At 71.1% G+C, this 112,646-nt stretch carries 102 protein-coding genes, 8 pseudogenes and 1 riboswitch (2 of these 111 running past the window's edge); of the genes and pseudogenes, 60 read left to right on the top strand and 50 right to left on the bottom strand.

Going from position 1 to position 112,646, the window contains the following annotated elements:
• The 7 genes from SSPS47_RS31650 to SSPS47_RS31680 all read left to right on the top strand — a co-directional run.
• A protein-coding gene (locus SSPS47_RS31650; protein ID WP_164253896.1) for an iron ABC transporter permease crosses the window boundary here: on the top strand, positions 1-763 show its 3' portion. Its footprint begins 296 nt before the window's first position; 763 of the gene's 1,059 nt are visible here — the last part of the coding sequence; its start codon lies beyond the left edge, outside the window; its stop codon occupies positions 761-763.
• Positions 760-1,941 carry an iron chelate uptake ABC transporter family permease subunit gene (locus SSPS47_RS31655; protein ID WP_164253897.1) on the top strand — a complete coding sequence of 394 codons (1,182 nt, stop codon included), beginning with the start codon at positions 760-762 and terminating at the stop codon, positions 1,939-1,941. The genes SSPS47_RS31650 and SSPS47_RS31655 overlap by 4 nt, the downstream gene beginning before the upstream one ends.
• 97 nt (positions 1,942-2,038) lie before the next feature.
• Entirely contained in the window at positions 2,039-2,845 is an 807-nt protein-coding gene (locus SSPS47_RS31660) for an ABC transporter ATP-binding protein (protein WP_164255237.1), read from the top strand.
• A gap of 157 nt (positions 2,846-3,002) precedes the next feature.
• Positions 3,003-4,055 (top strand): iron-siderophore ABC transporter substrate-binding protein, encoded by a 1,053-nt coding sequence (locus SSPS47_RS31665; protein WP_164253898.1) that lies wholly within the window; start codon positions 3,003-3,005, stop codon positions 4,053-4,055.
• Positions 4,056-4,099: 44 nt separating this feature from the next.
• Positions 4,100-5,887: an ABC transporter ATP-binding protein gene (locus SSPS47_RS31670; protein ID WP_164253899.1), complete on the top strand. Its 1,788-nt coding sequence runs from the start codon at positions 4,100-4,102 to the stop codon at positions 5,885-5,887.
• A 73-nt stretch (positions 5,888-5,960) separates the two neighbouring features.
• Positions 5,961-16,976 (top strand): non-ribosomal peptide synthetase, encoded by an 11,016-nt coding sequence (locus SSPS47_RS31675; protein WP_164253900.1) that lies wholly within the window; start codon positions 5,961-5,963, stop codon positions 16,974-16,976.
• Positions 16,960-18,663, top strand: a complete 1,704-nt coding sequence (locus SSPS47_RS31680) for an ABC transporter ATP-binding protein (RefSeq protein WP_164253901.1) — start codon at positions 16,960-16,962, stop codon at positions 18,661-18,663. Before SSPS47_RS31675 ends, SSPS47_RS31680 begins: the two co-directional genes overlap by 17 nt.
• Before the next feature lie 76 nt (positions 18,664-18,739).
• Here the strand turns inward: SSPS47_RS31680 and SSPS47_RS31685 are convergent, their stop codons facing one another.
• The gene (locus tag SSPS47_RS31685; RefSeq protein ID WP_164253902.1) at positions 18,740-19,837 is read right to left on the bottom strand and encodes an alpha/beta hydrolase-fold protein; all 1,098 of its coding nucleotides are present in this window, start codon (positions 19,835-19,837) and stop codon (positions 18,740-18,742) included.
• A 110-nt stretch (positions 19,838-19,947) separates the two neighbouring features.
• Between SSPS47_RS31685 and SSPS47_RS31690 the strand changes: the two genes are divergently transcribed.
• From SSPS47_RS31690 to SSPS47_RS31700, 3 genes are all read left to right on the top strand, one after another.
• Positions 19,948-20,160 (top strand): MbtH family protein, encoded by a 213-nt coding sequence (locus tag SSPS47_RS31690; RefSeq protein WP_147874811.1) that lies wholly within the window; start codon positions 19,948-19,950, stop codon positions 20,158-20,160.
• A gap of 25 nt (positions 20,161-20,185) precedes the next feature.
• Entirely contained in the window at positions 20,186-21,781 is a 1,596-nt protein-coding gene (locus tag SSPS47_RS31695; RefSeq protein ID WP_164253903.1) for an amidohydrolase, read from the top strand.
• A gap of 110 nt (positions 21,782-21,891) precedes the next feature.
• Positions 21,892-22,425: a GNAT family N-acetyltransferase gene (locus tag SSPS47_RS31700; RefSeq protein WP_164253904.1), complete on the top strand. Its 534-nt coding sequence runs from the start codon at positions 21,892-21,894 to the stop codon at positions 22,423-22,425.
• 127 nt (positions 22,426-22,552) lie between these two features.
• On the opposite strand, the gene argB is transcribed toward SSPS47_RS31700, so the two are convergent.
• Both argB and SSPS47_RS31710 read right to left on the bottom strand, forming a co-directional pair.
• A complete protein-coding gene (gene argB / locus SSPS47_RS31705) occupies positions 22,553-23,425 on the bottom strand; it encodes an acetylglutamate kinase (RefSeq protein WP_164253905.1) in 873 nt (290 codons plus the stop codon).
• A gap of 163 nt (positions 23,426-23,588) precedes the next feature.
• Complete coding sequence (locus SSPS47_RS31710; protein ID WP_164253906.1) at positions 23,589-24,407, bottom strand: SAM-dependent methyltransferase; 819 nt, start codon at positions 24,405-24,407, stop codon at positions 23,589-23,591.
• Positions 24,408-24,961: 554 nt separating this feature from the next.
• Between SSPS47_RS31710 and SSPS47_RS31715 the strand changes: the two genes are divergently transcribed.
• The 4 genes from SSPS47_RS31715 (at position 24,962) to metE (ending at position 29,692) form a co-directional block, all read left to right on the top strand.
• Positions 24,962-25,576, top strand: coding sequence for a sigma-70 family RNA polymerase sigma factor (locus SSPS47_RS31715; protein ID WP_164253907.1), 615 nt, complete (start codon positions 24,962-24,964; stop codon positions 25,574-25,576).
• Positions 25,577-25,578: 2 nt separating this feature from the next.
• The gene (locus SSPS47_RS31720; protein WP_164253908.1) at positions 25,579-26,274 is read left to right on the top strand and encodes a hypothetical protein; all 696 of its coding nucleotides are present in this window, start codon (positions 25,579-25,581) and stop codon (positions 26,272-26,274) included.
• A 33-nt stretch (positions 26,275-26,307) separates the two neighbouring features.
• Positions 26,308-26,874 (top strand): 3'-5' exonuclease, encoded by a 567-nt coding sequence (locus SSPS47_RS31725; RefSeq protein ID WP_164253909.1) that lies wholly within the window; start codon positions 26,308-26,310, stop codon positions 26,872-26,874.
• 129 nt (positions 26,875-27,003) lie between these two features.
• Positions 27,004-27,207, top strand: a riboswitch (cobalamin riboswitch).
• 160 nt (positions 27,208-27,367) lie between these two features.
• Positions 27,368-29,692 carry a 5-methyltetrahydropteroyltriglutamate--homocysteine S-methyltransferase gene (metE, locus tag SSPS47_RS31730; RefSeq protein ID WP_164253910.1) on the top strand — a complete coding sequence of 775 codons (2,325 nt, stop codon included), beginning with the start codon at positions 27,368-27,370 and terminating at the stop codon, positions 29,690-29,692.
• A 117-nt stretch (positions 29,693-29,809) separates the two neighbouring features.
• Here the strand turns inward: metE and SSPS47_RS31735 are convergent, their stop codons facing one another.
• A complete protein-coding gene (locus SSPS47_RS31735) occupies positions 29,810-30,814 on the bottom strand; it encodes an iron-containing redox enzyme family protein (protein ID WP_164253911.1) in 1,005 nt (334 codons plus the stop codon).
• A 5-nt stretch (positions 30,815-30,819) separates the two neighbouring features.
• Entirely contained in the window at positions 30,820-31,023 is a 204-nt protein-coding gene (locus SSPS47_RS31740; RefSeq protein ID WP_164253912.1) for a CDGSH iron-sulfur domain-containing protein, read from the bottom strand.
• A 159-nt stretch (positions 31,024-31,182) separates the two neighbouring features.
• On the opposite strand from SSPS47_RS31740, the gene SSPS47_RS31745 reads away from it, so the two are divergent.
• A complete protein-coding gene (locus tag SSPS47_RS31745) occupies positions 31,183-32,019 on the top strand; it encodes a hypothetical protein (RefSeq protein ID WP_203557978.1) in 837 nt (278 codons plus the stop codon).
• Positions 32,020-32,209: 190 nt separating this feature from the next.
• Positions 32,210-32,602 carry an Asp23/Gls24 family envelope stress response protein gene (locus SSPS47_RS31750; protein ID WP_164255239.1) on the top strand — a complete coding sequence of 131 codons (393 nt, stop codon included), beginning with the start codon at positions 32,210-32,212 and terminating at the stop codon, positions 32,600-32,602.
• Between the two features lie 21 nt (positions 32,603-32,623).
• Here SSPS47_RS31750 and SSPS47_RS31755 read toward each other — a convergent pair whose 3' ends face one another.
• From SSPS47_RS31755 to SSPS47_RS31805, 11 genes are all read right to left on the bottom strand, one after another.
• Positions 32,624-33,118, bottom strand: coding sequence for a hypothetical protein (locus tag SSPS47_RS31755; protein WP_239065142.1), 495 nt, complete (start codon positions 33,116-33,118; stop codon positions 32,624-32,626).
• Between the two features lie 47 nt (positions 33,119-33,165).
• On the bottom strand, positions 33,166-33,555 hold the full coding sequence (locus SSPS47_RS31760) for a gas vesicle protein K (protein ID WP_164253913.1): 390 nt from the start codon (positions 33,553-33,555) through the stop codon (positions 33,166-33,168).
• 42 nt (positions 33,556-33,597) lie between these two features.
• The gene (locus tag SSPS47_RS31765; RefSeq protein ID WP_147874875.1) at positions 33,598-33,774 is read right to left on the bottom strand and encodes a gas vesicle protein; all 177 of its coding nucleotides are present in this window, start codon (positions 33,772-33,774) and stop codon (positions 33,598-33,600) included.
• Positions 33,775-33,893: 119 nt separating this feature from the next.
• Entirely contained in the window at positions 33,894-34,757 is an 864-nt protein-coding gene (locus SSPS47_RS31770; RefSeq protein ID WP_239065143.1) for a GvpL/GvpF family gas vesicle protein, read from the bottom strand.
• The gene (locus SSPS47_RS31775) at positions 34,754-35,158 is read right to left on the bottom strand and encodes a gas vesicle protein (protein WP_164255245.1); all 405 of its coding nucleotides are present in this window, start codon (positions 35,156-35,158) and stop codon (positions 34,754-34,756) included. The genes SSPS47_RS31770 and SSPS47_RS31775 overlap by 4 nt, the downstream gene beginning before the upstream one ends.
• A gap of 60 nt (positions 35,159-35,218) precedes the next feature.
• Positions 35,219-36,364: an SRPBCC family protein gene (locus SSPS47_RS31780; RefSeq protein ID WP_164253914.1), complete on the bottom strand. Its 1,146-nt coding sequence runs from the start codon at positions 36,362-36,364 to the stop codon at positions 35,219-35,221.
• Positions 36,357-36,929, bottom strand: coding sequence for a hypothetical protein (locus tag SSPS47_RS31785; RefSeq protein ID WP_164253915.1), 573 nt, complete (start codon positions 36,927-36,929; stop codon positions 36,357-36,359). Before SSPS47_RS31785 ends, SSPS47_RS31780 begins: the two co-directional genes overlap by 8 nt.
• A 26-nt stretch (positions 36,930-36,955) precedes the next feature.
• On the bottom strand, positions 36,956-37,213 hold the full coding sequence (locus SSPS47_RS31790) for a gas vesicle protein GvpG (RefSeq protein ID WP_164253916.1): 258 nt from the start codon (positions 37,211-37,213) through the stop codon (positions 36,956-36,958).
• A 46-nt stretch (positions 37,214-37,259) separates the two neighbouring features.
• Positions 37,260-37,973, bottom strand: coding sequence for a GvpL/GvpF family gas vesicle protein (locus tag SSPS47_RS31795; protein WP_164253917.1), 714 nt, complete (start codon positions 37,971-37,973; stop codon positions 37,260-37,262).
• Positions 37,974-37,976: 3 nt separating this feature from the next.
• The gene (locus SSPS47_RS31800) at positions 37,977-38,462 is read right to left on the bottom strand and encodes a gas vesicle structural protein GvpA (RefSeq protein ID WP_164253918.1); all 486 of its coding nucleotides are present in this window, start codon (positions 38,460-38,462) and stop codon (positions 37,977-37,979) included.
• A 61-nt stretch (positions 38,463-38,523) separates the two neighbouring features.
• Positions 38,524-38,820, bottom strand: coding sequence for a gas vesicle protein (locus tag SSPS47_RS31805; protein ID WP_164253919.1), 297 nt, complete (start codon positions 38,818-38,820; stop codon positions 38,524-38,526).
• Positions 38,821-39,004: 184 nt separating this feature from the next.
• On the opposite strand from SSPS47_RS31805, the gene SSPS47_RS31810 reads away from it, so the two are divergent.
• The 3 genes from SSPS47_RS31810 (at position 39,005) to SSPS47_RS31820 (ending at position 40,348) form a co-directional block, all read left to right on the top strand.
• On the top strand, positions 39,005-39,373 hold the full coding sequence (locus SSPS47_RS31810) for a low affinity iron permease family protein (protein WP_147874793.1): 369 nt from the start codon (positions 39,005-39,007) through the stop codon (positions 39,371-39,373).
• 127 nt (positions 39,374-39,500) lie between these two features.
• Positions 39,501-39,827: a plasmid stabilization protein gene (locus SSPS47_RS31815; RefSeq protein WP_164253920.1), complete on the top strand. Its 327-nt coding sequence runs from the start codon at positions 39,501-39,503 to the stop codon at positions 39,825-39,827.
• Between the two features lie 116 nt (positions 39,828-39,943).
• A complete protein-coding gene (locus SSPS47_RS31820; RefSeq protein ID WP_164253921.1) occupies positions 39,944-40,348 on the top strand; it encodes an aldo/keto reductase in 405 nt (134 codons plus the stop codon).
• A gap of 45 nt (positions 40,349-40,393) precedes the next feature.
• Here the strand turns inward: SSPS47_RS31820 and SSPS47_RS31825 are convergent, their stop codons facing one another.
• Complete coding sequence (locus tag SSPS47_RS31825) at positions 40,394-41,137, bottom strand: SDR family oxidoreductase (RefSeq protein WP_164253922.1); 744 nt, start codon at positions 41,135-41,137, stop codon at positions 40,394-40,396.
• A gap of 143 nt (positions 41,138-41,280) precedes the next feature.
• On the opposite strand from SSPS47_RS31825, the gene SSPS47_RS31830 reads away from it, so the two are divergent.
• Together SSPS47_RS31830 and SSPS47_RS31835 are read left to right on the top strand one after the other, a co-directional pair.
• Positions 41,281-41,757, top strand: coding sequence for an Rrf2 family transcriptional regulator (locus SSPS47_RS31830; RefSeq protein ID WP_164253923.1), 477 nt, complete (start codon positions 41,281-41,283; stop codon positions 41,755-41,757).
• Between the two features lie 560 nt (positions 41,758-42,317).
• Positions 42,318-42,863, top strand: a complete 546-nt coding sequence (locus SSPS47_RS31835; RefSeq protein ID WP_164253924.1) for an EF-hand domain-containing protein — start codon at positions 42,318-42,320, stop codon at positions 42,861-42,863.
• 40 nt (positions 42,864-42,903) lie between these two features.
• Here the strand turns inward: SSPS47_RS31835 and SSPS47_RS31840 are convergent, their stop codons facing one another.
• Complete coding sequence (locus tag SSPS47_RS31840) at positions 42,904-43,284, bottom strand: hypothetical protein (RefSeq protein WP_239065144.1); 381 nt, start codon at positions 43,282-43,284, stop codon at positions 42,904-42,906.
• 147 nt (positions 43,285-43,431) lie between these two features.
• Between SSPS47_RS31840 and SSPS47_RS31845 the strand changes: the two genes are divergently transcribed.
• The 5 genes and pseudogenes from SSPS47_RS31845 to SSPS47_RS31865 all read left to right on the top strand — a co-directional run.
• On the top strand, positions 43,432-44,340 hold the full coding sequence (locus tag SSPS47_RS31845) for an aminoglycoside phosphotransferase family protein (protein ID WP_164253925.1): 909 nt from the start codon (positions 43,432-43,434) through the stop codon (positions 44,338-44,340).
• 136 nt (positions 44,341-44,476) lie between these two features.
• Positions 44,477-44,872, top strand: a complete 396-nt coding sequence (locus SSPS47_RS36095; protein WP_164255248.1) for a potassium channel family protein — start codon at positions 44,477-44,479, stop codon at positions 44,870-44,872.
• Between the two features lie 27 nt (positions 44,873-44,899).
• Positions 44,900-46,600, top strand: a complete 1,701-nt coding sequence (locus tag SSPS47_RS36330) for a dipeptide/oligopeptide/nickel ABC transporter permease/ATP-binding protein (protein ID WP_164253926.1) — start codon at positions 44,900-44,902, stop codon at positions 46,598-46,600.
• Positions 46,593-47,636 (top strand): oligopeptide/dipeptide ABC transporter ATP-binding protein, encoded by a 1,044-nt coding sequence (locus SSPS47_RS31860; RefSeq protein WP_164253927.1) that lies wholly within the window; start codon positions 46,593-46,595, stop codon positions 47,634-47,636. The genes SSPS47_RS36330 and SSPS47_RS31860 overlap by 8 nt, the downstream gene beginning before the upstream one ends.
• Positions 47,633-48,307, top strand: a pseudogene (locus SSPS47_RS31865) (sulfite exporter TauE/SafE family protein); the annotation flags it as partial. The gene SSPS47_RS31860 and the pseudogene SSPS47_RS31865, both read left to right, overlap by 4 nt.
• Positions 48,308-48,370: 63 nt before the next feature.
• Here SSPS47_RS31865 and SSPS47_RS31870 read toward each other — a convergent pair.
• Entirely contained in the window at positions 48,371-48,862 is a 492-nt protein-coding gene (locus SSPS47_RS31870) for an NAD(P)-dependent oxidoreductase (protein WP_164255249.1), read from the bottom strand.
• A gap of 219 nt (positions 48,863-49,081) precedes the next feature.
• Here SSPS47_RS31870 and SSPS47_RS31875 point away from each other — a divergent pair.
• From SSPS47_RS31875 to SSPS47_RS31890, 4 genes and pseudogenes are all read left to right on the top strand, one after another.
• A pseudogene (locus SSPS47_RS31875) lies at positions 49,082-49,947 on the top strand (GNAT family N-acetyltransferase); the annotation flags it as partial.
• A gap of 133 nt (positions 49,948-50,080) precedes the next feature.
• Positions 50,081-50,647 (top strand): snapalysin family zinc-dependent metalloprotease, encoded by a 567-nt coding sequence (locus tag SSPS47_RS31880; protein ID WP_164253928.1) that lies wholly within the window; start codon positions 50,081-50,083, stop codon positions 50,645-50,647.
• 215 nt (positions 50,648-50,862) lie between these two features.
• The gene (locus SSPS47_RS31885; RefSeq protein ID WP_164253929.1) at positions 50,863-51,309 is read left to right on the top strand and encodes an SRPBCC domain-containing protein; all 447 of its coding nucleotides are present in this window, start codon (positions 50,863-50,865) and stop codon (positions 51,307-51,309) included.
• A 5-nt stretch (positions 51,310-51,314) separates the two neighbouring features.
• Positions 51,315-51,683 carry a metalloregulator ArsR/SmtB family transcription factor gene (locus tag SSPS47_RS31890; RefSeq protein ID WP_164255250.1) on the top strand — a complete coding sequence of 123 codons (369 nt, stop codon included), beginning with the start codon at positions 51,315-51,317 and terminating at the stop codon, positions 51,681-51,683.
• Between the two features lie 63 nt (positions 51,684-51,746).
• Here SSPS47_RS31890 and SSPS47_RS31895 read toward each other — a convergent pair whose 3' ends face one another.
• The gene (locus SSPS47_RS31895; RefSeq protein WP_164253930.1) at positions 51,747-52,475 is read right to left on the bottom strand and encodes a TioE family transcriptional regulator; all 729 of its coding nucleotides are present in this window, start codon (positions 52,473-52,475) and stop codon (positions 51,747-51,749) included.
• A 58-nt stretch (positions 52,476-52,533) separates the two neighbouring features.
• Here SSPS47_RS31895 and SSPS47_RS31900 point away from each other — a divergent pair, with 58 nt between their 5' ends.
• Positions 52,534-53,742 (top strand): erythromycin esterase family protein, encoded by a 1,209-nt coding sequence (locus tag SSPS47_RS31900; RefSeq protein ID WP_164253931.1) that lies wholly within the window; start codon positions 52,534-52,536, stop codon positions 53,740-53,742.
• A 12-nt stretch (positions 53,743-53,754) separates the two neighbouring features.
• On the opposite strand, the gene SSPS47_RS31905 is transcribed toward SSPS47_RS31900, so the two are convergent.
• Positions 53,755-54,333: a helix-turn-helix domain-containing protein gene (locus tag SSPS47_RS31905; protein WP_239065146.1), complete on the bottom strand. Its 579-nt coding sequence runs from the start codon at positions 54,331-54,333 to the stop codon at positions 53,755-53,757.
• A 122-nt stretch (positions 54,334-54,455) separates the two neighbouring features.
• On the opposite strand from SSPS47_RS31905, the gene SSPS47_RS31910 reads away from it, so the two are divergent.
• Positions 54,456-55,223 carry an SDR family oxidoreductase gene (locus SSPS47_RS31910; protein ID WP_164253933.1) on the top strand — a complete coding sequence of 256 codons (768 nt, stop codon included), beginning with the start codon at positions 54,456-54,458 and terminating at the stop codon, positions 55,221-55,223.
• 30 nt (positions 55,224-55,253) lie between these two features.
• Here SSPS47_RS31910 and SSPS47_RS31915 read toward each other — a convergent pair whose 3' ends face one another.
• Complete coding sequence (locus SSPS47_RS31915; RefSeq protein WP_164253934.1) at positions 55,254-56,108, bottom strand: NAD(P)H-binding protein; 855 nt, start codon at positions 56,106-56,108, stop codon at positions 55,254-55,256.
• Positions 56,109-56,115: 7 nt separating this feature from the next.
• Positions 56,116-56,550, bottom strand: a complete 435-nt coding sequence (locus SSPS47_RS31920) for a nuclear transport factor 2 family protein (RefSeq protein ID WP_164253935.1) — start codon at positions 56,548-56,550, stop codon at positions 56,116-56,118.
• A 90-nt stretch (positions 56,551-56,640) separates the two neighbouring features.
• Here SSPS47_RS31920 and SSPS47_RS31925 point away from each other — a divergent pair, with 90 nt between their 5' ends.
• Complete coding sequence (locus SSPS47_RS31925) at positions 56,641-57,231, top strand: TetR/AcrR family transcriptional regulator (RefSeq protein ID WP_164253936.1); 591 nt, start codon at positions 56,641-56,643, stop codon at positions 57,229-57,231.
• A 35-nt stretch (positions 57,232-57,266) separates the two neighbouring features.
• Here SSPS47_RS31925 and SSPS47_RS31930 read toward each other — a convergent pair whose 3' ends face one another.
• The 3 genes from SSPS47_RS31930 to SSPS47_RS31940 form a co-directional block, all read right to left on the bottom strand.
• Positions 57,267-57,887, bottom strand: coding sequence for a CE1759 family FMN reductase (locus tag SSPS47_RS31930; protein ID WP_164253937.1), 621 nt, complete (start codon positions 57,885-57,887; stop codon positions 57,267-57,269).
• A 65-nt stretch (positions 57,888-57,952) separates the two neighbouring features.
• A complete protein-coding gene (locus SSPS47_RS31935) occupies positions 57,953-59,050 on the bottom strand; it encodes an LLM class flavin-dependent oxidoreductase (RefSeq protein WP_164255251.1) in 1,098 nt (365 codons plus the stop codon).
• Positions 59,051-59,243: 193 nt separating this feature from the next.
• Positions 59,244-59,780, bottom strand: a complete 537-nt coding sequence (locus SSPS47_RS31940) for an EF-hand domain-containing protein (protein ID WP_164253938.1) — start codon at positions 59,778-59,780, stop codon at positions 59,244-59,246.
• A 287-nt stretch (positions 59,781-60,067) separates the two neighbouring features.
• On the opposite strand from SSPS47_RS31940, the gene htpX reads away from it, so the two are divergent.
• The 4 genes and pseudogenes from htpX to SSPS47_RS31960 all read left to right on the top strand — a co-directional run.
• Complete coding sequence (htpX, locus tag SSPS47_RS31945) at positions 60,068-60,973, top strand: zinc metalloprotease HtpX (protein ID WP_147874754.1); 906 nt, start codon at positions 60,068-60,070, stop codon at positions 60,971-60,973.
• A gap of 50 nt (positions 60,974-61,023) precedes the next feature.
• Positions 61,024-61,608, top strand: a complete 585-nt coding sequence (locus tag SSPS47_RS31950; RefSeq protein ID WP_147874753.1) for a hypothetical protein — start codon at positions 61,024-61,026, stop codon at positions 61,606-61,608.
• A 148-nt stretch (positions 61,609-61,756) separates the two neighbouring features.
• Entirely contained in the window at positions 61,757-63,799 is a 2,043-nt protein-coding gene (locus SSPS47_RS31955; protein ID WP_164253939.1) for an NAD-binding lipoprotein, read from the top strand.
• A gap of 47 nt (positions 63,800-63,846) precedes the next feature.
• Positions 63,847-64,389 (top strand): annotated as a pseudogene (locus SSPS47_RS31960) (alkene reductase); the annotation flags it as partial.
• 46 nt (positions 64,390-64,435) lie between these two features.
• Here the strand turns inward: SSPS47_RS31960 and SSPS47_RS31965 are convergent.
• The 3 genes from SSPS47_RS31965 to SSPS47_RS31970 are packed head-to-tail and all read right to left on the bottom strand — an operon-like array spanning position 64,436 to position 68,626.
• Entirely contained in the window at positions 64,436-66,646 is a 2,211-nt protein-coding gene (locus SSPS47_RS31965) for an FAD-linked oxidase C-terminal domain-containing protein (RefSeq protein WP_239065147.1), read from the bottom strand.
• Complete coding sequence (locus tag SSPS47_RS35800; protein ID WP_239065148.1) at positions 66,571-67,431, bottom strand: FAD-binding oxidoreductase; 861 nt, start codon at positions 67,429-67,431, stop codon at positions 66,571-66,573. Before SSPS47_RS35800 ends, SSPS47_RS31965 begins: the two co-directional genes overlap by 76 nt.
• Positions 67,432-67,459: 28 nt before the next feature.
• Complete coding sequence (locus tag SSPS47_RS31970) at positions 67,460-68,626, bottom strand: aminotransferase class V-fold PLP-dependent enzyme (protein ID WP_164253940.1); 1,167 nt, start codon at positions 68,624-68,626, stop codon at positions 67,460-67,462.
• Positions 68,627-68,722: 96 nt separating this feature from the next.
• On the opposite strand from SSPS47_RS31970, the gene SSPS47_RS31975 reads away from it, so the two are divergent.
• The 3 genes from SSPS47_RS31975 to SSPS47_RS36335 all read left to right on the top strand — a co-directional run bounded on the left by SSPS47_RS31975 (position 68,723) and on the right by SSPS47_RS36335 (position 71,148).
• Complete coding sequence (locus SSPS47_RS31975) at positions 68,723-69,475, top strand: IclR family transcriptional regulator (protein ID WP_164253941.1); 753 nt, start codon at positions 68,723-68,725, stop codon at positions 69,473-69,475.
• Positions 69,476-69,850: 375 nt separating this feature from the next.
• Positions 69,851-70,837, top strand: coding sequence for an SLC13 family permease (locus tag SSPS47_RS31980; protein WP_343234913.1), 987 nt, complete (start codon positions 69,851-69,853; stop codon positions 70,835-70,837).
• A gap of 17 nt (positions 70,838-70,854) precedes the next feature.
• Positions 70,855-71,148: a hypothetical protein gene (locus SSPS47_RS36335; protein ID WP_343234914.1), complete on the top strand. Its 294-nt coding sequence runs from the start codon at positions 70,855-70,857 to the stop codon at positions 71,146-71,148.
• Positions 71,149-71,241: 93 nt separating this feature from the next.
• On the opposite strand, the gene SSPS47_RS31985 is transcribed toward SSPS47_RS36335, so the two are convergent.
• Positions 71,242-71,430, bottom strand: a complete 189-nt coding sequence (locus tag SSPS47_RS31985; protein WP_164253942.1) for a hypothetical protein — start codon at positions 71,428-71,430, stop codon at positions 71,242-71,244.
• 219 nt (positions 71,431-71,649) lie between these two features.
• Between SSPS47_RS31985 and SSPS47_RS31990 the strand changes: the two genes are divergently transcribed.
• On the top strand, positions 71,650-72,249 hold the full coding sequence (locus SSPS47_RS31990) for a helix-turn-helix domain-containing protein (RefSeq protein WP_164253943.1): 600 nt from the start codon (positions 71,650-71,652) through the stop codon (positions 72,247-72,249).
• 264 nt (positions 72,250-72,513) lie between these two features.
• Positions 72,514-72,957 carry a hypothetical protein gene (locus tag SSPS47_RS31995; protein ID WP_164253944.1) on the top strand — a complete coding sequence of 148 codons (444 nt, stop codon included), beginning with the start codon at positions 72,514-72,516 and terminating at the stop codon, positions 72,955-72,957.
• A gap of 55 nt (positions 72,958-73,012) precedes the next feature.
• Here the strand turns inward: SSPS47_RS31995 and SSPS47_RS32000 are convergent, their stop codons facing one another.
• Positions 73,013-73,417 carry a DUF5997 family protein gene (locus SSPS47_RS32000; protein ID WP_147874735.1) on the bottom strand — a complete coding sequence of 135 codons (405 nt, stop codon included), beginning with the start codon at positions 73,415-73,417 and terminating at the stop codon, positions 73,013-73,015.
• 58 nt (positions 73,418-73,475) lie between these two features.
• On the opposite strand from SSPS47_RS32000, the gene SSPS47_RS32005 reads away from it, so the two are divergent.
• Positions 73,476-74,279: a LysR family substrate-binding domain-containing protein gene (locus tag SSPS47_RS32005; protein ID WP_164253945.1), complete on the top strand. Its 804-nt coding sequence runs from the start codon at positions 73,476-73,478 to the stop codon at positions 74,277-74,279.
• Between the two features lie 41 nt (positions 74,280-74,320).
• Here SSPS47_RS32005 and SSPS47_RS32010 read toward each other — a convergent pair whose 3' ends face one another.
• The 6 genes from SSPS47_RS32010 to SSPS47_RS32030 all read right to left on the bottom strand — a co-directional run bounded on the left by SSPS47_RS32010 (position 74,321) and on the right by SSPS47_RS32030 (position 78,781).
• Positions 74,321-74,794 carry an SRPBCC family protein gene (locus SSPS47_RS32010; protein WP_164253946.1) on the bottom strand — a complete coding sequence of 158 codons (474 nt, stop codon included), beginning with the start codon at positions 74,792-74,794 and terminating at the stop codon, positions 74,321-74,323.
• Positions 74,795-74,825: 31 nt separating this feature from the next.
• A complete protein-coding gene (locus SSPS47_RS32015) occupies positions 74,826-75,470 on the bottom strand; it encodes a PrsW family intramembrane metalloprotease (protein ID WP_343234931.1) in 645 nt (214 codons plus the stop codon).
• Complete coding sequence (locus tag SSPS47_RS35005; protein ID WP_203557981.1) at positions 75,442-75,627, bottom strand: hypothetical protein; 186 nt, start codon at positions 75,625-75,627, stop codon at positions 75,442-75,444. Before SSPS47_RS35005 ends, SSPS47_RS32015 begins: the two co-directional genes overlap by 29 nt.
• Positions 75,628-75,807: 180 nt before the next feature.
• Positions 75,808-76,593: an SAM-dependent methyltransferase gene (locus tag SSPS47_RS32020; protein WP_164253947.1), complete on the bottom strand. Its 786-nt coding sequence runs from the start codon at positions 76,591-76,593 to the stop codon at positions 75,808-75,810.
• Between the two features lie 201 nt (positions 76,594-76,794).
• Entirely contained in the window at positions 76,795-77,865 is a 1,071-nt protein-coding gene (locus SSPS47_RS32025; RefSeq protein ID WP_147874730.1) for a hypothetical protein, read from the bottom strand.
• Between the two features lie 88 nt (positions 77,866-77,953).
• Positions 77,954-78,781, bottom strand: a complete 828-nt coding sequence (locus SSPS47_RS32030) for an aldo/keto reductase (protein ID WP_164253948.1) — start codon at positions 78,779-78,781, stop codon at positions 77,954-77,956.
• A 241-nt stretch (positions 78,782-79,022) separates the two neighbouring features.
• Here SSPS47_RS32030 and SSPS47_RS32035 point away from each other — a divergent pair, with 241 nt between their 5' ends.
• On the top strand, positions 79,023-80,279 hold the full coding sequence (locus tag SSPS47_RS32035; protein WP_164253949.1) for a glycosyltransferase family 4 protein: 1,257 nt from the start codon (positions 79,023-79,025) through the stop codon (positions 80,277-80,279).
• Between the two features lie 136 nt (positions 80,280-80,415).
• Positions 80,416-81,096 (top strand): hypothetical protein, encoded by a 681-nt coding sequence (locus SSPS47_RS32040; RefSeq protein WP_239065149.1) that lies wholly within the window; start codon positions 80,416-80,418, stop codon positions 81,094-81,096.
• A 150-nt stretch (positions 81,097-81,246) separates the two neighbouring features.
• Here the strand turns inward: SSPS47_RS32040 and pgm are convergent, their stop codons facing one another.
• Complete coding sequence (gene pgm, locus SSPS47_RS32045; RefSeq protein WP_164253950.1) at positions 81,247-82,893, bottom strand: phosphoglucomutase (alpha-D-glucose-1,6-bisphosphate-dependent); 1,647 nt, start codon at positions 82,891-82,893, stop codon at positions 81,247-81,249.
• A 34-nt stretch (positions 82,894-82,927) separates the two neighbouring features.
• Positions 82,928-83,542 (bottom strand): TetR-like C-terminal domain-containing protein, encoded by a 615-nt coding sequence (locus tag SSPS47_RS32050; RefSeq protein ID WP_164253951.1) that lies wholly within the window; start codon positions 83,540-83,542, stop codon positions 82,928-82,930.
• Between the two features lie 103 nt (positions 83,543-83,645).
• On the opposite strand from SSPS47_RS32050, the gene SSPS47_RS32055 reads away from it, so the two are divergent.
• The 6 genes and pseudogenes from SSPS47_RS32055 to SSPS47_RS35810 form a co-directional block, all read left to right on the top strand.
• Positions 83,646-84,140 (top strand): FBP domain-containing protein, encoded by a 495-nt coding sequence (locus SSPS47_RS32055; protein ID WP_164253952.1) that lies wholly within the window; start codon positions 83,646-83,648, stop codon positions 84,138-84,140.
• A 104-nt stretch (positions 84,141-84,244) separates the two neighbouring features.
• Positions 84,245-85,585 (top strand): GAF domain-containing SpoIIE family protein phosphatase, encoded by a 1,341-nt coding sequence (locus SSPS47_RS32060; RefSeq protein WP_239065150.1) that lies wholly within the window; start codon positions 84,245-84,247, stop codon positions 85,583-85,585.
• Positions 85,586-85,804: 219 nt separating this feature from the next.
• The gene (locus SSPS47_RS32065) at positions 85,805-86,554 is read left to right on the top strand and encodes a beta-phosphoglucomutase family hydrolase (RefSeq protein ID WP_164253953.1); all 750 of its coding nucleotides are present in this window, start codon (positions 85,805-85,807) and stop codon (positions 86,552-86,554) included.
• A complete protein-coding gene (locus SSPS47_RS32070; protein WP_164253954.1) occupies positions 86,551-88,905 on the top strand; it encodes a glycoside hydrolase family 65 protein in 2,355 nt (784 codons plus the stop codon). Before SSPS47_RS32065 ends, SSPS47_RS32070 begins: the two co-directional genes overlap by 4 nt.
• A 118-nt stretch (positions 88,906-89,023) precedes the next feature.
• Positions 89,024-89,413, top strand: a pseudogene (locus tag SSPS47_RS35805) (DnaJ C-terminal domain-containing protein); the annotation flags it as partial.
• Positions 89,398-89,675, top strand: a pseudogene (locus tag SSPS47_RS35810) (type VI secretion system ATPase TssH); the annotation flags it as partial. The pseudogenes SSPS47_RS35805 and SSPS47_RS35810, both read left to right, overlap by 16 nt.
• Positions 89,676-89,726: 51 nt before the next feature.
• On the opposite strand, the pseudogene SSPS47_RS32080 reads toward SSPS47_RS35810, so the two are convergent.
• Positions 89,727-90,665: pseudogene (locus SSPS47_RS32080) on the bottom strand (SGNH/GDSL hydrolase family protein); the annotation flags it as partial.
• On the opposite strand from SSPS47_RS32080, the gene SSPS47_RS32085 reads away from it, so the two are divergent.
• A complete protein-coding gene (locus tag SSPS47_RS32085; protein WP_164253956.1) occupies positions 90,582-91,538 on the top strand; it encodes a right-handed parallel beta-helix repeat-containing protein in 957 nt (318 codons plus the stop codon). The pseudogene SSPS47_RS32080 and the gene SSPS47_RS32085 overlap by 84 nt on opposite strands.
• A 76-nt stretch (positions 91,539-91,614) precedes the next feature.
• On the opposite strand, the gene SSPS47_RS32090 is transcribed toward SSPS47_RS32085, so the two are convergent.
• From SSPS47_RS32090 to SSPS47_RS32100, 3 genes are read right to left on the bottom strand one after another with little or no spacing between them, the layout of a single operon-like run.
• Entirely contained in the window at positions 91,615-92,922 is a 1,308-nt protein-coding gene (locus tag SSPS47_RS32090) for a hypothetical protein (RefSeq protein WP_164253957.1), read from the bottom strand.
• Positions 92,919-94,052, bottom strand: a complete 1,134-nt coding sequence (locus tag SSPS47_RS32095; protein ID WP_164253958.1) for a hypothetical protein — start codon at positions 94,050-94,052, stop codon at positions 92,919-92,921. Before SSPS47_RS32095 ends, SSPS47_RS32090 begins: the two co-directional genes overlap by 4 nt.
• Positions 94,052-97,975: a tetratricopeptide repeat protein gene (locus SSPS47_RS32100; RefSeq protein ID WP_164253959.1), complete on the bottom strand. Its 3,924-nt coding sequence runs from the start codon at positions 97,973-97,975 to the stop codon at positions 94,052-94,054. The genes SSPS47_RS32095 and SSPS47_RS32100 overlap by 1 nt, the downstream gene beginning before the upstream one ends.
• 62 nt (positions 97,976-98,037) lie before the next feature.
• On the opposite strand from SSPS47_RS32100, the gene SSPS47_RS32105 reads away from it, so the two are divergent.
• Positions 98,038-98,382 (top strand): trypco2 family protein, encoded by a 345-nt coding sequence (locus SSPS47_RS32105; RefSeq protein ID WP_164253960.1) that lies wholly within the window; start codon positions 98,038-98,040, stop codon positions 98,380-98,382.
• A 75-nt stretch (positions 98,383-98,457) separates the two neighbouring features.
• On the opposite strand, the gene SSPS47_RS32110 is transcribed toward SSPS47_RS32105, so the two are convergent.
• Positions 98,458-99,585 (bottom strand): type III polyketide synthase, encoded by a 1,128-nt coding sequence (locus SSPS47_RS32110; protein ID WP_164253961.1) that lies wholly within the window; start codon positions 99,583-99,585, stop codon positions 98,458-98,460.
• Positions 99,586-99,595: 10 nt separating this feature from the next.
• Positions 99,596-100,804, bottom strand: a complete 1,209-nt coding sequence (locus SSPS47_RS32115; RefSeq protein WP_164253962.1) for a cytochrome P450 — start codon at positions 100,802-100,804, stop codon at positions 99,596-99,598.
• A gap of 397 nt (positions 100,805-101,201) precedes the next feature.
• On the opposite strand from SSPS47_RS32115, the gene SSPS47_RS32120 reads away from it, so the two are divergent.
• The 4 genes and pseudogenes from SSPS47_RS32120 (at position 101,202) to ligA (ending at position 106,273) form a co-directional block, all read left to right on the top strand.
• Positions 101,202-101,810: a hypothetical protein gene (locus tag SSPS47_RS32120; RefSeq protein ID WP_203557982.1), complete on the top strand. Its 609-nt coding sequence runs from the start codon at positions 101,202-101,204 to the stop codon at positions 101,808-101,810.
• Between the two features lie 206 nt (positions 101,811-102,016).
• Positions 102,017-102,952, top strand: coding sequence for a hydroxymethylbilane synthase (gene hemC / locus SSPS47_RS32125; protein WP_164253963.1), 936 nt, complete (start codon positions 102,017-102,019; stop codon positions 102,950-102,952).
• A gap of 158 nt (positions 102,953-103,110) precedes the next feature.
• Positions 103,111-104,033, top strand: a pseudogene (locus SSPS47_RS32130) (TIGR03564 family F420-dependent LLM class oxidoreductase).
• 89 nt (positions 104,034-104,122) lie between these two features.
• On the top strand, positions 104,123-106,273 hold the full coding sequence (gene ligA / locus SSPS47_RS32135) for an NAD-dependent DNA ligase LigA (RefSeq protein ID WP_164253964.1): 2,151 nt from the start codon (positions 104,123-104,125) through the stop codon (positions 106,271-106,273).
• Between the two features lie 27 nt (positions 106,274-106,300).
• Here the strand turns inward: ligA and SSPS47_RS32140 are convergent, their stop codons facing one another.
• Entirely contained in the window at positions 106,301-107,296 is a 996-nt protein-coding gene (locus SSPS47_RS32140) for a helix-turn-helix domain-containing protein (RefSeq protein WP_164253965.1), read from the bottom strand.
• A gap of 52 nt (positions 107,297-107,348) precedes the next feature.
• Here SSPS47_RS32140 and SSPS47_RS32145 point away from each other — a divergent pair, with 52 nt between their 5' ends.
• On the top strand, positions 107,349-107,756 hold the full coding sequence (locus SSPS47_RS32145) for a cupin domain-containing protein (protein ID WP_164253966.1): 408 nt from the start codon (positions 107,349-107,351) through the stop codon (positions 107,754-107,756).
• A gap of 142 nt (positions 107,757-107,898) precedes the next feature.
• Here SSPS47_RS32145 and SSPS47_RS32150 read toward each other — a convergent pair whose 3' ends face one another.
• From SSPS47_RS32150 to SSPS47_RS32160, 3 genes are all read right to left on the bottom strand, one after another.
• The gene (locus SSPS47_RS32150) at positions 107,899-108,756 is read right to left on the bottom strand and encodes a glycoside hydrolase family protein (RefSeq protein WP_239065151.1); all 858 of its coding nucleotides are present in this window, start codon (positions 108,754-108,756) and stop codon (positions 107,899-107,901) included.
• 52 nt (positions 108,757-108,808) lie between these two features.
• A complete protein-coding gene (locus tag SSPS47_RS32155; protein ID WP_239065152.1) occupies positions 108,809-109,543 on the bottom strand; it encodes a thaumatin family protein in 735 nt (244 codons plus the stop codon).
• Positions 109,544-109,837: 294 nt separating this feature from the next.
• Positions 109,838-110,239 (bottom strand): PGPGW domain-containing protein, encoded by a 402-nt coding sequence (locus SSPS47_RS32160; protein ID WP_147874704.1) that lies wholly within the window; start codon positions 110,237-110,239, stop codon positions 109,838-109,840.
• A gap of 411 nt (positions 110,240-110,650) precedes the next feature.
• Here SSPS47_RS32160 and SSPS47_RS32165 point away from each other — a divergent pair.
• Positions 110,651-111,547, top strand: a pseudogene (locus SSPS47_RS32165) (MerR family transcriptional regulator); the annotation flags it as partial.
• A 37-nt stretch (positions 111,548-111,584) separates the two neighbouring features.
• Here the strand turns inward: SSPS47_RS32165 and SSPS47_RS32170 are convergent.
• Positions 111,585-111,899 carry a nuclear transport factor 2 family protein gene (locus SSPS47_RS32170; protein WP_147874702.1) on the bottom strand — a complete coding sequence of 105 codons (315 nt, stop codon included), beginning with the start codon at positions 111,897-111,899 and terminating at the stop codon, positions 111,585-111,587.
• 249 nt (positions 111,900-112,148) lie between these two features.
• Between SSPS47_RS32170 and SSPS47_RS32175 the strand changes: the two genes are divergently transcribed.
• Positions 112,149-112,646: the 5' portion of an AbfB domain-containing protein gene (locus SSPS47_RS32175; RefSeq protein ID WP_164253969.1), read on the top strand. The gene runs 1,908 nt beyond the window's last position; only the first 498 of its 2,406 coding nucleotides appear in the window; its start codon is at positions 112,149-112,151; its stop codon lies beyond the right edge, outside the window.

Consider the following 112,646-nt stretch of genomic DNA (forward strand, 5'->3'; position numbering starts at 1 on the left):
GGGGTACACGCGCAACCCGATCGCGGACACGGGCCTGCTCGGGGTGAACGCCGGTGCCTCGTTCGCCGTGGTGACGTCGATCGCGGTGTTCGGGTTCACCAACCCGTTCCAGTACGTCTGGTTCGCCTTCCTGGGGGCGGCGGTCGCCGGTGTCGTCGTCTTCGGCCTTTCGAGCATCGGCAGAGGGGCCGGCAACCCGCTGACGCTCGCACTGGCGGGGCAGGGGGTGGCGGTGTTCCTCGCGGCGATGACCACGGCGATCTCGCTGTCGGACCAGAAGTCGCTGAACGCGCTGCGGTTCTGGAACTCGGGCTCCGTGGCAGGTGTCGGATTCGACGTCATCTGGCCGGTGGCCGCGTTCGTCGCCGCGGGACTGGTGCCGGCGCTGACCGCGCTGCCCTCCCTCAATCTGCTCAACCTGGGCGACGACGTGGCACGCGGGCTGGGCGTGAACATCGCGCTGAGCCGGACCGTCGGCATCCTCGCCATCACCCTGCTGGCGGGCGCCGCGACCGCGGCGTGCGGCCCCATCGCCTTTCTCGGTCTGATGGTGGCCCATGTGGCCCGCTATCTCACGGGGCCCGACTACCGCTGGCTGGTGCCGTACGCGGGTGTGCTCGGAGCCCTGGTCCTGTTGGTCTCCGACATCGTGGGGCGACTGGTGGTGCGGCCGGGCGAGCTGGACTCGGGCGTCGTCGTCGCCCTCCTCGGCGCCCCGTTCTTCGCGGGTCTCGTGTGGCGAGGAAAGTTCAAGAGCGCATGAACGAGAGGGGTGTTGGCACAGACGTGGGAGCGGACGGCGGAGCAGAGGCCGGGAGAGGCGTCGCGCCGGACATCAGGACGGACGCGGTGACGGACGCGGTGACGGACGCCGCGCCGGACGCGAAGCGGTCGCTCGCGCCGGGCGTGCGGCTCGGCCGGCTCTCCTTCGTCTGGCGCCCCTGGATGGTGCTGGTCACCCTGCTGCTCACGGCGGCGACCTTCCTGGTGTTCTGCGTGTCCATCGGTGTCGGCGACTTCCCCATCGGTCTGTCCCGCGTGATCGCCACGATCCTCGGCCGGGGCGAGCAGGTCGACGAGTTCGTGATCATGGATCTGCGGCTGCCCCGCGCCCTCGCCGGTCTTGTCGTGGGCATCGCGCTGGGCGTCTCCGGGGCGATCACACAGTCCGTGGCGCGCAACCCGCTGGCCAGCCCGGACATCCTGGGGATCACCTGGGGCGCCGGCGCGGTCGCCGTGTTCCTGGTGACGGTGTCGGGCGGCACCGCCACCGCCGTGGTCAGCTCCGTGGGCCTCTCCGCCGCGGCGCTCGCGGGCGGCCTCGGTACGGGGCTGCTGGTCTACTTCCTCGCCTGGCGGCGCGGGATCGACGGTTTCCGGCTCATCCTCATCGGTATCTCGGTGAGCGCGGTGATGCAGGCGATCACCACCTGGCTGCTCGTCAAGGCCGACATCAGGGACGTGGCACGGGCACAGGTGTGGCTGGTCGGCTCACTGGACAACCGGTCCTGGGACGAGGTCCGGGTGGCGCTGTGGTGCACGCTCGTCCTCCTGGTCGTCGTCGCGGCCACCGCCTTCCAGTTCAAGCCGATGCACCTCGGCGACGAGGTCGCCGCGGGCCTGGGGGTCCGCCATTCGCGGGTGCGGGCGCTGCTGCTGCTGTGCGCCGTACTGCTGGCCGCGGTCGCGGTGAGCGTGGCGGGCCCGGTCGCTTTCGTCGCGTTGGTGGCGCCTCAGGTGGCGATGCGTCTGGTGCGCTACCCGACACCGCCGATGGTGGCCTCCGGCCTGGTCGGCGCGCTGCTGCTGATCGGTTCGGACCTGGTCGCGCGTGCGGGGCTGCCGATCGGTCTTCCCGTCGGTGTGGTCACCGCCGCGATCGGCGGCCCCTTCCTCGTCTATCTGCTGGTGAGGGCGAACCTCAGACAGACGGATAGATGATAAAAAGGTTAGGCAATCCTAATAAGGGGGGCTTGTGGCCGCTCAGTCCATCACGCTGAAGTCGAAGACCGAGACCGAGACCGGGACCCGGTCCGCGATCGCCCCCGTCGCCGGGGGTGAGGCACGACTGGCCGCCAGGGGCGTCACGGTCGGATACGGCGGCCGGACCGTCATAGACGATCTCGACGTGGCGATCCCGCCAGGGGTGATCACCACGATCATCGGCCCCAACGGCTGTGGGAAGTCGACCCTGTTGCGCACCCTGACCCGGCTGCTCAAGCCGGCCAGGGGGACGGTCGTGCTGGACGGCGACGACATCGCCCGGCTCAGGACCAGGGACGTGGCGAAGAAGCTCGGCCTGCTGCCGCAGGCGCCGGTCGCCCCGGAGGGGCTGACGGTGGCCGATCTGGTCGCCAGGGGGCGTCATCCGCACCAGAGTTGGCTGCGGCAGTGGTCGTCGGACGACGCCGATGTCGTGGAGCGCGCACTGGCCATGACCGGGGTGGCCGATCTGGCCGACCGTCCGGTCGACTCGCTGTCGGGCGGCCAGCGTCAGCGCGTCTGGATATCGATGACGCTGGCTCAGGGCACCGATCTGCTGCTGCTGGACGAGCCGACGACGTATCTGGATCTTGCGCACGCGATCGACGTGCTCGATCTGGTGGACGACCTGCACGAGGGCGGGTGCACCGTCGTCATGGTGCTGCACGATCTCAATCTGGCGACGCGCTACAGCGACAACCTCATCGTGATGCGGGAGGGGGCGATCCTGGCGCAGGGGCATCCGCGTGACGTGATCACCGCCGAGTTGCTGCACGAGGCGTTCGGGCTCCGCGCCCAGGTGATCGACGCCCCGGTGGGCGACAGCCCGATCATCGTGCCGCTCGGCCGTACGCACGTTTAGCCGTTGCCCTCGCGCTCGCCCGAATCGGCCGGTTCAACCCAAGTGCCGGTAAAGGGATTTCATAGGTTAGGCTAGGCTAACCTCACCTGCTCAGGATAAGGTTTGGCTGCCCTAAGACAAGGGCGCAGCGGACAGTGCGATCACAAGGGACTCTCGGATGCTCTTCCACAGAACGACGCTCGCGAAGCCACGGCGGCGACTGGCGGCGACACTGTCCGCCGCCGCCCTCGGCATCGGCCTCCTCACGGCTTGTGGTTCCGACTCGGCGGACGAGCCGAAGGACGACGCCCCGGCCGCGGCCGCCGGCGGCGCGTTCCCGGTCACCGTGGAGCACGCGTTCGGGTCCACCGAGGTCACCAAGGCTCCGAAGCGCGTCGTCACGGTCGGCTACACGGACGACCAGGCCGTCCTGGCGTTCGGCATCAAGCCGGTCGGCATGGTCGACCAGTATCCGAACCCGGCGGGCAAGTCGCCCGACATCAACACCCAGTGGCCGTGGGTGAAGGACAAGTGGGGCGACGCGCGCCCCGAAGTCATCATGAAGAACGGTGACTCGGGCCCCAACTACGAGAAGATCGCCGCCCTTCGCCCGGACCTGATCATCGCGGTCTACTCCGAGATCGACCAGGCCGGCTACGACAAGCTCTCCAAGATCGCCCCGACCGTGGGCCGTACCAAGGCCGAGAAGGAGCCCTTCAGCGCTCCCTGGCAGGACAACGCGGCCCACATCGCCAAGGCGCTCGGCAAGGAGGACGAGGGCACCGAAATGGTGCAGGGCATCCAGGAGAAGCTCGACACGGCGAAGAAGGCCAACCCCGGGTTCGCCGACCAGACCGCCGTCGTCATCTCCTGGTACAAGGACTCGATCTCCCCGTTCACCTCCACCGACGTACGTGGACAGCTGGTGACCGGCGCCGGGTTCAAGTACCAGACGAAGATCGACGACATCGCGGACGGCGGTTTCTCCACCGAGCTCTCCCCCGAGCGCATCGATCTGATCGACGTGGACCGCATCTTCGTCGTCAACGACAAGGCGGACACCGAGGCGTTGAAGAAGTTCGAGCTGTTCGCCAATCTGCCCGCGGTCAAGAACGGCAACGTGTCCTACCTGCTGGACAGTGAGGGCCCGGCGGTCGGTGCGGCCATGTCCCAGGGCACCCTGCCGTCCCTGCCGTACGCGATCGACGAACTCGTCAAGTCGGCCAAGTAAAGGATGACGACGGTGATCAGTCAGCGACGAGACCCGATGTCCGGGTGAGCGCCACCGACACCCGCGCGGCCCCGGCCACCCTGCGCACGGCCACCGGGGGCGAAGCCTCCCGGTGGGTCGTGGCGCACTGCCGCGAGACTCCGTGGCTGACGTTCGTCACCGTGCTCAGCACCGTGGCCGGGGCGGCGCTCCAGGTGCTCCCGGTGCTCCTGCTGGGCAGGGTGGTCGACGGGGTGGTCGAGGGCCAGTCGCGCTCGGTCCTGGTCACGGTCGGAGTCTTGATGGGGGCCGCCGCGCTGTTCGGCGCGGCGGCCACCGCCGCGTCGACGTATCTGATCGGGCGCCTGGGCGCGGATCTGCTCGCGCGGCTGCGCGAGCACGCCGTCCGGGCGGTGCTGGGGATGCCGAGCGAGCGGATCGAACGGGTCGGCCGGGGCGATGTGCTGTCCCGCGTCGGCGACGACGTGGCCGTGCTGTCCAAGGGCATCCGGACGGCCATCCCCACCGTGTTCTCGGCCGGCGTACTGGTCTTCATCGCCACGGCGGGCATGTTCGGACTGGACTGGCGGCTCGGTCTGGCGGGCGCCGGTGCGCTGCCCGCGTACGTGCTCGCGCTGCGCTGGTACCTCCCGCGCTCCGCCCCCCTCTACCGTAAACAGCGGGTGGCCCAGGCCGATCGCGCGCAGGCGCTGATCAGTGGCCTGAACGGCATCGACACCGTACGTGCGTACCGACTTGAGGAGTCCGTCCGCGAGACGGTCACCCGGGAGTCGTGGCGCGTGCGGAATCTCGGTGTCGAGGTGTTCCGGTTCTTCGGCAGATTCGTCGGCCGGGAGAACCGCGCCGAGTTCATCGGGCTCGTCCTGATCCTCTTGGTGGGGTACGCCCTGCTGGAGGCCGATGCCGCCACCCTCGGTGAGGTGTCGGCGGCCCCCCTGATGTTCCACCGGCTGTTCACCCCGCTGGGCGCCATCATGTTCACCTTCGACGAGGCGCAGAAGTCGGGCGCGAGCCTGACCCGCCTGGTCGGGGTGCTGGCGGAGGACACCGAGGAACGGCTGGTGGGCGACCGCTCGGTCGCCCCGGCGGACGCCGCGCCGTACGCCGTGACGGTGGAGGGGCTGACGTTCAGTTATCCCGACAGCGGCGAACCGGTCCTGAGGGACGTCGATCTGACGATTCCCGCAGGCGGTTCGCTCGCCCTGGTGGGTGCGACCGGTGCGGGCAAGTCCACCCTGGCCGCGCTGATCGCCGGTATCGGGACACCGCAGTCCGGGGCGGTGCGCATCGGGTCGCACGACCTCGCCGGCATGGACGAGGCCGGTTCCCGGGCCCTGGTGAGCATCCTGACGCAGGAGACACATGTGTTCTCCGGTCCGCTCGCCGACGACCTGCGGCTCGCCGCGCCGGACGCCACCGACGCCGAGTTGACGGACGCGCTGCGCACGGTCGGTGCGGGCGGGTGGGTCGACGCGCTGCCCGACGGGCTCAACACCCCGGTCGGTGAGGGCGGCGAGCGGCTGGACGTCGCCAAGGTCGCCCAGATCGCCCTGGCCCGGCTGGTGTTGGGCCGCTCACCGGTGGTGGTGCTCGACGAGTCGACCGCGGAGGCGGGCAGCGAGGGCGCGGCAGAGCTGGAGCGGGCCGTGCTGGCCGCGTGTGCGGGCCGGACCACGTTGTTCGTGGCGCACCGGCTGACCCAGGCGATGGCGGCGGACCGGATCGCCGTACTGGACGCGGGACGTGTGGTGGAGCGTGGCACCCACGAGGAGTTGGTGGCTCTGGGCGGCCGGTACGCACGACTGTGGCAGGCCTGGCGAGAAGGCAGTTAGGGCCACCTTAATTAGGCGAGCCTAAGTTAGGTTAGGCTAACTTTTCATGCCTGGAAGGGATGCTGAGTCTTCGATGTTGGAACCGAGCGCTCGTCTCGTACTGCTTTCTCCCGCGCGTCTGGCCGACGTACGCCGCCGGACCGGCGACTACTGCGACCGGACCATCGCCGGAGCGTGCGCCGTGGGGCTGTCGTACTGGGCGACGGGCCGCGGTCCCGAGGGCATAGGACTCGCCCCCGGCACACTGTTCGCCGACGTCCTCGGCTGGGTCGACAACGGCGGCGCCGGGCCCGGTGGCTGGGAGACCCACGCGATCGGGACGGACGGCTCGGCCGGCGGATCGGACAGCGGCTCACAGGGCTGGAGCATCGCCGTCCCCGAAGGCGTGGCAGCGGCCGACGCGCAGCTCGCGCTGGACGACCTGGCCGACTTCCCCGACCGGCCGCTCGGCACCATCGCCCCGACCAGCGCGTCGGCGAGGCTCAGGACCCTCACCGAGTGGAACGACAACACGGCCGACCGGGACCGACCGACCATCGTGGAGATGTTCCTCGAACAGGCGCGGACGAGGCCGGAGGCCGTCGCCGTCGTGGACGACCACCGGTCGCTGACGTACCGTCAGGTGGCCGAGCTGTCGAGCCAGTTGGCGCACCGTCTGATCGAACGCGGCCTCACCGCCGAACAGGTCGTCGGCATCTCGCTGGGCCGCTCCGCGGAGATGGTCGTCGGGCTGCTCGCCGTACTGCGGGCCGGCTGCGCGTTCGTGCCGCTCGACCCGCAGTGGCCCGCCGCGCGCCGCGCGGTCGTCGTCCAGGACGCCCGGGTGGCCCTGCAACTCAATGCCACGGGCGAGCCCGGTCCGGGTGAACCGGACGCCGAGCAGGTCGACATCGACGACTGGAAGTTCGGCTCCCACCCCGCCGGGGAGACCGGGATATCCGTCCCCGGCGCGGCCCTCGCGTACGTGATCTTCACGTCCGGTTCGACCGGCCGGCCCAAGGGCGCGATGATCCGGCACGAGGCGATCAGCGAGCGTCTGCTCTGGCAGGTCGAGGAGATCCTGGGCTTCGGCCACGACGACGCGTCGCTGTTCAAGGCGCCCCTGTCCTTCGACATCTCCATCAACGAGATCTTCCTGCCCCTGGTCTCCGGCGGCCGACTGGTCGTCCTGCGGCCCGGCGGCGAACGCGACCCGCACCATCTGCTGAGCGTCATCGCCGAACAGCGCGTCACCTTCACCTACTTGGTGTCGTCCATGCTGGACGTCCTGCTGGAGATGGCGGGCGACACCGGACGTCTCGACAGCCTGCGGCACGTGTGGTGCGGCGGTGAGGTGCTGACCCCGGAGCTGTACGAACGGTTCCGCACTCGCCTCGACATCCCCCTCTACCACGGCTACGGCCCCGCCGAGACGACGATCGGTGTCTCGCACGTCATCTACCGGGGCGCGGCGGAACGCCTGTCGACATCGATCGGCAGGGCCAACCCCAACACCCAGCTGTACGTGCTGGACGACGAACTGCGCCCGGTCCCGGTCGGGGTCGGCGGCGAACTGTACGCGGGCGGGTTCCTCCTGGGCCGCGGGTACGTGAACGCGCCCGGCCTGACGGCGTCCCGGTTCGTGGCGAATTTGTTCGCCGACGACGGGTCGCGGCTCTACCGCACCGGCGACCTCGCCCGGTTCGCCCCGGACGGCTCACTGGACTTTCTCGGCCGCGCCGACAACCAGATCAAGATCCGCGGCATGCGGCTGGAGATCGAGGACGTCGAGGCCGGTCTCGCGGAACACCCCTCGGTACGGCACACGTGTGTCGTCGCGAAGAAGAACGCGGCGGGCGGCACCTATCTGGTGGGCTATGTGATCCCGGCCGCCGGGAGCGAGGGTCTGCTTGCCGACGAGGTCAGGACATGGGCCGCCGAGCACATGGTCGAGTACATGGTGCCCGCCCACACCGTCGTACTGACGGAGTTCCCGCTCACCGCGAACGGCAAGGTCGACCGGAACGCGCTGCCGGAACCCGTGATCGGGACGGGGACGGTCCTGCCGCCCGCCACCGAGGACGAGCGAGTGGTCTGCGCGGCCGTCGCGGCGCTGCTGCGGCTCGACGAGGTCGGTGTCAACCAGGACTTCTTCCAGCTCGGCGGGGACAGCATCCTGGCGATCTCGCTCCTCGGCGCGCTGCGCGAGGCGGGCCTCTACGTCACGGCGCGCCAGATCTTCACCCACAGCAACGTACGGGCGCTGGCGGCGGTGGCGAGCCGTGAGGACGTCACCACCGTGGACCACCGCGACGTGCCGACCGGTTCCGTCGCGGGTTCGCCCGTCGTGCGGTGGCTGGGCGAGACCACGGACGCGATCGACGGCTTCGTACAGTCGGTGGTGCTGAACACCCCTGCGGAGCTGACCGCCGGCGCCCTCGACGCGATCCTCGGCGCCGTGGTCGGGCGGCACGACATGCTGCGCGCCAAACTGGTACGCGGGGACCGCTGGAGCTTCGACATCCCGGAGGCGCCCGCACGGTCGGCTCCGGGGACGGACCGGTCCGGTCCGGTATGGCGGGAGAGCGACCGGCCGCTCGACGAGTGCGTCGCGCTCGCCACCGACGCGCTCGACCCGGACGACGGCGCGATGCTGCGCGCGGTCTGGCGCCCCGGAGCACGTCAACTGGTCCTGGCCGCCCACCACGTGGTGGTCGACGGTGTGTCCTGGCGGATCCTGATGGAGGACCTGGCCACCGCCTGGCGGCAGTTCACCGCGGGCGCCCCCGTGGAACTGCCCCCGGTGGGGACCTCGTTCCGACGCTGGACGCAGTTGCTGGAGCGCGCGGCGTTCGACGCGGACAGCGCCTACTTCCGGCGTCCCCTGCCGGGAGCCGACGGACCGATCGGCAGGCGGGCTCTGACCGGGACGGACACCGTCGCACGGGAACGGACCCGGACCGTCGCCGCCGGACCCGAGGTCACGGCCGCGCTGCTGGGAGAGATTCCCGCGAAGTTCCACGCGGGCGTCAACGACGTCCTGCTGACCGCGCTCGCCGTCTCCCTCGCCCGGTGGCGCCGCGATCTCGGGCAGGACCAGACGTACGCGCACATCGAACTCGAAGGGCACGGCCGCGAGGGGCGGTTCGTCGCGGGCACGGCGGGCTTCGAACCGGAACTGTCGCGCACCGTCGGCTGGTTCACCACCCTGTTCCCGGTGACCGTCGACCCCGGCGCCGCGCCCGACCTCACCGCGCCCGAGTATCTGGCCGCAGCGCTCAAGGCGGTGAAGGAAGACCTCGCGCGCGTACCGGACAACGGTGTCTCCTACGGAGCCCTGCGGTATCTGGCCGACTCCGAGTTCGACGCGCCGGCACCGCAGGTGCTGTTCAACTACCTCGGGCGTTTCGACGCCGGAGGGTCGGGGGACTGGCAACTGAGCGGAACCACGGGACAGTTGGGCGAGAAGCGCGATCCGAGGATGCGTCTGCCGCGCGCCCTGGAGTTCAACGCCATCGCCGAACCCGCTTCGACCGGCGCGTACGAACTGGTCACCACCGTCTCCTGGCCCGACGGGATGTTCACCGACGACGACATCGCGACTCTCTGCGAGTACTTCCGAAGTGCCCTGGCCGGGCTCGCCGCGCTCGACCACGGCGGCCACTCGCCCAGTGACTTCCCCCTGGTGCCGCTCACCCAGGCCGATGTCGACGCACTGGACGGTCCGGCACTGCGCGACATCCTGCCGCTGACACCCCTCCAGGAGGGCCTGTACTTCCACTCCGTCTTCGACGACGACTCGGCGGGCAGCTATGTCGAGCAGCAACTGATCACGCTGGACGGCGAAGTGGACGCCGGCCGGCTCGCGGCGGCGGCCACCCGTCTGCTCACGCTGTTCCCGAACCTGGCCGCGCGGTTCATCGCGCTCGCCGACGGCCGCGTGGTCTGCGTCCAGGAACACGGTGCGCAGGCGCCGTTCACCACCCTGGACCGCCCCGGCATCACCGACGACGAGATCCGTGACCACGCGGAGCGGGACCGCCGCGCCGGATTCGACCTGGCCACCGGCCCGTTGATGCGGTACACGCTCATCCGCGCCGGCGCCGGCCGCGACGTCCTGGTGCAGACCGTGCACCACATCATCGCCGACGGCTGGTCGGTGCCGCCGATGCTCCGCGCGCTGCTGGCCGAGTACCACGTACCGGGCACCGTGTACCCGCTGGGCGGCTTCGCCGACTATCTGGGCTGGCTCGCCGACCGCGACGAGGACGAGAGCGACCGGGTGTGGCGCGGTGAACTCGCCGATGTGCCCGGACCGTCCCTGGTCGCCGAGGAGCACACCCCGTCCGACCGGTTCGCCGACACGGCGGTGGATCCAGGTCGGGACGGCGAGGACATCGACGCCGCCGCCCGGTCGGCCGGCGTACCGCTGAGCGTCGCGGTGCACAGCGCGTGGGCGGTGACGCTCGGCGGCATCCTGCGCGGCCGGGACGTCGTGTTCGGCTCGACGGTCTCCGGACGCGACGCCGAAGTGCCCGGCATCGGGGACATGGTGGGACTGTTCATCAACACGATCCCGCTCCGCGCCCGCTGGACGGACACCACCACGGCGCGCGACCTGCTCGCCGCCGTCCGGGAACACCAGAGCGCCGTACTGCCCCACCAGCACGTCTCACTGGCGAGGATCGGCCGGCTGGCGGGCGTCGGCGCCCTGTTCGACACCCTGGTGGTGTTCGACGTCGCGACCGACGTGGACGCGCTGCGCGGGCCCGACGACGAGCTGCGCATCGCCGACATCGTCAACGAGGGCGCCCCGCACTACCCGTTGACGCTGGTGGTGGAGCGCGCGGGCGACGGGCGTCCGCGCTTCAACCTGATCTACGACGGCGAACTGCTGCGGGAGGAGGGCGCCGAGGCGATCCTGCGTACGTTCACCCGGACCCTCACCGGCCTGCTCACCCGGCCGGACGCCCCGGTCGCCGATCTGACACCCGAGGCGGGCCCGGCTCCCGCGCGGATCACGCCGACGACCCTCGGCGCGCTGTTCGACGCCGCGGCGGGCCGCGACCCGGCCGCCACCGCCGTCACCCAGTGCGCGCTCGACGGCGGTACCCGGTCCCTGACCTACGGCGAACTGGCCGACGCCAAGGACGAGTTGGCCACCGTACTGCGGGCGGCCGGGGTCCGGCCGGGCACCCGGGTGGCAGTCGCCGTCCCGCGCTCCGTCGAGCAGGTCGTCGCCCTGGTCGCGGTCGTCACCGCGGGCGGCGCTTACGTGCCGCTCGACATGGCCTACCCGGACGAACGCCTGGAGTACATCCTGGCCGACGCCGCCCCGCAGGTCGTCCTCGTGGAGCGTGAACAGCGCGAGCGCTTCACCGGGCTGCTGTCCCGGGCGGGCGTGCCGGCCCGGGTACTCGTACAGGGCGACGAGCCGCCGCCCGCCACCCCCGGCCCCGACGCGTCCGCGCCCGAGGTCGACTGGCGCGAGCCCGCGTACGTGATCTACACGTCCGGATCGACCGGGAGGCCAAAGGGCGTGGTCGTCCCGCACTCCAGCGTGGTGTCACTGCTCGCGAACACCCGCCCCGACATGGACTTCGGCCCGCGGGACGTGTGGGTGCAGTTCCACTCGTTCTCCTTCGACTTCGCGGTCTGGGAGCTGTGGGGCGCCCTGGCGCACGGCGGTGAGCTGCTGGTGCCGGAGTACGGGCTGACGCGCTCCCCGGTCGACTTCCACCGGCTGGTACGCGAGCGCGGAGTGACCGTCCTCAACCAGACCCCGTCGGCGTTCCACCAGTTCATCGAGGCCGACCGGCACGCCGAGGGGCCCGTCACGGCGCTGCGCCGGATCATCTTCGGCGGTGAGGCACTGGATCCCGCGCGGCTGCGCGGCTGGGTCGAGCGCCACGGCACCGGTTCGCCCGAACTGGTCAACATGTACGGCATCACCGAGACCACGGTCCATGTCACCCACCGGGTGCTGACCGACGACGACTTCGGCCCCGGCGACGACGTCAGCCCCATCGGCGGCCCGATCCCCGGTCTGGCCACCTATCTGCTGGACGACCGGCTCCGGCCGGTGCCGCCGGGCCGGGTGGGCGCCATCTACGTCGCCGGCGACCAGGTGTCGCTCGGCTATCTGGGCAGGCCGGGGCTGACCGCCGGCCGGTTCGTGGCGAACCCGTTCACCGGCGACGGCTCCCGGATGTACCACACGGGCGACCTCGCCCGCCGTACGCTCGACGGCGAGCTGGAGTTCACCGGCCGCGCCGACGACCAGGTGCAGCTCAAGGGCTTCCGTATCGAACTCGGTGAAGTGGAGTCCGCGCTCAGGGAACTCGACGGTGTGGTCGACGTGGCCGTCACCGTGGCGGACAGCGGCGACCACCTGGTCGCGCACGTCGTGGGCCGGGTGCCCGACGACGCCACCGGTCTGCTGGCGGCGAAGCTGCCCGTGCACATGGTGCCGGGCCGGCTGCTGCCGGTCGACGCCCTGCCGCTGACGGTCAACGGCAAGCTGGACCGCAAGGCCCTCACCGAACGCGCCGCACAGGCACGGGCGCAGCCGGGGGAGTTCACCGATCGCGCCGCACCGGACGACACATCCGGGGCCGGATACCAGTCCGCGCTCGCCGCACTGACCGGCATCTTCGCCGACACACTGCCCGGCGCCGCCACCGTGGACGGTGACACCGACTTCTTCATGGCCGGGGGCGACAGCATCGTCGCCATCACCGTGATCAACCGCGCCAGGGCGCTGGGCCTGCCGATCGCGCCCCGCGACGTATTCCTGTTCAGGACACCGCACGCGCTCGCCGCCGACCTGGCCTCGCGCACACCGCGGGCCCAGGCCCCCGCGCCCTCCCGCCGCGAGGACGGCCCGCTCCCACCGACCCCGATCATCCTGCGCCAGCGCGAACTCGGCGGATCGCTCGCCCGCTTCGCCCAGGCCAGGACCCTCGTGGTCGCCGAGGGCACCGGCTTCGCCGATGTCCAGGAGGCGGCGAACGCCGTCGTGGCCGCGCACCCGGTACTCCGTCTGCGGCTGCGCGTCGAGCACGGCGTCTGGTCACCGCGCACCGGACCCGCCCGCGAGATCACCGTCGTCCGGCCGGACACCACCGACGCGACGGCGGCGGCCGACGAAGCCGCCGGCCGGCTCGACCCCGAGTCCGGCGACGTCATCGCCTTCTCCTGGCTGGAGTCCAGCCGCACCCTGGTCGTCACCGTCCACCACCTCGCCGTCGACTCGGTGTCCTGGCTGATCCTCCTCGACGACCTGGCCACCGCCATGAGCGGAACGGCCCTGGCACCACCGACCACCTCCTACGCCGAGTACGCCGAAGCACTCGCCTCGGGATCGACCCGGGCGACCGACGGACTCGGCCACTGGATCACCACGCTCCAGGCACCCGCTCTGCTGACCGCGGTCGAGAGGCCGCGCGAGACCACCGTCGTACTGGCGCCCGGTACCAGCGACCTCGTGACGCGCACCGCGCCCGCCGCGCTCGGCGTGGGTCTCACCGAGCTGCTGTGCGGCGCCCTGCGCACCGCGCTGACGCGCGTGCAGCCCGCGCCCACCGATCTCGCGATCGAACTGGAGCGGCACGGCCGGGTCCCCGCCCTCGACCACCACGACTACAGCCGTACGGTCGGCTGGTTCACCTCCATCGCGCCCGTACGGCTCACCGCGCACACCGACCCGGTCGCCGCCGCCCGCGAGGTCGCCGAGCGCCAGCCGGACGAGTGCGGACACGTCGCCTACGGCCAACTCCGGTACCTCGACCCGCAGACGGCCCCGCTCCTGAACGCCCGCCCGCAGGTGCTGTTCAACTACCTCGGCAGGGGCGGCGAATCGCAGGCGCTCCACCTCACCGGCGGCGATCAGGGCACCCCGTACGCCGTCGAGGTCAACGCGTGGACCGACGACGCCACCGGGAGCCTGCACGCCGCCTTCACCCTCGCCGAAGGCATCCCCGACGAGATCACCGAGCACTGGCTGCGCGCGCTGGAACACATCGCGGACACCTCCGCGACCGCCGAGCGCACGGCGCCCGTCACTCCGCTCCAGCGCGGACTGTTCTTCCAGGCCCAGATGGCGGGCCGGGCCGGACACTACGTCGCACAGAGCTACTTCACCTTCGGACGGCGACTGGACACCGACGCGCTGGCGGAGGCGATGGCCTACGTGATCGCCCGGCACCCGGTCGTGGGCGCCGGCTTCACCACCGACGACGACGGGAACCCGGTCCAGAGCCTCAAGGCGGGCCGGCGGGTCGACGTACTCACCGTCCAGCTGTCCACCGACGCGGAGATCGACGCCCTGCGCGAGGCGGACCGTGACACCGGATTCGACCCGGCCGAGCCACCGCTGATCCGGCTGACCGTGGTACGGCTGCCGGACGACCGGGACGGCCTGCTGCTCAGCTACCACCTGCTGCTGTGGGACGGCTGGTCCCGCGAGATCCTGCTGCGGGACCTGTTCGAGGCCTACCGGGCCGTCGTCGCCGGCGAGCCACTGGACGCGTCCCCGGCCACCCCCGGCTTCGAGGAGTACGCCCGCACGCTCGCCGCCAAGGACCCCGCCGTATCGGAACGGTTCTGGGCCGAGCACCTGGCCGGTCTCCCCGGTCCGACGCTGCTCGCCGGTCCGGAGCCGTCCTTCTCCGACGACCTGCCGCGCGCGCTCACGCACACCGTCTCCGCCGAACTGTCCGAGCGGCTGCGGGAATCGGCCAAGGGACACGGTGTCACGCTCAACTCGGTGCTGACCGGCGCGTTCGGTCTGCTCCTCGGCGCGCACACGGGACGGAGCGACGCCGCGTTCGGCGTGACCGTCTCGGGCCGGGAGGGCGAAGGGCTGTCCGACATCGTCGGCGTACTGCTCAACACCGTGCCCATGTGGACACGGGCACGCCCGGACGACACGGTCGGCGCGTACCTCTCGGCCGTACAGAGGGCCAGGGTCGAGGCGATGGAGCACGAGCACCTGGGGCTGGGCGAGATCCAGCGGGCAAGCGGGCACGACACCCTGTTCGACAACCTTTTCGTGCTTCAGAACTTCCTGGACATGGACGCGTTCGCCGCCATGAACTCCCGGCACGGCATCGAATCGGTACGGGCCGACGACTCCACGCACTACCCCTTCACCTGGGTCGTCACGCCCGGGGACCGGCTCACCGTCAAGCTGGAGCACCGCGACGGCGACACCGAGAACGCCCGCCGGCTCCTGGACGACTACCTGCGCGTGCTCGACGACCTGACCCGGGCCACGGGTCCGGTGGGCGCCCTGCGGGGGCTGGGGCCGAAGCCCGGACCCGCCGAGCGCAGGCACGTCGGCACGGACACCGTGGTCGACCGGTTCGACCGGGCGGCGGACAGTGATCCCGAGCGGATCGCGCTCGTCGCCGACGGCGCCACCATGACCTTCGCAGGGCTCCGCGACCGCAGCCGGGCGGTGGCGGGAGTGCTCGCCGGGCGGGGCATCGGCCCCGAGACGAACGTGGCTCTCGCGATCCCGCGCTCGCTCGACTCGATCGTGGCGCTGTTCGCCGTGCTGCGCGTCGGCGCCGCCTATGTGCCACTGGAGTTGGACCACCCGGACGAGCGGATCGCCGCGATCGTCGCGGACGCCCGCCCGGTCGTGACCCTCACCTTGAGCGCCGTGTCCCCTCGGCTGACCGGCGACCTGATCGAACTGGACCGGCCGCTGCCCGACGCGGCGCCGTACCGGACGTTCGCACCGGAGGACCCGGACCGGCTGCGGCACCCCGCGTACACGATCTACACCTCCGGTTCGACCGGCAGGCCCAAGGGCGTGGTGACCGAATACGCGGGCCTCACCAACATGCTGATCAACCATCAGCGCAGGATCTTCGAGCCGGTCCTCGCCGAGCACGGCCACCGGACCTTCCGCATCGCGCACACCGTGTCGTTCGCGTTCGACATGTCGTGGGAGGAACTGCTGTGGCTCGCCGACGGGCACGAAGTGCACATCTGCGACGAGGAACTGCGCCGTGACGCGCCCCGACTGGTCGAGTACTGCCTGGAGCACGGGATCGACGTCATCAACGTGACCCCCACCTACGCACAGCAGTTGGTGGCCGAGGGGCTGCTCGACAACCCCGGACGGCGCCCGGCGCTCGTACTGCTGGGCGGCGAGGCCGTCACGCCGTCACTGTGGCAGCGGCTCGCCGAGACGGACGGGACGGTCGGCTACAACCTCTACGGACCCACCGAATACACCATCAACACCCTCGGCGTCGGCACCTTCGAATGCCAGGACCCGGTGGTCGGCGTGGCGATCGACAACACCGAGGTGTACGTGCTGGATCCGTGGCTGCGGCCCCTGCCGGACGGAGTCCCCGGAGAGCTGTACGTGTCGGGCATCGGTATCGCGCGCGGCTACCTGGGGCAGCCGGCCCAGACCGCGCACCGCTTCGTGGCCTGCCCGTTCGGCGAACCCGGCGAGCGCATGTACCGCACCGGGGACCTGGTCTTCCGGCGGCCCGACGGGAACCTGGCGTATCTCGGCCGCACCGACCAGCAGGTCAAGATCCGGGGCCACCGGGTCGAACTCGGCGAGGTCGAGGCCGCGTTCGCGGCGCACCCGGCGGTCCGCTTCGCCGCCGCCGTGGCCCAGCCCGACCCCCAGGTCGACGGCGCGTACCGGCTGGCCGCCTATCTCGTACTGGACGGCTCCGAGTTGGCGGTGGTCGCCGCCGAAGTGGGCGCCGCACTGCCGGACTTCCTGCGCCCGACGCACTACGCACAGGTCGACGGCGTCCCGCTGACGGTGAACGGGAAGGCTGACACCAAGGCGCTGCCCGAGGCCAAGCCGCTCGGCGCGCTGACCACGGCGGGGGAGCGCGGCCCGGAGACCGAGACCGAGACCGTGGTGTGCGAGTTCTTCGCCGAGGCCCTGGACCTGGACGACGACGAGGTGAGCGCGGTGAGCGACTTCGTGTCCCTCGGAGGACACTCCATGCTGGCGGTGCGGCTGATCGGGCTGCTCCGCCGCGAGTACGGACCCGTCGTCACGATCCGTGATCTGCTGACCCTGCGAACCCCGGAAGCGATTGCCCGCCACCTTGAAGACAACTCCTGACACCCAGCGGCCCCGCCCCGGGGCCGACATCCTGCGCACCGCGCTGCGCCGCAACGTCGGTGCCATGACCACCGGCACCCTGCTGATGGGGCTGTACCAGGCGGGGGAGACCGCCTTTCCCATCGCGCTCGGCCTGATCGTCGAGCACACCATGCAGGACAGGAGCCTCGGCGCGCTCGGCCTGTCGATCGGCGCGCTGGCCGTGATCATCACGACCGTGTCGCTGTCGTGGCGGTTCGGCATGCGCACCCTTCAGAAGGCCAACACGACCGAGGCGCACCGCTGGCGGGTGCGCGTGGCGGCCTGTGGACTCCAGCCGGTGGCCAGGGACGTCGACCTGAAGTCCGGCGAGGTGCTGACCATCGCCACCGAGGACGCCGACCAGACCGCCGACATCATCGAGGTGGTGCCGCTGCTCATCAGTTCGCTGGTCGCGGTGCTGGTCGCGGCGGTCGCACTGGGTCTGGCCGACATCCGGCTCGGCCTGCTGGTGATCGCGGGAACCGTCGCGATCCTGTCGATCCTGGCCGTGATGTCCAAGCGGATCGGCGAGAGCACCCGTGAGCAGCAGGCCCGGGTGGCGCGGGCGGGTGCGAAGGTCGCCGACCTGATCACCGGTCTGCGCCCGCTGCACGGCTTCGGCGGCAACCAGGCCGCGTTCCTGTCCTACCGGAAGGTCAGCTCGGACGCGAAGCGTCAGTCGATCACCGTCGCCAAGGTGAACGGTGTGTACGCGGGCACCGCGCTGGCCCTCAACGCCGTCCTCGCCGCCGCGGTGACCCTGACGGCCGGCTGGCTGGCGTTCGGCGGCCGGATCTCCATCGGCGAACTCGTCATGGCCGTGGGCCTCGCGCAGTTCATCATGGAACCGCTGAAGCTGTTCTCGGAGATGCCGAAGTACGTGATGATCGCGCGCGCGTCGGCCGAGCGGATGGCGCTCGTGCTGTCCGCCCCGCCGGTGACGACCCCGGGCTCGCAGAGCCCGGCACCGAGCGGCGACCTCGAAGTGGACTGCGTACGGTACGGGACCCTGAACCGGCTGAAGTTCCAGGTGCCGGCGGGTGAGTTCGTGGCGGTCGCCGTCTACCGGGCGCGCGCGGCGGCCGACCTGGCGTCGGTCCTGGCCCTCAACGTCCCGCCGGACGCGTACGAGGGAACGGTGCGGGTCGGCGGGCAGGCGGTCACCGATCTGTCGATCGAGGCGGTCCGCGAGCACCTGCTGGTGAACCCCTACGACGCGGAGATCTTCGCGGGCACCCTGCGCACGAACATCGACCCGTCGGGCACCAGCCGGATGATTCCCGAGGCCGTCGAGGCGTCCATGCTGACCGACGTCGTCGCACTCCACCGCGACGGACTGGACTACGGAGTCCGCGACCGCGGCGCGAACCTCTCCGGGGGCCAGCGCCAACGGCTGTCCCTGGCACGCGCGTTGGCGACCGACAGCGACGTCCTGGTCCTGCACGACCCGACGACGGCCGTCGACGCGGTCACCGAACAGCTCATCGCGCGCAACGTCGCGAAGCTGCGCCGGGGGCGTACCACCGTAGTGATCACCAGCAGCCCGGCGCTCCTGGACGCCGCCGACCGGGTCCTCGTCCTGGACGACGGAGTCATCACCGCCGAGGACACCCACCGCAACCTCCTCGCCACGGACGAGGAGTACTGCCTGGCGGTGACGCGGTGATCCGGTGACGGGGTGAGGCGGTGACGCGGTGATCCGGTGACGTTCGCGCGCGTACGTCACCGGATCGGACAGCGGCTCAGCCGAGTGCCCAGGCGACATCCCTGAGCAGGGCGTGCCGCCATCCCACCCGGTCGTGGCCCGACGGCGACCGGGAGACCCGCACCGTCGCACCGGCCGCTTCGGTGAGCGCCTCGACCGGCTCGCAGTGGGGCAGCATCCGCGTCTCGTGTTCCCCCACGTCGAACGCGACCCGCAGCCCGGACAGGTCGGGGCGCTCCCGCAGGCGTACGGCGAGGGTGCCGCCGGCCGGGCCGCCCAGGGGATCCGCCAGGGCCGCGGCATCGGGCGTCCACCAGAACGACGCCGACTGGCAGGCGACACGGAACACCAGGTCCGGGAACTCCAGCGCCGCGTACAGCGCGCTCAAGCCGCCCAGGCTCTGCCCGGCGACCACCAGCCGGTCCGGCTCGGCCGGCACCCCGGACTCCGCCACCAGCGGCAGCAGTTCGTCCCGGACGGCCTCCCACAACTCGGGCCGGCACCCGAACTCGGCCTCCCTGTCCCTGGCCGGGAGGAAGACGAGCGTGACGGGTGGCATCTGCCCACCGGCGACGGCCGAGTCGAACGCGGTCATCGCCGGGTGCAGATACAGCCAGTCGTCCCCGTCGAGCAGCAGGACCACCGGTCCGCCACCGCCCGCCGGGTGGACGCGCACGGTCCGCCGTCCGCCGAGCCGTTCGCTGTTCCAGCGCAGCCGGGTGCCGGGGAGGGGGAGTACGGCATCGGCGCCGAACGCCGGCCAGTGCGGCTGCGCCGGGAGGTCCGGGGTCGCGGCGACGGACCGGTCGGCGCCGGTGCCCACCGGGTTGCAGGGGTCGGCGAACGCCGCGTCCCCCGTGCGGAGTTGGTAGGTCACCCGCAGCCGCGCGGGCACGGGAACCTCCGCGTACCAGCAGTCCGTGTCGCGCCACCGGCGCAGGGGGACCGGCTCGGACCAGCTCTCGAAGACGACGCTCGCGGGAGATCCGCGCCACAGGAACAAGGCTGTCCGGCCTCCGTCGTCGGCCGGTGCCCACGCGGGCGTCCGCGCCGCCGCCCAGAACTCGTCGCTGCCGGGCTTGCCGGGCAGCCCGAAAGCCCCGAAGGGGCTCTCCTCGTCGGCCGCGAGGCGCATGCACGTCTCCTTGTGAGAGGGAAGGGGAAACGTTAGGCTCCCCTGTGATTAGGCGAGCCTAACCTAACGTTAGGTCTCTCCTTCTGGTGGACCTTAGGAGGAACTGACACATGAGCACCAATCCCTTCGACGACCCCGAAGGCCGTTTCCTGGTCCTGGAGAACGGAGAGGGACAGCACTCGCTCTGGCCGTCTTTCGCCGAGGTGCCCGGAGGGTGGACGATCGTCCTCGAAGAGGACACGCGTGACAGGTGCCTCGACTTCATCGAGGCCCGCTGGACCGATCTGCGCCCCCGGTCCCTCGCGGCGTCCACGGACGGCTGACCTCCCCCGAGACCGGCAGGCCCCGATGCTCCGCACCAGACTGACGAACGCCCGCTTCCTCACCATGGATCCGGACCACCCCGTCGCCCATGACCTGGGCATCTGGCGGGGCCGGATCGTGGGCCTGGACGAGGCTGTGACCTCCCTGCCCGCACATGAGGTGATCGATCTCCGGGGCGCCACCGTGCTGCCCGGATTCATCGACTCCCATGTGCACCTGGCCTGGGCCGGGCTCAAGGCGAACACCTTCAGCATCGCCGGCCTCACCCGGATCGAGGACGTACTCGCCGCCGTGTCCGAGGCCGTCGTAAGGAGAGGCTCACCCGGCGACTGGGTGAGCGTCGCCGGCTACGACCAGCGGGCCCTCGGCCGCCATCTGACCGCCGCCGAACTGGACTTGGTCAGCCACGGGCGCAAGGTGTCCCTGCTGCACGACTCCGGGCACGGCTGCGTAGTCAACTCCGCGGTTCTCGATCTGCTCCCCGCCGGTCTCCCGCACGAGAACGGCTTTCTCGCCGAGGGCGCCATGGGCGTCGCCCGCGCGCTGCGGCTGCCCCACTCCCAGCGGGAGCTGGCCGACGCGATCGGGCGCGCCGCCCGGACCTGTCTGGCCGAGGGGATCACCGCCTGCGCCGAGGCGGGCATCGGCGGCACTCTCTTCGGGCACAGCCCCGTCGAGTTGGGCGCCTATCAACTCGCCCGGGAAGAGGGCTTGTTGCCGATACGCGTCCAGCTCATGGTGGCCGCGGACCGGCTGCGCCCGGCCGCCGCGCACGAGAGCGACGGCATTCCCCGAGCGCTCGACCTCGGCCTGCGCACCGGGTTCGGCGACGACCGTCTCTCCGTGGGCGCGCTGAAGATCTACACGGACGGCGGGATGATGGCCCGGACCGCCGCGCTCAGCGGTCCGTACGAAGGGCTCGACCACACCGGCCAGTTGCAGGACGACCCGGACGCTCTCGCCGACACGATCGTGGACGGCCATCTCGCCGGATGGCAGCTCGCCGTCCATGCCATCGGCGACCGCGCGGCCGATCTCGCCCTGGACGCCCTGGAACGGGCCCAGCGCCTGCGTCCGCGCCCCGGAGCCCGGCACCGTATCGAACACGCCGGACTGATCCGTCCCGACCAGCTCCCGCGCCTCGCGCGGCTCGGCGTCAGCGCCGTCGTCCAGCCGAATTTCCTGCGTTACTTCGGCGACGACTACGCGGCGATCATGGGCGAGGCGCGGGCCCCCTGGCTCTACCGGGGCAGAGCGTTCCTGGACCACGGCATCCCCCTCGTCGGCAGCTCCGACCGGCCCGTCACGGACGGATCCCCGCTGCGGGCGGTCCAGTTCATGGTCGAGCGCGCCTGCGGGGCCGGGCAGGTGATCGGCCCGGACGAGGGCATCACCGTCGACGAGGCCCTGCGCGCCTACACGGTCGCGGGCGCCCACGCCTGCCACTGGGAGGACGACCTGGGAAGTCTCGTCCCGGGAAAGCTCGCCGATCTGGTCGTGCTCGGGGACGACCCCCGGCGGGTCGACACCTCGCGTATCGGGGACATCGAAGTGGTGGCGACATTCGTCGACGGCGACGAGACGGAGAAGACGGCGGCGGACTCGCCCTTTCAGCGCTGACCCCCAGCACTGGACTCGTCACTTAGGTAAGGCTAACCTTATTTTGTTTGTCCGTCGAAGTGATACGGCGACCGGCCGTTCTCCGAACGTGGAACCGAGGAAGGAAAGCCTTGATCACGGCTACGCCGCCCCCCGCCCCGCTGTCGCACACGCCGCACGCGCTCCTCGCGCCGAAGCCGCCCTCCGTACGCGCCGCATGCCGGGAGGACGCCACCGCGCTCGCCGAACTCTCCCAACCCTTCGTGCGCTCGGGGGCGTTGCGCGAGCGGCCCCTCTCGCTGTACGCCAACCGGGCCGCCGACTTCCTTGTGGCGCAGGGTCCCGGAGGCCGCCTCGAAGGCTGTGTGGGCCTGCGCGTGCACGCGGCAGGGCCGGGGGAGGGGCGCGGCCCGGTCGGCGTTCTGTACAACTTCTGTGTGGCCGGGCGGAAGCAGGGGCACGGCGTGGGGGCCGGGCTCCTGCGCGCCGTACTGGCGGCGGCCCGCGCGCAGTCGCTCGGCGCTCTGTTCACGGCGACGACCGGCGGTGGCGGCCTGTTCCTGCGGTACGGGTTCGTGCCCACGACCGCGCGTCCGGCGCCCCCGTCATGGGCGGCGTCGCTGGACCCCCGGCGCGGGGCGCGGATCCTCGCGCGGGTTCTGTGACCGCCGGCCCGCGCGTGCGGCCGGGTGCGTTCGTCCTCGCCGCGGGACGGATCTGAGGTTCGCACCGACGGCCGGGCTCCCCGGCCCGCCCGGCCCGATCGGCCGGGCGGGCAAGGGAGTTCGGTGGTCAGACGGTCCTTCCGCGGTGGTCCGGGCTGTTGTCGGGAACCACGGTGGTGCCGGGGCTGGTCTCGTCGAGGACGCCCCGCAGCACCGCGTGCGGTACCCGGCCGTCGAGCACGTGTGCGCGGCGGACGCCGCCGCGCACGGCCCGCAGGCAGCCCTCCATCTTCGGCAGCATCCCGCTCGCCAGCCCCGGCAGCAGCCCGTCCAGGGCGTCGGCCGTCAGACGCCCGATCACCTCGGTGCTGTGCGGCCAGTTCGCGTACAGCCCCTCGACATCGGTGAGTACCACCAGCCGTTCGGCGCCGAGAGCCACGGCGAGGGCCGACGCCGCGAGATCGGCGTTGACGTTGTAGACCTGGCCGTCCGTGCCGCGCGCCACGGGGGAGACCACCGGGATGTGGCCCTGGTCCAGGAGCGTGCGGACCATGTCCGGGTTCACCTCCACGATGTCCCCGACGAGGCCGATGTCGACCTGCCGGCTGTCCACCCAGGCGGAGCGGCGTACGGCCGTCATCGTGTGTGCGTCCTCGCCCGTCATGCCCACGGCGAAGGGCCCGTGGGCGTTGATGTGGCCGACCAACTCCCGCTGGACGCGGCCGCTCAGCACCATCCGCACGACTTCCATGGTCTCGGGTGTGGTCACCCGCAGGCCTGCCTCGAACCGGGTCTCCAGGCCGAGGCGGTCGAGCATCGCGCTGATCTGCGGCCCGCCCCCGTGCACGACGACGGGACGCAGGCCCGCGTGCCACAACTCCACGATGTCCCGGGCGAATGTCCGCCGCAGATCGGCGTCCACCATGGCGTTGCCGCCGAACTTGACGACGACGGTGGTTGTTCGCGCGGTCCCCGCGGGCGTCGCTGTCCGTGCGGTCATGGTCTCCGTCTCCCGTGGCGTCGATGTGTCCGGAGACCGGCCACCGCGTCGGCGACGAGTCCGCGACGCGGTGTTAGCTTAGCCTAACCTAAGCGGAGGGAGGTGCAGGCTGAAACGGTCACGGAGAAGGTCATGGGCGGGCCGCGTGCGGGAGTTGGCCGGATCAGGGTTTGCGGGCGATTCCCGCGTAGCAGGCGGCCTCCGCGTCGGTGACGTTCTCGGCCTGGTCCTCCTCGGTCGGGCGCCAGCGCTGGGTGGGTACGACGCCGGGGTCGAGGAGCTCCCAGCCGTCGAAGAGGCGGACTATCTCGGCGTGGGGGCGCGCCTGACCGGGGGTGCCTGCCGCGCGGTAGGCACCGGTGAGCCGGGCGATTCCCTCGGGGTCGAAGTCGGGGGTGACATGGGTGATGGTGAGGGTGCTGCCCGGGGGGAGCGCCGCCTTGAGGTGTTCGACGATGCCGTGCGCGCCGCCGTCGACACGGTCGTCGGTGACGAAGTGGAGCAGCGCGTTGAGGCTCAGCGCGATGGGACGGGTGAAGTCGAGCGTGTCCGCTATCTCCGGTGTCGCCAGGAGCGCGGCCGGATCCGTGACGTCGGCGTGCGCGTACGACGTGTGGCCCTCGGAGTGGCTGTGGAGCAGCGCCCGCGCATGGGCCAGGACGATCGGGTCGTTGTCCGTGTAGACCACGCGCGCCGCCGGGGTGACCTCCTGGGCGACCTCGTGGAGGTTGGGGGAGGTGGGGATGCCCGTGCCGATGTCGAAGAACTGGGTCATGCCCTCCTGGGCGAGGAACCGCGTCGCGCGGCGCATGAAGCGCCGGTTGATGCGCGCGGTGGCCAGGATGGAGGGGAAGGCGGCAAGGGCCTTGCCGGCCGCCTCCCGGTCGGCGGGGAAGTTCGTGGTGCCACCGAGGTAGTAGTCGTACATACGGGCCGAATGCGCCTGATCCAGCTTCAGGTCCACCGTGCTGTTCTCCGCCATGCCACGCCCCCAGGAGTGGTTCGCTGTCCGGTCGGCCCGGGTTCGCGCGCGCCGGCGCCCCCTCCGCCACCGGGGTTCACTTCCCGCCGTCCGCACGGGACAACCGTGGGAGCGAGGGCCGTTCCGCCGGGCCATGGCGGCCTGTTCGGACGAACGGGGAACGCGTTTCCGAAACCGCCCCCCGAACGTCTAAGTAGTCATACTATTACCGTCGGCGAAGACAACTGACCGAAGGTTTGCACAAGACGCCCGTTCATCCGGTTGGCTGTCGAGTGGGACATCCCGTCCCCACCGACATCCCCTCCGCCGTGGAGCGGTGCGGTGCCCCAGCCCCCAAGGACATGCGTGGAACTCGATCGGGAAGCCCGGGCGGTCCGCGGAACCTCCGCCCTGGTCTTCACCGGCCACCCGAGGACCGTCACGAGACGCCTACCGGCGACCGAAGTGCGCGCCGGAGCACGCCACCTCCGCGGTCCCCAGTACGCCCCCCACACACCGTCGGGCGCCGCCCCGGCGCCGTACGCGCCGCCCCGCGCGCCCGAGAGCGGAACGTGATGGCCGCACCAACCCACAAGACGCGGGCTGCCAACGCCCCCGGTCCCAGAGACGACACCGACGAGGACGCCCGACAAGGACGGCTGGGTCTGACCTTCGACGCCTTCCACGACTACCACCGCGAGTTATGGATGCGCTACGCCCACTCGCAGGTCGGCGGGCGGCCCGCGGCCGAGACCGTGGTGGACAACGCCTGCGCGCACCTGAAGCGGGACTGGAAACACGCCCTGGCCCAGGAGTCGGTCTCCCGGTACGCCTGGTCGCTGCTGAAGGAAGAGACCCACCGATGGCTCGACGAACGCGGACTCCAGCCGCTCCTGGTCGATACCGCCGCCTTCCACGCGGCCGTCGCGAAACTTCTCCGGCACGACACCCGGGACCGGTTCACCGTCCTGGAAGGTGAACTCGGCCTGTACGGGGCCATCGCGGACCTGCTGCCGGAGCGTCAGTACGACATCATCGTCCTGAGGTTCGTCCTCGGCGAGGACGAGGAGAACGTCGCGGAGTACCTCGGCATCGAACTCGCCACCGTGCGCTCCCAGGCACAGCACGCCCGCCGTCGCCTGGCACGCGAGCTCGACATGGCCATCGAACCGACCGAGACGGAAGGGTAGACGTGCGCACCAACGACCACGCCTCCATCAGCGCTCTGCTGGCCCAGGCAGAGGTCCTCGTCGACACCTACACCGACTACGACACCGAGGCGGCCCGGCGGCGAGTCGAGGCCAAGGCCGCCCGCGTACAGTCCGACTCCGCTCCCGCCGCGCCGCGCACCCCTGCCGCGCACGAGCAGGCGGCCCGCGATCTCGACCTCGCGGTCGCCCTCATCGTCGACACGCCACAGGCGGCAACGGCCCTGGCACGGCTGGCCGATGACGACCGGCCCGACCCCGAGGGCGCGGTCGTCTTCGGCGCGCTGCTCCATCTGGCGCGTGACCACGACGCCGCCCAGTTCTGGTGGCAGTTCGCCGCGGGTGGCGGCAACCGCACCGCCGCCTTCTGTCTCTACCTCGCCCACGGGCGGCGTGCCGAGTTCAGCGACGCCCGGCACTGGCGTGCGGAGGCCCGTCGGCTGACCGCCCCGGACAGCCCGCCACCGGCCCCGGCCGCGCGCCCGCTGCTGCCGGAGAGCATCCGCCACCAACTGCTCACCCAGTGCCGCTCCGGCAGCCGCCCCACGCTCCCGGCCCGGCTGGAAGCGGTCATCAACCGACTTCCCGTCGACCCGGACCAGGACTTCGGTACGATCCCGCGCCCCGTCCCCACCCTGACGCGCGACCTTCCCCACAGCCCCTCGCCGAAAATCGGGTGACCCGCGGCCGGGGTCGTTCCTACCCTGACTCCCATGGACGTCGAGGGGCAGCTGCTCAACGTGGTCGATGTCGAGGCGACCTGCTGGGAGGGCCCGCCACCACCCGGGCAGGTGAGCGAGATCATCGAGATCGGGCTGACCGTCGTCGACCTGCGCGCGGGCGAGCGCCTCGCCAAGCACCGGCTGCTCGTGCGCCCGGCCCGGTCGGAGGTGAGCCCGTTCTGTACGGAGCTGACGGGGCTGACAGCGGCCGAGGTGGCCGGGGGCCCGCCCTTCGCCGAAGCCTGCCGGGTACTGGCGCGCGACCACCGCGCCGGTCTGCTGCCCTGGGCCAGCTGGGGCGACTACGACCGTAACCAGTTCACCCGCCAGTGCCGGCACACGGGTACGGAGTACCCCTTCGGCCACCGGCACACCAACGCGAAGATCGCCTTCACCGCCTCCTACGGTCTGCGGCGCCGCCCCGGAATGGCCCAGGCGCTGAGGGTGGCCGGCCTCCCGCTGGAGGGACGCCACCACCGGGGCGACGACGACGCGTGGAACATCGCCGCCCTCGTCGTGCGGCTGGCGGGCCGCGGAGACTGGCCCGCCGCGTCCTGAGCGCACCCGGACGCGCGGCGCCGGGGGTCCGTCGCGCGCCCGGACCGGGGCCCGTCCATTTCACCGTCCGCGATGTGGTCAACACGTGTGCGCCCGCCACCCGGCCCTCTAGGCTGGTCGGTGCAGCTGGTTCGTTCCTGTCCGCCAGGCAGGTGCGTCGTAAGAGGGAACCCGGTGGGAATCCGGGACTGCCCCGCAGCGGTGAGTGGGAACGACCGCCGTCATACGCACTGGGCCCGGACGGGTCTGGGAAGCGACGGCCAGTAGGTGTCTCGTGACCGATACGAGACGGGCCCACGAGTCCGAAGACCTGCCCGTTGCCCGTGCGTGAACGATCGCGCGCGGACGTTCCGGTGACCTCGTGGGCGGGTCGGCGTACATATCGAGCGGCACGCGCGTCCGACGACGCGACGTGGTCCGTACGGTCGGTCGTCCCTTCGCGCCCGCGTCCCGTCCCCGGGACCCAAGGACACATCTCGCGAAGGAGAGTTCCGTGACAGCGCAGTCCGCAGCCGCGGCAGCACGGGCGACCGTGTACGGCTACCCCCGCCAGGGACAGAACCGGGAACTGAAGAAGGCCGTAGAGGGCTACTGGAAGGGCCGCGTCGACGCCGACGCCCTCCGCGGGACCGCTCAGGACCTCCGCCGTTCGAACTGGCGGCAGCTGGCCGACGCCGGCATCCACGAAGTGCCCTCCGGCGACTTCTCCTACTACGACCACGTCCTGGACACCAGCGTCATGGTCGGCGCCGTCCCCGAGCGGCACCGCGCGGCGGTCGACGCCGACGCACTGGACGGCTACTTCGCCATGGCGCGTGGCACCCAGGACGTAGCGCCGCTGGAGATGACGAAGTGGTTCGACACCAACTACCACTACCTGGTGCCGGAGTTGGGCCCGGACACCGTCTTCACCGCCGACCCGGCCAAGCAGGTCGCCGAGTTCGGGGAAGCCCTCGCGCTCGGCCTCACCGCCCGTCCGGTCCTGGTCGGGCCCGTCACCTATCTCCTGCTGGCCAAGCCCGCCCCGGGCGTGGCCGCCGACTTCGAGCCGCTGACGCTCCTCGACCGGCTCCTGCCCGTGTACGCCGAGATCCTCGCCGACCTGCGCGCGGCGGGTGCCGAGTGGGTGCAACTGGACGAGCCCTCGCTGGTCCAGGACCGTACGCCGGCCGAACTGAACGCCGCCGCCCGCGCCTACCGTGACCTGGGCGCGGCGGCCGACCGGCCCAAGCTGCTCGTCGCCTCCTACTTCGGGCGGCTCGGGGACGCGCTGCCCGTGCTGGCGAAGGCCCCGATCGACGGGCTCGCGCTCGACCTCACCGAATCGGCCGCCACCAACCTCGACGCCCTCGCGGCCGTCGGCGGGCTGCCCGGCAAGCGACTGGTCGCGGGCGTCGTCGACGGACGCAACATCTGGATCAACGACTACGAGAAGTCCCTCGCCACCCTGGGCACGCTCCTCGGCCTCGCCGACCGCGTCGACGTCGCCGCATCCTGCTCCCTGCTGCACGTCCCGCTCGACGCCACCGCCGAACGCGACATCGACCCCGAGATCACCCGCTGGCTCGCCTTCGCCCGGCAGAAGACGGAGGAGATCGCGGTACTGGCACGCGGACTCGGGCAGGGCACCTACGCCATCACGGCCGAACTCATCACCAACCGCGCGGCCCTCGCCTCCCGGGCCGGCTCCGCACTCACCCGCGACCCCGCCGTGCGCGCCCGCACCGCCGCCGTCACCGACGCCGACGGACGGCGCTCCCAGCCGTACACCGAGCGCGCCACGGCGCAGCGGGCGCGCCTCGGACTCCCGCCACTGCCGACGACCACCATCGGCTCCTTCCCACAGACCGCCGAACTGCGCACCGCGCGCGCCGACTTGCGCACCGCGCGGATCGACGCCGCCGGATACGAGGAGCGGATCAGGGAAGAGATCCAGGAGGTCCTGTCCTTCCAGGAGAAGGCCGGGCTCGATGTCCTGGTGCACGGTGAGCCCGAACGAAACGACATGGTGCAGTACTTCGCCGAGCAGCTGACCGGCTATGTCGCCACGAGTCATGGCTGGGTGCAGTCCTACGGCACCCGCTATGTCCGCCCGCCGGTCCTCGCCGGGGACATCTCCCGGCCCGAGCCGATGACGGTGCGCTGGACGTCGTACGCGCAGTCGCTCACCGACCGACCGGTCAAGGGCATGCTCACCGGGCCCGTCACCATGCTTGCCTGGTCCTTCGTCCGCGACGACCAGCCGCTCGCCGACACCGCACGCCAGGTCGCACTCGCACTGCGCGACGAGGTCAACGACCTCGAAGCGGCGGGCACTTCGGTCATCCAGGTCGACGAACCCGCCCTGCGCGAGACGCTGCCCCCGCGCTCCGCCGATCACGCCGGCTATCTGGCGTGGGCGACGGAGTCCTTCCGCCTCACCACCGGCGGGGTACGGCCGGACACCCAGATCCACACCCACATGTGCTACGCCGAGTTCGGCGACATCGTCCAGGCCATCGACGACCTCGACGCCGACGTCATCAGCCTGGAGGCCGCCCGCTCCCACATGCAGGTCGCCCGCGAACTCGCGGCGCACGGCTACCCGCGCGAGGCGGGGCCCGGTGTCTACGACATCCACTCCCCGCGCGTTCCGAGCACCGAGGAGGCGACAGCCCTTCTCCGCAAGGGACTTGAGGCCATCCCGGCCGACCGTCTCTGGGTGAACCCGGACTGCGGACTGAAGACCCGCGGCTGGCCCGAGACCCGGGCCTCGCTGGAGAACATGGTCGCCGCCGCCCGCGAGATCCGCTCGCGACTGGCCACCGACGGCGTCTGACCCACCGGCGTCGCACCCTGGGGACGGGGCGGGCCGGGGCGGACATCGACGGGTCCGCCCCGGCCCGCCCGCGGTGCCGGGTCCGCCACGGGACCGGCCGGAGCGGTGTGATGTACGTCAGAGCGGTGTACGGAGACTGGAGACGCCGTCGCGCCAGGAGGCCAGGGTCTCGGTGGCCAGGCGGGTGTCCAGCAGGTCGGTGGCGTCGACGCCGAAGGCCACGTCCGTCTCCAGCCAGGGCTCCTCCTCCAGCAGACCGCCCACCACCTCCCGGCGGACCACCTGTTCATGGACGGCGTCGGCCTCCACGTGCTCGGCGTAGAAGTGCACTGCCGCCTCGCCGGCGTCCGCCCGCCGCATGGCCTCGGCCAGTCTGCGGGAGGCGGGGGAGGAGGTCACCTCGACGGCGGCGAAGTGCCCCACCAGGGCGCCGCGCAGCGACCGGCGCAGCCCGAACATCGACATGAGATTGACGCTCGCCAGCATCTGTGCCGTCGCCGCGTCGACGTACCGGCCGTACGCCGTGTCCAGCCCGAGGTCCGACATGAGCTCCGCGAAGAGCCGAGAGTGCATCCGGTCGGCCCGGCCGCCGCCGAACTCGTCGAACTCGACCGCGACCATCGCCGCCTTGGCCCTGCCGCGCAGCCGTGGGATCACCCAGGCGTGCGGATCGGCCTCCTTGAGGTGGTAGAGCGAACGCTGGGCCGCGTACTCACGCAGCTGCCACAACTCGCCCTCGTCCCTGAGGAAATGAGTCGGCCCGTCCGCGTCCAGGCGCTCCACCAGAATCCCGGCGAACGCCTCGCCGGCGTCCGTCCTGCGCCCGGTGTCCGCGCGCAGGGCTGCCAGAAAGCGGCGCTCCAGTCCGCCGCGCAGCCGGAGCAGTTCAGGATCCCACTCCCAGTCGGGGTCGACACCGCGAAACCCCCGGTAGTGCAACTCGTAGCAGATGTAGAGCGCGAGGTGCAGATCCTCCCCGTACGGAAGGGCCTCACCGGCCACCGAGCCCGACGGCAGCCGAGCACCGGGGCGGCCGAGCAGCACCCGTACGAGGCCGTCACTCAGCTCGCCACGCCCCGTCGGCAGGGCCGGCCCGTCCTGCTGGGCCCGCGCGCTCTCCACCGGCTTCACTCCCTGGACTTCCGGCGGTGGCTGGTGTCGCACCAGGGGTACGTCCGGCTGCGCCTGCACGCGCACAGGGCGACCATGAACCGGTCCGACGTCACCGTGCTCCCGTCGCTGAGGACGACCTCGACGGGTCCCTCGACGAGTATCGGTCCGTCCCTGGTCGGGTTGGTACGGCGCGGCCTCTCACCGGATGGGGTGGGCACGGACGATCACCAGCTCTTCCTTTTCCTCGCCGGACCGAGTTCGCACTTACCTCTCCTTTCACGATGGCCCAGTGCCCCGGGGGGCGCACCTCATTGCGGCGGCGGAGCAGGCGCATGACACTTGAGGAGCGGGGGCCACGCTCAGTGAGGGAGTGCCGTATGTCCCAGAGCGACAAGGGCCGGGACGAATACGACCAGGAAGAATTCGACGGGGAGGACACGGAACACACCGAGGACGCGGAAGACGCGGAAGTCGTCGACGCGGAAGAGGAACCGGACGATTACGCCGAGGGCGAGGTGGTCGACCAGGGGCCGCCGGATGTGTATCTCGACGTTCCGGTGCTGAATATCGAAGAGATTCAGCTCGATGTGCAGGACCTGCGGGCCCATGTGTCTCTGCAGGCCGAAGTTCTCGATCTGGTCAAGCTGAATGTCGGCGCGGACGTCACGCTGGGTTCGGTGGACCTCGACATCAAGGGTGTCGAGGCACAGGCGCAACTGAAGGTCCGACTTCACAACGTCGCGACCATCGTCAACCGTGTATTGACGACGATCGACCGGAACCCTGAGATTCTGGAGCAGCTGAGCAGAGGTCTGGGGGAGGCCGTCGAGGAGGTCGGCGCGGGCGCCGGGGGAGCGGCCAAGGAGATCGGCAAGGGCACCGGGGACGCCGCGCAGAGCGTGGGCCGGGGCACCGGAGAGGCCGTCGAGGGCGTCGGCAAGGGTGCGGGCAAAGCGGTGGAGGACGTCGGCGAGGGCGCCGACGAGGCCGTCAAGGACGTCGGCGGGAGCGCCGGGGACAGCATCGAGGCCGTGGGGAAGAGCACCGGCGAAGCTGTCCCGTCGGAACCGGCAGGGAAGGCCCACAAAGCGCGCAAGCACACCCGCAGGCCCGTGAAGGACAGCGGCTCACGCGGACGCGGCGACGGATCCGGCGAACAGCGCGACGCGCGGAACGCCAGGACGGCCCGCCGCCGCGACGCGTACAAACGCTGAATTCCCCCGGGTCTCCGTCGGTGAGAACTTTTCTCACCCGAATGGCGCTGTCCGGATGCGCGGAGCACAGTGGGGAGGGGGACAGCCGCCCGAGAAGAATCTCTCCCGACTGTGACAACTCAGCCCCACTGTGACGATTCAGGAAGACGGGTCGGTCATGACGACAGCGAACGAAGCCACACCGAAAGCAATGTCCAACGGCCACCACCACCGCCACGAAGTCAGAGGAAAGACGACGATCGCGGACTCGGTAGTGGCCTCGATAGCCGGTATCGCCACCCGTGACGCGTCGGGGGTGTATGCGATGGGCGGCGGTATTTCCCGGACCCTGGGAGCCGCCAGGGACAAGATGTCCCTCTCCGACGACGTCACCCGTGGTGTACGGGTGGAAGTCGGCGAGAAGCAGGCCGCCGTCGATGTGAACGTGGTCATGGAGTACGGCTATCCGATTCCCCGGACCACCGACGACATCCGCTCGGGCATCTCCGACGCGGTCGGCAGCATGACCGGGCTCGAAGTCGTCGAGGTCAACATCGACGTCCTCGACGTACACGTACCGGGGTCGGACGACGACAGGACCTAGCCGCCTCCCGGCCGCCGGCCTTCAGAGCCGGCCGCCCGTCATGCGGGTCAGAGGTCCCGCGTGCGGCTTGGCCGTCTGGCGGCCCAGGGCGAAGGCGCCGCCCGCCAGACTGACCACACCCGCCGCCGCACCGGCGGCTATGGCCTTGCGGTGCTTGACGACGGTCCACGCGGTCGAGGCCGTGGCGGCGGCTTTGCCCGCGGTGGAGAGGAGAGCCTGCTGTCCGCTCTCCCAGCCGCTGGCGGCCGCCTGGCCGGCGCGCTTGGTGGCGTCGCCCGCCGAACGCACACCGCTCTCCACGGACTCCTCGGCGGCGCGTCCCGATTCCTTGGCCTTCGAGGCAGCGACCGCCGAGCCCGTCTCCGCGCGGCTCCCGGCGGCCTTGGCCGTCTTACGGGCGGGGGCGCTGGTGCGCTTCGCCGTCTGCCGCCCCTTGCCGGCGGCCGACTTGGCGGTCGCGTTCACCTTTCCCGCCGTGCCGTTCGCGTCCTTGTTTGCTTCGCTCTCTGCAGTCATGACGTTCGTGTTGCCGCTCGGTGCGGCCTAAAACGCCGACGTCCGGCTCAGCCGGAATCGCGGGGCAGCAGGGAACCGAGCGGGCCGAGGTCGAGATTGAGGTCGTCCATGGTCAGGTCGTAGCGCTCACAGAGTTCGGTCATCCGGTCCTGGAGGATCATCAGCGTCATACCGATCCGCTCCTCCTGGTCCTCCCGGAGATCGCCCTGGTCGACCCGGTGCAGGGCGGTGCGCTCCATGAGCTGGCGCAGCAGTTCGACGATGGTGAGGACCAGCTTGATCAGGTCCCGCTCCACCGTGTCCGGGTCGGTTTCGAGGCGCTGGGCGATGCCGTCGCGCGGTCGGGGCTCGTCCGGCCCGGTCGGTACGAGATCGAACGCGCGCGCCGCGGCCCGTGCGACTTCCTGCAGATCGTCGCCGCGGGGTGTGTCAGCCATCGTGAGTCTCCTTGCGCGCCCGCGACGCCCGGCCCGTGCGGTTCACCACGGGGCCGGTCCGTCGGGTGTGATCGAGCGGATGACCGCCCGCAGGTTGATGTGCACGAGGTCCACGTCGGCGACGGAGAGCACGAGATCCCCGGTCAGGACCGCTCCGCCGGTCAGCAGCCGGTCGAGCAGGTCGATGAGCGCGACCTGCCGTCCGGCGAGGGACTCGATGGAGTCGTCGGAGCCGCCGGAGCCGCCGGAGCCGCCCTCGGGGTCCGAGCCGCCCGGTGGCCTTCGGCCCCGCGTCTCGGCGAATCCGACCGTCGGCAGGGCCTCGTTCAGTTCGCCGTTCACCGTCGCCCGCCGTCCTCGCCGCCGCTGCGGGCCCCGGTGCCCTCGGCCGGCGGTGTCGCGAAGGAGTACGGCGCCCACGGACCGGTGATCTCGACGCGTACGCCGGGAACGCCGTCGGCGAGCCCCGCGAGCGCCGCGTGGAACTCGGCCACGCGGGACGCCTCCACCAGATACGCCTCGTTGGCGATGTTCTCGCCCGCTCCCGGCGCGAGGTCCCCCTGCTGGGGCCGGTGTGCCAGCCGGGCGCGGACGGTCGCACCCACCCGGACGGGCACCTCGGCGGCGACCGCCCCGGCCGCCTGGTAGGCGTCGCGGTGGTTACGGCGCTGTTCGCGGCGCTGCCGCAAATACGCGCGCCCGGGGCTGGTCACCGCGGCGTCGCCCGGCCCCGTGGCCGTCCGGGCCGCCTCGCTCACCGCGGCGGCCTCTCGCGGGTCGGCGTAGACCTTGACGCCCAGTTCGACATGGCCTTCGAGCCGGGAGAGCAAGTCACCGAATTCCACGGCCCGTTCGACCAGCATCTCGGTCACCCGGGCATCGTCCAGATACACCGTGGCCAGCCTCATGGGCAGCACGGTCGCGCTCTCGTAGGCGGCCTCGACCACACAATGGTGCGCACGGGCCAGCACTTCGAGCTGCTTGATGTCCTCCATCTGCGCCCGGAGACCTTCCGTACCGAACGCGTCATGAGGCACCGACGACACCAGGGCCACGAGGTCTCCGGCGCGCACGGTCCGCAGCGCGCCGCCGTGCGCCCCGGTGCGGCCGGACAGAGCGGAGTCCAGCGACTCACCGGCGCGGCCGACCGCGTAGACGTAACTCATCGGCGGGGCCACGGCGCGTACGTCGGTGCTGTTCACCGCTTCCCCCTCTCTTCCACCGCGGCGCGCAACTCGGCCAGCTCGGCGCGCAGTTGCGCGTTCTCCAGTGCCAGCGGACCGGCCTCGCCGTCATCGGAGGACGAGCCGTGAACGCCGCGCGAGCCGTGGTCGCCCTGGGATCCGTTCACCAACCCCGCCGGCCGGGCGCGGGAGGAGAGCGAGGGATCGTGCTCCCACCAGTCGATGCCCATCTCCTTGGCCTTGTCCACGGACGCGACCAGCAGCCTCAGCTTGATGGTGAGCAGTTCGATGTCGAGCAGATTGATCTGGATGTCGCCCGCGATGACGATGCCCTTGTCCAGGACACGCTCAAGGATGTCGGCGAGATTTGCGGATGACCCTTGCTGGCCGTATGGGGACATCCCGGAGGAGGTCCCCATACGGCCGGCCAGTGAATCGGACACTGGAATCAGCCCTGTCTGTGCTGTCGGCGGAGTATGTCAGCGACTCGCCGAGGCGGTACGGCGCCGGGAACGCGGGGCCGGCTCCTCTTCCTCTTCGTCGTCCACGAGTTCGTCCTCGTCGAGGTCCTCGTACTCGGCCTCGGCGGGAGCCTCCTCCTCGGGAGCGTTTCCTTCGGCGCGAGCCTCGTCGGCGGGAGCGTCCTCCTCGTCGGCGACCTCGTCCTCGTCGTCGTACTCGGCCCGCTCCTCCTGCTCCTCCTCGGGGAGCTCCTCCTCGTCCGTGTACTCCTCGTCGGCCTCGGCCTCCGGAGCGTCCTCGCTCTCCTCCTGCTCGCGGGCCTCCTCCTCCGCGACGGCGTCGTCGTGCTCCAGCACGACCTCCCCGTCGCGGATCTCACCGCGCCAGCCGTCGGTGGCCTCGCCGCGCATCATGATGAACTTGCGGTAGAGCTTGAGGTCGAGACGGGCCCTGCGGCCCTGGGCACGCCAGATGTTGCCGGTCTTCTCGAACAGCCCCTTGGGGAAGTACTCGAGAACCAGCAGCACCCGCGTCAGGTTGTCGGTGATGGCGTGGAAGGTCACCACGCCCTTGACCGTGCCCTTGGCGCCCTCGGTGGTCCAGGTGATGCGCTCGTCCGGCACCTGCTCGGTGACGTTCGCCTTCCAGCTGCGGGTGGACTTGGCGACCTTCACCTTCCAGTTGCTGCTGGTGTCGTCGGCCTTCTCGACGCTCACGACACCCTTGGCGAAGGTGCTGAACTCCTGGAACTGCGTCCACTGGTCGTACGCCTCACGCACCGGCACACCGACGTCGATGTCCTCGGTGATGGTGACGCTCTTCGACTTGCCGCCGCCGCCCTTGCGCCCCTTGCCGAACAAACCCTTGGCCTTGTCCTTGATGGTGTCCTTCAGGTGGGAGGTACCGGCGGCCATGGCCGCCTGCGCGGGGGACTTGCCCTCGCCGAGCGCCTGGCCGCCCTTGGCCAGGGACTTCACCGCCCCGCCGGGACCGTTCTTGGGGTCGGCCAGCTTGCCGACACCTTCGCCGAGCCGCTGCCCGAGGTTGGTGACGGCGTGCGTGGCGCGCGCCTTGAGGTAGTTCTGGAGTTCTTCCTTCAGCCGGTCGGTGGCCGGATTCTTCGCCACGTCGTCCTTGAACCTGGTGAGGGTCGAGTCAGCCATTGCCGCCACCCCTCTCCTTGCGCCCGGCCGGCGAAGCGGTCTTCTTCCGTGCCTCGCCGGTACGGCCCGAGGCGGTCCTGCGGGGGCCGGACGCGGTCTTGCCGGCGGTCTTGGCCGCGGGCTTGGCGGACCGCTTGGCGGCCGTCTTACGGCGCGGCGCCGGCTTCTCGTCCACCTCGTCCGACCCGGAGTCATCGCGGACGTCCCGATCGTCGGCGTCGCGCTCGTCGTCCTCGCCGTCCTCGGCACGTGCGTCCTTGCCGTCGTCCTTGCCCTCAAGGCCGAGGGTCCGCTGGTGGAGGGAGTCGGCCAGACCGGTGGCCCGCTGTGTCAGGGCATTGGTCGCGGCGGACTTCGTGGCATCCACCAGTTCCTTGCGGACCTGGTCGTTGAGAGTGCCCAGAACGGGCGAGTTCGCCACGAGTTTGCCGAGCTGCTTCGGATCGAAGCTCAGTTTCTTGCCGGCCAGGAACATCCCGAAGCCGATGGCCATTTTGGCTTTCTTCGTGCGTCCCAGCAGGTAACCGCCCACCAGGGCGACACCTATCTTGACGTTGCCTGTCATCTTTCGTGCACCTCAATCTCCCCGTGTCAGGGATTGGCCCTCAGACGGCGCCGGTGTGCCTCGATCTCATCGAGCCTGTCCAGCAGTTCGTCCTCGCGCCGGTCGAATTCCTCTTCGCTGACAGCGCCGCTCAGCAGCTCCTTCTCCAGATCGGCCAATTCCTTGCGCACGGGATCGGGGTCGTAGTACTCGCGTTCCGCCGCGAGCACCACCTGATCGAGAACCCAGACGGAACCTCGCACGGGTGCGAGCGGCAGAGTGAGAATCTGCGTGATGAGGCCCATGGCGGATCCTCCGATCAGTGGGAGCCTGTCGAAAAACGGGCGGAAGTCAGACGAAGCTGTAAGGGGGCAGCGGTCCGTTCAGGGTGAACTCGTAGTCGTCACCCCGGCGTTCCGCCTCCTCGTGAACGGCCTGCGAGAAAGCGGCGGCCTCGTCACGCTTCACCAGGAAGGACACATTCAGGAAATGCGCCTTGGTGGGATCGGCCCGGGAGTCACGTTCCGCCGACGGAGCCAGTGCGCTGAGCAGTTCGCCCGCCAGCGCCTCATGACGGACCTGGATCTCGCGGGAAACGAGTTCGCCGAGTGCCACCTTCTCGTCCTGCGCGGCGGGATTCTGCCGCGTGTACTCACTCAGCCGGCGTACCTCGGCGGATTCGGCGAGAATCTCACGCAGCACGCTCTGCTCCTCCCGCGACACCTTCAGGTTGTACTCCAGGCGCCCGTCGAGTTCGGTGAGGCGGGTGGTGTAGCTGTCCCGTTCCTCCTCCAGCGCGGTGCGCACCTGGTCGTCGTCGGGGCCGACGAGGCCGAACCGCATCGGCAGCGCGGCGCCGTCGGTCATCAGCCGTTCCAGCACGCTCTGGTGCGCGACGAGATCACGGCGCTTGGCACGCAGGTCCGGCGGTGTGTCACTGACGACGGCGCCGAGGGCCTTGGTTTTCACGGTCCGCAGGGCGGACGGCGGGTCGCCGACACCGTTGAGGCCGTCGAGCCGCAGCGGATGGTCGGCCGCGGTGATGGCGTAGATGTACGTGGGCATCGGTCACTCCTCCCGGCGCTGGGTGGTGCGGCGGCTGCCGCTGGACGAAGCGGTCTTGCGCGCCGGCCGCTTCTCCTTCTCCTTGTCTTCGTCGTCGTCGGAGCCGGAGCCGGAGCGCGAGTCGGAGTCGGAACGGCCGCTCTGGAACGAGTCGGTGAAGGCTTCCACCGCTCCCGTCAGCGCTCCTTTCGACTTGCCCTTGGCTCCGCTCTCGACCGAGTCACCGACGATGTCGGTGAGCTGTGTCGGTGCCTTGCGGCCCGATTCGAGGTCCAGTCGGTTGCACGCCTCCGCGAATCGCAGATACGTGTCGACACTGGCGACGACGACGCGAACGTCGATCTTGAGGATCTCGATGCCGACGATCGAGACACGAACGAAGGCGTCGATGACGAGCCCCCTGTCGAGAATCAGCTCAAGAACGTCGTAGAGGTTTCCGGATCCGCTGCCACCGGAGTTGGTGGCGTTGCTCTGCTGCACGAGACTCATCGTCGGCCTTCCTTCCAATGAGTTGTGTTACTGGTCGGCCCGATCACGGAGCAGGTACGACTCAACGGTCGACCTGGCCCCGTGAATACCGGCGAATTCGTTCGTAGCCCACGAGTTGGCCCTGACCGTCGAGTGAGACGCGATAGGAGGCCATGACGCTGGTGGTGTCGGGGATCTTCTCGATCTCGACGACTTCCACGTCAGCTGTCCACCCCTCGTCCGTGGCCTTGAGAGCGGACACGGAACTGGGCTCGCAGCGGAGCAGTTCGGCGAGTTGTCCGGCGGCCTTTCGCATCGCCGTCGAGATGTCGATACGCTCCTGCTTCTCTTCGCCGTCCTTGCTTTCCGTCGTAGCCATTTCCCCGCCTGTCGTACGTCGTCCGGAGAGGCTTGCCGTCCGCCCTGTCCGGTTCATTTCGGTTGGCCATCGTTCGTGGTGTCAGTGCGGGTGCCCCTCGGATCCGAACGTATGCGTGAGAGGAAACACAGTGCGCCCGACGCCTCCGTCCGAGGACGGAAAGAACGTGGGTACGGTCTGGTGCATGACGCTTCAACATCCCGCGAACCGTGGTGGCGACAGGCCCGGACGGTTCGCCCGCCTTGCCGAGTACGCCTCCAACTTCTCGAGTTCACCGGCCTTTTTCGGGATCTGCATGGTCCTCGTCGGCATCGTCATCGGCGCGCACTTCGCCAAGCTGGAGGTGACCTGGCTGCTGCTCGCCGGCGAATCGATGACCGCGGTGACGCTGCTGCTGCTGGCCCTGCTGAAGAACTCCGAGCGCCGTGCGGAGCACGCCATCCAGCTGAAGCTGGACGCCATCGCGGCGGCGCTCCTGGAGACGCAGGAAGGCAAGCCGGGCACGGCCGTCAAGAGCCTCCGGGAGGCCATCAAGATCGAGGACGACACCTGATCCCGGGGACGCGGAGTTCGCGTCCGCGTGCACGTCCGTGACGCGCGGTGTCAGATCCGTGTGAGAACCGGTGAGCGAGGGGGTACCCATAGCGGTTCACCGGACAGTACGACCAAGGAGGCCCACCGTGCCGGCAGGATCCAGCCGCAAGCGCGAGCGACAGTACGAGCACATCAAGGAAGGCGCCGAGAAGCGCGGTACGCCGGAAGGGCGCGCCAAGGAGATCGCCTCGCGCACGGTCAACAAGGAACGCGCCCGTTCGGGTGAGGCCAGGTCCGCGAGCAGGACGTCCACGCGAGACCCCAAGTCCGCCTCGCAGCGCGGGGGCGAGCGCTCCCACCGAGGCCCTCAGGGACCGACGAGGGACCAGCTCTACGCCGAGGCGAAGAAGAAGAACGTCGAAGGCCGCTCGTCCATGAACAAGGAACAACTGCGCAAGGCCGTCGGCCGCTGATCCGGCGCTGTCCGGCCCGGCCCACGACCCGCGCGCCCGCCACGCGCCCGGCCGGACCCCGGTCGGCCGCGCCGGTTTGACCTGTAGCGCGTAGCGGAGAACGGCGAGAGGGCCTCATGGACGAACTGGGCATCGGCTTCGTCGCGTTCTCACCGCTCGGGCGCGGGGTGCTCACCGGCGGCGTCCGGAGTCTCGACGCCCCGCCCCGGACGACGCCCGGCGCCGGCTCCCGCGCTTCCAGCCGGAGGCCTTCGCGGCGAACCGCGTGCTCGTGGAGCGCGTCGAGCGGATCGCGGCCGACAAGGGCGTCACGGTCGCGCAGGTGGCTCGCCCGGCTGCTCGGCCAGGGAGTCGTACCGATCCCCGGCACGCGCCACCGCTCCCGGCCCGACGAGAACGCCGCCGCCGCGCACATCACGCTGTCGCGCGACGAGCTGCGGCGGCTGACGGAGGCGCTGCCCGCCTCGGAGATCGCGGGCGGGCGCGACTTCGCCCCGGTGGCCGAGGGAGCCGACCGCTGAAATCCGACCGTCGGGAAGGGGGGTGAGGGGCCGCGCTGCCGGGGACTACCGGGCGGCCCGCCGGATCCACTCCTCGTAGCGCGTGGACGAGAGACGGGCGTCCGGCCCCGGCGTGAGGACGTCGCCGGTGATGACGGCGAACATGCCGGCCCGGTCGTCGGTGGTCACCGTTCGGCCGTCGTGCCGCGCGGCCAGCGTGAGCCGGCCGAGCTCGTCGAGGCGGAAGACCTCCGGGCCCGCGATGTCGCGGATGCCCCGGAGCGGGGCGCCCGTCGCCACCTCGACCACGTTGTCGACGATGTCCGCCGCGGCCATCGGCTGGATGGGAGTCGCGGGCAGCCGGACGGTCGACTCGTCCGAGGTCCACGACAGGACGGCGTCCATGAACTCGAAGAACTGGGTGGCGCGCACGATGGAGTACGGCGTGGGCCCCTCGCGCAGCAGCTCCTCCTGAAGGGCCTTGGCGCGGTAGTAGTCCAGCTGGGGCACCTGGTCCACGCCGACGATCGAGAGGATCACCTGGTGCCGTACGCCGGCCTTCTCGCCGGCGGCCAGCAGGTTGGTCATGGAGGTGCGGAAGAAGTCCAGGGACGCCTCGTCGAAGGTCGGCGAGTTCGCGAGGTTGACGACGACCTCGGCGCCGTCCAGCGCCTGGTCCAGGCCCTTGCCCGTGAGCAGGTCGACTCCCGTGGACAGCGCCGCGGGGACGGCCTCGTGCCCGGCGGCGGTCAGTTTGTCCACGACCTGGGAGCCGATCAGTCCGGTGCCACCGACGACTGTGATCTTCATGGCTGTCACCCTTCACCGCTTGCCGACGGGCGCGCGGGAGTTCCCGTTGAGGACACCGTCCTCAACTCGGATATTTATTGTCCGTAATCATAGTCGGATAGTCTTTGTCCGAGTCAAAGAGGGCGCGGAGCAGGGGTGAGGTCATGAAGTTGACGGGCGGCGTCGAGTGGGCGCTGCACTGCTGCGTGGTGCTGACCACGGCGCCCGATCCGGTGCCCGCGGCCCGGCTCGCCGAGCTGCACGACGTCTCCGCCAGCTATCTGGCCAAGCAGTTGCAGGCGCTCTCGCGGGCCGGTCTCGTCAGCTCCAGCCAGGGCAACGCCGGGGGATACTCCCTGACCAGGGCCCCCGAACTGATCACCGTTCTCGATGTCGTCGAGGCCGTCGACGGCTCGAAGCCCGCGTTCGTCTGCACCGAGATCCGGCAGCGCGGTCCGCTGGCGACACCTCCGGAGGCATGCACCCGGCCCTGCGCGATCTCCCGGGCGATGGCCGGGGCGGACGCCGCCTGGCGTGCGGCACTTGAGACGATATCCGTCGCGGACCTCGCCCGGAGTGTGGACGAGGACTACGGCCCCACCGCGCTCGCGGGCATCCGCACCTGGCTCTCCGGCCCCTGAGCGCCGGCGGCCGGAGCCCAGGAGGCCGAGCCGCCCAGCAGCGCGGAGAACCGGTCGGTGACCTGCGCCAGGGCCTCGGCGGCGCCCGGCGCGACGGTCGGTGTGCCGTCGTCGCGTCGCCGAGCGAGCCCCGCCGCACCTGTGAGTCGTCGGTGAGCGTGCCCCGATGGGCCGGGCGGGAGGTGCGTACGTCGAGTTCCTCGTCCCAGGTGGTGGCGGTGGCCGCGGCGCCACCTGGGAGCCCCGCGAGGACGACGGTGTCCGGCCGGAAGACGGCCGGGGGCCGGTCCCCGCCGAGGAGCGCGGCGACGGCTCCGGTGTCGGCCCCGACCGGTACGACACCGCGCCCGGGGACTGCATCTTCGTCCCGCCGTTCGTGCCGCACCGACGACACCTGACCGGGGCGGCGCTGCCCCGGTCGGCCGCGCCGGTCCTCCCCTCGCAGGGTGAATTATCGAGCGTATGTGCCCGTGGAGATGCGGGCGCGCCTCCGCCTACAGTTGCGTGGCGGTCGCTGCGGTTCGTGGTCCGGTTCGGTTCGGCGTCGAGGGAGGCCGCTCATGGCCAGCGAGTTTCAGGAGCGCAAGCTCAAGGGGATGTTCGCCGCGTTCGACGCGGACGGTGACGGTTATCTGCGGCAGCAGGACTTCGTGGCGCTCGTCGCCCGCTGGAGCCGGCTGCCGGGAGTGGAACCGGGGACGGAGCTGCGCGCCGGGGTCGAGTCCCTGCTGATGGGCTGGTGGGCGGCGCTCCTGGAGGTGGGCGACGCCAACGGTGACGGCGCTGTCGACCTGGACGAAATGCTCGCGCTCGTCGACCGGCTCCCGGCCATGGTCGCGGACGTCACCGCGACCGCCGACACGGTCTTCGACGCCACGGACACCAATGGCGACGGCCGTATATCCCCGGAGGAACACCACAGGCTCGTCGAGACCTGGAACGGGCAGCCCGTGGACATGACGGGCGTCTTCGACCTGCTCGACCTGAACGGCGACGGTCATCTCAGCCGCGAGGAGTTCGCGCTGCTGTGGCGCCAGTTCTGGATCAGCGACGACCCGGCTGAGCCGGGCAACTGGCTCTGCGGCCGGTTCCCCGAGAAGCTCTAGCTCCTGTCCGGCGGGCCCTCGAAGATCCGCCGGACAAGCCCTAGCAGTGGTAACCGTCCGGGCACTCCGCGAGCAGCACCGCGAAGACCCAGATGAAGAGGATCGGCACGGCGGACACCGCTCCCATGACGGTGAACCTCCGGCGGACCCGCCGACGGTGCCCGACATGTGCCACCACGAAGCCAGCGACCGGCGCGACCACCGCACCGACCAGGGCCGCCGAGGCGAACTCGATGCCGAACTGCGCCCGGACTACCGGAAATCCCATCGCCAGGGCCAGCACGGGAGTCAGCAGAATGAGCGGAGAGGCCGTCCACCACCACGACAGCGCCCTGATCGTCCGATCCAGCCCGGAAGAGGCCGGGCCATCGGGCGGCGCCGCACCGGGACTTCGGTCCGGGGTGACGCCGGAGGATGACATGCCGCAATCATAGGCAGTCCCGCTTCCGGGGCACCGCTGTCCCACTCACACCGTCCTCGCACCGGGACGCCACCGCCACCACCGGCGTCACCGTCGCCGCTCGATAATGCGTTGCCCGGCGTGATCACCGGGCGCGATGATCCGAGGATGGCCCCAACTCCCCCCGACGGCCGCGCCGGTATCGACGCGGCCCTGGTGAAACGTCTGATCGCCGCGCAGTTCCCGCAGTGGAGCGCCCTGCCCGTCACCCCGGTGGAGGTCGACGGATGGGACAACCGGACGTACCGGCTCGGTGAGAGCATGACCGCCCGCCTGCCCACCGCCGCCGGTTACGTCCCCGCCGTCGCCAAGGAGAACCGGTGGCTGCCCCTGCTGGCACCCCAACTGTCCGTCGCCGTACCGCCGGTGCTCGGCCTGGGGGTCCCCGGCGAGGGATACCCCTTCCCGTGGTCGGTGCGTGGCTGGCTGCCGGGTGCGACGGCGCGGCCCGAGCGGATCGGGGACATGACGGCGTTCGCCGTCGAGGTGGCCGGGTTCCTGCTCGCCCTCCAGCGCTGCGACGCCACCGGCGGCCCGGCCGCGGGGGAGCACAGCTTCTACCGGGGAACGCCGCCCACGCACTACGACGAAGAGACGCGGCGCTTCCTCGCCTCTCTCAAGGGCCGGGTGGACACCGACCGGGCCGCCGCCGTGTGGGAGGCCGCGCTCGCCACCGAGTGGCGCGGGGAGCCGGTGTGGTTCCACGGCGACATCGCCTCCGGCAATCTGCTGGTCGCGGACGGGAAGCTGACGGCCGTCATCGACTTCGGTACGTCGGGGGTCGGGGACCCGGCCTGCGATCTGGTGATCGCGTGGGGGATGTTCCACGGCGAGAGCCGGGAGGCGTTCCGGCGGACGGTCGGTCAGGACGACGGCACCTGGGCGCGCGCCCGAGGATGGGCGCTGTGGAAGGCGCTGCTGGTCCTGTCCCAGAACATCGACACGGACGGGGAACCGGCCGAGGTCAACAGGCATGTGATCGCCGAAGTCCTGGCGGACCACGACGAGTTCGCCTGACGAGGCCGGACCCGACTGCCGGCGAGGGCGGCGTCACGTGCGGGCGAGGCGGCGGCGAAACCCGGGAGCCGTGACACCCGCGCTCCGGCCCACCGGGTGTGTCCTGCTCCCCGCACGCTCCGGCCACGGCTAGGGTCTGTCGTTCGGATCTTGCCGGGCTCGCGGTCCCCGGCACGCCCGCCCCCGGGCGACCATCACCTCGTTCCCGCTCGCGCTGTGGTGGTCCGTCGAGACCGCGACCACCGTCGGGTACAGGGATCTGTACCCGGTCACCGCACCCGGCCGTGTCATCGCGGGCGCCGTGATGCTCGTCGGGATCTCGGTGTTCAGCATCGTCACCGCCTCCCTGGCCACCTGGTTCGTGGGCAGCGCCGCGCGCAGGGCCCGCGGGGTGGCGCTCGCCCTGGAACACGCCGAGTCGACGGGGGAGACGGACGCCGCCCGCGAACTGCGCGCCCTGCACGCACGCTTCGACCGCCTCGAACATCTGCTGGCCCGGGGCCCCGGCAACAGTCCCGAGCCACCCGGCTGACCTCGTACCCCGGCGCCCCCGTAACTGATGTGGGCGAGCTACCGCGGCGGTTGGCGGGAGAGCGCGGCGATGCGGGTCGCCGACGTGATCCTCAGCTTCCCCTCCCTGCTGCTCGCCGTCGTCGTGCTCTACGTCTTCGCGCCCAGCGCCACGAACATCGTGCTGATCCTCGCCCTCGCCCGGATCCCGGTCTATCTGCGGACCGCGCGCGCCGAGGGCGCCGAACTCAGGAGCCGCCTCTTCGTGGACGCGGCGCGGACGTTCGGCGCCGGCACCTGGCCGACGATCTACCGGCACATCCTGCCGATCGCCATGCCGACGCTCCTCACCGTCGCCACCCTCGACTTCTGCTTCGTCATGCTGACCGAGTCGTCGCTGAGTTTCCTCGGCATCGGCATCCAGCCGCCGGACATCAGCTGGGGACTGATGGTCGCCCAGGGACGCCAGTACCTCCAGACGGCCTGGTGGATCGCGGTACTGCCCGGACTCGCCATCGTCCTCACCACCGTGTCGGCCACCGTGCTGGCCGCGTGGGTACGTCTGGCGACGGACCCCGCGCAGCGCTGGCGCCTGACGCTGCCGAGGAAGAAGCGCGAGCAGTCGGCCGCGAGCGACAGTGCGGAGCGGCCCGCCCCGCCGGTGTCCGCGGCGGGTACGGCGAAGACCCCAGAGACCCCCGGGACCCCCGGGACCCCCGAGACGTCCGGAGCCGCGCGGCCCGAAGCGCCGGTCGCCGGGGACGGCGGGAGCCGCCGCGCGCTGGAGGTCGAGCGCCTCAGCGTCGACCTGCGTACGCCCTCCGGCACCGTCCGCGCCCTCGACTCGGTCGGCTTCACCCTCGACAAGGGACGCACCCTCGCGCTGCTCGGCGAGTCCGGCTGCGGCAAGTCGATGACCGCGCAGTCGATCGCCGGGCTGCTGGAACCCGTCGCAGACGTGGTCGGCGGAGCCATCCGCGTCGGCGGCACCGACGTACTGCGGCTGAGCGCCACCGCGCGCAAGCGGCTCGCCGGACCGGTGCTGTCGATCGTCTTCCAGGACGCGCTCACCGCGATGAATCCCGTGCAGAGCGCGGGCAAACAGCTCGGCGAACCGTTCCGGATCCATCGCGGCCTGTCCAGACGCCAGGCGAGGGAGAAGGCGATCGAGCTCATGGAGACCGTCGGCATCCCCGAACCCCGGGCCCGCGCCCGCTCGTACCCGCACCAGTTCTCCGGCGGCATGCGCCAGCGGCTGCTCATCGCGATGGCCGTCGCCCTCGGCCCCGACGTACTGATCGCCGACGAACCGACCACCGCGCTCGACGTCACCGTCCAGGCGCAGATCATGCAGCTGCTGCGGGAACTCCAGGCCGAGCGCGACATGGCGGTCCTGCTGATCACCCATGACCTCGCCGTGGTCTCGGAGCGCGCCGACGACGTCGCGATCATGTACGCGGGCAACGTGGTGGAGACCGGCCCGGTGCGTGCGGTGTTCGCGAATCCCCGACACCCCTACACGAAGGGCCTGCTCGACTCCGTACCCGAACACGCCGAGAGGGGCGGTCCGTTGCCCGCCGTCCCCGGCAGCCCGCCCGAGCTGAGCGCGGTGCCGCCGGGCTGCGTCTTCCAGGCGCGCTGCCCGCTCGCCAGGGAACGCTGCGCCGAGGAACGCCCCCGGCTCGTGACCGACGACGGGGCGGGCCGCGCGGTCGCCTGCCACTTCTCCGAGGAGCTCACCCGTGTCTGAGAACACCAACTCCGGGACAGCCCCGCTGCTGGAAGTCACCGGGGTGACGAAGTCGTTCCGGGTCCCGCGCAACGCCGCCGGACACAACAGGCTGACCGCGCTGGACGGCGTCGACCTGCGCCTCGGCCGGGGCGAGACGCTCGGCGTGGTGGGCGAGTCGGGCTGCGGAAAGTCCACCCTGGCCCGGGTGCTGCTCCTGCTGGAGCGGCCGGACGCCGGGACCGTGCGCTTCGACGGGACCGACCCCTTCACCTTGAAGAAGAAGGAACTGCTGGCCTGGCGCCGGCGGGTGCAGATGGTGTTCCAGGACCCCTTCGCCTCGCTCAACGCGCGGATGTCGGCGGCCGACATCATCGGCGAACCGTGGCGCACCCACCGGGACGTGGCACCCACCGCGCGGGCGACCCGCGTACGTGAACTGCTCGACCTCGTCGGACTGCGGGCCGCCGACGCCTTCCGCCACCCGAACGAATTCTCCGGCGGACAGCGCCAACGGCTGGGCATCGCACGCGCGCTGGCCCTGGACCCCGATCTGATCGTGTGCGACGAGCCGGTGTCCGCGCTGGACCTGTCGGTGCAGGCGCAGGTGCTCAATCTGCTCTCCGATCTCCAGCGACGGCTTCAGGTCTCCTACGTGTTCATCTCCCACGACCTGTCGGTGGTCCGGCACGTCGCGGACCGGGTGTCCGTGATGTACCTCGGAAAGGTCATCGAACACGGCGCCACCGAGGAGGTGTTCGACCGGCCGGTGCACCCGTACACCTCGGCGCTCATGTCGGCGGCGCCCGCGCTGGACGTCTCCGGCGCCCCGCCGCGCGGCGACCGCGTTCTGCTGCGCGGGGAGATCCCCTCGCCGCTCGACCCGCCGTCGGGCTGCCGGTTCCGTACCCGCTGCCGGTACGCGGTCGACAAGTGCGCCGAGGAGCCACCGGTGAGCGTGCGCGACGGCTCGCACGAGGCTCTGTGTCACTTCCCGCTGGGTATCGAGCCGGTGGGTGCCGGGCCGGTGGCCGGCCCGGCATCGGCGGACAGGTGAGCCTGCCGACCTTCGCCCTGCTCTCCGCGGTCGTCCTGCTGGGCACGGTGTTCCAGGTGTCGATCGGCTGCGGGCTCGGGCTCCTCGCCGCCCCGGTGATCGCGCTGGCAGCGCCCTCCCTCGTCCCTGTCGTGCTGCTGCTCTCCACCGGGGTCACGGCCTCGGTACTGCTGCTGGACGGCGCGCACGTGAACCTGCGCGGAGCGGGGTGGGCGCTGCTCGGCCGGGTACCGGGCGTGATCGCGGGCGCGGCGCTGGTGGCCCTGCTGCCCGCTCGGTGGCTGGCGCTGTGCGTCGCCGGCGTGGTCGTGGTGGGCGTCCTCGCGAGCGTCCGCGGCTTCCGGCCGGCGCCGACCAGGCGCGCCGTCGCGCTGGCGGGGATGGCGTCGGGACTGATGGGTACGGCGACGTCCATCGGAGGTCCGCCGATGGCCCTGGTCTGGCAGCGCATGACGGGGCCGCAGCTGCGCTCCACGATGAGCGGGTTCTTCCTCGCCGGTTCGCTGATGAGCCTGGTCGCACTCGCGGCTGTCGGCGCGGTGCACGCCGACAGCCTGCGCTACTCGGCCCTGCTCGCCCCTGCCGCCGCCGGCGGCGTACTGCTGGCGCGCCCGCTGTCCGACAAGCTGAACGTCGGCCGGGCCAGAGCAGTCGCGACGGTGCTGGCGGTGGCGGGCGCCGCACTACTGACGGTGCGTCAGTTCGTCAGACCGAAGGGCCCGCCCGTGCCGTACTCAGCTGCCGCCGCGCACCACATTCGTCAGAGGCTCGCCCTTGGTGAGCCGGCCGATGTTGTCGGCGATCTCGCGCGCCCTGTTAACGAACGTCTCCCGGGTGTGGCCGGAGTGGTGCGGCGTCATCACGACATGGTCGAGCGTGTGGAACGGGTGGGTGCAGCCGCGCCCGCCACTCCCGTCCTTGGGGTGGCTCCACCACACGTCCAGCCCGGCGCCGCCGGTCCGCCGCCCGGACAGCGCGTCGAACAGCGCGTCCTCGTCGACGAGGGGGCCGCGCGCCACGTTGATCAGCAGGGCGTGCGGGCGCATCCGGGCGAGCTGCGCCGCCCCGATCAGACCGGTCGTCGCCGCCGACAGCGGCACGGTCAGGACGACGACGTCCGAGCCCGCCAACAGGTCGTCGAGCCCGTCCTCGCCGTCAACCCGGTCCAGTCGCACGTCACTTGGCAGGGCTGCCCGCGGATCGCGCCGTACCGCGCGTGCCCTCATGCCGAGCGCCCGGCGCCAGGGCCTTGATCGCCTCGATCTCCTCCTCGGGCGGGCACACACCGCCCTTGAGCTTGATCGCGGTGAACCCGTATCGGTCGATCATCCGCCGTGCCTGCGCCACCAGTTGTGAAAACGACCGGCCCTCTGGTGGGCGTCGGACGCCCTTGACGGTCGGAAACCGGGTGCGGACCGGTGGCGCGGTGGTGTGTGATCGGGCGCGTGGGGATTGTGTTGTGCGGGCCGGGAGTCGACGGGCTGAGCGAGGCGGTGGGCGCACTGCGCGAGTGGCAGGACGACGGGGCGCCGACGCAACTGCATCCGGGCGACCTGGGCTGGTTCTGGCGCTCGGGCGCGGAAGCGACGGCCCCGGCGGTCAGGACATGGAGCCGGAACGGACGGATCCTCGCCGTCGGGCTGCTGGACGGTCCCGGACCGCTGCGGATGACGATCGCGCCGGACGCGCACCAGGAGGAGGAACTGGCCCGGCGGCTGGTCGAGGACGTGACCGCGCCGGAGCGCGGCGTGCTGCCCGAGGGCAGGGCGAACATCGAGGCACCGACGGGCGCACTGGTCCAGGACCTTCTGCGCGAGGAGGGCCGGGACACCGACGAGCCGTGGACACCGCTGCGCCGCGACCTCACGGAGCCGGTCGAGGACCCGGGTGTGCGGATCGGGGTGGTCGGACCGGAGCGGGCGCAGGCGTATGTCGCGGTGCGCCGGGCGGCGTTCGACGGGTCGAGGTTCACCGACGAGGGCTGGCACGCGATGGCGGCCGGACCGCCGTACGCCGAGGCCCGGTCTCTGCTCGCGTACGACGAACACGGCGACGCGGTGGCCGCGGTGACGGTGTGGTCGGCCGGTCCGGGACGGCCCGGCCTGCTCGAACCGATGGGCGTGCACCGGGAACACCGCCGTCACGGCTACGGTGCGGCGATCACCGTCGCCGCGGCGGCCGCGCTGCGGCGACCGGGCTCGTCGAGCGCGATGGTCTGCACCCCCAGCTCCAACGCACCGGCGCAGTCGCCACCTACAAGTCGGCCGGCTACCGGCCACAGCCCGAGGTCCGGGACCGGTACCGGGGCGCTAGGCGTTGGGGCTCCTGTCTCCGGTCCGCGGTGCGGGGCGTCGGATTGACGGATTGGTGTGAGTCGTCGGTGGGCAGTGAGCAGTGGAAGTTATGTCATGTGCACGACTGTCTCTGATGTAAGGAGGTCGACCATGCACGTTCGTAAGTTGACCGGCGCGCTCGCCGCCGCCCTGGCCGTGACCGCTTCCCTGCTGGGTGGCCAGGCCGTGGCCGCTCCCACCGCGGAAGCGGACGGAGCCCTGGCCGCGCGTGTGGTCACCTACGACGCCAGCGGTTCCGCGGAGTTCAGGTCCGCGGTCGACCGGGGCGCGGCGATCTGGAACGAGAGCGTCGACTCCGTCGAGCTGCGGCCCGTGGCGTCCGGCCAGTCCGCCAACATACGGGTCCTGGCGGACAACGGCTGGCCCCGCGCGCTGACCACGTCGCTGGGCAACGGAACCGTCTGGATCGGCCGTCAGGCCGTGATCGAGGGTCACAACACGATCCGCATCTCGTCGCACGAACTGGGCCACATCCTGGGTCTGCCGGACCGCAAGCCCGGCCCCTGCACCAGCCTGATGTCCGGTTCCAGTGCGGGAACCAGCTGCACGAACGCCTACCCCAACGCGGCCGAGAAGGCCGAGGTCGAGGGCTACTTCGGCGGACGGTTCGCGCCGAAAGCCGGAGCGGTGCCGCTCAACACCATGATCGTGGACTGAACCGCCGCTCGGGACGCCGAGCGGAAGTGACCGTGCGCCCCGGAACGCGATCCGCGTTCCGGGGCGCACGCCGTCGGGTGGCAGGCGGTCGCCGACGGGGCGTCACGGCGGATCGCCCTTCGCCGGCCGTGACACCAGATGCAACCTGTGGGTTGCTTCCGAATGTCTTATGTGCAACTCTGGAGTTGCACTTGATGGCAGCGAGGGAGGATCTCATGAGCGAGGACCGGATCGAACGCGAAACCCTGATCGAGGCGCCCCTGGAACGGGTCTGGTCGCTGGTGGCCCAGCCCGGTTTCTGGGTGGCCGACAAGGCGAGCTTGCCCGGCACGGTGGCGAAGGAGGGCGAATCGATGGTGGCGAAGAACGCCGAGTACGGCGACTTCCCGGTACGGGTGGAGAAGGTCGAGGCGCCGACGTACCTGGCGTACCGCTGGGCCAGCGCGTTCCCGGGCGAGGAGCTGCGCGAGGACAACAGCACCCTCGTGGAGTTCACGCTGGCCCCGGAAGGCGACGGGACACGGCTGCGCGTGGTCGAGAGCGGATTCGCGGCGCTGGGCGGGTCCGAGGAGCTGCGCGGCCGGGCGGTGAAGGACAACACCGTCGGCTGGCCCCAGGAACTGGGCGCGCTCAAGGCGCGTGCGGAACAGCCGTCGGCGTGACGGACATGCGCCGGGACGCCGGCGGGGCCGTCGACAGCGTGCTTGTGGCGCTCGCCGACCCGACACGGCGTCAGCTGCTCGAACTGCTCGCCGCGCAGGGCGAGGTCAGCGCGACCACTCTCGCCGCACAGCTTCCCGTCTCGCGGCAGGCGGTGGTCAAGCACCTCGCGGTCCTGGACGCCGCCGGACTGGTCTCGGGCGGCCGGGTCGGACGCGAGGTGCGGTACGAGGTACGGCCCGCCGCGCTGGACGCGACGGCGCGGTGGATGGCCGCGCTCGCGGTGGACTGGGACCGGCGGCTGGCGAACATCAAGCGCGTCGCCGAAGCCGAGACGGCGGGGGAGCGGGAGGCGGGGCCCGGCGGCCCCGCCTGACCGGGAACGGGCGCCGGATCGACCGCGCGACCCGTACGCCCTCGCGGTCCGGCCGCTCTCGTGTCAGCCGCGCGCGTGCAGGTACGCCTCCAGCTCGGCGGCCCCGCTGAGCATCGCCCTCGCGCGGGCGGACAGCCGCCCGCGCCAGTCGTGCAGCGCGGCCTCCAACGGCTCCAGCCCCCCGGCCGCGCGCACTTGGGCGATCAGCGGGGCGATCTGCTCCAGCAGATGGCCCCCGCGCCTGAGTTGATGGGCCAGCCTTACGTCCCGTACATCCGCCTCGTCGTAGACCCGGTACCCGGTCAGCGGGTCGCGGCGCGGCTGCACCAGCCCGGCGCGCTCCCATTTGCGCAGCGTCGCGGGCCGGATGCCCAGCTCGTCCGCCAGCGGCCCGATGAACGTGCGGACGGGCCCGGCCACCGCCGCGACGGGTGTCGTCGCGGACCCCAGATCACGCAGGGCGTTCTCCACGGCCAGGAGTGTGAGCCGGTCGTCGAGCAACTGGGCGTGGCTCTCGTCGATGAGGCGGAACGCCTCGTCCGTCCCGCCCTCGTTCACGGCCCGCATGATCGACGCCGCCATGTGGTGACCATGGCCCGGTACCAGGGTGAGGAACGCCGCCAGGGCCAGCGCGTGCAGCGGCGTATAGGTGCGGTAGCCGTGCGGTGTGCGACCGGCGGCCGGCAGGATTCCGGCCTCCTCGTAGTTCCTGACCGCCTGCGTGGACAGACCGTGCCCGCGCGCCAGGTCGATCGGTCTGAGCTGTCTGCCGTTTTGAGGGTTTGCCGCCATGATTCCCTTGATATCGCGGAAAAGTTTCAACCGGAGGTTCAACGATAACGTTGAAGGCATGGTTACAGACAGCAAAGACATCGCCCGAGCCGTCGACGCCGCCGCCGTCATGGAACTGCTTGACTCCCGGCCTCGGGTGCTCGCCCTGGGCGAGCCCACCCATGGCGTGGACACTCCGCTCGACCTGCGCAACCAGCTCTTCCGGCAGCTCGTCGAGCACGAGGGCTACCGGACGATCGCGATCGAGAGCGACTGTCTGATGGGGCTGGCCGTGGACGCCTACGTCACCTCGGGCACGGGCACCATCGACGAGGTCATGGAGCACGGGTTCAGCCACGGGTTCGGCGCGTCCGGGGCCAACCGCGAACTCGTGCGCTGGGCTCGCGCGTACAACGAGGGCAGGCCCGCGCCCGAGCAGGTGCGCTTCGCCGGTTTCGACGGCCCGCTGGAGATCACCGGCGCCGCGAGCCCACGGCAGGCACTCACCGCACTCCACGACTACCTGGCCGCCGAGGTGGACCCGGATCTGCTCCCCTGTACCGCGCGGACGCTCGACCGCCTGCTCGGCGCCGACGCCCGGTGGACCGATCCGGCCGCGATGAGGGACCCGGCCGCGTCCGCGGGGGAATCGGCCGAGGCATACGAACTGCGAGTGCTCGCCGACGATCTGACGTCCCTGTTCGACGAGTGGACGCCGCACCTGATCAGGGCGACCTCGCGGGAGGACTGGGACCGGGCGCGCCTGTACGGGCGGACCGCCCTCGGACTGCTGCGCTACCACTTCTGGATGGCCGACACCTCACCGGGCCGTATGACGCGGCTGGTCGGCGTGCGGGACCAGATGATGGCCGACAACCTCCTCGCCCTCGCCGAGCGCGGCCCGGTTCTGGTCCACGCCCACAACGCCCATCTCCAGAGGGACATCAGCTCGATGCGGATGGGAGACATGCCCCTGGAGTGGTGGAGCGCCGGCGCGATCGTGAGCGCCCGGCTGGGCGGGGAGTACGCCTTCCTGGCCATGGGCATCGGCACGATGCGGCACCAAGGAGTGGGCGCCCCGCCGCCGGACACCCTCGAAGGGGTCCTGTACGCCCTCCCCGAGGACGACTGCCTCATCGATCCCGCCCGGCTGACCGCCGCCCTCGGCGCCGCGCGGCCCGCCCCCCGGGTGTCCCCCTGCTTCGGCTACTTCCCACTCCACCCGGCGCATCTGCCCGCGATGGACGGGATCGTGTTCCTGAAGGACGTTTTGCAGGACACGGCCTAGGGGTGTCCGCAGTCAACGGTGACCGGCGTCGAAGAGGGCGTCGCCGAAGGCGGCGGCGAACGCCTGCGTGATCAGTCCGGGCAGGTCGGTCCGTCCGTCGTCCTCGGCCCAGCGCATCACGGCCGTGTGCATCGCGGCCAGACACGCGCTCGCCGCCGCCTGGGCACGGAACACGGTGTCGGGATCGACGGCCTCGTCCCCGAGACCGTCGACGATCGCCCGCTGGAGGACGTACTGGTTGTCCAGGTGCTTGGCCCGCAGGGCGGGCGTCGAGATCATGAGCCGCAGGCGGGCGAGCAGGAACCGCTCGTCCGCCGTGGGGCTGCCCCTGTGGGCCCCGCCGGTCAGGGCCGTGGCCGACTCGATGAGCGCGTTGCCGATCCGGCGGACCAGGGGCTGCGCGGCGGACGACGCGGCGATCCGCTCGCCGACGATCCTGCCGTTCTGGTCGAAGAGGACGAGGTCCTCCTTCGTGGGGAAGTGCCGGTAGACCGTCATGGGCGAGACACCCGCGGCCACGGCGACGTCGGTCACGGCCGTGGCGTCGTAACCCCGCTCGGTGAACAGCCGTACCGCGTGCGCCTGAATCATGCGCTGCGTCTCGGATCGTCGCTGCGCCCGCAAGGTTGAGTGCTGGTCGGTCACGTGGTAGACACTACCGCAGTGGTAGTCACTACCAGATTGGTAGTCGCTACCGGAATAGGGTGGTTGTCATGAGTGATGATCTGACCGGCAAGGCGGCTCTGGTGACGGGGGCGTCGCGCGGTATCGGGCAGGCGATCGCGGCCCGGCTGGCGGCGAAGGGGGCGACTGTCGTCGTGCACTTCGGGACGGACAAGGACGGTGCGACGGCGACGGTCGAGGCGATCGAACGCGATGGCGGAACCGCGTTCGCCGTGCGGGCGGAGCTGGGCGTGGACGACGACGTCGGGACGCTCTTCGCGGGAGTCGAGGCGGGCCTCGCCGGTCGACCGCTCGACATCCTCGTGAACAACGCGGCGGCCGTGCCCGCGGGCCGGCTGGGAGTCACGACGCGGGCGGAGTTCGACCACCTCTTCGCGGTGAACGTGCGGGCGCCCTACTTCATCATCCAGCGAGCGTTACCCCTGCTCCGCGACGGTGGCCGCATCATCACGCTCTCGTCCGTGGCGACCCGGATGGCCAACGCCACGCAGACGTCCTTCGCCATGACGAAGGGCGCGGTCGAGACGATGAGCATGACGTTGGCCAACGAGCTGGGGGTCCGGGGGATCACGGTGAACGCGGTCGCTCCCGGCGCCACCCTGACGGCGACGAACGGATCGTCCTTCGACGGGCCGGGCGTGCCCGAACTCATCACGGGACTGACGGCGCTCGGCCGGCTGGGCGGACCCGATGACGTGGCCGACGTGGTCACGTTCCTCGCCTCCGACGCCGCACGCTGGATCACCGGCCAGGTCATCGACGCGACGGGCGGGCTGTTCCTCGGCCCCCGCGTCTGACCGGGGGCGGCCGGGCGGACCGCGCCGGGGTCAGTTCGGCGCGGTCGCGGTCAACTCCCGTTCGGCGAAGGCGCGGAAGGTGCCCGGCGGGCGGCCGGTCAGGCGGTGGACCGTGTCGGTGGTGCGGTCCTCGGACCCCTCGGCGATCGCGCGGTCGAGGCCGGCGAGCAGCGCGGCGAACTCGACGGGCATCGAGGACGCCAGGTGGTCGCGCATCTGCTCGTACGTCAGCTGTCGGTGGGTGACGGTCCGGCCCGTGACCTCGGTGACGACGGCCGCGATGTCGCCGTAACTCAGCGGCCGCGGGCCGGTGATGACCAGATCGGTGTTCGGGGGTCGGTCGTCGGTCAGCGCGTGTACGGCCACGGCGGCGATGTCGTCCGCGTCGACGAACGCCACCCGGCCCGCGCCGGTGGCCGTCGACACGGTCCCGTCCGCCCGGATGCTCTGTGCGTGCGGGTGGCCGCCGGTGAAGTTCTGCATGAACCACGAGGGCCGCAGCACCGCCCATTCGTCGAACAGGCCGGGCAGGGCCTCGTGGATCTGTCCCGTGGCCGGGCCGCCGGCGGGGATCGCCGACGAGCTGAGCAGCACCGCGCGGCGCACACCGGCCGTACGGGCCCGCTCCAGGAAGGGCAGCATGACGGCGGCCGGGTCCGAGGAGCCGATCGGCGGCAGGAGATAGACCCGGTCCGTGCCGCTCAGTGCCTCGTCGAACGTCGTGGGGTCGGCCCAGTCGAAGCGGACGGACCGCGCGCCGGCCACGGTGGCCGCGCGTCGGCCGGCGGCCCTGACGCGGTGCCCGCCCGCGGCGAGCCGGGAGGCGACGCGGCTGCCGGTGGTCCCGGTGGCCCCGAGGACCAGGGTCGTGCCGTGAGTGGTCATCAGTGCTTCAGCTCTTCCTCGTGAAGTCGCTCGCGGGGTCCTGGAGGGCGAGGGGGTTCCAGTAGTCGCGGTAGTGGGTGATGAGGCCGTTCCTGAAGGTCACCACGGCGATGTAGGTCATGTCGAAGGGACTGCCGGTCTTCACCAGACGGCCCACCCCGCGCATCTCGACCACGATGGTCTCCGCGGCCGTCGTCCGGTGGATCTCCACGGAGGGGAAGTCGTGGAGGTCGATGAAGTCGGGGTATCCGCGCATGTAGTCGCCGACCGCCGCCTTGCCCTCCAGCCGCTTCGGCCGGCCCTCGGGCGCGAACGGGAACTCGAACACTCCGTCGTCGTCCCAGAGGTCGACCCAGGCGGGGATGTCCTTGTCCAGCAGCAGCCGCAGACCGTGGCGGTACAGGTCCGCCGGGGCCGTGTCCTTGCTCGTGTTCGTGGGCATGAGCACTCCGTCCAGTACGATACGGACCGTGGGTCCGCTTCCCTTCGAACAATACGGACCCAAGGTCCGTTTCGCAACCGGAGGAACCTCATGACCGAGCGCAAGCCCCGCAAGGACGCGGCCCGCAACCGTGCCGCCGTCCTCGCGGCGGCCGACGACCTCTTCGCCCGCGGCGCGAGCCCCGAGTCCGTCACCATGGCCGACATCGCCGTGGCGGCAAACGTCGGCAAGGCGACCCTCTTCCGTGCCTTCGGAGACCGCACCGGCCTGATCCAGACGCTGTACCGAGCGCGCCTCGAACCGATCAGGGAGGCCGTCGAGGAGGGGCCGCCGCCGCTGGGACCCGGCACCCCGCCGCTCCAGCGAGTACCCGCCCTGCTCGACGCCGTGCTCTGCTTCAAGCTGGACAACCGTCATCTCGCCCTGGCGCTGGAGGAGACGGGCAGCGACAGCCCCTACCGGGCCGAGCACTACCGGCGGTGGCACGGCACGCTCCGAGCCGTACTCGAACAGATCCCCGGTCTCACCGACGGCGCCTTCACCGCCCACGCGCTGCTCGCCGCCACCCGTGCCGACCTTGTCGAACACCTCGTCGGCGAGCGCATGCCGCGTGAGCGGATGAGGGCGGACCTGGCGGCCTTCACCGCCAGGGTCCTGGGCGGCGGCCCAGCCTCTGTCTGAGCCCGGTCACATCCCCGGCCCCGGGCCGGTCGGACTCAGGACCGGCCGCCGCCGAGGAGCCGTTCCATGGCGGCGGTGTCCTCGCTGAAGGAATCACGCCGACGGTGCGAGCCGCACCCCCGCACCAGCCGGGCGTAGTCGGACGCTGCTCGCGCGATGCGTTCGCCCAGGACCGCGCCGTTCGTCCGGGACCCGAAGTCGTCGGTGGCCGCGTAGACACCCCGCGACGACACGATGGCGTGCAGATACGAGAACATCGGCCGCAGGGCGTGTTCAAGGACGAGGGAGTGCCGTTCGGTGCCGCCGGTGGCGCCCATGAGGATCGGCATGTCCGACAGCGTCTCCTCGGGGAGCACGTCGAAGAACGACTTGAACAGTCCGCTGAACGAGGCGTTGAACGCGGGCGTGACCGCGATGACCCCGTCGGCGTCCGCGACCGTACCGAACGCCTCCTCCAGGGGCGGGGAGGGGAATCCGCTGAACATCGCGTCGATGATCGCGTGTCCCAGGGGGCGCAGTTCCACGAACGACGACTCGACCCTCACGCCGGCGGCGGCGAGTTCCGTACGGACCGACGCTTCGAGGCGGCCTGCGAGCATGCGCGTCGACGACGGTTCCCGCAATCCGCCGGAGATGATCGTGAGTCTGGTCGTCACCGCATCCAACTCCCCACTGCCTCCACTGCGTTCAGCACGGCTGCCGGCGCCGGGCGTGCCGCCGGTCACGGCTGCGCCTTCGCCGCTCTCGCGTCGCGCTCCCGCAGGAGCGACTGATGCGTGGGAGCGTCCGGCGCCTCGGGGGACCTGCCGACGGCGAACTCCTTACGGAGGACCGGCACCACCTCTTCACCGAGCAGGTCCAGCTGTTCCAGCACGGTCTTGAGCGGCAGTCCCGCGTGGTCCAGGAGGAACAACTGGCGCTGGTAGTCGCCCGCGTACTCGCGAAAGCCCAGCGTCCGGTCGATCACCTGCCGGGGGGAGCCGACCGTCAGCGGTGTGAGCGAGCTGAACTCCTCCAGGGACGGCCCGTGCCCGTACACCGGCGCGTTGTCGAAGTAGGGCCGGAACTCGCGGACGGCGTCCTGGCTGTCGGGACGCATGAACACCTGCCCGCCGAGGCCGACGACGGCGGCCTCCGGTGAGCCGTGCCCGTAGTGCGCGAAGCGCTGCCGGTAGGTCTCCACCATCTTCCGCGTGTGCGACGGGGGCCAGAAGATGTGGTTCGCGAAGAACCCGTCTCCGTAGAAGGCGGCCATTTCCGCGATCTCGGGCGTGCGGATGGAGCCGTGCCAGACGAACGGCGGTATACCGTCCAGCGGCCGGGGGGCGAGGGTGAAGCCCTGGAGGGGCGAGCGGAGTTCGCCCTCCCAGTCGACCACCTCCTCACGCCACAGACGCCGCAGCAGGGCGTAGTGCTCGACGGTCAGCGGGACGGCCTGGCGGATGTCCTGGCCGAACCAGGGATAGACCGGCCCGGTGTTCCCGCGTCCCAGCATCAGGTCGGTCCGGCCACCGGACAGGTGTTGCAGGACGCTGAAGTCCTCGGCGATCTTGACGGGATCGTTCGTGGTGATGAGCGTGGTCGACGTCGACAGGATGATCCGCTCGGTCAGCGCGGCGATGTAGCCCAGCAGGGTCGTGGGGGAGGACGGCACGAAGGGCGGATTGTGGTGCTCACCCGTCGCGAAGACGTCGAGGCCGACCTCCTCCGCCTTCCGCGCGATGGTCACGGTGGCCCGGATGCGTTCCGCCTCCGCAGGAGCACCACCGGTGGTCGGGTCGGGGGTCACGTCACCCACGGTGAAGATTCCGAACTGCATCCCGGTCATGTCACTGATACCTCCCTGCTCGCGCGGGGCGCCGCCCTGGATCTCCGAGGGTTCCGGGCGTTCTCAGGTCGGCAGCCGTACTCATGGCGGCACAAACCACCTCATTTCTACCCTCCAGGGTTCGCCTTGAATCCGGACGCGGTCGCCAGGCGGCCCGGCATGCCCGTGGACATGTCGGCCCGGGTCACCGCACCGGCCCCGGTGTCAGGTGGTCACCGGGGATGCCCGCCTTCTCGGGCCGGTAGTAGTCCCTGATCCCCTCGGCCCAGATGGCCACCGGAATCCGATCGCCGTCCACGGGACCGAAGGCGTCGAACAGCGCCTCGATGCGCGGCCGTTCGAAGCCGATGGCGATCATCAGGGCCACGAAGGCGGGCCTGGTGACAAGGCCGTCGCCGTCCGGGGAGCCGAGTGCGGCGAGCGCTTCGGCGAAGTCGTCGATCGTCGCCTCGAACCGCTTTGGGGTCAGTACGCAGGCGGTGAACTCCTGCAGGCTGATCCGCCCGTCGCCGTTCGCGTCCAGCTCGGTGACCAGCGTCCGCCAGTACCGGCGCGAGGCTCCGATCATCGCGCCTCTCGCGGCGTCGTCGGCCCATGGCGCCACCGCGACCACCCGGCTCCCCAGCAGCTCGAAGTCCGCGGCCTCCAGAACTCCGTTCCCGTCGGTGTCGAGCAGGGAGAACACGAGCTGGACACGGTCGGTCGCCTCGGTCGTACGCATGGTGGGCGCTCCTTCTTTCCGTCTTCGGCGGTCGCCCCCCGCGGGGGACCGGACGGGCCTCACTATCCGGCCGACGCACGGGCCGCGGAGCGGAAAGCCGGTCGAGTGCACACGAAGGAAGGGCATTGCGGCGGTCGGCGCATGAACCATGGCGATCTGGAAATCGAAGGTCATCTCCGCCCCGAGTGCACCTGCTGTCCGGGGACGCCTTCCCTACACCCCGTTTACGACGTTTTGCCGAGATGAGGAGGAAAATGGCAGAAGAGAAGAGCTGATGGAGGCGAGTGATGACACGAACCCGCTACACGCAGGACCGCGGCCTGACCACACGCATGGTGACCACCATGTTCCTGATCGGTCTGCTGTACGTGGTCCTGGTCGGTGTGCTGCTGGCCGTACTGGGGAAATTCTGGCCGATCATCCTGATCCTCGTGGTGGGGATGTTCGTCGCACAGTTCTGGTTCAGCGACAAGATCGCGGCCTTCGGCATGGGCGCCCGCGAGGTCACCCCCGAACAGGCACCCGAACTGCACGGCGCGGTCGACCGCATCTGCGCACTCGCCGACATGCCCAAACCCAAGGTGGCCATCTCGAACAGTGACATCCCGAACGCCTTCGCCACCGGCCGGAGCGAACGCAGCGCACTGGTCTGCGCCACCACCGGGCTGCTCCGCAGACTGGAACCGGAGGAGCTGGAGGGCGTGCTCGCCCATGAGATGTCGCACGTCGCGCACCGCGACGTCGCCGTCATGACCATCGCGTCCTTCCTGGGCGTGCTCGCGGGTCTGCTGACCCGCATCGCCCTCTACAGCGGGCTGTCGAGGAGCGCCCGGGACTCAGGCCCGGCCGGTCTGGTGATCCTGCTGATACCGCTGGTCAGCGCGGTCGTCTACGCGATCGGCTTCCTGCTGACCCGGATGCTCTCCCGCTACCGCGAACTCTCCGCGGACCGGACGGCGGCGCTGCTCACCGGACGGCCTTCGGCGCTCGCGTCGGCGCTCACCAAGGTGGACGGCCAGATGGCGCGGATCCCGACGGAGGACCTGCGGAAGGCGGAGCCGTACAACGCGTTCTACTTCGTGCCGGCGTTCGCCTCCAAGGGAAGCCTCGGACGACTGCTCGCCTCCCACCCGACTCTCGAACAGCGGCTGGAGCAGCTGGCGCGGATGTCCGCCGACCTCTCCCGCCCGTGACACCCCGGCCACCGACCCCGCCCGATCGTCAGACGTGAGGAGCTGGTCCCGTGGGCCTTCTCGACACCATCCTCGGCCGGAGCAAACCGGTCCGCCCCGACCTCGACCAGCTCTTCGCCCTCCCGTCCGCCGCGCTCACTCTTGAGGCCGGGGCCGGCTACACACCCACCGGCCTCGGCTCGGTCTGTTTCGCCGGCGTCGAGGGTGGCGGTTTCGCCCGGATCAGACAGGACGTACAGGAACTGCTCGACGCCGACGCCGGGCAGAACGGCCACCCGGTGGAGTTCAGCCAGGACTCGTACGGCTACACCTGGCTGCTCGCGAGACAGGCACCCGACGACACGGCCACGCTCGTCAACGATCTGCACGCGGTCAACACGCTGCTCCAGGAGGGGGGCTTCGGCCCCCAGCTCCTCTGTTCACTGATGAGCTTCCGCGACCCGGAGCAGCGGTCACTCGCCCTCGTCTACCTCTACAAGCGCGGCACCTTCTACCCCTTCGCGCCGCGCCCCGGCGACGCCGAGAAGCGGGACAACCAGCGGGAGCTCCAGGTCAGAGCGGTTCTGGAGAACGATCTGCGGATCGAGAAGGACCTCGCGCGCTGGTTTCCCGTCTGGGGCGCGCCGGGGCTGTGACCGGCCCCGTTCCGGCCCCCTTCCGGGCTGCCCGCCCGAAAGGGTGAATCGGCCCGCGAACACGGCGTGTTCCGCCACCCGAAGCAGCACTGTGCGGAGGCGGGCCGACCAGCGCCGTCGCGGAAGAGAGCGGGTGGGAGTGGCACGAATGACGGGGCGCCGGTCGAATTCACTGCGGGACCGGGCGCGTTACCTGTTCGACCGCACGCTGGCACGCAGCACCGGCACCCTGATGGGCTGGCTGGTGATCACGTGCCTCGCCGTCGTCGTCCCGGTGAGCGCGGTGCTGGTCTGGACGGACCCCGGATCGCCGCGCTCGCTGTCGGGCCGGCTCACCGCGGCCTGGCGGACCAGCGCGGAGACCCTGCGCCTGGGCGCGATGACCGGTACGCCACTGCGCATGATGCTCTCGGCCCTGCTCGGGCTGGTCGCCCTGCTCTGCGTCTCCACACTCGTCGGGGTGATCACGACGAGTCTGGCCGAGCGGATGGCCGAGTTGAGCCGTGGACGGTCCACGGTCCTGGAGCGCGGCCATGTCGTGGTGCTCGGCTGGTCCGACCAGGTGACCACGGTGGTGAGTGAGCTGGTCGCCGCCCAAGCCGCGCACCGCCCCCGGGCCATCGTCCTGCTCGCCGACCGGGACAAGACCGAGATGGAGCGGGCGCTCGCCGCCCGGATCGGTCCGGGCGGACGCACCCGGCTCATCTGCCGCAGCGGTCCCGCGAGCGACCCCGCCGTACTCGCGCTGGTCAGCCCCGGCGCGGCGAGTACCGTGCTCGTGCTGCCGTCCGGGGAACCGGCGGGCGACGCCGAGATCCTCCGGACCCTGCTGGCGCTGCGAGCGGTCATCGGCGAGGGGACGGGCGGACCGCCGGTGCTGGCAGCGGTGCACGACGACCGTTACCGCGCGCCGGCCCGGCTGGCCGCCGGCCCGCGCGGCACGGTCCTGGAGACCGACACGGTCACGGCCCGGCTGATCGCGCAGTGCGTCGGCCGCCCCGGCCTCTCCCTCGTACTGCGCGATCTGCTCGACTTCGCGGGCGACGAGTTCCACCTCGCCGACGCGACCGCCTTCACCGGCGGTCCCTTCGGCGCGACGCTCCTCGGACACGCCGACTCCTGCGTGGTGGGACTGCTCGGCCCCCTGGGACATACGTCGCTGAATCCCCCCGCCGACACCGTCGTCGCACCGGGAAGCCGGCTGATCGTCCTCGCCCGCGACGACCGCACGACACGGTCGGCCGATTGCCGGCATCTCGTCGACCCGTCGGTGATCGCCGAGGGCCCGCCCCCGGCGGAGGCCGCCGCACGTCTGCTGGTGCTCGGCTGGAACCGGCGGGGGCCCCTTCTCCTGGGGCAGTTACGGCGCACGGCCGGGCCGGGTTCCGTACTGGATGTGATCACGGACCGGGCCGTGCCCGGACCGAGGGAGCCGGAGCCCGACCACACGCCGGAGCCCGACGACCCCCCAGCGGCCGATGCCGCCCCGCTCGTACGGTTCAGGACCGCCGCCCTGGCGCGGCCGGAGACGCTGCTCGGGCTCGACCTCGCCCCGTACGACGGACTGGTCGTCCTCGGCCCCGATCCGGCGGACGGGCCGGACCATCCCGACGACTGGACGCTGGTCGCCCTGCTGGCCCTGCGGCTGCTGGAAGAACGGACCGGACGGGAGCTGCGCGTCGTCAGCGAACTCACCGACGACCGAAACCGGCCCCTGGCCGCCGTCAACCCCGGCTCGGACGTCGTCGTCAGCGGAGAGCTGACCGGACTGCTCATGGCGCAGATCGCCCAGGACCGTCATCTGGCCGCCGTGTTCGACGAGTTGTTCTCCGCCGAGGGCAGCACGATCTGCCTTCGTCCGGCCGGGACGTACATCCGGCCGGGCAGCGAGGCCACCTTCGCCTCGGTCGTGGCCGCGGCGCGTGACCGCGGCGAATGCGCCATCGGCTACCGCCGTCACGACCTGCGGGCGGCGGCCCCCGGCCACGGGGTCCGGCTCAACCCCCACAAGGGCGAGCGGCGTGAGTGGAGCGCCGAGGACCAGGTGGTCGTGATCGCGACGGACCCGATCGGTCCGACCGAACCCGCCGGACCGCCCGACCCGGGTGGGAGGCACCGCCCGGAACGGCGACCAGGACGCACGGACACCGAAACCGGTGACACCGCGGGCTCACCCCTGGCTCACCCGTGACTCACCCGCCCGCCGCCGCCCCGCCCAGCCGCAGCATCACCTTGCTGCTGATCTCCCAGTTCCTCTCCTCCAACGCCAACCTGCGCACGGACGCCTACGGCGGTCCGGTCGCACGCCGGATCCGGTTCGCCGTCGAGGCGGCGACCGCCACCGCCGAGGCCGTCGGCGCTCACCGGACCGGCATCCGGCTCTCACCGGGCGCCACCTTCTGGGGAGTAGAGGAGAGCGACATCCCCGAGATGTACACCGCGCTGCTGACCGAGCTGGCCCGCCTCGACCTGGCTTACGTCCACATCGAGGCCACCACCGACGAAGACGTCCTGATCGCCCTGCGCAAGGCATGGCCGGGCACCCTCGTCATGAACCCGGTGTACCCCATGGGCCCGAAGCAGACCGGGAAGGACGAGGCCGACCACTGGCTCGGACTGGGCGCCGATCTCGTCAGCTTCGGCCGGGGCTTCATCGCCAACCCCGATCTGGTCGAACGGCTCCGGGGCGGAGTGCCGCTCGCCCCGGTCGACGAAGCGACCTACTACCAGGGCGGTGGCCGGGGTTATCTGACCTACTCACCCCACGCGTACGCGGCCTGACGCCGGGGCGGCCGCCGCCGGGCCCGCGCCGCCGGGCCCGGTCCGTTCAGTCGGACGTGACCGCCTCCCACAGCAGCTGGACCGGGTGCCACGCGTCGCGCGCGGTGCCGTGGAAGATCTGCTGGCGGCAGGACACCCCGGTTGCGACCACGACCGTCTCCGGCGGCTCCGCCTCGATCGCCGGGAAGAGCCGGTCCTCGCCGACCGTCATCGACACGTCGTAGTGCTCGGACTCGAAGCCGAAGGACCCCGCCATCCCGCAGCACCCGGCGTCGAGTTCGACCACCGAGACGCCCGGGATACGGCTCAGCAGCGCGACCGTCGCGGCCGTGCCCACCTCCGCCTTCTGGTGGCAGTGGCCGTGGTAGACGAGCGTGCGCCCGGCGAGCCAGGAGTCCTCACGCGGTCGCAGCCGCCCGTCGTCGATCGCCTCGACGAGCAACTCCTCGACCTGGCGCACCCTCCCGGCGATGTCCTCGACCGCGGGGTCGTCCGGCAGCAGGGACAGATGCTCGTCCCGCAGGGTCATCAGACACGAGGGCTCGCAGCCCACGACCGGCGAGCCGGCCTCGGTCGATGCGCTCAGGGTGTCCGCGAGACGACGGGCCTTGTTCTTCGCGTCGTCCACCAGCCCCTTGGAGAGGCTGGACCGGCCGCAGCAGACACCGCTCTCCAGCCGGACGTCCCAACCGGCCCGCTCCAGCAGCCGGATGGCCGCCCGCCCGATGTCCGGCTCGGTGAACGTCGTGAAGGAGTCGGCGAGATAGGTGACGGTGCCCTGGGTGACCGCGTGGGTGGCGGGCTGACGGCGCCGGAACCAGCGCGACAGGTTGTGGCGTACGAAGACCGGCAGCGGTCGCGCCGGGGCGATGCCCACCGTACGGTCCATCAGCCGGCGCAACAGGGCGCTGCGCCCCGGCAGGTTGGACAGTGGCGCGGTCGCCGAGCCCAGCCGGTTCAGCAGCCGGATCGAACCGAAGACGCGGGAGCGCAGCGGCACCCCGTGGCTGTCGTGGCGGTGCGAGAGCGCCTCGCTCTTGAGGGTGGCCATGTCGACACCGAGCGGGCATTCGCTCTTGCACGCCTTGCACATCAGACACAGGTCGAGGACCTCGTGGAGACGTTCGTCCCCGAGCGCCGCGCGCGGGTCGGGTTCGGACAGGGCCTTGACGAGGGCGGCGGCCCGGCCCCGGGTGGAGTCCTCCTCCTTACGAGTGGCCATGTACGAGGGACACATGGTGCCGCCGCCGGCCTTGCGGCACAGACCGATGTTCATGCAGCGGTCCGCCGCGGCGCGCATGGCACCGGTGCCGCCGTCCGCGCCGCCGCCCGCCCCGTGCGCCGCTCCCGCGCCGATGACCTCGAAGGAGAGCCGGGTCCGCAGCGGTTCCGCGGGCGCCAGCGCCGCGTCCCGCAGGTTCTCCGTCATCGGCCGCGCGTCCACGATCTTGCCGGGGTTGAGCACGTCGTGCGGGTCGAAGAGCCGCTTGACCTGGCGCATCGCCTCGTACAGCCGGTCACCGAAGATCTCCCGGTTGAACTCGCTGCGCGCCAGCCCGTCGCCGTGTTCGCTGGAGTTCACCCCGCCGTACTCGGCGACCAGATCCTTGATCTCGACGGCGACGCTGCGCATCCTCACGACGTCCGCCGGGTCGGCGAGATCGAGATACGGCCGGATGTGCAGGCAGCCGACCGAGCAGTGGCCGTAGAAACCGGCCGTCATCCCGTGCCGGTCGAGGACTTCTTTGAACCTGCGGGTGTAGTCGGCGAGATGGACGGGGTCGACAGCGGTGTCCTCGACGAACGCCAGCGGGCGCCGGGTGCCCTCACTGGCCGCCATCAGCAGACCGAGACCGGCCTTGCGGACCTTCAACAGGGACGACTGCTGGGCCGGGGTGACCGCGCGCAGGGTGTGGTAGCCGTGTCCGTGCCGGGACCACAGCGTGGTGAGCCGCTTCAACTGCCCCAGCAGTTCGTCCTCGTCGTCACCGCTGAACGAGACGAAGAGAAGGGCCTCGGGCTCTCCGTTCAGCAGGTCGCCGAGCGCCGCATACTCGATCTTGCGGCGGGACAGGTCGAGGATCGTACGGTCCATCAGTTCCACGGCCGCCGGGTCGCAGGCCAGTGCGTCCTGTGTCGCGTCGATCGCTCCGGCCACCGAGCTGAAGTGGCCGACGGCGATCACCGTACGGCTCGGCTTGGGCACCAGATCGACCAGCGCGCTGGTGGCGACGGCCAGTGTCCCCTCCGAACCCACGACGAATTCGGCCAGGTGTCGAAGCCGGTGTCCTCGCGCGCCAGCCGGTCCAGCCGGTAGCCGCAGGCCCGGCGCCAGTGGGCGGGGAAGCCCTCGGCGATGGCGGTCGCGTTGGCCCGTACGATCTCCGGCAGTTCGCGGTAGAGCGCGCCCTCCAGTGTGGACCGGGTGGCCCGCAGGGCGCGTTCGGCCTCGTCGGCACGGTCCAGCCGGACCCTGCTCCCGTCCGAGAGCACCACGTCGAGTTCGCGGACGTGGTCGATGGTCATGCCGTGGCGCACCGATCCGCTGCCGGCCGAGTTGTTGCCGATCATCCCGCCGATGGTGGCCCGGTTGCTGGTCGAGGTGTCCGGTCCGAACATCAACCCCCAGGGGCTCGCCGCCCGGTTGAGCTGGTCCTGGACGACTCCGGACTCGACCAGCGCCGTACCGCTGCCGGCGTCCAGCTCCACGATGCGGTTCATGTGCCGGGACAGGTCGAGGACGAGGCCGGGGCCGACGGTCTGGCCGGCCAGACTTGTTCCGGCGCCGCGCGGCACCACGGACACCCCGCGGGCCGCGGCGGCGGCGACCGCCGCGGCGACGTCGTCGGCGTGCCGGGGGAATGCCACCCCGAGCGGGGTGATCGCGTACATGCTGGCGTCCCGGGCGAACAACTGCCGTGTGTAGTCGTCGAACCGGACCTCTCCGTCGAGATCCCTGACCAGGTCCCGCCGGAGATCGCGGGCCGCCTCCCGGTCCTCCGCGCTGTCGTGGGTGGGGCGTTCGCCCCCGGTGACGGTCATGCTCGGCAACCTCCTCGGTGTTACGTGTTCACTCCGCGCCCAGGACGTCCAGCGCCGCTGTCAGCCCGCCGGGATCCACGCGTACGCCCGCGAGTCGAAGGCCCATCTGCACCCCGGCGAGGGTGCCCGCGAGCGTCAGGTCGTTGAAGTGCCCGAGGTGGCCGATCCGGAAGATCCGCCCCGCGAGCCTGCCGAGTCCGGCGCCCAGGGACATGTCGAACCGGTCGAGGATGATCTGCCGGACCTTGTCGGCGTCCACACCCTCGGGCACGAGGACCGCGGTGAGCGCCGACGAGTGCTCTCTTTCGTCGGCGCACAGCACCTCAAGTCCCCAGCCGCGCACGGCTGTTCGGGTGGCGGCGGCGTGCCGGTCGTGCCGCGCGAACACCGCGGGCAGTCCCTCCGCCTCAAGCATCCGCAGCGCCTCGTCGAGCCCGTAGAGGAGGTTGGTCGCGGGGGTGTACGGGAAAAATCCGCGGCTGTTGGCCTCGATGACCGGCCCCCAGTCCCAGTACGAGGCGCGCAGCCCCGATGTGCGCGAGGCGGCGAGGGCCTTTTCGCTGACCGCGTTGAAGCTCAGGCCCGGTGGCAGCATCAGCCCCTTCTGGGAGCCGGCCACCGTGACGTCGACGCCCCATTCGTCGTGCCGGTAGTCGATCGAGCCGAGCGAGGAGATGGTGTCGACGAGGAGCAGAGCCGGATGTCCCGTCGCGTCCATCGCCCGCCTGATCCCGGCGATCCGGCTGGTCACGCCGGTAGACGTCTCGTTGTGCACGACGCAGACGGCTCTGACCGTACGGCCGGTGTCGGCCGCCAGGCGTTCGGCGACGGCCTGCGGGTCGGCGCCGTGCCGCCAGTCTCCGGGGACGAAGTCGACGCGCAGGCCGAGTTCGGTGGCCATGCGCTGCCAGAGGGTGGCGAAGTGGCCGGTCTCCACGTGCAGGACCCGGTCACCGGCGCTGAGGGTGTTGACGAGTGCGGCCTCCCAGGCGCCGGTGCCGGAGCCGGGGAAGACCACGACGGGTCCGGTGGTGCCGAAGACCGGTCCGAGGCGGGCGAGCAAGTCCGCGGTGAACGCGGCGAATTCGGGACCTCGATGGTCCGTCGTCGGCGCCGACATGGCGCGCAGTACCTGGTCGGGGACGTTGGTGGGGCCCGGGATCTGCAAGAAGTGCCGCCCGGTGCGAGTGGTCACGGTGGCCAACCCCCTTGGAATCTGTGCCACAGTGTGGCACAATGTATCGCCTGATAGCACACGGACTATAAGAGCCGACCACTCGGGAGTCAACGGATGCAGAGCGTTCTCAACGCGCTTCGGGTGCTGGAAGAGGTTGCCGCGCGTCAGCCGGTGGGTGTCGCCGACCTCGCCCGCGCCCTTGATCTGCCCAAGAGTTCGGCCCAGCGGGCGCTGCGCACGCTGGACACCGCGGGCTGGATCCGCCCGGCCGGCGGTGAGGTCACCCGCTGGGTCCTGACCACCAAGGCGCTCCAGGTCGGCCGCCGCGCCACGGGGGAATTGAGCCTGCGCGACGTGGCCGTACCGCTCATGGAGGACCTGCGCAGACGCACCGACGAGACGGTTCATCTGACCGTCCCGGACGGCGACCAGGTGGTGCTGATCGAGCGCCTGGAGACCTCGAAGGCGGTACGGATCATCCTGGCCCTGGGTATTCGTCTGCCCATCCACGCCTCGGCGAACGGCAAGGCCGTGCTCGCCTCCAGTCCGCCGGAGGTGATCGAGCGTCAACTCGCCGGAGGGCTGGAGGAGTTCACCGACGCGACCGTCACCGACCGGGACGCGCTGCGCGCCGAGCTGGCGCGGATCCGTGAGCGCGGGTACGCCACCAACACCGGGGAATGGCGCTCCGACGTCTCCGCCGTCGCGGCCCCGGTCCTGGGCGAGTCCGGTACGCCGGTCGCGAGCATCAGCGTCAACATGCCGACCAGCCGGATGACCCCGGAGTCGACCGCCGCGCACGGAGCGCTGGTGAGCGAGACGGCGCGGCAGGTCAGCGTGGCCCTGGGTCACTCGCGCGAGAGATGAACGGGCCCGTCCGGCAGCGGATTTGAGTGACCCGAGACGGTCCGCGCGACGAGGGCCGGGCCGTCTCGTCCCCGCCGTACGGTGAGGGCGCCGGGCAGCCGCACCGCCGCGGCGTCCGTCGAGAAGGATTCCGGCAGGACCCTTGACGCCGCCGGAAAAGCTCTTCAATACTCCCGACTGCGGAAATCGATTTCCGTCTGGCGGAATGACTCACCCATCCCTGGGCTTCTCCGGGACCCGGTCCGGGATCTGGGCGGAACGTTCGCGCGCCGCCTCACATTCCGGCATCTCCGGTGCCGCGCGCACCTCCCGTGACGCGCCGACGCGCCCTGATGCAACGCGACATGCCCTTCGGCCGACGGCAAGGGAGCCCTCGTGTCAGATCAAGTCATCTCCATCATCGCCCTGGTACTGATCTTCGCCATCGCGACCTTCTCCTCGGTTCACCTCGGAGTCCTCGCCATCGTGGCGGCGTTCGTCGTCGGCTCCACTGTGGTGGACGAGTCCACGGACGACATCTTCTCCGGCTTCCCCGGCGATCTGTTCGTCGTACTGGTCGGCGTGACCCTGCTGTTCGGGATCGCGAAGAGCAACGGCACCGTCGACTGGCTCGTCAACGCGGCGGTGAAGGCGGTACGCGGCCGGATCGCGCTCATTCCCTGGGTCATGTTCCTGGTCACCGCGGTCCTCACGGCGGTCGGCGCGGTCACGCCGGCGGCGGTCGGGATCGTGGCTCCCATCGGGCTCGGCCTCGCCGCGTCGTACGGCATCAGACCCGTGCTCATGGGGCTGTTCATCGCCAACGGGGCCAGCGCCGGAGGCTTCTCGCCGATCGGTGTGTTCGGCAGCATCACCAACAACGTGGTCGAGCGCAACGATCTCCCCGGCGACCCCGCGCTGCTGTTCACCGCGTCGTTCCTCTTCAACGTCGGCCTGTGCGTCATCATCTTCCTGATCTTCGGCGGCCGGAAGTTGCTCGGGCGAATCGCGACGGCCGGTGGTGGCGGCGCCGGTGACGGTGCGGGTGAGGGGCGCGGCGCGGCCGAAGGGACCACCACCTCGCCGGAACCCCCGAGCCTCGACCTCCCGCGCGCGCTGACCCTCCTCGGGCTCCTCAGCCTGGTCGCCGGCGCGCTCTTCTTCGACCTGGACGTGGGCCTGATGGCGCTCACCATCGCGGTCGTCCTGTCCCTGGCCGCCCCGGAGTCGGCCAAGGGCGCCGTGGACCGCTGCGCGTGGTCCACCGTGCTGCTGGTCTGCGGCATCGTCACCTATGTCGGCCAGATGGAACGCATGGGCACCATCGACTATCTCGGCGAACGGGTCGCGGACATCGAGGCCCCGCTCCTCGGCGCCTCCTGATCTGTCTGATCGGCGCCGTGGTGTCGGCCTTCGCCTCGACCACCGGCATGCTCGGTGCCCTGATCCCCCTGGCTGTACCGTTCCTGCTCACCGGCCAGGTGGGAGCCGTGGGGCTCATCACCGCTCTGGCCATATCCGCGTCGGTGGTGGACGCGTCGCCCTTCTCCACCAGCGGCGCGCTGGTCACCGCGAACACCCCCGCCGATCAGCGCGACCTGGTCTTCCGCCGTCTCATGACCTGGGGCCTCGGGATCGCGCTGGCCGGGCCCCTGGTGACCTGGTGCCTGTTCGTCGTCCCCGGCTCGCTCTGAGGCCGGGCGCCTGACAGGCCGGTGGCCGGGCTCCCGCAGACGGCCACCGGCCCCTCGCGGATCACCACGAGGGGCCGGCGACGGCGAGAAGTCCTAGAACTGGTTGCCGAAGACGATGATGGTGTTGAAGCTGTCCTCGATCCACGCGGTGACGATCTCGCTGTTCACGATGTTGGTGCCGTCGTGCTCCCCGCCCCGCTCGCCGGCTGTGGCAGCGCTCGCGCTGCCGAGGAGGGTGAGGGCGGCGAGGGCGGTGGCGGCGACTGTCGTACGGAGACGCATGGGTTTCCCTTTCCACGGGAGTATTTCGGACTCTGCGTCTATACACAGCGGGCGCCTGGCGATAACCGGGTGGCGGGGGAGACCACTCCGTTGCCGGGTGGCGAGCGGCCGAATGCACCAGCGGCGCCCGGGTCGGTGCTGGGTCAGTCGCTCGCATCAGAAGGTGGGGCGGGGTTCACTCACCACGGTCGTGGGGAACGGGCCGACGCGGCACGAGAGTTGATCCTCGTCACCGCGGAGCGGCTGTTCGCCGAACACGGAGTGTTCGCGGTCTCCAACCGCCAGGTCAGCGAAGCGGCCGGGCCGGGCAACAACGCAGCGGTCGGCTACCACGTCGGTACGAAGACGGACCTCGTGCGGGCCATCGTCCGCAAGCACGCGCCGCCGGTCGAACAGCTCAGGCCGCGCATGGTGGCCGACGCCGGCGATTCCTCGGACGTACGGACTGGGTGGTCCGTTCCGGTGCGCCCGATCACCGATCACCTCGCCGAGCTGGGCAGCCCCACGTGGTACGCCCGGTTCGCCGCACAGGTCATGACCGACCCGGCCCTGCGCGAGATCGTGGTCACCTACTGGCTCGACGCGTCCTCACCGCACCGGATCATCCAGGGGCTCGACGGGTGCCTGCCGGATCTGCCCGCCGAAGTACGGGCGGAGCGTGGTGACATGGCCCGTCGGCTGACGGTGCACCTGTGCGCCGAACGGGAACGGGCGCTCGCGCTCGGCGCCGCCACGCCGCGCTCCAGCAGGCCCGACGCCGGAACGGGCCTGATCGACGCGATCGTCGGGCTGTGGCTGGCCCCCGTCACCCGTCCCTGATCACGACCGTCCCGATCGCCACGCACATCCGATCGGCACTCCCGCTTGATCACCACCCTTACCCGAGGGCCTCGGTTGACGACTCTCCGTAAGTACTGCTCCGCGTGCCGTGAAAGCGGGTCGGCGTAGCCGCGTGGTACCGGTCCGTGACCGTTCACCCGAACGGACCAGTCCGGGTGGTCGTGGGGGCAGAGACGGCGGATTGTCGGCCCCATGCCGGAGTGGTCCGGAGAGCGGGTCACACACTCGGCCGAGGAGGCTTTCATGGCTCAGACCGCGTCCCCTTCGGGGGCACATCACACACCGTCCCGAGGCGGGCACGGTAGCCACACATGGGCGACCGGCGGGGCGATGTTCGCGGGGGTGCTGCTGTTCGTGGACGGCGTCATGGCGGTTCTGAACGGTGTCGTCAGCATCGCGCGGGACAACGTGTACACGCTCAACGGCAGCTACACCTACCAGTTCACCCTGACCTCGTGGGGCTGGATCCATCTGGTGGTGGGCGCGCTCCTCGTCCTCACCGGGCTGGGCATCATGAGCGGGGCGCCCTGGGCGCGGGTGATCGGGGTGGGCATGGCTTCCGTGAGCATCGTCGCGAACTTCATGTGGCTGCCCTACCAGCCCGTCTGGGCGGTGATCGCCATCGCGATCGGCGTCTTCGTGATCTGGTCCCTGCTGACCGACCGCAGCAGGACGTTCGCTCGGTAGGCCCCCCGCGCCGAGCCGTCGGGCCCGCCCGGCCGCCTCGCCGTCCCGCCGCCGGTCAGGTGCGCGGGCGGCGGGCCTGGTCGGCGCGCTCGGCGTTCTTCTCCTTGATGCGTGCCGCTTCCTTGCGGACCTCGGCCTGGGTCGCGCGCTCGCGCCGCAGCCACGCGGGAAGCTCCTCCTTGAGCGCGTCGATCTGCTCCGTCGTGAGGGCCTCGGTGACGCCGCCGCGGGCGAGACCGGCGATGGAGACACCCAGCTTGGCCGCGACCACCGGCCGCGGATGCGGGCCTTCGCGCCGCAGCTCCAGCAGCCACTGGGGCGGATCGGCCTGGAGAGCGTTCAACTCGCCGCGCGAGACGACGCCTTCCTGGAAATCGGCGGGGGTGGCCTCGAGGTACACACCCAGTTTCTTCGCCGCCGTGGCGGGCTTCATGGTCTGGGTGGTCTGGTGCGACGTCATAGTGCCAAGAGTATCGAGCCGGTGCGGGGCTCCCGACCACGGCCGGTAGCCTGGCGGCGTGACAGGCTCGGAGGTACCCCTCGCGTCCCCCACGTTCCGCCTCGCGTACGTCCCGGGAGTGATCCCCGGCAAGTGGGTGCGGATCTGGAACGAGCGGCTGCCCGACATCCCGCTGACCCTCACCACGGTGTCAGCGGCCGAGGCGGCCGACACGCTGCGCGCGGACGGCGCGGACGCGGGGTTCGTACGACTGCCCGTCGATCGGACCGATCTCAGCGCGATCCCGCTCTACACCGAGACGACCGTCGTCCTCGTCCCGAAGGACCACCTGGTGGCCGCGGTCGACGAGGTGTCCGTCGCGGATCTCGCCGACGACATCCTGCTGCACCCCCTCGACGACACACTCGACTGGGCGGGACCCCTGCCCGGACGCCCGGCGAACGAGCGCCCCGCGACGACGGCGGACGCCGTCGAGCTGGTCGCGGCGGGTATCGGCCTCCTCGTCGTCCCGCAGTCGCTGGCCCGGCTGCACCACCGCAAGGACCTCACCTACCGCCCGGTCTCCGACGCCCCCGAGTCGCGTGTCGCGCTGTCGTGGCCGCAGGAGCGGACCACCGACCTGGTCGAGGAGTTCATCGGGATCGTCCGGGGGCGCACCGTCAACAGCTCACGGGGCCGCCGCCCGGCCCCGGCGCAGCAGCAGGCGTCGAAGACCAAGCCGAAACCGAAGCACGGGCGTTCCGACGCGGGCGGCGCGCGCCGTAAGCCCGCGGCCGGCGGGTCGACGGGGAAGAACCCTCGCGGTGGCGGTTCGGGCGGGGCGAAGAGCGGCAGGCGCGGCAAACCCGGCCGCCGTTCGTAGCGCACTCCTCCTGCCGTGAGCGGTACCCCGCCGTGGCGGTGTCAGCCGGCCGGCCGCTCGTCCCCTTCGACGAGCCGGGCGAGATTGTCCAGCGCCATGCGCTGACCCGTCTCGTTGTCCGCCGCCGGCACCGTGTCCGGGACCCCCTCGTGCAGCAGGACCACCTCCGTACCGCCGTCCACGTCGCTGAGCGTGGTCGTGATGGTCATGCTGCCGCGCAGCGCGGGATCGGCTGTCTCGAACTCAAGGACCTCCACCACCCGTTCGTCCGGCACGAGCCGCTCGAAGTGCCCGTGGTACGTGTCGGTGTTCGCCGAAGACTTCCCGGTGTCCGTCGGCGCGTCGTAGGTGAGCGAGACACGGAACCGCCCGCCCTCACGGCCGTCGAATTCATGCACCCGACTGCTCATACCGGCGGGCACCCGCCATTTGGCGACCGCGTCCCCGTCCAGCAGCGCACGGTAGACAACCGCACGCGGGGCCCGTACGCGCAGCGAGACCTGAGTGGAGTACATGGAGGCCAACCTGGCGCCCCTGTACGTTTTCTCATGGGCGTCGTACGCGCCCGGACGGGGTGTCCCAGGTCAGGGTGTTGCTCCGGTGTAGTTCGACGAGGAGCCAGCTGAGCGAGACCGCCGCCAGGAGGACGTACGTGGCGCGGCCGGTGACGCCGTCCCACAGCGCGTGCAGGGTGACCGCGAGCACGAACGTGACGACGAGTCGTACGGTGGCCGCCAGTGACCACCGCGCCGCCACGGCAGCCCACAGCGCTCCGCAGATGAGCCCGGTCCACGCCATGTGGGCCGCGGGCGAGGTCAGTCCGCGCAGGAACAGGGTCTCCTCGACGTCCCCGATGTTCCCCTGGGACGCCAGCAGCGCTGTGAAGGCGTACCCCATCGTCTCCAGTGCGGCGAACCCCATACCGGCCGCGACCCCGACGAGCGGCCCGTCCCCCTCGTGCACGGTGCCGCGCCGCCACTGCCACACCAGGATCAGCACCGGAACGATGAGTTTGCACGACTCCTCGATCAGGCCGATGCCGATCAGGGACGTCGTGCCCAGGCCGCGCAGCGTGTCGAACTCCAGCCGTCCGGCCGTCACGGTCCCGACCACGCCGCCGAACAGCGCCGCGATCGCGAGCAGAGACGGCCCGATCCGCCACTCACCCGGACGACCGGCGACGAAGGTCAGGAAGGCGAGGGGGGACGACGACCGCGCCCAACAGGATCATGGACGGTACGTAGTTGCTGTTGCCGGTGTCGATGAGGGTGCTCTGTACGAGGAAGTAGAGCCCGAGCCCGATGGCCAGAACGGGCAGCCATGCCCATTTGCGCATGGTCGTCGGCATTCCCACGGCACCTCGTTCCCGCTCGACGGCAGCGAAGCCACCGCAGCGTAAGCCGCGCCGGGCCGAGCGGGGGCGCAGCGACCCGGCCGCGTCGTGACAGCGCCGAGTACCGTGAGGGGCCGTCGGTCGTACCGGTGCCGAACACCCGTCGGGGCACCGGCACCGGTTACGGGCCGCCGGTTACGGGATGCGGGCCACGCCCGCGTAGATGCCGCTCATCTCGGCGGTGGGGGCGTCCGTGTCCTTGAACCACGCGGGCGCCGTCACGAGTCCGGGGTCGACCAGTTCGAGACCGTCGAAGAACCGGCTGACTCCGGCGTGGGTGCGGAATCCCAGCCTGATGCCGCCCTTCGCGTACTCGGCGACGACCTTGTCCGACAGCTCCGGCACGAGGTCGGACGCGGCGTGCGACAGCACCAGATAGCTGCCCGACGGCAGCACGTCCACCAGGCTGGAGACGATCTCGTACGGGGCCTGGTCGTCCGGGACGAAGTGCATGAGCGCGATGAGGGACAGCGCTATCGGCCGGTCGAAGTCCAGGGTGGCGCGGGCGTGTCGCAGTATCTCCTGCGGCTTGCGCACATCGGCCTGGATGTAGTCGGTCGAGCCCGTGGGCGTGCTGACGAGCAGGGCCTCGGCGTGACGCAGGACGATGGGGTCGTTGTCGGCGTAGACGACGCGAGCCGTCGGCATGGACGCCTGGACGATCTGGTGCAGATTGGGCTCGGTCGGGATGCCGGTGCCTATGTCGAGGAACTGTGTGACACCGGTGCCGGACAGCCAGGCTGCGGCGCGGTGCATGAACGCCCGGTTCTGGCGGGCGCCGTCCTTGGACTCGGGCGGCAGTTTCTCGCCCACCAGCCGGTCGACCTCGTAGTGGTCCTTGCCGCCGAGCAACCAGTCGTAGACCCGCGCCGGGTGCGGCTTGCTGGTGTCCACCTGAGGTTTGGGCGTCCCTGCCGTCATACGAAGCTCCGATGCGTGCGTGGCGAGCGACGGGAGGCGGCACGGCGTGTCCGGACGTCGTGTCCGGGATCCCCGGCGTCACCGGCCGTCCGGAGAAGTCTGCCACAGCGGCGGTGAGTTGATCACTCCACGGGGCGGTGCACGGGGCATCGGCCGGGCCGTCGCCGGCGCTCCACGAGCGACGACCTGACCCGGCGTCACTCACGCCATCGACAGGCCCAGCCCGTAGTACGTCACGCGGTACTCGCCCACGTCCCCGGCCTCGGTGCCGATCAGCAGATCCTCGGGAGTCCGCACGCCCATCGCGCGGGCGGTCGCCACGATCGTCTCGGCCAGCGCCTGGCCGGAGGGTTCGCCGGGACCGCCCGCGTCGATGCGCAGACGCGGGTGCCTGGCGTCGGGCCAGGGCCTGCCGGTCGTCGGGTGCTCGGCCGCCGTGCCCCAGCCCAGCGACGCCGGGTCGACCACCTCGTCCGCGAAGGCGGCGATCATCAGCCGGTCCCCGCAGTCGATGTCGAACAGGATCGGTGCGCCCTTCCCCTCGATACGGCCGTAGATCGGCATCCACATCGGGGTCCGGAGCGCGGTCGTCTCCGCCGGCAGCGTGGTCAGGAAGGCGGCGAGCGCCCTGGTCACCGTCTCCCAGCTGTGGGCCCGCCAGCCGCCGGGGAAGGTCAGGCCTCCGTTGGAGGGGTCGGTCCGGAAGCCGAAGAAGCCGGTTATCCCGTGCTCCTCGCCGTTCCCCTGGCGTACGAACCAGCTCTCCGCCGGATCGGTCGGCTGGAGGACCAGCTCGGGCCCCGTCCGACCCGCGCGCAGTTCGAGCGTGTCCGACTCGCCGCGCCAGCGCAGATACGGGGAGCCCCAGCTCTCCACGGCACGGAGGAACGGCGCGAGCCTGCCGTACACACCCATGATCGACGGCTGGCCGAGCGCCCCGGTCAGCTCGTCCTTGGCCAGCCGGAAAGCCTCCGCCTGTGAGGCGGCGTCCGGCGCGGTGTGCCGTACGGGGACGGCCAGTTCGACGTACGCCTCCCCGCTCACATGGCGCTCCTCGTACTTCCCGACCGGGCGCAGCCGCGCGTCACCGGTGGAGCGGCCGGTGGCCACGGTGGGACCGTCGCTCCAGCCCCAGCCGAGCCGGACGACCAGGGCCCGGGTGGCGTCCCGCGTCCAGCCGCCGGTCTCCGACGCTCGGAGGCGGACCGCCAGGGCCGCGAGGGTCTCGTCCGTGGCGCTCTGTGGTGGTGCGCTGCCCCGTTGTTCGGTCATGCGCAAATCTTGCCGTACGCGCGGACCGATCTCCGCCAATGGTTGCGGAGTTGGAACATCGGTCACGGACCGGGCAGGGGGCCGGGCGTCAGCCGTTCATGCGGTCGGGGTCGGGACCGGTGCGCTCGTCGCGGTTCAGGGCGGAGATCTCGGCGATGTCGGCCTCGCCCAGCTCGAAGTCGAACAGGGCGAAGTTCTCCTCGACGCGCTCGCGGGTCACCGACTTCGGGAAGACGATGTCGCCGCGCTGGATGTGCCAGCGGAGCGTGACCTGCGCGGGTGTCCGCCCGGCCTCGTTCGCGATGCGGGTGATGACCGCGTCGTCCAGCACCCTGCCCTTGGCGATGGGGGACCAGGACTCGGTGGCGATGCCCTGCTCGGAGTTGAACGCCCTGACCTCGTCCTGGGTCAGATACGGGTGCACCTCGACCTGGTTGACGGCGGGAACGACCACGGAGCCGGCCAGGAGGCGGCGGAGGTGGTTCGGCTGGAAGTTGGAGACACCGATGGCGCGCGCCCGACCGGAGCGGTAGATCTCCTCCAGCGCCTTCCAGGTCTCCACGAAGTCCCCGACGCCGGGCAGCGGCCAGTGGATCAGGAAGAGATCGAGGTGTTCCAGCCCGAGGTCGTCGAGGCTCTGGTCGAACGCGGCGTGCGCGGCGTCCGGCGCGTGGAAGGAGTTGTCCAGCTTGCTGGTGACGAAGATGTCGTCCCGGTCGAGACCGGAGTCGCGGACCGCCTGACCGACCCCCTTCTCGTTGCCGTACATCTGCGCGGTGTCGATGTGCCGGTAGCCGATCTCCAGCGCCGTCAGAGTCGCCTCCCGGGTCTCGGCCGGCGGGATCTGGAAGGTGCCGAAGCCGAGCTGCGGGATGTCCACGCCGTTGTTCAGCCTGATGTCGGGTACCGCGGTCATGGTCGCTCCTTTGTGTGCCGCCTCGGCGGCAGTGAGGGTTCGGTCCACAGGGCCGCCTTCCCGATCGTATTGCCGGTAAAACAGCGTAATGCGGCAAATGCTCCACCGGTGAGGCGTGCGGTCGGTGTGTCCGACCGGCGTCCGACGGCGCGTCAGCCGCCCGCATCACGGCAGGGCGCCTTTCTCCTTACCAAGGGGTTACGCGAGCAACCTTCGTCGAGCGCAACCCGTCATGCACGGCATGAAGATCTCATTCCTAATACACAACGCGTATGGGATAGGAGGGACGATCACCACCACGTTCAACTTGGCCCGCGCGCTGGCCGATCGGCACGACGTGGAGATCATCTCGGCTCTCCGGCACCGGGAGCGGCCGAACCTCACACCCGACCCGCGCGTGCGGCTGCGCCCCCTGGTGGATCTGCGGCACGAGAAGAACGACCCGCGGCATCTGACACCGGCGAAGATCTTCCCCTCGTCCGAGTACCGCTACCGGCAGTACAGCGCGCTCACCGACGAGCGCATCGGCGAGGCGCTGGCGTCGCTCGACGCCGACGTCGTCGTGGGCGCCCGCCCCGGTCTCAACGTGCACCTGGCCCTCCAGGCCCCCGAGCGGACGGTGCGCGTCGGACAGGAACACCTCACGCTCGACAACCACCCGCCGCGCCTGCGCAACGCGCTGCGCCGGGTCTACCCGCGGCTGGACGCGATCACCCCCGTCACGGAGGCCGACGCCGCCTCCTACCGGCGCAAGATGCGGCTGCCGGGCGTACGCGTGCAGGCGCTGCCCAACAGCGTCCCGGCCCCGACCCTCCCGCCGGCCGACGGCCGCGAGCGCGTCGTGACGGCCGCCGGACGGCTGGTGCCGGTGAAGCGGTTCGACCTGCTGATCGAGGCCTTCGCCGCGGTCGCCGCCGAGCGCCCCGACTGGCAACTGCGCATCTACGGCAAGGGCGAGGAGCAGGAGCGGCTGCGCGGGCTCATCGACACGCTCGGTCTGCACAACAACGTCTTCCTGATGGGCGCCGTGACACCGATGGAAGCCGAGTGGGTCAAGGGCTCGATCGGGGCGGCGACGTCCAACTTCGAGCCGTTCGGCATGACCATCGTCGAGGCGATGCGCTGCGGGCTGCCCGTCGTGAGCACCGACTGCGAGTACGGCCCCGGCGAGATCATCACCCCCGGTGAGGACGGCCGGCTGGTCCCCGTCGGAGACCGCGACGCGCTGGCCGGCGCCCTGCTGGACCTCGTACGCGACGACGAACTGCGCCGCCGGATGGGGCGCGCCGCGCTGGAGAACTCCCGCCGCTACGCCCCCGCCCCCGTCGTCGCCCAGGCCGAGCGGCTCTTCGAGGAGTTGCTCGCCGCCCGGAACGAAGGCCGGCCACCGGCACGCGGGACGGACCACGCCCTGGTGAGCGGCGGATACGCGGCCAAGGACACCGCGCTCGTCGCGGCCAGCAACGTCGTGCGGACCGTATGGAAGGCACGGCGATGAGCGGCGGGGACGGCGGTACGAACGGACCGGTGGCCAGGCCCCGCGCGGACGTGACCGTGGACGGCGGGGGGCGGTTGGTCGTGGACGTGACGCTGCCGCTGCCCGCCACCGCGCGGCCCCGGCTGCTGCTCCAACCGTGCCCGCCGAAGGGGCAGTCGAAGGAGGGGGCGACCGGTGGGCGGAGGAGACCGGTCGCGTCGCCGCGCTGGAGCCCGCGGGCGGGGACAGGTGGCGGGCCGTGCTGGAGGCGGCGCCCGCTCTTGAGGAGGGCCGCTGGGACGCGTACGTCCTGGGCGCGCCGGGGGAGGAGCGCGTACCGCTGCTGCCCGGTCTGCGCGCCCTGGTGTCCGGCGCCGGCGACGGCCGGGGGGCGCCGCCGGCGGTCCGGATCCCGTACGCCACCAAGGACGGCCGTCTCGCCGTACGGGCCTGGCTGCGGGTCACGCACGCCGAGGCCGGCCGCATCGACTTCTCGGGCGGCTCGATGACCGTGACGGCGCGGCTGTTCGGCGCCCTGCTGGGGGACGGCGCCGTGGCGTCGCTGCACCGGCGGGGCCGGGACACCGCCGTACGGGAGATCGCGCTCCGGCACGAGGGGGACCGGGACTTCGCGTTCACCGTCGACCACCGGGACCCGCCGGCGGGCGCCGGACGGGCCGGGTCCGGCGCGGCGCCGGAGGTCTGGGACGTGTACGTCCGCCCGGCCGCCGACGCGCAGCGGATCCGGGTGGCCCGGCTGCTGGACGACGTCGCGGACCGCAAGGCGGTCTTCGTCTACCCGGCCACCGCGCTCGGCCGGGCCTCGGCGCGTCCGTAACTACACGGTCGACAACGATCTCGCGGTGGAGGTGGCCCCGCCGACCGCCGGCTGAACGCCGTTGTGCGACAAGGGTGTTGACGCGCCGTCGGAACAAGTGCCCTGTGGTGTCGTCGGAGAGGCGCGCGCCGTCCGCCCGGCGGCGGCGCGTCAGCCCGCGGCGCGCAGCGCCCCGGACACCAGGGTCTTGGCCTCCTCCTGCACCTCACCGAGGTGCTCCGGGCCGCGGAAGCTCTCCGCGTACACCTTGTACACGTCCTCCGTGCCCGACGGACGCGCCGCGAACCAGGCGCTGTCCGTGCACACCTTCAGGCCGCCGATCGCCGCGCCGTTGCCGGGCGCCTCGGTGAGGACGGCGGTGATGGGCTCGCCCGCGAGCGTGTCGGCGGTGACCTGGTCGGCCGACAGCTTCGCGAGGACCGCCTTCTCCTGCCGGGTCGCGGGTGCGTCCACGCGGGCGTAGGCCGGGTCGCCGAAGCGGTCGGTGAGCGCCGCGTAGTGCTGCGACGGGGTGGAGCCCGTGACGGCGGTGATCTCGGAGGCCAGCAGGGCCAGCAGGATGCCGTCCTTGTCGGTCGTCCACACGCTCCCGTCACGGCGCAGGAAGGACGCGCCGGCGCTTTCCTCGCCGCCGAAGCCCAGACTCCCGTCGTACAGGCCGTCGACGAACCACTTGAATCCCACGGGCACTTCGACGAGCGTCCGGCCGAGGTCGGCGGCGACCCGGTCGATCATCGAGGAGGAGACCAGGGTCTTGCCGATCCCGGTACCGGCCGGCCACCCGTCGCGGTGCGCGTAGAGGTACTGGATGGCGACGGCCAGATAGTGGTTGGGGTTCATCAGACCGCCGTCCGGCGTGACGATGCCGTGCCGGTCGGCGTCGGCGTCGTTGCCGGTGGCGATGGTGTACTCGTCGCGCCGCGCGATCAGCGAGGCCATGGCGTGCGGCGACGAGCAGTCCATCCGGATCCTGCCGTCCCAGTCCAGCGTCATGAACCGCCAGGTCGGGTCGGCGAGCGGGTTCACCACCGTGAGGTCGAGCCGGTGACGTTCGGCGATACGCCCCCAGTACCCGACGGACGCGCCCCCGAGCGGGTCGGCGCCGATCCGGATCCCGGCCGCGCGCACCGCGTCCAGGTCGAGGACCGACGGCAGGTCGTCGACGTACCGGCCCAGGAAGTCGTGCCGGCCCGTGGTGTCGGCGGCCAGCGCTCGCGCGTACGGGATCCGGCGGACCTCCTTGAGCCCCGCTTCGATCAGGGCGTTGGCGCGGTCCTGGATCCAGGAGGTGGCGTCAGAGCCCGCCGGGCCGCCGTTGGGCGGGTTGTACTTGAAGCCGCCGTCCGCCGGCGGGTTGTGCGACGGCGTGACGACGATCCCGTCGGCGAGGCCCGCGGTACGGCCCCGGTTGTACGTCAGGATCGCGAGCGACACGGCGGGGGTGGGCGTGTAACCGTCCTCGGAGTCGATCAGTACGGTGGCGCCGTTGGCGGCCAGCACCTCCAGCGCCGTGACACGGGCCGGCTCGGACAGCGCGTGCGTGTCGGCGCCGAGGAACAGCGGCCCGTCGGTGCCCCGCCGGGTCCGGTAGTCGCAGATGGCCTGGGTGGTGGCGGCGATGTGGTCCTCGTTGAACGCCGCCACCAGCGCGGAGCCGCGGTGGCCCGACGTACCGAAAGTGACCCGCTGCGCGGGCTCGGCCGGATCCGGGTGCAGCGCGTAATAGGCCGTCACCAGCCGTGCCACGTCCACCAGATCCCCGGGCTGCGCCGGCTGCCCGGCCCTGTCGTGCACCATCGGCGAACTCCAAATCGTGTCGGTCGACCGGGCCCTACGTAACCCTATGAGGTGAGGCCGCGCCAGTGGGCGCCGAGGTCTCCGCTCGCGGCCAGTGCTCCAGCAGGACATGGAGCGCTTCGACGGTCCGTTCCCAGGACGCCTGGACGTCACGGTCGGCCGCGAACCCGCCGTTGGCCTCCAGCGAGCTGAAGCCGTGGAAGGTGCTGCGCAGCAGCCGTACGGCATCGGTCAGGTCCGGCTCCGCCAGGCCGTACGCCCGGAGCATCCCGTACGTCAGCTCGATGGTGCGCAGATACGCCGGGGGAGGGGGCGTCGGCACCGGGTCGATCCGCAGCTGGGTGGCCGTGTACAGGCCGGGGCGTTCCAGCGCGAACGCCCGGTAGGCGTCGGCGAACGCGACGAGCGAGTCCCTGCCGGCCCGGCCCGCCACCGCGGTGCCGACGCGCTCGGCGAACTCTTCCACGGCCACCAGCGCGATCCTCATCCGCAGGTCCGCCGCGTTCTTGAGGTGGGCGTAGAGGCTCGCGTCCTTCACGCCGAAGCGGCGGGCGAGCGCGGCCACCGTGAGGTTCTCGAAGCCCACCTCGTCCGCCAGCTCGGCCCCCGCCTCGGTCAGCCGCTCGATCGTCAGTCCCGCACGCGCCACGGGCCCCACCTCCTGTGCCCGCCCTCGTTCGACATGGCCCCCAGCATACCTAAGAGAAATAATCGTTTGCCTAATATGATTAGGCACTGTTGGCTTCGGAACCATGAAAGCCGTGACCGAGCAGGACATCCGTACGTCGTTCGTCAATTGCTCCAAGGGGGAGGCGGCGCGGCTTCCGCTCCCGCGCGACCTCGACCAGCGGCCCTGGGGCGACCTCGACTTCCTGGGCTGGCTCGACCTCTCGGCGCCCGACCGCGGCTATCTCGTCGCCGAAAGAGAAGGCGCGCTCATCGGTGTGACGCTGCGCTATCCCGCGCGACGCCGCGGTTATCTGCATCGCAGCATGTGCTCCCTCTGTCTGACCACCCACCCCGGCGGCGGCGTGTCGCTGATGACCGCGCGCAAGCGCGGCAAGGCGGGCCGAGAGGGGAATTCGGTCGGGCTCTACATGTGCACCGATCTCGCGTGCTCCCTCTATCTGCGCGGAAAGAAAACCGCCGCGCCCGGCGGACGTATGGAGGAGAGCCTGACCGTGGAGCAGCAGATCGAGCGCACCCGGGCGAACCTGCACGCCTTTCTCGACCAGCTCGGTTCCTGAAGGGGGCGGTCCGCGCCGGAGGGATACGCTCGAACGCGTCCGGACGTCGAAAGCGCACCTCTCAGGGTGGACCGCGGCGTCGTACGCAGAGGAAGAAGCACCACGTGACCACATCGACGCCCCGGGACGAGCCCTTCGACGTGGACCGCGCCCTTCAGGACGCCCTGGACCGCCTCACGATCGTGGCCAACGCGTCCGAGGCGCTGTCCAGCACGCTCGACCTCGAACAGGGGCTGCGCCGGCTGTGCAGGGTGCTGGTCCCCTCCCTCGCCGACTGGTGCGCGATCGACCTGGTCGAGAGCGAGGGGCGGCTGCGCCGCGCCGTGGTGGAGCACCGCGAGCCCGACGTGCTGCCCTCCGGGTTCCTGGAGGCGCTGCTGCCGCCGGCCGAAGAATCCTCCCCGGCCCCGCTGGCGCGGGCCCTGCGGGGCGCCGGGCCCCTGCGTTTCGCGGACTTCCCCGCCCCGGACGAGGGCGCCGACGCGCTGCACCGCGTCGAGCTGCGGACCTTCGAGCAGTTGGGCGCGCACCGCGCCGTACTGGTCCCGCTGCGCACCCGCCACCAGGTGCTCGGCGTACTGACCCTGGTGCGCACCGAAGCGGACGGGCTCGACGGTGACGACCGGCTGCCGCTGATCGAGGACCTGGCCCACCGCATCGCCATGGCCGTGGACAGCGCGCGCCTGCACGGTCAGGTCGCCCACACGGCCGAACGGCTCCAGCGTTCTCTGCTGCCCGACCTGCCCCACGGCGGCCCGCTGGAGATCGCGGCACGGTACAGCCCCGCGCGGGCGAGCGCGGAGGTCGGCGGCGACTGGTACGACGCGTTCCTGCTCCCCGACGGCGCCCTCAGCCTGATCATCGGCGACGTCACCGGCCACGACCTCAGAGCCGCGGTCGCCATGAGCCAGATGCGCAACATGCTGCGGGGCATCGCCTGCGACCGCAAGGAACCGCCGGGCAAGATCCTCGCCAGGCTGGACGCCGCGAACGAGATCCTCTACCCGGGACAGACGCTCACCTGTCTGTACGGCCTGCTCGCCAAGCCCGAACGGGACAGCCCCTGGGTCTTCGAGTACGCCGTGGCCGGCCACCCCGCCCCGCTGCTGATCACCCGCGACGGCGACACCCGCTTCCTGGAGGGCGGCCGGAGCATACTGCTCGGCGTGCTGCCCGAGACGATCCGCCCCGACGCCACCGAGCCCCTGCCGCCGGGCTCGACGGTCCTGCTCTACACCGACGGTCTGATCGAGCGCCGCAGCGAGACGTTCGACGACGGCATGACACGGCTGCGCCGACACGCCGCCGCACTGGCCCGCGCCCCGCTGGAGTCCTTCTGCGACGAACTCGTCGTGGCTCTCGGTGACGCCGGTACGGACGACATCGCGATGATCGCGGTACGCATCCCGCCCGGCATCGAGCCGTACACCGCCACCGCCGAATGAGCGAAGGGCCTTCGGCCCGCCGAGGGATTTCCCCGGCGGATTCCTCCCGCGTTCCCTCCCGCGTTCTCGCCCCGATTCCCTCCGGAATTCGCACGGGGTTTTCCAGGGTTTCCCACCCCGGACCGGGACCGCGCGGCGAATGTTCCCGAGGACCGGCCGGGCCGGCCGCCCTACGATTGCCGGGAAAGCAGCTCCCTTCCACGCCAGAAGGTGCACCGCATGACGAAACTCGGCCTCCCGGACGGAATCCAGGCCTGTCTCTTCGACCTCGACGGTGTCATCACCAAGACGGCGGTCGTCCACGCGGCCGCCTGGAAGGAGACATTCGACGAGTTCCTCCGGGAGCGCGGTGACGGGGAATTCCGCCCGTTCGACGCCGTCGCGGACTACAACCGGTACGTCGACGGCCTTCCCCGCGCCGACGGCGTACGCACCTTCCTCGCCTCGCGCGGCGTCGAACTGCCCGAAGGCTCGCCGGACGATCCGCCCGACCGGGCCACCGTCCAGGGCCTGGGCAACCGCAAGAACGACCGGCTGCTGAAGAGGATCAAGGCCGGCGGTGTCGACGCGTACGACGGTTCGCTGCGCTACATCGAGGCCGTCCGGGCGGGCGGGCTGCGTACCGCCGTGGTCTCCTCCAGCACCAACTGCCGCGACATCCTCCGGGCGATCGACGCCGAGGCCCTGTTCGACACCCGTGTGGACGGGATCGTCGCGGCGGAGCGCGGACTGCCCGGCAAACCCGACCCCGCGCCCTTCCTCGCGGCGGCGGGCGACCTCGGTGTCGAGGCGTCGGCCGCCGCCGTGTTCGAGGACGCGCTGGCGGGCATGGAGGCGGGCCGGGCCGGCCACTTCGGGTACGTCGTGGGCGTCGACCGGGTCGGCCAGGCCGACGCCCTGCGGTCACACGGCGCGGACACGGTGGTCACCGACCTGGCCGACCTCGCCGACCGGGAGCCGCGGGCATGATCACCGACTCGATGTACGCGGTGGAGCCCTGGTCGCTCCGGGAGACGGAACTCGACCTCGACGTGCTCCCGCAGAGCGAGTCGGTCTTCGCCCTCTCCAACGGCCACATCGGCTGGCGCGGCAACCTGGACGAGGGCGAACCGCACGGTCTGCCCGGCTCCTACCTCAACGGCGTCCACGAACTGCACCCCCTGCCGTACGCCGAGGCCGGTTACGGCTACCCGGAGTCCGGCCAGACCGTCATCAACGTCACCAACGGCAAGATCATCCGCCTGCTGGTCGACGACGAGCCCTTCGACCTGCGCTACGGGCACCTGCGCTCCCACGAGCGGGTGCTCGACCTGCGCACCGGTCTGCTGCACCGCACCTGCGAGTGGACCTCCCCGGCGGGCAGCACCGTACGGGTGCGCTCCACCCGCCTCGTGTCCTTCACCCAGCGCGCGGTCGCCGCCGTCTCCTACCGGGTCGAGGCGGTCGACACCGAGGTGCGGATCGTGATCCAGTCCGAACTGGTGGCCAACGAGCAACTGCCCGGCGCGGCGGCCGATCCCCGCGCCGCCGTCGCGCTGGAGTCGCCGCTGGAGGCGGAGGAGACCTTCGCCTCCGGAAACCGGCTGCGGCTGGTGCACCGCACGCGCCGCAGCGGTCTGCGCGTCGGGGCGGCGGCCGACCACGCGGTGTCCGGACCCGAGCCGACCACGACCGAGTGCGAGTCCGACGACGACATCGCCCGGCTGACCGTCACCTCCGTCCTTGCCCCGGGCAAGAGCCTGCGCCTGGACAAGCTCGTGGCGTACGGCTGGTCCAGCACCCGGTCGCTGCCGGCCGTCGCCGACCAGGTGGACGCGGCCCTGGCAGGCGCCGCGAGCGTCGGCTGGGACGGCCTCGCCGGCGAACAGCGCGCCTACCTCGACGACTTCTGGCAGTGCGGCGACGTACAGGTGGACGGCGACGAGAAGATCCAGCAGGCCGTGCGCTTCGCCCTCTTCCACGTGCTCCAGGCCGGCGCCCGCGCCGAGCAACGGGGCATCCCCGCCAAGGGGTTGACCGGCTCCGGCTACGACGGGCACGCCTTCTGGGACACCGAGGCGTTCGTTCTGCCGCTGCTCACCTACACCTCACCGGACGCGGTGTCACAGGCGCTGCGCTGGCGCCAGAGCACCCTGCCGGCCGCACGCGAGCGCGCCGAGCAACTCGGCCTGAGCGGAGCCGCGTTTCCCTGGCGGACCATCGACGGCTCGGAGTGCTCGGCGTACTGGCCTGCCGGCGCCGCCGCCTTCCATGTGAACGCGGGGATCGCCGACGCGGCCCTGGGGTATCTGTCCGCCACGCACGACGAGGAGTTCGAGCGCGACTGCGCCGTCGAACTGCTGGTGGAGACGGCGCGTCTGTGGAGATCGCTCGGACACCACGACCACCACGGCGCCTTCCACATCGACGGTGTGACCGGCCCCGACGAGTACAGCGCCGTCGCGGACGACAACACCTACACGAATCTGATGGCCCGGACGAATCTGACGGCGGCGGCGGACATCGTGGAGCGCAACGCCGATGTCGCGGCCCGGCTCGGCGTGGACGACGAGGAGAGCGCGGCCTGGCGCGACGCGGCCGACGCCATGAGCATCCCCTACAACAGCGAGCTGCGGGTCCATGAGCAGGACGCCGGATTCACCCGGCACCAGGTGTGGGACTTCGAGAACACCCGGCCCGACCAGTACCCGCTCCTGCTTCACTTCCCGTACTTCGACATCTACCGCAAGCAGGTCGTCAAACAGGCCGACCTGGTCCTGGCGATGGTCAAGTGCAGCTCGTACTTCGACGCCGATCACAAGGCGCGCAACTTCGCCTACTACGAGCCCCTCACCGTCCGCGACTCCTCCCTGTCGGCCTGCTGTCAGGCGGTCATGGCGGTGGAGACGGGACATCTGCGCCTGGCCTACGACTATCTGACCGAGGCCGCGCTGATGGACCTGGAGGATCTGGAGCACAACACCCGGGACGGTCTCCACATCGCCTCGCTCGCGGGCGCCTGGATGGTGCTGGTGGTCGGCTTCGGCGGGATGCGGCACGGCTGGAACAGGCTGGATTTCGCGCCGAGACTGCCGGAGGAGATCAGCCGGCTCGCGTTCACGATGCAGTTCCAGGGCCGCCACCTGAGGGTGGAGATCACCCCGACCACCGCCACGTACACCCTCCCGACCGGTGACCCGCTGCGGATCCACCACTACGGCGACGCCCTGACCGTCCACGGCGGAGTCGCCGAGGCCCGCGCCATCCCCGCCGTCGTGGCCCCGCCCACCCCGGCCTATCCACCCGGGCGCCGGCCCAACGCGGCCCGGCCCCGCCCCTGAACGCGTGGCGGCCGGAGCCGGCGCGGGTCGCGGAGGGCGGCCCGGCGGCGGGGGACGGGTGCGCCACGTCCGGGGGTACGGCGACGGCGGCGATCCCTTCGGCGGCGCCGAGGGCCCCGGCGGCATCGACTTCGAGGACCTCTTCGGCGGGATGTCCGGCGCCCGGGGAGCGCGGAGCCGGGTGCCGGGCGCCGACCAGGAGGCCGAACTGCCCCTCACCGTCGAGGAGGCGTACCGGGGAGGCCGCCGCGGCGTCACCCTCGGCGGGCCCGACGGGCAGCGGACGTACGACGTCGACATCCCGCGCGGTGTCACCGAAGGGCAGCGGATCCGCCTCGCCGGACAGGGCGGCCGGGGCAGCGGTGAGGCACCCGCGGGCGACCTCTGTCTGAGGGTGCGACTCGCGCCCCACGACACCTTCCGGGTCCAGGGCCGCGACCTCTCCGTCCAACTGCCCCTCACCCCCTGGGAGGCCGCGCTCGGAGCGACCCTGGCGAGGCCGACGCCGCCCAGGCGCAGTGGGAAGCCGAACGCCAGGCCATCCGCCGCGTCCAGGACCTGCGCCAGGATCTCGAACAGGCCCGGCGCGAGGCGGCGGAGGCCGAGCGGAACTACGACCTCGACCGGGCCGCCGAACTGCGCTACGGCAGGACCGTCGACCTGGAACGCCGGCTCACGGCCGAGGAGGAACAACTCGCCGTCAAGCAGGGCGAGTCGAGCCTGCTCCGGGAAATGGTCACGGAGGACGGATCGCCGAGATCGTGGCCGCCCGCCGCCGGTGCGTCGATCGTCCGCGCCAGTGCCATGACCACCTCCGACGCCATCACCGCCTGACCCGACGTCGAGAAGTGGATACGGTCGGCGCTCAGCAGATCCGGCCGCGAGTTGAGCGGGTGGTCCCACATGTCGACGAGGACCACGCCGTGCTCCACGGCCAGGGACTCGGTGACGGAGTTGAGCGTCCGCACCCGCTGGGCGAAGTCCGGGAACGCCGGCACGTCGAAGGCCCTGCCGAGGGTGAACGTCGTCAGCCGCGCCCCGGTCCCCGCCGCCCGCTCGAACACGCGCCGCGCCGTGCGTTCGATGACCTCGAAGTCGGGCTGCCGCCGGAACAAGTCGTTGGCTCCGCAGGAGATGTGCAGCAGGTCCGGGGCGAACGCGACGATCTCGTCCATCTGTTGGTCCAGCGTGTCGGAAGTGGTCGCTCCGATCGTGCCGGTGTTCAGATACGCCAGCTCCGGACAGACGCGACGCAGGGTGTCGGCGACCCGGCTGCCCCACGGCAGGCTCGCGTAGCCGGGGCTCGGGTCCCCGATCCCGGCGGCCAGGCTGTCGCCGGCCACCGCGAACCGTCGCCAGGGGGCCCCGGTGAGAAGCCCCGCGGCGCGCGCGGGGGAGAGGCAGAGGGGATCGGTCTCCTCGGTGAGGATATTAGTGGCTGTCGTCATGGCATAAAAGTACGATCGATCGTGCGTGCATTGCAAGGAGTCGGGATTCCCGAACCGCCGGCGTGTCGCGAGCCGGGAGGTGGTCGGGGCGGAGGAACTCCCGCTATTGGTACGGACCTTGACGCGGTTCGCTGGTGTCCCTACGGTGACGAGTCGGCTCCAGTGTTCACAAGCTCGTCCCCTGTTCGCATAGGAGACCCCACGCCTCTCCGCAGGAAGGTGCTTGCGATGCGCACCCGAAGGCTGTACCCCACCCTCCTCGCCGTCACCACGACGGCCGGAGTGCTCTCCGTGGCCGCCGCCCCGGCCCATGCGGCGGTCATCGACGTGAAGACCGCCGCCGAACTGAAGGCGGCGCTCACCGCCGCACGCCCCGGCGACACGATCCAGCTCGCGGACGGCAGCTACACCGGAAACTTCAAGGCGCTGGTCGCCGGCACCGCCAACTCCCGTATCACGCTCACCGGTTCGGAGAAGGCCGTGCTCAACGCGGGCGGCGGGTACGTGCTGCACCTCAACGGGGCCTCGTACTGGACCGTCAAGGGCGTCACCCTCACCGGCGCCCAGAAGGGGATCATGGCGGACGCCGCCGACGGCGTCGTCATCGACTCCGTCGTCGTGCACGACCTGGACATGGAAGGCGTCCACTTCCGCAAGACCAGCCGCGACGGAGTCATCAAGAACTCCCGGATCTACGACACCGGCAACGACGGCCGCGGCATGGGCGAAGGCGTGTACGTCGGCTCGGCCGGCGGCACCTCCGACAAGAGCGACAACACGCAGATCATCGGCAACACGATCGGCCCCGACGTCGGCGGCGAGGCCATCGACATCAAGGAGGGCACCACCGGAGCGAAGATCATCGGGAACACCTTCGACGGCCGGGGGCTGACCGGTGCCAACTTCGACGACTCCTGGGTCGATGTGAAGGGCAACAACACGCTCGTCGAGAACAACACCGGCAAGAACACCACCAACAACGGCTTCGAGACCCACACCCAGCAGTCGGGCTGGGGCTGCGGCACCGTCTTCCGCGGCAACAGGTCCGACCTCACGGGCGCCACCGGCGACAAGCAGCTCGCCATCAACGTCACCGCCGACACCGCCGGCTGCCGGACCACGGTGCACTCCAACAACACCGTCACCGGCGGGCGCGGCCTGACGAACATCGCCGTCACACCCTGACGACCGGGTTCGCCCCCGGTCGCCGAACGGGCTCGCCGGGCCCGCTTCGGCGACCGGGGGCGAACCGGCCACGGCCTCACCCTTCCGACGACCTGCCGGGCGGCACATCGCACAGGTCGTCCAGGACGAACGCGTCGGCCCGCTTCTGGAGCAGTCGCTCCGCCTCCAGCTGGGCGAGCAGACCGTCGAGCACGTCGCGGTCCTGCGGCTTCTCCAGGAACTCCAGTACCGCCCGCTGGAAGGCGCCCCGCAGTGTCGACGGCATGGCGTCGGAGGCGTCGAGACAGATCTGCCCGGCATCGCGGAACATGCGCAGCACCGCGCCCGAACCCGCCGTCGGAGCGTTCGGGCCCGTCATCTTCGCCGTACCGGACGGGAAATACGGCCGTTCCCCCGGGTCCGCCTGCTCGACCCAGTCGGCCTGGGCCTTCGACGAGGTGAGTTCGAGGATCAGCTCCCACGCCGCGTCGCTCGGCTTGAACACCGCTGCCATGTCGCCCGAGACCTCGAACACGTTCCGGTCACTCGGCAGTCCCTCGACGAAGTCGGAGGTCGGGGCGGGCATCACGTCGAGACCGTAGTGGCGGCGGATGAAGGAACCCTGGTGCTCGCGCGTGCAGTCGCCCCTGTTCAGCAGCCCGAACTCGCCGTCGCCCAGACTCTCGAACGACGTGGAGAGCGCGGTCACGGCATTCTCCTCGGCGTCGGTGGCCAGCACCTCCGCCCAGTCCAGCCACGCCCGTCTCACCCGTTTGTCGGTCCACTCCAGGGCGCCGGAGGCCCACTGCTCGTACACGTAGTGGCCCTCCCGCTGGAGCAGCAGATCCTCGATCCAGTCCGTGCCCGGCCACCCGGATGTCGCGCCCGACGCCATACCCAGGCACCACACGGCATCCTCGGCCCCCGCCCGCTCCTCACCCGCCCTGCTCCAGACGATGGACTTGAGATCCACACGCACCGGCACCCAGTACGCGCGCTCCTCCGTGTTCCCCTCCGGGTCCCTGACGACCAGACGCGGGGCCCACGGCCCGATCGCCTTGCCCGTCACCTTCGGGGGCAGCGGCTGGGCGTCGCCGTCGATCGCGTACTGGGCCAGTTCGCCCTGGCCGTTGAGGATCGCCACGTCGGGCGGTGCGTCCGTCCGCAACTGCGCCACCAGCGTCTCGCGCAGCGAGCGCGTGCCCTCGTACACGTACTGCCGGCCCGTCCGCTCTCCTATCTTCGCGAGCGTCGCCTTGAACGGCAGCTCCTCGCCGTCCGTCCACGGACCGAGGACCACCAGCGGCGGCTTCTCCTCGGCCGCGCAGCCCCCCGACACGACGGCGGCCCCGGCCAGCAGGGCGGCCGCCAGGACCGAGCGCACGAGTCGGTACGGAGCCCTCATGGCGTCCTCCAGAGGATCCGCAGATGCCTGCGGCCGTAGTGGAACAGTGTGAAACCCGACGCCACCGCGCCCACCGCCCCGACGGCCAGGGCGAGTTCGGCGGCCAGTGCCCATCCGCCCGGGTGCGTGCCACGCAGCTCGGCGGCCAGTGTCCTGTCCAGCATCTCGATCCGGGTATCGGCCAGCGCCGTCGAGTTCACCGTGGCCAGCTCGACACCCGCCTCCGACACCTTCCGCTGCGCGTGCTGCTGACCGGCGGCCCCGAGCACCAGTACGCCGAGTGCCAGCAGGACCGGCAGCGCGTACAGCGTCAGCAGCGGGCTGCGCACCCGTAGCTGCGCCAGGACGAAGTCGATGGTGCCGACGACGGCGAACACGAAGACCAGTGCGGCCAGCAGGGCGCCCGACGCCGTCACGGCGGACAGCGCGGTCCAGCCCGACAGCTCCGACGCGTCCGCGTTCAACTCGTCCTCCAGTGCCTCGATGCGGTCGGCCACGGCCGTGGGCTCGGGGGTGTCGCCTCCGTCGTGCAGCAGACTCGCGGCGTAGTCGAGCCCCGCCGTGCGCAGTGCCCTGCTGTCGTGGTGGGTGTCGGCCCAGCCGATCCAGTCGTCGTAGGCCACCACCAGCCCGGACACCACACGGACCTCCTGTTCCTGTTCGGCGCGCAGCGCCTTCGTCTGGGCCGCGTTGTTGAGGCTCTGCGCCGCCTCGGTCAGCAGCGAGGGGTACTTCTCCCCGAGCCCGACGAGATCGGTCTGGATCAGCGGCTCCCTTCCGTCCTCGCCGAGCCGCAGCGTCGCCTCCCTGTGGGCCAGCTCCAACGACGTCCTGGCATGCGCCAGTTCGACCATGGCGGGGGCGTAGCGCTCACGCAGCTGTTCCGTGCGCCCGTGCAGGTCCAGATACGCCGTCCCGGCCAGCGCCAGGACGGTCAGGGCCAGCGCCGGGAGCAGCAGCATGCGGCTGAAGAGGAACGGAGCCGTGTGCCGCCGCCGGCCCGTGGGCGTACGGCCCGAGCAGCGGCGCCACATCGGCAGCCACACCGACCGCCACACGGCGGCCCCGGCCGACCTCCCCGCCGCCAGGGCGGACCGGAGCGGCGAACGTACGGTGAGGCGGCCGCCCATCACCGCTCCCCGGTGAAGGCGTTCCAGCGGTCGTCGCCCGGGCCGGCGGCGTCCGGCGACCGCGACGGATTCGTCGTCCGGCCGCCCAGCAGGCCCCGCAGCCGGCCGGGCCGCCAGCCGCGCAGCCTGCCCTGCCGCCGCTCACCCCGGTTGTGGCTGAACGCGAACGGGCGGGTGCGGTACGCGTTGTCGAGCAGGGCCCTCTCCAGGGTGGTGTGCTCACGCAGCGCGGTGCGCGGTACCTGCTCGGAGAGCCGTTCGTAACCGACGCCCAACTGCTCCCGCAGATCGTGTTCCGTCAGGGGGATCGGGATCTCCTTGTCCAGCGACTCCCGCAGGGCGCGCAGCGGGTCGGGCTCCGGGGCCGTGGTGACCAGCCGGAGCAGCAGCTCCAACAGGTCGGTGCGCAGCCGCTCCTGGGCATGACGGTCCGTCAGTCCCTCGTACCGGGCCAGCCGGTGGAGCGCCACGCACGCCTGCTTCGCGGCGGCCACACTCGGCGGGCCGCCTTCGGCCGACAGGTCCGCGTGGATGCGCACCATGCCGGTGCGGGCGGCGGTGCGATGCCGCGAGTCGGGCGGGACGGCTTCGAGGCGGGCGAGGGCCGGTCCGCTGTCGCCGTCGGCCAGATGGATACGGGCCAGTCCGAAGGCGGCGCTGCCGAGCGCGTGGTTGCGTTTCCACACCGCTCCGTAGAAGACCATCGCCTCCTCCGGCCGGTCGAGGACCTCGTAGCAGTACCCGAGGGCGAGCTTGGGCGCGTACTCGCCGGGAATCGCCGCGTAGACCCCGTCGAAGGACCGGAGCGCCGCCTCCACCTCGTCCGCGGCGAGCTGGAGCAGCCCCCGGTGCCAGCGCAGCCGCCAGTCGTACTCGGCCAGGGAGCCGACGGCGGCCTCGGCCCGCCCCAACTCGGCGGTGGCGGAATCCAGTGCCGAGCCCGCGCCGCCCGGCTGGTAGCGGGCGGCCTCCAGATGGAGACGGCAGCGCAGGAGTGCCAGTTCGGGCGAGAGCTGCCAGTCGGCGCTGAGCTGGAGCAGACCGGCCGGATCGTCGTACGACGTGCGCTGGAGCTCCTTCCAGTTGGGGTCCTGACGGCTCGGTCGCGGAACGGGCAGGCCCACGGCCACCTCGGCCGGCCGCGGTGGCCGTATCGTCAGTGGGCGTTTGTCGTTGCCCCCGTGCCGCCACTGTTCGAGCGGCGGGGCCTTGCCGAGTTCGCCGTCGAGCGCGGTGGGCGCGACCGAGAACAGCGGCGACGGCTCGAACGTCTCCTCGCCGAGGCGCAGGGAGCGCAGCTCCCGCAGCACGCCGTGCAGTTGGACGGCCATCTCCCACGCGTCGGCGAACCGGTCCTCGGGGCGCGCCGCCTGCGCCCTGTTCAGGACCCGCTGGAGTGAGGTCGTCCCGAGGTCGACGGGATGGGCGGGGACCCGGTCGAGGAGTTCCTGGAGGACGGCTCCGACCGCGAACAGATCGGCCGCGACCGTCACTTCGCTCGACGTGCCGAGCTCGGGTGCGCGGTAGGTGACGGGGCCGGCGTGCCCGATCTTCCGTACGCCCGCGACGTCGATGAGCTTGATGCCGTTGCCGCAGTGGATGACGTTGGTGAGGGAGAGGTCGCCGTAGACGAAGCCCTCCTCGTCGTGCAGATATCTGAGCGCGTCCAGGATCCGCAGACCGTAGGCGGCGATGAACTCGTGCACGCGATAGCCGTCGAACGGCGCCTCGTCGCGCGCGATCTGTTCGGCCACCCACTGGAGCGGCGCCCCGTCGGCGAACTCCATCACGATGAACCGGGCGCTGTTCGCGGGGTGTTCCGGCTGGTCCGGGCGGCCGGGATGCCGGGCGTAGTTGAACACCTTGATGATGGAGGGGTGGTTGAGACTCACCAGCCGCAGCAGTTCGAGGCGGGAGATCCGCCGGTCGGTGGCGTCGCCGGGGTCCCTCGCGCCCTTCAGGGCCACCGGGCGGTTCTCCAGCATCTGGTCGCGGGCGAGATAGACCTGCCCGAAACTGCCCTCGCCGAGCAGTCCGACGACCCTGTACTGCTGGTGCAGCTCCTGGCCGCGCACGAGGCGGGACTCCGGCTCCTTGGGCGCCTGCGCCTCGGGCTCGACGAACGTGTCGGGGTCCTCGACGGTGATGTGCGGCAGATCGGTGAGGCCGTCACCGGGCGGACTCACCACGTACTCGCCCGGGGCGTAGGGGCGGTCGAGGAGCCGCACGGCGGATTCTGTCCGCTGGATCGCGTCCTCGACGGCGATGTCGAGCAGGAACAGGTCGTGGGCGAGGGCGGCGCTCTTGCGCGGGACGCCGCCGTCCGTCCGCAGTCCGGCGAGCCGCGAGGCAAGTCGGGTGTGGACCGGCTGCGGCGGGTCGGTGATGCGCCGGACACCGGGGTGCGCCTTGAGCCTGCGGAATCTTCGCTCCAGCTCGGCGAGCACGTCGAGCCGCCCGGCGACGGCCGTCGTGCGGCGCGCTGCCCAGCCGTCGTCGAGCAGTGTGTCCACTACGTGTTCGAGCGAGGGGGACGCCGGGTCGCGGAAGACGAGCAACAGCCGGGTCTGACCGCTCTGCCGTAACGCCCTGAGGAGGGGGACGGCGGCCTCGCCGGTCGGGGCCGTCCGGTCGACGGAGAGGAAGGCGGCGGCGATCGGCGGGCTGTCGCCGGCGATCCGGGCCAGCGCGCGGTCGTGGTCCTCGGGTCCGTCGTCTCCGCCGTGTCCGCGGGGTCTCCCGGATCCGGGAGACCCCGCGGGGCCCGCGAGTCCGATGCGTTCGGCGGTGAGCGCGATGAGCTGTCCGGCCGTCAGGTCCGTCGTGTCCACGGCGATGTCGATCGATCCGGCGGGCGGTTCGGAGGCGCCGCCCGTGCCCGTGGGGCGCGGATTGCGTTCGCGGTCGGCGAGGTTGAGGGTGGCGTGGATCGCCGACATGTCGTCGTGACGGTCGTCGCGGGCGAAGATCATCTCCACCGGCTCCGTGGCCGCGCGCCTGCCGGACGCCGGGTCCGCCCCGGACACCGGATCGGAGACCGGGGCGGGGGCCGGCGCCGTCGTGCCCGTCGCCGGAACCGAGTCGATGAGCCAGTGGGTCACCTTGCGGCGCAGTCCGAGAGCGCGGGTCGAACCGCTTCCGGGCGGATCGCGCGGGATGGTGGGTGACAGGGCGGGAGGCCCCGTCACCCGCAACTCCTCCAGCTGATGGGCGGGTGGGTGCCGCAGGACGGACAGATAGCGCAGGATGGTGTCGGTCGGGATCATGTACGCGTGGCTGACCGCGACCGGGTAGTGCTCGGTCCCGAACTGGTGGACCAGGATGCCGAGAACCTCGCCCGATTCGGTGACCACACCACTGCCGCTGTAGCCGTGGCGTACCGCGTAGGACCCGCCGTCCGGATCGAGTTGGACCCACTCGGGATAGCGCGCGGGACCGCCGAGCCCCATGAGGCGGGCATCGATGCGCTCACCACCCGGCAACTGGTCCGTGTAGCCCACCGAGTGCACCGATGTGCCGCGAGAGGGGATACGGCGGTGCAGCACGGCGGTCTCGACAGGTGGCGGGAAGGCCAGTCGCAGCAGGGCGATGTCGCCGCTGAACTGGGAGGTCGGCGGCGCGAGATGCTCGGGCAGCACCTCGGCGCGCAGCCGCAGGGGCGGGTCGGACGGCGCGCCGGGGAACTCCGCGTACAGCATGTCGACCGGCCGGAGCGGATCGCGGCGTCGGCCCGAGCCCCATGAACCGTCCGTCCTGCGACGCGGTTTGGCCAGCACGACATGGGCACAGGTGAGCACCAGCCCGCCCGGCAGCAGCACCCCGGCGCCGAGCGGCGGAGCGGTGCCGGTCTCGTCCTCGGCCAGCCGGACGCGCCAAGCGCCCTCCTGCGAGCTGGAGTTGGAAGTGGCTTCGGGCTCCCTCATACTGCACAACAATAACCACGGGGGGTGACAACGGACCCCCGCTGCGTAACGAGAGGGTTGGAATGGGCGCGGGTGACGGACGTCGCGGACGTGCAGGGCACGACGGTGCGGAGACCGCCGGTCTCGCCGAGGTGATCGGCCGGATCCGCGAGGAGCTGGAAGAGGCGCAGCGCAACGGCCGCGAGGGCAGGCTCCAGTTCCGGGTGGAGCGCGTACACGTCGAGTTCGCCGTACAGGTACGGCGCGAGGGCACCGGCAAGGCGGGCCTGAACATCGGTGTCATCACGGCCGAGGCGGGCGGGACGGCGGCGAGTGAGAACCTGCACCGGATCGAGATCGAGCTGATGCCCCACGACAGGGACGAGCGCCCGGACGGCCCGGGGATCAGCATCGGGGGCCAGAGGTAGCGCGCGGGAGCCCGCCGGCGGGTGTCGTACGGACCGAGGCCCGTACGACACCCGCGGGCGGGACCGGCCGCGAGGTCAGCCGACCGTGTCCGACCGCGACATCAGGACCGGCGTCGGCAGGATCACTTCCCGTTCGACGAGTCCGCTCTCGTGACCGCCCACCGACCAGGTACCGAGGCTGAGTTCGGCCGTGATGCCGGGGCCGAAGCCCGCGATCACCCCTCGGGCGCCGTGCTCGGCGCCGCCGTCCTCGAAGAGGCGGTCCAGCGCGTCGAAGATGACGGCGCTGGCGATGTTGCCGCGCTCGGTGAGGGTCGCCCTGCTGTAGCGGAACATCTCCGCCGGCACGTCGAGGAAGTGGCAGAGGTCGTCCAGGATCCTGGGCCCGCCGGCGTGCACGATGTAGAAGTCGAGTCCGGAGACGTCCCAGTCGTGCGGCTCCGCCATCTCCCGCATGGCGGGCGCGAGTACGGACATGGTGCCGGGCACTCGCTTGTCGAGCATGAAGTGGAAGCCGGTGTCACGGACCGCGTAGGAGATCCAGTCCTCCGTGTCGGGCACCAGATGGGAGCCGTTGCGCTCCAGCCGTACGCCGGTGCCGCCCCGGCCGCGGACCACCGCGGCGGCGACGGCGTCCCCGAAGAGGCCGTTGGAGAGCAGATTGCCCACCGCGAGGTCCGTCGGCTGGTAGCACAGCGAGCAGAACTCACAGGCCACGATCAGCACGTTCGACTCCGGGTACGCGGAGCAGAAGTCGTGCGCGCGGTTGATGGCCGCGCCGCCCGCGGCGCACCCCAGCTGAGCGATCGGCAACTGCCGGGTGTTCGATCCGAAGCCCATGGTGTTGATGAGCCACGCGGTCATCGACGGCATCATGAAGCCCGTGCACGACACGTACACGATCATGTCGATGTCCCGCGGCGTGAGTTCGGCGTGGGCCAGTGCCCGCTCCACGACCTCGGGCACCCTGGCCTTCGCCTCCTCCTCGTAGACCGAGTTGCGGGTGGTGAAGCCGGGATGGCGCAGGGTCTCCTCGATGGGCCGGACCAGACGTCTGGTCCGGACACCCGTGTTGCTGATCAGCCGTACGGCGAGGTCGAGTTGAGGATGATCGGGGTGGAGCCTCCGCGCCAGCTCAACGGTCTGTTCCATGGTGATGACGTGCTCGGGTACGGCGATGGCGGGCCTGCACAGAGTTGCCATGATCAGCTCCTTACCAGGTGACCGGCAGGGCGAGCGGGTATCGCCAGATCGAGACGGTGTTCCACCGCACCTCCTCCGCCGGTACGGCCAGACGAAGGTCGGGGAAACGGGTGAGCAGTGTGCCGATGGAGACCTGGAGCACCATGCGTGCGAGATGGGCGCCCAGGCAGTGGTGGCTGCCGTATCCGAAGGTCATGTGCACGGCGGGGTCTTCGCGGTGGAAGTCGAGCTCGTCCGGCCGTTCGTAGGCGAGTTCGTCACGGTTGGCCGTCAGGTACGACACATGCACCGTGTCGCCGGCCTTGATGACGACACCGTCGAAGTCGACGTCCTCCAAGGCCACGCGGGGGATGCCGACACCCTGGCGGAAGGGGATGTAGCGCAGCAGTTCCTCAAGGGCCCCCGGAAGCAGCTCGGGCCGGGCGCGCAGCTCGGCCGCCCGCTCGGGCCGGGTCAGAAGCGTGTACACGATGTTGCTGATGTTGTACGTGGTGGTGTCGTGCCCGGTGATCACCAGGAGCATGGCGAGCACGGTCAGCTCGCCCTCGTCGAGCATCTCGTCACCGATGCGCGCGGTGGCGAGGGCGCTGATCAGGTCGTCGCCGGGGGTGCGCCGCCGCTCCGCGGTCAGCTCGGAGAAGTAGGCCCGCAGCCATGCCTTCGCCTCGACGGCCGAATCCCGGTCGGCGGCGTTCATGGACATCATGTCCATGGCCCGCTGGCGCAGTTGGGGGCGGTCCGCCTCCGGTACGTCCAGCAGCTCACAGATCGTCATGAGCGGCAGCCGGTCCGCCAGGTGGTCCGCGATGTCGGCAGGCGGGCCGCTCTTGGCCATGGCGTCCAGCAGACCGTCCACCGTCCGCTGGGTCCACGGGCGCAGCGCCTCCACCTGTGGGGTGGTGAAGGCCTTGTTGATCAGCTTGCGCACCCTGTTGAGCGCGGGCGGGTCCATGAGGTTGATCGACTCGGACTGCGCGATGGGCGCCGGAGTGATGCGGGGGAAGTCCCGCCCGACCAGGGCGGCCCGGCTGAAGCGGCGGTCGGAGGTGACGGTCCTCACGTCCTCGTACCGGGTCACCAGCCAGCACTCGCCCTCCCCGTACGGCATACGTACGCGGGTGACGGGTGCCTCGGTCCGCATCCGGGTCATGAAGGGGTCGGGCTCCAGGGCGTCGTCATGACGGAAGGGGCAGGTCTGTACTGAGTCCACGCCGGTCATCACAGCACTCCCACAGCGAAGATGGTCACTTAAGGTGACGTTGGGCAACCTTGAGTTCATTCCGCATCGGATGGGCCACCATGCGCGGAAAATGCCAACCTCACCTGTACGGGTAACTGGTGGCCTCGGGCACACGTCGCCGACACGGCGCGCCCGCCTCCAAGGGCGCCGGCCACGCGTTCGGCCATCTGCTGACGGCGCCTTCACGGAGCGTGAAATCTCGCGCGGGGCGACGGGAGAGCGGCCGAACGCGCCGGAGCGCGGGCGCCGGGAGCGGGTCCGCCCACGCGCTCGCTCGTTCCGGTGAAGTGCCGGGCGGTCAAGGTTCGGCAGGGCCCGCCGACGCCAGAACCCCTGTGGTCGGGCGTACACGGCGCCCCCAGGTCAGGACTGCACGATGATGCGTACCCTCCTCCATGTCACGGCCGCGGCGGCGGCCCTCGCCCTCGGCCTCACCGTTCCGGCCGTCGCGGCTCCCGTGCCGGTGCGGGCCCTCAACTGCGACGGTGACACCTACAAGTGCACCGCCGACCTGCAATTCGGTGACGGCCGCTGGAAGGCCGACTGGTCGGTGAACGTCTTCCACTCCAACGCCCGTGCGGCGGCTGCCGCTCCGGTGCCGGTGACGGGGCTGACGTGTGACGGTGACACCTACAAGTGCACCGCCGACCTGCAATTCGGTGACGGCCGCTGGAAGGCCGACTGGTCGGTGAACGTCTTCCACTCCAACGCCCGTGCGGCGGCTGCCGCTCCGGTGCCGGTGACGGGGCTGACGTGTGACGGTGACACCTACAAGTGCACCGCCGACCTGCAATTCGGTGACGGCCGCTGGAAGGCCGACTGGTCGGTGAACGTCTTCCACTCCAACGCCCGTGCGGCGGCTGCCGCTCCGGTGCCGGTGACGGGGCTGACGTGTGACGGTGACACCTACAAGTGCACCGCCGACCTGAAGTTCGGTGACGGCCGCTGGAAGGCCGACTGGTCGGTGAACGTCTTCCACCAGTGACCGGGCGGCCCGGGGGCGGCCGTAGGACATCCGCCCGCCCCCGGGCCGGGGCCGTCGGCCCCCTGGTTCGGCGCCCGCCGGAGGACGCCGCTCCGGCGGCTGCGCTCGCACACCTGCCCGAGACGTCCAACGTTCTTGGCGTACGGGGCGGATGAGCCCCGGGGCGGATGACGGGAGCGACCGCGGGACGCTCTATCGTGTGCGCCATGTCCACCCCTGAACTGATCCGCATCGTCTCCCGCGACTCGCCGATGGCGCTCGCCCAGGTGGAGCGTGTGCGCACCGAACTGACGGCGCTCCACCCCGGCATCGTGACGGAGGTCGTGCCGGTCAAGACGACCGGCGACAGGTGGATGGGAGACCTCTCCCTGGTGGAAGGGAAGGGCGCCTTCACCAAGGAGGTCGACGCCGCCCTCCTCGCCGGGCAGGCCGACCTCGCTGTGCACTGCGTCAAGGACGTGCCCGCCGACCGGCCGCTGCCTGCCGGGACGGTCTTCGCCGCCTTCCTCAAGCGTGACGACATCCGCGACGCCCTGATCCACCCCGCCGGACGCACCCTCGACGAACTGCCCGCGGGCACCCGGGTCGGTACGTCGTCGGTCCGGCGTGTCGCCCAGCTCGCCGCCTCCCACCCACAGCTCATCTGTGTACCGATGCGCGGGAACGCCAACCGCCGGCTGGAGAAGCTCGCGGCGGGAGAGGCCGACGCGTTGCTGCTGGCCGCCGCGGGCCTGGAGCGCATCGGGCGGAGCGACGTCGTCACCGAGATCCTGCCGGTGGACCTCATGTGCCCGCCCATCGGAGCCGGGATCCTGGCCCTCCAGTGCCGTGAGGACGACGTGGACACCATCGACGCCGTCTCCGCGCTGGGCGACCGGGACACCTACAAGGAAGCCTCCGCCGAGCGGATGTTCCTCCATGTTCTCCAGGGGCACTGCAACAGCCCGATCGCCGGATTCGCGCACGCCGAGCGCAGCGGCGGCCTCTCCTTGCGCGCGCGGGTCTTCACCCCGGACGGCAAGACGGTCCTCAACGCGCACGAATGGGCCGGCCCGCTCGACCCCGCCACCCTCGGCACCTCGGTCGCGGTGGCGCTGCTCCGCCAGGGAGCGCGTGAACTGATCGACTCCATCGCGCACTGAGGCTCGCGAGACCCCGGAACCAGGTCCTGTCCGGCGGGTCTTCGGGCCCCGAAGACCCGCCGGACAGGACCTGGCCCCGTGCCGTGTCCGGCACAGTCGACACACAGCCGTCACACAGCAGCGGAATGCGTGACCGACGAGCGCTCGTTCCCTCTGACATGACTGTGGGAGTAGCACTCAACGTGACGGATCCCGACAACCAGATCGACGCCACCGTGCGACTCGCCGAGGAGGCCGCGGCGGCGGGACTGCGGTCGGCCTGGTTCCGGCAGCCTTCGGCGCCGACTCGCCGCAGCTCGCGGCCGTCGTCGGACGTGAGGTACCGGCCCTCCAGGTCGGCACGTCCGCCATCCCCGTCTTCGGACGGCACCCCCTCACCGTGGCGAGCCAGGCCCTGACCGCGCAGGCGGCCACCCACGGCCGTTACCACCTCGGGCTCGCGCTCGGCACCAAGCTCCTCACCGAGGGCGGCTACGGCATTGCGTTCGAACGCCCCGTCGCGAGGCTGCGTGAATTCCTCACCGCGCTGAGGCAGTTGACCGAGACCGGGACCGCGGACTTCGACGGTGAACTGCTCAGCGCGCACACTCCCGTCCCGGCCCGTGTGCCCGGAGCCGACGCCGGAGTGCCGCTGCTCGTCGCCGCGATGGGGCCGCAGGCGCTGCGTGTCAGCGGGGAACTCGCGGACGGGATCCTGCCCTATCTGGCCGGGCCCCGCGCCCTGGCCGAGCACATCGTCCCGGCCGTCACCGCGGCGGCGGAGGCCGCGGGCCGCCCCGCGCCCCGGATCGTCGCCATCGTGCACGGCGTGGTCACCGACGATGCCGACACGGTCCGCGGGGCGGCCACCGACGCGCTCGCGTTCTACGAGCAGATCCCGTCCTACGCCCGGGTCATCGAACTCTCCGGCGGCATACGCGCCGTCGACGTCGCCGTGATCGGTGACGAGCGGACGGTCTCCGCCGAGGTGCGGCGCTACCGGGACGCCGGGGCGACGGAAGTCGTTCTCTCCGGCACGGAGATCGCCGGGGACGCCGACCGGCGCCGCACCTGGGACCTTCTCGGCGCTCTCGCCGACTGACCACCGCTCCGCCCCCACCACCGGCAACACCGCTGGTCAGACCCCTGCCCGCAGCTCGGGCAGGGGCGTTGTCAGTGGTGGGCGGCAAGATGAGACGCATGACGACACCCGCAGCCGTTCTTGTCGACGCAGCCGCCTACGCCACCGCGGTGGAGACCGCGACGAAGGCCGCCGCTGCCTACTACGCGACGGGCGAGAGCGCCCTCGACGACGACGCCTACGACCGCATGGTGCGGGGCATAGCCGCCTACGAGGAAGCCCATCCCGGCGAGATCTCGGCCGACTCGCCCAGCGGAAAGGTCGCGGGCGGCGCGGTGGTCGGGGACGTACCGCACACGGTGCCGATGCTGTCCCTGGACAACGTCTTCGGCGGAGACGAGTTCACCACCTGGGCCGCGTCCGTGGAGCGGCGGATCGGGCGGCCGGTCGAGCGCTGGAGCGTCGAGCCGAAGCTGGACGGTCTGGCCGTCGCCGCCCGTTACGAGACCGGCCGGCTGGCCCGGCTGATCACGCGCGGGGACGGGCTGGCCGGCGAGGACGTCTCGCACGCCATCGGGATGATAGCGGGCCTGCCGGACCGGCTCTCCGAGCCCGTCACGCTCGAAGTGCGGGGCGAAGTCCTGATGACCACCGAGCAGTTCGAGCAGGCCAACACGCTCCGTACGAGCCTTGGCGGCACCCCGTTCGCCAACCCGCGCAGCGCCGCCGCCGGCAGCGTCCGGGCCAAGGACCGTCCGTACCAGGTGGAGATGACGTTCTTCGCGTACGCGGCGCTGCCCCTCGGCGAATCCGGAGACGACCTGACCACCTCGCTCACCGAACTCCCGCACAGCGAGGTGCTCGCGCTCGTGGCGGGTCTCGGTGTCCTCACGACGGCGGGCACGACGGTTCCGCCCCGGACGGTGACCGACGCCGACGCCGTGCGCGTGCGGGTCGAGGAGATCGCGGCGCTCCGCCCGGAGCTGCCGTTCGGCATCGACGGCATCGTCATCAAGGCCGACGCGGCGGCCGACCAAGTGGCGGCCGGATCGGGCTCCCGCGCGCCCCGCTGGGCCATCGCCTGGAAGCTTCCGGCCGTCGAGAAGGTGACACGGCTGCTGGACGTGGAGTGGAACGTCGGCCGTACGGGCACCATCGCGCCCCGCGCCGTCCTGGAACCGGTCGAGATAGACGGCTCCACCGTCACGTACGCCACGCTCCACAACCCGAACGACATCACCCGCCGTGACCTGCGGATCGGCGACCACGTGATGGTGTACAAGGCGGGCGACATCATCCCCCGCGTGGAGGCGCCCGTGGCGCACCTGCGCACCGGGGACGAGAAAGCGATCGTCTTCCCCGAGGTCTGCCCGCAGTGCGGCTCCGACATCGACACCTCCGAGCAGCGCTGGCGCTGTGTACGGGGCCGCAACTGCCGTGTCGTGGCGTCCATCTCGTACGCCGCCGGACGCGACCAGTTCGACATCGAGGGCCTCGGCGCGACCCGCGTCGTCCAGCTCGTCGACTCGGGACTCATCGCGGACATCGGCGACCTGTTCACCCTCACCCGCGAGCAGATCCTCGGCCTCGACCGGATGGGGGCGACCAGCACGGACAATCTGCTGGCCGCGATCGAACGGGCCAAGGGGCAGCCGCTGTCCCGCGTGCTCGCCGCGCTCGGCGTGCGCGGCACCGGACGCTCCATGTCCCGCCGGATCGCACGCCACTTCGCGTCCATGGACCTGCTGTGCGCCGCGGACGCGGAGGCGATGCAGCGCGTCGACGGGATCGGAGTGGAGAAGGCCCCGACGATCGTGGCGGAACTGGCCGAGCTGGCGGACCTCATGGAGAAGCTGCGCGCCGCCGGGGTCAACATGAGCGAGCCGGGCGCGACGCCACCGTCCGAGGACCCGACGCCCTCCGAGGACGGCGAATCAGCCGCGGACGCGGGTCCGTTGGACGGGATGACCGTGGTGGTCACGGGCGCCATGACGGGACCGCTGGAGAAGCTCTCACGCAACGAGATGAACGAACTGATCGAGCGGGCGGGCGGCAAGTCGTCCTCCAGCGTCTCCAAGCGCACCTCGCTCCTGGTCGCGGGAGAGAACGCCGGATCAAAGCGGGAGAAGGCCGTACAGCTCGGCACGCGCGTGGTGACGCCCGACGAGTTCGCGGAGCTGATCGCGTCGCTGCTCACCGGCGACGGCGACGGAGACGGTGGCGGCGACACGGCGGGCGTTTCGAGCCCCTCCGGCGACTGAGGACACCACCCACCGGCCCGGACCGCCTCAGCCCGTCCCGCCGTCGAGGCCGAACCGGCGCTGGTAGGCCGAAGGCGTCAGGCCGGTCTCGCGGCGGACGAGCGTACGCAGGTTCGTCGCCGTGCCGAGTCCGCTGCGCCGCGCGACCAACTCGAAGCGTGACTCGCCCCGCTCGATCAACCGGCAGGCGAGGGCCACCCGTTCACCGGTGAGCCACGCCAGCGGCGTCGTGCCGAGCTGGGCCCGGAAGCGGCGGTGCAGCGTCGCGGGACTGACCGACGCCCGCGCCGCCAGGTCGGCCACAGCGAGCGGGGAGTCCAGCCGCTCCTGCGCCCAGGCGAGGACGGGCGCCAGTGACTCGTCGGGCAGGTCGGGCACCGGACGTTCCACGAACTGCCGTTGCCCGCCGTCCCGGTGGGCCGCGAAGACCAGCCGCCGGCTGACGGAGTTGGCGATCTCGGCGCCGTGGTCACGGCGGACCACATGCAGTCCGAGGTCGAGCGCGGCGGCGCTCCCCGCCGCCGTGAGGATGTCACCGTCGTCGACGAACAGCACGTCCGATTCGAGCTGTACGGAGGGGAAGCGGGCCCGGAAGGCGTCCGCCCACTGCCAGTGCGCGGTGGCCCGGCGCCCGTCGAGCACCCCCGCCTCGGCCAGGGTGAAGGCGCCGCTGCAGAAACCGACGAGGCGCGCGCCGCGCGCGTGGGCCCGGCGGACGGCGTCGAGCACGGCCGCGCGGCGAGGAACCTCGACGTCGGGCCGGTTGGGGACGATCAACGTGTCCGCCGTGTCGGCCACCGCCGGCTCGCCGACACCCGTGAGCGTGAAGAACCCGTCCCGCATCAGGGTGCTCGGCTCGGGGGAGCAGAGACGGAAGTCGTACAGTTCCCGGCCGATCTCGGGCCTGCGCAGGCCGAAGATCTCGGTGGCGCAGCCGAGTTCGAAGGGGTTCGAGTTCTCGTCCACGATCACGACGACCCGGTGGAGGCCCCGGCCGGGACCGTGCGAGGATTCTTGCGTCATATGCGATTACTAGCACTCACGTCGGCCGCGCGGAACGGACGACGATGGGCCCATGAGCGACGAACCCAACGGTCCCATCCCCCTCGACAAGGCGCTGGCCTCCTTCGACGCCCTGTGGAGCCCTCGTATCGTGACGCGCGTCAACGACTACGACGTGCGCGTCGCCAAGGTCGAGGGTGAGCATGTCTGGCACGTCCACGAGGACACCGACGAGTTCTTCCTGGTACTCGAAGGGGAACTCCGCATCTCGCTGCGCGAGCCCGCCGGTGAGCGCACCGTCGTGCTGCCGCGGGGCGCGGTCTTCACCGTTCCGCGCGGTACGGAGCACAAACCGTACGCCCCGTCCCGCGCGGCGATCCTGATGTTCGAACCGTCCGGTACGTCGACGGTCGGGGACCGCCACGAAGAGATCCCGGACCACGTCGACGCCACGACGGGCCACACCCTCGGCTCGCCCTGACCGTTTCGCCGTCCCCGCCGAAGGTGGCGGTGAACCGCCGGTGGCAGCCGGGCGCCACTGCTGCCGGACGCCGGGCCGGCGGTCGGAATCGGCTGGAAAAGTCCCGAGCCCGCTGGGCGGCATCCACGGCGATCGCCGGGACTCAGCGGCCCGCCTCGCGGTAGGCGAGTCCGGACGCGTTGGGGACCGTGCCGTTGTAGAGCCCGGTCCGGCTCGTCTCGGTGGACAGGGTGAACCAGGAGTAGCGCTCCACGTACGACTGGCTCTCCAGCATCGCCGTCGACGAGCGGACGAAGTCGATCTGCTGCTGCTCGCCGGGGTAGCGGGGTGTGCCCCCGGAGAAATCGATCAGGGCGTACTCGGTCAGCCAGATCGGCTTGCGGTAGCGGTCGTGGACGGCTTGGAGATATCCGCGCAGTTGCTCGGCCGCGGCTGAACCGAAGTCGCCGCCGTACCAGTGCACCGGAATGAAGTCGACGCGGTAGCCGCGCGCCGCGGCCCCGGACATGAATCGGTCCAGCCAGCCGCCCGGGGTGTCGCCGCCGTAGGCGACGGAGGGCGCGCCGAGCCGCAGGCCGGTCGATTGCAGGCGCGGCCACAGGTCCAGCGCCTGTTCGACCGTCATGTCGGCCTGCTCTGTCATGTCGGGCTCGTTGAAGCCCAGGAGATGGGTGCCCTGCTCCTTGGCCTGGGCCAATTCGGCGTCGGTGACCGAATCGGCTCCCCAGATCATCGGTACGAACTCGGTGCCGGCCGGCTTGGCGACGCTACCCGGGTTCGAGGACCAGCTGTAGTACCAGGACGCGCCGAGGTCGGCGAGTGCCTGTGAGGCGCCCGCGACGGAGTTCACGCTCACGCCCTTGCGCGACGACGCGGCGACCTCGGCATTCGCCGCGGGTCCGAAGAAGGACGCGCAGAGCAGGGCCAGCAGCGGCGCGAGGATCATCAGCGGCCGGCGGAAGGGGGACGGGGCGGGAGAGAAGGCGGAGGATCCGCTCACGGGGCCTGCTCCAACAGTGTGTAGGGACTCGGGATGCCGTGGGCCCCGGACATCAGTGGAAAGTGACCGTGAAGCCGCTGCATGCCCGGCACTGGCGCATCACCTGATTGCCCGGAATCGTGTCCTGCTTCGACCACGCGTAGGCCTTGGGACAGCGTGCGTTGACGGCACTGCTGTAGTCGGTCTGCGCGTCACGGTTGGGATTGACGCAGAGCATCGGTTCGCCCGTGGCGGGGTCAGAAGTCAGATTCTCGGGCGGGCAGTACGAGAGCAGGTCGTTCGAGCAGCCCATCTCCTCGCATTCGCCGCCGTCGGGCGGGGGCGCGACACCGACCGGGGTGATGGTCACCGGCAGCGACACCGCGTTGACGTAACTGACGTTGTACCAGGGCGCCAGTCCATCCGAGGGGTCGAAATTGAACTCCGCCAGGCTCGCGGGCTGTTCGCCGGTGCTGCAGCGGTCGGCGTACGGACCGCAGTCGGCGACCTTGCAGTGGAATGTGCTGCCCGACTCGCCGCTACAGCCCTGGCGCGCGAAGAACTTGCCGCGCCAGTGACCGGGCGCGGAGGTCTCCGGAATGCTGATGGTGGCCGACTGCCCGTCGTCGAGCACGGGCAGCCCTGTGAGCACCGCCGACCCATCGGCGTTGACCGTACTGCCGATCCACACACGCTGACCGGACTGGTTGACGAAGGTGACGGTGCGATCCGCGGCGGCCGCCGCCTGCACCCCTGGGCCCGCGGCTCCGGCCAGCACACAGACGAGGGCGAGGAAGAGAGCGGACAACGCGGCACGGACAACTGACGCCGAACGAGCGCCTGACACGGACCGAATACCGGATGATGAACGGACACCCATGTGGATCGCCTCTCGTGGGGGGAGAAACGCTGAGAGTGGCAATCATGAACATGCCATGCTGCGAGGGTCACCACCCTACGACACGGAGTAACGACGTGTCACCGCCCAGGCGCTCGGGGCCTGCGGCCCACCGCAGGCGGTGACGCGTACCCGAGAAACGCATGGAGTGGAGTGCCGATCCCGGGATGTCGTACGGGTGTGCCGGCCCGAGGCCGCCGACGATCAACCGCGGGGGCCACGCGTTGTGCGGTAGCTGTACACCAACAGGGCGACAAGGAGCAGACTCGAGAGAATCAGTCCAGCACCGGTGGGCCAGCCGCCGAAGGGCAGCTCGGGCATCAGGCCCCAGAACAGGCCGGCCGCCATAAGAGCCGCCGCGGTGAGGGCGGCTCCGGTGATCCGAAGCGGTGAGGAGACGCTTTCCCTGGCCGCGCGCATGGCGCGCTCCCGTACCGGGTCGACGTAGCGAGCCGCGGCAGGGAACTGATCGGAAAGGACCAGTAGCCCGGCGAGTACGAGCAGCAGGCCGGGCCCGGGCAGGACGAGCAGTGCGACGCCGATCACCAGCAGCGCCACTCCCGCTACGAGGGCGAGCCCTCGGCGTAGAGGAGTCTGTCTGTGCACCTCACTCACCTTCTGGTCTCCCCGGACGGGACAGGGATGGCTGGTAGTCGTTCGTAGGGGGGCGTCTGGCCGGCGAGGGCGATCGTAATCGAAGTGGACCTCCCGCTCTTGGAGCCCGGCACCGGCGAGGTCGACGTCTTTGACGACCCGCCCCAGAACCTCATGGGATTCGACCTTGACCCCGCACATGGGGGCACCCGGGGGGAGATCCTGGAACTGTCGGCGAGTGGCGCTCGGGGCGGCGCGCGCGGTCACCTGATCCGGTTACTGGTGGGGCTTGCATCTCAAGCTGCTTGAGATCTCATAGTTTGCGTCGTGGACATGAACGAGCTTTACACCATCGGAGATGTCGCCCGGCGGACCGGCCTGAGCGTCAGCGCCGTCCGGTACTAGGCGGACGCCGGTGTCGTCACGCCGACCGCCGGCACCCCGGCCGGTCACCGCCTGTACGACGTGTCGGCCATCGCCCGGCTGGAGCTGGTCCGGACGCTACGGGAACTCGACGCAGGCCTGGACGAGATCCGGCGGGTACTGGCCGGCGAGGCGACACTGCGCGAGCTGGCCGCCGCCCATCTGGCCCTGCTGACACGGCAGGAGACACGGCTGCGCAGCCGTCGCGCGGTGTTGTCGGCCATCCTGCGGCAGGACTCCACGGCCGGGCAGGTCACGCTGATGCACAAGCTGGCAGGCATGCCCGACGAGGAGCGCGACCGGCTGATCGACGAGTTCTGGACCGAGGTCTCCACCGGTTGGGAGCCGCCTGAGCGGATGGTCGGGTGGTGGCGGGCGGCCCGGCCGGGGCTGCCCGAACATCCCACCGCGGCCCAGATCGAGGCATGGATCGAACTGGCCGAGCTCATCCGGGACACCGAGGTCCGGCAGGCCGTACGCCGCGAGCTGCACGAGGCGTGCACCAACGGAGCCGGACCCCTGATGACCTCGTCGCCGATGCTGGACATGTTGGAGGCGGCCACACCGATCGGCCAGGCGGTGATGGACGCGGCACGCGAAGGGGTGCCACCCGACTCACCGCGGGGGCGGGAGAACGCCGACCGGTGGATCGAGTGGCTGACCGGCATCTTCGCCACACCCGACAGCCCGGGGATACCGGACACACCCGAGTTCAGGATCCAGGCGGCCGACCACATGCTGGCAGGCGCGGAGTGGGACCGCACACCGCCGGAGCCACAGGGCCCGCTCGACCGGTACACGGCACTGGTCACCGCCGTGAACGACATGCCGCAGGAACGATTCCCGTTCGAGTGGCTGGCCGAAGCCCTGCGGGCGTCCGCCCTGCCGGTCCGCTGAGCGCCGGTCCGTCGTCCCGCGCGAGGAGGGCGGGCTCTTACGCCTGGCCCGTCTCGAAGCGGCTGATACGGCCGTCCGTGACCGTGAAGGCCCAGCGCGTGCGCATCGTGCCGTACGTCGAGTTGGTGAACGTCGCCGTCAGGGCGCGGCCCCCGTCGGAGGCGGACTCGACGTCCATCCGGCCGTCGGCGGAGAAGATCTCCTTGTCGACCCAGGCCGCGAGGTCACGTTCGCTTCCGTCGTCGGACATCGTGGCGTCCGGTGCCAGTACGGCGAAGAAGGCGTCCCGGTTCCCCCCGTTGATCGCCGAGACGAACGCGGCGACCGCCGGGTCTTCGGGGATGGCGCTCATGGGTGGTCCTCCTTGTGGTCGGCCGGTGGCAGGCGGCCGGTCCGCGGCCGGGCGGGATACGGCGCCGGACCGGCGCGACGGACCGGTGCCGCGGGCAGTCCCATCATCACGCCTGCCGTGCCACCGCGCAGCCCGGCGGAACCGCGCCCGTACGGGAGGGTGTACAGCCCACTTCCAACGATGTAAAAGAATGCCTACGGGCCGCACCGACACCGTCCTCGCCCGTATGACCGAGGAGGGCAATCGACCATGCACGCCTCGTACGTCCCGGACGCCCCGCTGCGACGCCCCACCCCCACAGCCAACCGCCATGACCCGGCGGGCCAGCGCCGCGCGCGGAACCGCGTGACCGCCTGGCTCGGCGCGCTGCTGCTCCTGTGCGCGAGCCTGGTGGTGGCCGGCGGCCCCGCCGAGGCGAAGGCCGCCGCCTGGCAGCCCAAGCCGTCCCCCATGACCACCCCGTGGACCAATCGGGTCCCGGTCGACAGGCCGCTGCCGGAGTATCCGCGCCCCCAGCTCACGCGCCCCGACTGGCTCAACCTCAACGGCATCTGGGACTTCGCGGTCACCGGGGCGAGCGCGGGGCAGCCCGCCGCCTTCCCCGAGCAGATCAGGGTCCCGTTCGTCGCCGAGTCGGCCCTCTCCGGCATCCAGCGAAAGATCACCCAGAACGACAAGCTCTGGTACAAGCGGAACTTCACCGTGCCGGCGAACTGGGACGGCCGACGCGTCCAGCTCAACTTCGGG

The sequence above is a fragment of the Streptomyces sp. S4.7 genome, assembly GCF_010384365.1.
Classification (GTDB): Bacteria; Actinomycetota; Actinomycetes; order Streptomycetales; family Streptomycetaceae; genus Streptomyces.

Excerpts from the sequence above, each read along its gene's own strand:
- SSPS47_RS32115 (WP_164253962.1), bottom strand. The coding sequence starts at position 100,804 with ATGACCGGCGTGGACTCAGTACAGACCTGCCCCTTCCGTCATGACGAC.
- SSPS47_RS31925 (WP_164253936.1), top strand. The coding sequence starts at position 56,641 with ATGACCGAGCGCAAGCCCCGCAAGGACGCGGCCCGCAACCGTGCCGCC.
- SSPS47_RS32140 (WP_164253965.1), bottom strand. The coding sequence starts at position 107,296 with ATGACGCAAGAATCCTCGCACGGTCCCGGCCGGGGCCTCCACCGGGTC.
- SSPS47_RS32105 (WP_164253960.1), top strand. The coding sequence starts at position 98,038 with ATGGGCGCGGGTGACGGACGTCGCGGACGTGCAGGGCACGACGGTGCG.
- SSPS47_RS32100 (WP_164253959.1), bottom strand. The coding sequence starts at position 97,975 with ATGAGGGAGCCCGAAGCCACTTCCAACTCCAGCTCGCAGGAGGGCGCT.
- SSPS47_RS31655 (WP_164253897.1), top strand. The coding sequence starts at position 760 with ATGAACGAGAGGGGTGTTGGCACAGACGTGGGAGCGGACGGCGGAGCA.
- SSPS47_RS31840 (WP_239065144.1), bottom strand. The coding sequence starts at position 43,284 with ATGTCATCCTCCGGCGTCACCCCGGACCGAAGTCCCGGTGCGGCGCCG.
- SSPS47_RS31685 (WP_164253902.1), bottom strand. The coding sequence starts at position 19,837 with ATGCGCCTCGCGGCCGACGAGGAGAGCCCCTTCGGGGCTTTCGGGCTG.
- SSPS47_RS32065 (WP_164253953.1), top strand. The coding sequence starts at position 85,805 with ATGACGAAACTCGGCCTCCCGGACGGAATCCAGGCCTGTCTCTTCGAC.
- SSPS47_RS31810 (WP_147874793.1), top strand. The coding sequence starts at position 39,005 with ATGACGCTTCAACATCCCGCGAACCGTGGTGGCGACAGGCCCGGACGG.
- SSPS47_RS32025 (WP_147874730.1), bottom strand. The coding sequence starts at position 77,865 with ATGACCGAACAACGGGGCAGCGCACCACCACAGAGCGCCACGGACGAG.
- SSPS47_RS31675 (WP_164253900.1), top strand. The coding sequence starts at position 5,961 with ATGTTGGAACCGAGCGCTCGTCTCGTACTGCTTTCTCCCGCGCGTCTG.
- SSPS47_RS32035 (WP_164253949.1), top strand. The coding sequence starts at position 79,023 with ATGAAGATCTCATTCCTAATACACAACGCGTATGGGATAGGAGGGACG.
- SSPS47_RS31835 (WP_164253924.1), top strand. The coding sequence starts at position 42,318 with ATGGCCAGCGAGTTTCAGGAGCGCAAGCTCAAGGGGATGTTCGCCGCG.
- SSPS47_RS31900 (WP_164253931.1), top strand. The coding sequence starts at position 52,534 with ATGGTTACAGACAGCAAAGACATCGCCCGAGCCGTCGACGCCGCCGCC.
- SSPS47_RS31710 (WP_164253906.1), bottom strand. The coding sequence starts at position 24,407 with ATGGCGGAGAACAGCACGGTGGACCTGAAGCTGGATCAGGCGCATTCG.
- SSPS47_RS31820 (WP_164253921.1), top strand. The coding sequence starts at position 39,944 with ATGGACGAACTGGGCATCGGCTTCGTCGCGTTCTCACCGCTCGGGCGC.
- SSPS47_RS31780 (WP_164253914.1), bottom strand. The coding sequence starts at position 36,364 with ATGGCTGACTCGACCCTCACCAGGTTCAAGGACGACGTGGCGAAGAAT.
- SSPS47_RS32110 (WP_164253961.1), bottom strand. The coding sequence starts at position 99,585 with ATGGCAACTCTGTGCAGGCCCGCCATCGCCGTACCCGAGCACGTCATC.
- SSPS47_RS32085 (WP_164253956.1), top strand. The coding sequence starts at position 90,582 with ATGCGCACCCGAAGGCTGTACCCCACCCTCCTCGCCGTCACCACGACG.
- SSPS47_RS31795 (WP_164253917.1), bottom strand. The coding sequence starts at position 37,973 with ATGCCCACGTACATCTACGCCATCACCGCGGCCGACCATCCGCTGCGG.
- SSPS47_RS31665 (WP_164253898.1), top strand. The coding sequence starts at position 3,003 with ATGCTCTTCCACAGAACGACGCTCGCGAAGCCACGGCGGCGACTGGCG.
- SSPS47_RS31830 (WP_164253923.1), top strand. The coding sequence starts at position 41,281 with ATGAAGTTGACGGGCGGCGTCGAGTGGGCGCTGCACTGCTGCGTGGTG.
- SSPS47_RS32145 (WP_164253966.1), top strand. The coding sequence starts at position 107,349 with ATGAGCGACGAACCCAACGGTCCCATCCCCCTCGACAAGGCGCTGGCC.
- htpX (WP_147874754.1), top strand. The coding sequence starts at position 60,068 with ATGACACGAACCCGCTACACGCAGGACCGCGGCCTGACCACACGCATG.
- SSPS47_RS31805 (WP_164253919.1), bottom strand. The coding sequence starts at position 38,820 with ATGGCTACGACGGAAAGCAAGGACGGCGAAGAGAAGCAGGAGCGTATC.
- SSPS47_RS32095 (WP_164253958.1), bottom strand. The coding sequence starts at position 94,052 with ATGGGCGGCCGCCTCACCGTACGTTCGCCGCTCCGGTCCGCCCTGGCG.
- SSPS47_RS31755 (WP_239065142.1), bottom strand. The coding sequence starts at position 33,118 with ATGACTGCAGAGAGCGAAGCAAACAAGGACGCGAACGGCACGGCGGGA.
- SSPS47_RS31995 (WP_164253944.1), top strand. The coding sequence starts at position 72,514 with ATGGCTCAGACCGCGTCCCCTTCGGGGGCACATCACACACCGTCCCGA.
- SSPS47_RS31880 (WP_164253928.1), top strand. The coding sequence starts at position 50,081 with ATGCACGTTCGTAAGTTGACCGGCGCGCTCGCCGCCGCCCTGGCCGTG.
- SSPS47_RS31870 (WP_164255249.1), bottom strand. The coding sequence starts at position 48,862 with ATGAGGGCACGCGCGGTACGGCGCGATCCGCGGGCAGCCCTGCCAAGT.
- SSPS47_RS31985 (WP_164253942.1), bottom strand. The coding sequence starts at position 71,430 with ATGCGTCTCCGTACGACAGTCGCCGCCACCGCCCTCGCCGCCCTCACC.
- SSPS47_RS31975 (WP_164253941.1), top strand. The coding sequence starts at position 68,723 with ATGCAGAGCGTTCTCAACGCGCTTCGGGTGCTGGAAGAGGTTGCCGCG.
- SSPS47_RS31955 (WP_164253939.1), top strand. The coding sequence starts at position 61,757 with ATGACGGGGCGCCGGTCGAATTCACTGCGGGACCGGGCGCGTTACCTG.
- SSPS47_RS31895 (WP_164253930.1), bottom strand. The coding sequence starts at position 52,475 with ATGGCGGCAAACCCTCAAAACGGCAGACAGCTCAGACCGATCGACCTG.
- SSPS47_RS35800 (WP_239065148.1), bottom strand. The coding sequence starts at position 67,431 with ATGACCGTCACCGGGGGCGAACGCCCCACCCACGACAGCGCGGAGGAC.
- SSPS47_RS32120 (WP_203557982.1), top strand. The coding sequence starts at position 101,202 with ATGATGCGTACCCTCCTCCATGTCACGGCCGCGGCGGCGGCCCTCGCC.
- SSPS47_RS32020 (WP_164253947.1), bottom strand. The coding sequence starts at position 76,593 with ATGACGGCAGGGACGCCCAAACCTCAGGTGGACACCAGCAAGCCGCAC.
- SSPS47_RS31885 (WP_164253929.1), top strand. The coding sequence starts at position 50,863 with ATGAGCGAGGACCGGATCGAACGCGAAACCCTGATCGAGGCGCCCCTG.
- SSPS47_RS31760 (WP_164253913.1), bottom strand. The coding sequence starts at position 33,555 with ATGGCTGACACACCCCGCGGCGACGATCTGCAGGAAGTCGCACGGGCC.
- SSPS47_RS31750 (WP_164255239.1), top strand. The coding sequence starts at position 32,210 with ATGTCCAACGGCCACCACCACCGCCACGAAGTCAGAGGAAAGACGACG.
- SSPS47_RS31915 (WP_164253934.1), bottom strand. The coding sequence starts at position 56,108 with ATGACCACTCACGGCACGACCCTGGTCCTCGGGGCCACCGGGACCACC.
- SSPS47_RS31920 (WP_164253935.1), bottom strand. The coding sequence starts at position 56,550 with ATGCCCACGAACACGAGCAAGGACACGGCCCCGGCGGACCTGTACCGC.
- ligA (WP_164253964.1), top strand. The coding sequence starts at position 104,123 with ATGAGACGCATGACGACACCCGCAGCCGTTCTTGTCGACGCAGCCGCC.
- SSPS47_RS31725 (WP_164253909.1), top strand. The coding sequence starts at position 26,308 with ATGGACGTCGAGGGGCAGCTGCTCAACGTGGTCGATGTCGAGGCGACC.
- SSPS47_RS31690 (WP_147874811.1), top strand. The coding sequence starts at position 19,948 with ATGAGCACCAATCCCTTCGACGACCCCGAAGGCCGTTTCCTGGTCCTG.
- SSPS47_RS31800 (WP_164253918.1), bottom strand. The coding sequence starts at position 38,462 with ATGAGTCTCGTGCAGCAGAGCAACGCCACCAACTCCGGTGGCAGCGGA.
- SSPS47_RS35005 (WP_203557981.1), bottom strand. The coding sequence starts at position 75,627 with ATGCCGACGACCATGCGCAAATGGGCATGGCTGCCCGTTCTGGCCATC.
- SSPS47_RS31775 (WP_164255245.1), bottom strand. The coding sequence starts at position 35,158 with ATGGGGACCTCCTCCGGGATGTCCCCATACGGCCAGCAAGGGTCATCC.
- SSPS47_RS32010 (WP_164253946.1), bottom strand. The coding sequence starts at position 74,794 with ATGTACTCCACTCAGGTCTCGCTGCGCGTACGGGCCCCGCGTGCGGTT.
- SSPS47_RS31715 (WP_164253907.1), top strand. The coding sequence starts at position 24,962 with ATGGCCGCACCAACCCACAAGACGCGGGCTGCCAACGCCCCCGGTCCC.
- SSPS47_RS31790 (WP_164253916.1), bottom strand. The coding sequence starts at position 37,213 with ATGGGCCTCATCACGCAGATTCTCACTCTGCCGCTCGCACCCGTGCGA.
- SSPS47_RS32170 (WP_147874702.1), bottom strand. The coding sequence starts at position 111,899 with ATGAGCGCCATCCCCGAAGACCCGGCGGTCGCCGCGTTCGTCTCGGCG.
- SSPS47_RS31785 (WP_164253915.1), bottom strand. The coding sequence starts at position 36,929 with ATGACAGGCAACGTCAAGATAGGTGTCGCCCTGGTGGGCGGTTACCTG.
- SSPS47_RS32070 (WP_164253954.1), top strand. The coding sequence starts at position 86,551 with ATGATCACCGACTCGATGTACGCGGTGGAGCCCTGGTCGCTCCGGGAG.
- SSPS47_RS31890 (WP_164255250.1), top strand. The coding sequence starts at position 51,315 with ATGCGCCGGGACGCCGGCGGGGCCGTCGACAGCGTGCTTGTGGCGCTC.
- argB (WP_164253905.1), bottom strand. The coding sequence starts at position 23,425 with ATGACCGCACGGACAGCGACGCCCGCGGGGACCGCGCGAACAACCACC.
- SSPS47_RS31695 (WP_164253903.1), top strand. The coding sequence starts at position 20,186 with ATGCTCCGCACCAGACTGACGAACGCCCGCTTCCTCACCATGGATCCG.
- hemC (WP_164253963.1), top strand. The coding sequence starts at position 102,017 with ATGTCCACCCCTGAACTGATCCGCATCGTCTCCCGCGACTCGCCGATG.
- pgm (WP_164253950.1), bottom strand. The coding sequence starts at position 82,893 with ATGGTGCACGACAGGGCCGGGCAGCCGGCGCAGCCCGGGGATCTGGTG.
- SSPS47_RS31935 (WP_164255251.1), bottom strand. The coding sequence starts at position 59,050 with ATGCAGTTCGGAATCTTCACCGTGGGTGACGTGACCCCCGACCCGACC.
- SSPS47_RS31905 (WP_239065146.1), bottom strand. The coding sequence starts at position 54,333 with ATGATTCAGGCGCACGCGGTACGGCTGTTCACCGAGCGGGGTTACGAC.
- SSPS47_RS32030 (WP_164253948.1), bottom strand. The coding sequence starts at position 78,781 with ATGACCGCGGTACCCGACATCAGGCTGAACAACGGCGTGGACATCCCG.
- SSPS47_RS32000 (WP_147874735.1), bottom strand. The coding sequence starts at position 73,417 with ATGACGTCGCACCAGACCACCCAGACCATGAAGCCCGCCACGGCGGCG.
- SSPS47_RS31910 (WP_164253933.1), top strand. The coding sequence starts at position 54,456 with ATGAGTGATGATCTGACCGGCAAGGCGGCTCTGGTGACGGGGGCGTCG.
- SSPS47_RS31825 (WP_164253922.1), bottom strand. The coding sequence starts at position 41,137 with ATGAAGATCACAGTCGTCGGTGGCACCGGACTGATCGGCTCCCAGGTC.
- SSPS47_RS31745 (WP_203557978.1), top strand. The coding sequence starts at position 31,183 with ATGTCCCAGAGCGACAAGGGCCGGGACGAATACGACCAGGAAGAATTC.
- SSPS47_RS31845 (WP_164253925.1), top strand. The coding sequence starts at position 43,432 with ATGGCCCCAACTCCCCCCGACGGCCGCGCCGGTATCGACGCGGCCCTG.
- SSPS47_RS31940 (WP_164253938.1), bottom strand. The coding sequence starts at position 59,780 with ATGCGTACGACCGAGGCGACCGACCGTGTCCAGCTCGTGTTCTCCCTG.
- SSPS47_RS32055 (WP_164253952.1), top strand. The coding sequence starts at position 83,646 with ATGAAAGCCGTGACCGAGCAGGACATCCGTACGTCGTTCGTCAATTGC.
- SSPS47_RS36330 (WP_164253926.1), top strand. The coding sequence starts at position 44,900 with ATGTGGGCGAGCTACCGCGGCGGTTGGCGGGAGAGCGCGGCGATGCGG.
- SSPS47_RS32090 (WP_164253957.1), bottom strand. The coding sequence starts at position 92,922 with ATGAGGGCTCCGTACCGACTCGTGCGCTCGGTCCTGGCGGCCGCCCTG.